Source organism: Streptomyces sp. LHD-70 (genome assembly GCF_031157275.1).
Taxonomy (GTDB): domain Bacteria; phylum Actinomycetota; class Actinomycetes; order Streptomycetales; family Streptomycetaceae; genus Streptomyces.
In genome coordinates, this window is record NZ_JAVIFW010000013.1 from 1 (window position 1) to 113548 (window position 113548).

Below are 113548 nucleotides of genomic sequence, written 5' to 3' on the forward strand. Positions count from 1 at the left end.
CTGGCGGCGCACAGACAGACAAGGCCCTTCGCTCCGGCGGAGGGCCTTCGTCATACTCCGGGATCTCGCGGCGCCCAACAGGCGGCTGGGGGTCCGGGGGTTATCCCCCGGATGAATGCAGCATCAGCGGGTCCGGGGTTCGAGTCCCTGGCGGCGCACAGACAGACAAGGCCCTTCGCTCCGGCGGAGGGCCTTCGTCATACTCCGGGATCTTGCGGCGCCCAACAGGCGGCTGGGGGTCCGGGGGTTATCCCCCGGATGAATGCAGCATCAGCGGGTCCGGGGTTCGAGTCCCTGGCGGCGCACGTTGTCGTTGGCGGGTCATCTTCGTTCTCGGCGCAGCTTCGCTGCGCGGCGGGGGCTTCGCCACCCATACCCCCTCAAGCGCCACGCGTGACCGCCCTCACGAAAGGTCGAGCAGCCCCTCCCGCCCCTGCTCCCGATAGCGCTCCAGGAGGGCCGACTCGGCCGCCGGGGTCAGCGGCTCGTACGGCACCTCCGGGTCCGGGCGCCACCACACCGGGTCCGGGCAGCGGAAGCCCGCGCGGCGCAGCGCCACCCGGTGCACCTTGTTCGTCGCCGTCACCGGCATGCGCCGCACCGTGCGGACGAAGCGGGGCAGCATCTTCGGGCCCAGGTCGGCCTGGGCCGCGAGGAACCGGCCGAAGTCGTCCGGGTCGAAGGGGGCGCCGTCGAGTGCGAGCGTCGCCATCACCTGGTCGCCTGCCACCGGATCGGGCACCGCGTAGACCGCGACCGCCGCGGCCCGTTCGTACCGGGCGAGGATGTTCTCGATCATGGCGGCGGCGAGGTTCTCGCTGTCGACGCGCAGCCGGTCGTCCTGCCGCCCCGCGAAGTACAGGAAGCCCTCGGCGTCCCGGAAGAACAGGTCCCCGGTCCAGTACCAGCCCCCGCGCACCCGGTCCGCGTAGGCCGTCGGATTGCGCCAGTACCCCTCGAACGGGCTGCGGCCCCGGTTGACCAACTCCCCTATCGCCGCAGCCCCGTTGAGCAGCCGCCCGGCCCCGTCGAAGCGCGCCGTCGGGCACTCCTCGCCGGTCTGCGGGTCGACCACCGCCAGGTCGTCGCCCTCGGCCGCGCGGCCGATCGCGCCCGGCGGGGTGCCCTGGGTGCGCTGGATCGCGGCGCCGCCCTCGGAGGAGCCGTAGCCCTCCACCAGGCGCACCCCGAACCGCTCGGCGAACCGGGCCGCGTCGACCGCGCCCGCCTCCGTACCGAAGCCGAGGCGCAGCGGATTGTCCCGGTCGTCCGGCCGCTCGGGGGTGGCCAGGATGTACTGCACGGCACGGCCGACATACGTGAAGTACGTGGCCCCGTACGCCCGTACGTCGTCCAGGAAGCCGGAGGCCGAGAATCTGCGGCGCAGGGCGACCGAGGCGCCCGCCGCGAGGGCCGGGGACCAGTCGGCGATCACCGCGTTGCCGTGGAACATCGGCATGCAGATGTAGTGCACGTCGTCCCGGCCCACGTCGAACTGCCCGGCCAGGGAACGCCCGGCGGCGGCGAGCCGGCCCTGGGTGCAGATCGCGGCCTTGGGTGCGCCGGTGGAGCCGGACGTGAAGTAGAGGAGCATGCGGCGCGCGGGGTCCGGCGGGGCGAGCACGGCGTCGCCGGGGGCGGCGCCGGCGTAGGGGGCGAGCAGCTGCTCGTACTCCTCGGAATCCGTCACGAGGACGCGTACGCCGGGGAGTTCGAGGCCGTCGAGGAGGGGCAGGTGGGTCCGCTCGGTGAGCAGGACGCGGCACTCGGTGTGCAGGATGTCGCGGGCGAGTTCGGCGCCGCGCCGCGTCGGGTTGATCCCGGCGACGGCCGCGCCCGCGAGCGCGGCGGCGCCCAACCACAGCGGGTACTCCGGGGTGTTGTCGAGCAGCACACCCACGTGCGGCTCGGCCTCGGGCGGCAGCAGGTCCACGAGCAGCGCGGCCCGCGCGGCGGCTCCGGCGGCGAGCTGGTGGTGGGTGAGTACGCGGTCCGCGCAGCGGAGCCCGGGACGGTGGTCGTCCCACTGCGCGTGTACGAGCTCGGCAACGGTCTTGGCGCCAGTCATCCCCATGGCGCCGCACCATAGTTGACAGGCCGTCAGAATTGGAGGGGCGGTACGGTCCCGCCTGCGCGCACCGCATCATGGGGGTGCGGCGCGCGCAGGGTGGGGACATCCGGGCCGAGGGGGGAGACACCCCCAGGGGGAAGGGCCCGGCGCGGAAGGCGTCAGAACGTGACGTCCGAGCAGGCGTAGAAGGCGTTGCCCGTGTCGGCGATCGTCCAGACGGACAGGATGACGTGGTGCCCCGACTTGCCGCCGGGGAGCTGCCCGGTGTGCTCGAGCGTGGCGGGCGGCTGCTGGTTGTTGTACGGGACCGTGAAGAACGGCGCCGATTCGAGAGCGGCCCTGGTCAGCGGCTTGCTGTCGTCCCAGCCGTTCTTGGTGATGTAGTACTTGAAGTCGGTCGTGGAGTGCCGGGCGGTGAACTGCCAGCGGAAGCTCTGGCTGCCCCCGCTCGACACCTTGGTGGTCGGCCAGGCGCCACCGCCGGGCTTGGTCGGCGAGTTGAGCGAGTCGAACTGCCCGAGCCCCGCCGAGCAGATCTTGCCGTCGGCGGGCCCCGCGGCCGGGAATCCCTTGGGGCCCTCGACGCTCTGCGGCTCCCACTGGATCGAACCGCAGCCGGTGACGGTCCCGTTGGCGCAGACCTTCTGCCTGCTGATCGGGGAGTCGGTGTAGCCGTGGCCACTGGCGCCACCCGTGGAGAAGGTGAAGGCGCCCACGGTGGCGATGCCCACCGCTGCCGCGTACATCCGTTTTCGCATGCTGCTGCTCCTGTGCTCCTGGAGAACGAGGGGGAGTTCTACGAGCCGTGCGCAGTGCTGCGGTCTAGACCAAGTCACAGATTATGGGCGGGAGTTCAACATGTCCATACCAATGAGGGGCGGATTCCGGACAACGGAACGGAGGTGCCCCGAGGGCTCAGCGCCCGGCCGCACCCGCCCCTGCACCCGCTTCTGCACCGGCCCCTGCACCCGCTTCTGCACCCACCCCTGTCCCTGTCCCTGCCCCTGTCCCCGCGCAGAACGCCATCGCCAGATCCTTCACGAGTGCCTTGCGTTCGCCGTCGTCGAGCTCGACCAGGCCGCGCACGGTGAGCCGGGTGACCGTGTCCTCCACCGAGTCGACGAGCTGTGTCAGGGCCGTGTCCCGGTCCCGTGCCTCCAGGGCGGCGAGCCGACGGCGGCGTGCCGACTCGGCCACCTCGGGCGCGTAGTCGATCCGCGTCGGCCGGACCGCGAACACCTCGATACCGGCCGCCTCCGCGTCCGCGGCCACCCGCCGGGTGAGCGCGTCGCCGACCGCCTCCGCGTTGCGCAGCGTCGCCCCGCCCGTACCGCCCGTACCGCTCGTGGGCGCGTCCACCGGCAGCTGCGAGAGGACCCCGGCGAGCGCGGCCTCGACGCACTCGCGCAGATAGGTCACGTGATCGTCGACGCCGAGCGCCGCCCGCGCCGTGTCCTTGATCCGCCAGCCGACGAGCAGCTCCACGCGCAGCGCCACCCCGTGCGCGTCCACGCCGTGCAGCGGCTCGCTGCGCCAGTGCCGCAGCCGTACGTCGACCCGGCGCCGCTTCAGCAGCGGGTTGATCCACACCAGGCCGGTGCGCCGCACACTCCCCCGGTAGCGTCCGAACAGCGACAGCACCCACGCCCGGCCGACCCGCCCCCGGCCAAGCCCGCCGAACGCGAACAGCGACAGCGCGCCCGACCCGGCGAGCACCGCCCACTGCGCAGGCCCGAGCCCCGCGCCGAGCTGCTCCGGCAGCCGCGCGAGCCGCACCGCGAACGCCGGCAGCACCCCCGCCCACCAGCCGCCCGCCACGCATCCGCCGAGACCGGTGAACCCGGCGGCCACCGCGGCGGCGCCCGCCCACGACCGCCCGCGCCACTCGGTGACCTCGACCGGCACCACCACCCGCGTCGGCACCGCGGCCCGCGCGGGCGAGGGCCCGAACACCGGCCGCCCCGCACCCGCGCCCGCCCGCGGCTGCTCGCCGGTGCCCCGCCTGCGGCCGACGACCGTGGGCGGCAGGGCCACGGGGGGCGAGTCGTCGCGGAAGAGGAGGTGGAGGGGGATCTCGGTGGTCGCCTCGGTCTGGATCAGGCGGGGGGTGCGGGTGGGCCCGGCGGTGGGCGCGGGGTTCCCGGCCGCCCGGTGCGGTCGCGGGGGCTGGTCTCGGGCGGGCTCGGCGGAGGCGGGCTCGGCAGGGGCGCCCTCGGCCGGGGGCTCGGAGGGACCCGTCCCGTCCGTGGGGCCGGTCGTGTCGGCGCTGTCGCTCATGCCGGTCGTGGATCCCATCGGTACCTCCGCACCTCCGCCGTGCCGCTTACCGCTGTTCTGCCATGCTGCCGTGCTGCCGTGCTGCCGTGCTGCCGTGCTGCCGTGCTGCTGTGCTGCTGGCTTCCTACTGGCTTCCTACCGGCGTGCTGCCGCCCGCCTCCAAGGTCAGCGGAGGAACAGCCGCCGCCATGTCTCCGGCCCCGGGTAGCCGTCCGCCGCGCCGCCGCGCCAGCCCTGGGCGCGCTGGAAGTCCTCGACGCCGCGACGGTCACTCTCGCCCCAGTCGGGTCCCGGGCCCCGGCGGTAGTGCCTGCCGAACCCCTTCTGCACGAGCTGTCGGCCGAGCCGCTCCACGTGCGCGTTCGACCGGCCGGGCCGGAACGCTCCCCTGCCGGGATACGCGGGAACGTTCCCGGCCGACGCGGCGCTGTTCGCCGTACCACCGCCACCCGAGCCACCACCCGAGCCACCACGCGAACCCTCACCCGGCCCCGGGATGTCCCGGCCCTTCCCCAGGACCAGGTACTCCCAGGTCAGCGGCCCCGGCAGCCCGTCCGCCCCGCCCTCGTCCGACGTCCAGCCCTGGGCGCGCTGGAAGGCTTGGGTCGCCTTGCGGTCCGCGTCGCCCCAGACCGGCGAGGGCCCGGAGCGGTAGAAGGGGCCGCCGCCGCGCTGGACGAGGAGCCGACCGAGCTGGGTGATGTACGGGCTGCGGGCGCCGGGGCCGAATGCCGCGGCGCCGGGATAGCGCAGAGCCATGCCGGGGCCCGAGGCCTGCGCCACGGCCCTGAGGTTCTTGTACCGATAGGCCGCACTGGCCGGACGGGCCGTACCGGCCGTACCGGCCGCGATGCGATTCGCCTCACATCCCGGCTGCGCTCCCGGCTCACGCCCCGGCCCTGAATGTCCGCATTGCTGCACGACGGTCAGTTTCTCAACTGTCCATCCGAATCGCATGCTGACGGTCCGAATGCTGTACGCCACCCACGTCGAGGCGGCCTCGGACACCGCCCAGATGGCCAGCCGGTGATCAGCCGGTGATCAGCCGGTGGTCCGGAGCACTCTCCGGAATCCGGTAGAGTTCTCCAGGTCAGCAGGCGCCGCTAGCTCAGTTGGTTAGAGCAGCTGACTCTTAATCAGCGGGTCCGGGGTTCGAGTCCCTGGCGGCGCACAGACAGACAAGGCCCTTCGCTCCGGCGGAGGGCCTTCGTCATACTCCGGGATCTCGCGGCGCCCAACAGGCGGCTGGGGGTCCGGGGGTTATCCCCCGGATGAACGCAGCATCAGCGGGTCCGGGGTTCGAGTCCCTGGCGGCGCACAGACAGTCGAAAGCCCCCTCGCGAGAGCGAGGGGGCTTTCGTCGTATACGCACCCCCCCACCGCACCCCCCACCGCACTCCCCGCGCACCCCCGCGCACCCCCCGGACACCTCACCACCCCCGCCCCGCCCCCGCCCCGCCACGCGCCGGATACCTTTGGCCCATGGCGCGCGACATACAGGAGCGGATCAAGAAGCTCATCATCGACCAGAGGCTGCCCTCCGGCGCCCCGCTGCCCACCGAGCCCGAACTGATGGAGCTGCTCGGCGTCAGTCGCAACTCCGTGCGGGAGGCGCTCAAGGCGCTGGTGGCGATGGGCATCGTCGAGATCCGGCACGGCTTCGGCACGTACGTGGGTCCGATGTCGATGGCGCCGATGATCGAGGGCCTCGCGTTCCGTACCGTCGCGGGGCACTACCGGGGCGAGGACAGCCTGCTCCAACTCCTCGAACTGCGCGAGGCCGTGGAGACCGGGCTGCTCGCGCGGCTCGCCGGCCAGGTCCCGGCGAGCGACCTCGCCGAACTCGACGCGCTCGTGGACCGGATGGAGAGCGAGGCCGCCGTCGGCACGGTGGCCGCCGAGACCGACCGCGCCTTCCACGCGACCCTCTACCGCTGCCTGCGCAACCCGCTGCTCGGCGAGGTCCTGGAGGCGTTCTGGGACGCGTTCCACCGTGTCCGCACCGACCTCGTGGACATTCCGCACGACCCGAAGGTGACCTGCCACCAGCACCGGGAGATCCTCGGCGCGGTCCGCTCCGGCGACACCCTCCGGGCCGAGCAGGCCGTACGCGAGCACTTCGGAAACCTCCGCACGCGGCTCGCCTCGGCGGGGGCGCGCGGGGAGGCGGAAGCTTCAACTCCTCCCGCAAACCGCGCAAATGATCGCTAACCGGCAGGTTCCCGCCTTGCGATCATGGTGCTGACGTAGAACGCTTGCGTAATTCGTGAACACCATGTGATGGACGGTGTGCGGGAGTTGAGTTCGGGCCGGGCATCATGCTGACCGGGCGAACCGTGGGCGGGCTTTCTACGTCTCAACGACCGGTGGCCCGCCACTGATGCTGACCGCGGGGTTCAGGGGGGACCCAGCGGTGACCAGGACCGACGACCACGCGGGGACCGACCGCGTGCGGGGGGATGACTCATGACGTCGACGCCTACGGGCGCCGGACCCGACTCCGACGCGTCCCGGACGACCCAGTTGCGGGTGCTCTCGCACCGGACGGGCGGCTTCCGGCGCCTCAAGAAATCGCTGCCGCGCTACGACTACGAGCACTACAGCCGGCTCGCCGGTCCCCTCACGCAACCCGACCCCGACAAGCCGTACAAGGTGCGCTACCGCTCGCTGCTCTCCCAGGAGCCGCACCGCATCCGCGCGGCCCTCATGCTGGGCGCGGCACCTCTGCTCTCCCTCGTCCTGCTCGCCTGGCTGCTGCAGCCCGAGCACTGGACGAAGCGGGACTACGTACCGAACGCGTATCTGGAGCATCTCGACGTCGTCATGCTCGTCTCGATCGGCCTGATCGAGTTCTTCCGCTGCATGAACGTGCTGTCCAACGCCCACGCCACCCTCGTCGCCCGCGACCCGATCCCGGTCGTGCCCGAGACCGGCACGCGCGTCGCGTTCCTCACCTCGTTCGTGCCCGGCAAGGAGCCGATCGAGATGGTGACCAAGACCCTGGAGGCCGCGGTCAGGATCCGGCACCGCGGGCTCCTGCACGTCTGGCTGCTCGACGAGGGCGACGACCCGGAGGTGAAGGCGGTCTGCGCGCGCCTGGGCGTGCACCACTTCTCCCGCAAGGGCGTCGAGAAGTGGAACCAGAAGAAGGGCCCGCACCGCGCCAAGACCAAGCACGGCAACTACAACGCCTGGCTGGACGCGCACGGCGACGCCTACGACTTCTTCGCCTCCGTCGACACCGACCACGTGCCGATGGCCAACTACCTGGAGCGGATGCTCGGCTTCTTCCGCGACCCGGACGTCGGCTTCGTCATCGGCCCGCAGGTATACGGCAACTACGACACGTTCGTCACCAAGGCCGCCGAGTCCCAGCAGTTCCTCTTCCACGCCCTGATCCAGCGCGCGGGCAACCGCTACGGCGGGCCGATGTTCGTCGGCACCTCCAACGCCGTACGCATCAGGGCACTCCAGCAGATCGGCGGTCTGTACGACTCGATCACCGAGGACATGGCGACCGGCTTCGAGATCCACCGGCACAGGAACCCGGCCACCGGCAAGAAGTGGAAGTCGGTCTACACCCCGGACGTACTCGCCGTCGGCGAGGGCCCGAACGCCTGGACGGACTTCTTCACGCAGCAACTGCGCTGGTCGCGCGGCACATACGAGACGATCCTCAAGCAGTACTGGAAGGGCTGGTACTCCCTGCCTCCGGGCAAGCTCTTCAACTACACGATGATGATCATCTTCTACCCGATGTCGGCCCTCAACTGGATCCTCGCGGCGCTGAGTTGCGCCCTGTTCCTGGGCCTCGGCGCCTCGGGTGTGAACATCGACCCGACGATCTGGCTGATGCTGTACGGCAACGCCTCGGCACTGCAGATCGGCCTGTACGTCTGGAACCGGCGGCACAACGTCTCCCCGCACGAGCCCGAGGGCTCCGGCGGTGTGGCGGGCATGGTGATGTCCGCGCTGTCCGCGCCGATCTACGCCCGCTCCCTGATGGACGCGGTGCTGCGCCGCAAGAGCAAGTTCGTGGTGACGCCGAAGGGCGAGTCGGCCAGCCCGGACACGCTGTTCGGGACCTTCCGGATCCACCTGTTCTTCATCCTGGTCTTCGCCGGTTCGATCGCCGCCGCGTTCGTGTACGGGAACGCCCACCCGGCGATGATCACCTGGGCCTCGTTCGCGCTGCTGATCACGGCGGCGCCGATCTTCGCCTGGCGGTACATGTGGCGGCAGGAGAAGAAGCGCCGCAAGTCGGCGGCGGCCACCGCGCCGCCGGACGCCGGGGACACGCTGCAGCAACCCGTCGTCGTACCGCGGGAACCGGCACAGCCCGTACCGCAGCCGCCCGACCCGCGGCTTCCCGGCGCGCATACGCCGCACCGCAAGCCCAGTTGGGCGGCGGCCGACGAGACCATACAGATCGCTCTTGGGGGACGTAAGAAATGAACGACCGCTCCACCGGCCGCCGCCGCGCCCGCCGCTTCGCGATAGGCACGGCGGTGGTGGTGGCCCTCGCCGGCATGAACGGCCCGTGGCTCTGGCGGTTCGGCTCCGAGCAGTACCACCAGTACAAGATCAACAGGCCCGAGTACAAAGCCGAGAACGGGCACTGGGACCTCGTCGACATCCCCGAGAAGTACCGGCTCAACACCATCCACGCGGCCGTCCTGCACACCGGAAAGATCCTGCTCGTCGCGGGCTCGGGCAACAACCAGAAGAACTTCGACGCGAAGAAGTTCGACACGATCCTGTGGGACCCGGTCAAGCAGACCTTCAAGAAGATCCCCACGCCCAACGACCTGTTCTGCACCGGCCACACCCAACTCCCGGACGGCAAGCTCCTGGTGGCGGGCGGCACGAAACGGTACGAGAAGCTCGAAGGCGACGTCACCAAGGCCGGCGGCCTGATGATCGTGCACAACGAGAACCCGGACGAGCCGATCACGCTGCCCGCAGGCACCCGCTTCACCGGCAAGGAAAACGGCAAGACCTTCGTCTCCAAGGACCCGGTGGTCGTGGAGCGCGCGAAGAAGGTCTTCGACGAGGCCACGGGCGCGTTCGTGCGCAACGACCCGGGGCTCGGCCGCGTGTACGTCGAGGCGCAGAAGAGCGGCAGGAAGTACGAGACCGGCACCGAGGACAACTACCGGGTGCAGGGCCTCAAGGGCGCCGACGCCCGCAACACGTACGGCATCGCGCAGAAGCTCGCCCTGGACAAGAAGGACTTCCAGGGGATCAAGGACGCCTACGAGTTCGACCCGGTCGCCGAGAAGTACATCAAGGTCGACCCGATGAACGAGGCGCGCTGGTACCCGACGCTCACCACGCTCTCCGACGGCAGGATCCTCGCCCTGTCCGGCCTGGACGACATCGGCCAGATCGTGCCGGGCGACCGCAACGAGGTGTACGACCCGGACACCAAGGAGTGGGAGTACGTCCCGCAGGAGCGGCAGTTCCCGACGTACCCGGCGGTGTTCATCCTGCCGAACGGCAAGCTCTTCTACTCGGGCGCGAACGCCGGGTACGGGCCGGACGACGTGGGCCGCGACCCCGGTGTCTGGGACTTCGACAGCAATGAGTTCACCAAGGTCAAGGGGCTCAGCGACCCGAAGCTGATGGAGACCGCGGGCACGGTGATGCTGCCGCCCGCGCAGGACGAGCGGTTCATGGTGATCGGCGGCGGTGGCGTCGGCGAGTCCGAGAAGTCCAGCGAGAAGACCCGGATCATCGACCTCAAGGACGACACCCCGGTCTTCAAGGACGGCCCGTCGCTGGACAAGGGCACCCGCTACCCGCAGTCCTCGATCCTGCCCGACGACAGCGTCCTGATCACCGGCGGCTCCGAGGACTACCGGGGCCGCGGCGGCTCCAACATCCTCCAGGCCCGGCTGCTGGCGCCGGGCGGCGAGGAACTCCGGCGCGTGGCCGACCCGTTGGTGGGCCGCAACTACCACTCGGGCTCGCTGCTGCTGCCCGACGGCCGGGTCGTGGTGTTCGGCTCGGACTCGCTGTTCTCGGACGACGCCGACACCAAGCCGGGCAAGTTCGAGCAGCGCATCGAGATCTACACGCCGCCGTACCTCTACAACGGCACCAGGCCGGTCCTCACGGGCGGCGAGGAGACCATCGAGCGCGGCTCGTCCACGACGTTCGAGTCCCGGCAGGCGAAGAACCTGAAGAAGGCCCGCCTGATCAAGCCGAGCGCGTCCACGCACGTCACCGACATCGACCAGCGCTCCGTCGAGCTGGGCCTGAAGACCTCGGGCGACCAGGTGACGGTCACGGTCCCGAAGAACAAGAACCTGGTGCAGCCCGGCTGGTACATGCTGTTCGTGACGGACGACCAGGACCGGCCGAGCGAGGCGGTGTGGGTGGAGGTTCCGGAGTAGTACGCGTACGACGAGGGCGCCCCCGGACCGTTCGGTCCAGGGGCGCCCTCAATTCACGTACAGCTGCCGCTACTTGGCGCCCTTCGCGAGCCCCAGCGCGTACTCGGGCCACCACTGCCCGGCCGGCGGGCCGCCCTTGCACTCGCCGTCGGACTCGCCGGGGCGCTTGATCCAGAGGTACGCGTCCACGGCCTCGTCGGCGGTCTTCGTGGTCGGGGCCTCGCCGAGGGCGCGGCCCGGCGGGTTGCACCAGCGCTCGTCCGGATCGCCCTCGGTGTAGGGGCCGTTGCCGTTGCGGCTGGTGTCGATGACGAACGGCTTGTTGCCGAACTTCATCGAGAGTTCCTTGCCGAAGGCCGTGGACTCCGCGGTGCCGTAGTAGTTGGACACGTTCACCGCGAAGCCGTCGGCCTGGTCGATGCCCGCCGACTTGAGCGGCTGGTAGAGGTCGTCCGGCTTCGGGCCGCCGGGGTTGCCGCCGTCCAGGTAGACCTTGGTGTTCTTCAGCGACTTGAGCTTCTCGATGGCGCCCTTGAGCAGGTCGAACCGCTCGCCGTGGAACTCGCCCGGCGTGCAGCCGTCGACGACGTGCAGGAGCGCGTCCGGCTCCAGGATGACCGTGGCGTTCCGGTCCCCGATGCCCTGGGCCACGCTGTCGATCCACGCGCGGTACGCGTTGCCGTCGGCGGCGCCGCCCTTGGAGTACTGGCCGCAGTCGCGGTGCGGGATGTTGTAGAGCGCGAGCAGTGCGTCCCGGTCGGCCTTGGTCGCGGCCTCGGTGTGCTCGCGGGCCTGGGTCTCGGCCGCCGCGTTGTCGGGGTCGGTGATCCATTCGGCGACGGGCTGGCTCGCGATCTTCTCGATCTGCCGCGCGGCGGCGTCGTTGCCGTCCTGGCGGTACTCGGCGACCTGCTGGGCCGCGTTCCCCCGCGGGTCGACCCAGTACGGGTCGCTGGCCTTGGGCTGCTGCCGCACCTGCGAGCCGCTGGGATCCGGGTCTGCCTCGCCGCCGTCCGACGAACATCCCGCGATCAGCAGCGCCGCCCCCACGGCCGCCGCCGATGCCTTCCACCCCCGCCCGGCAGACCTGCTGGTGCGGTGGTCCTCGCTGCCGTACATCCACTCCCCCTCGGGCTGTTCGGGCTCCCAATCCTGGCATACGGCACCGGTCAGGGCCCGGTTCCCGTCAGGTAGGCGGAGACCACCACATTGGACGAATAGCTGGCGGTGGCCCGGTCGAAGGTGCCGCCGCAGGTGATCAGGCGCAGCTCGGCGCGGCCCTCGCGGCGCACCCCGTACGCCTTCACCGCGTCGAAGTCGTCGCGCTGGAGGACCTGGACGTCCTCGACGGTGAACTCGGCGAGCGAGCCGTCGGCGCGGGACACCCGCACCTTCTGGCCGGGCTTCAGTGTGCTGAGGTCGTAGAAGACGGCGGCGTCCGAGGTGGTGTCGACATGGCCGACGAACAGGGCGGTGCCCTCGGCGCCGGGCCGGGTGCCGCCCGCGTACCAGCCGACGACGCCCGGCTGGTCGTACGGCGGTGCGGCGACGGCCCGGTCCTGGTCGAGGCCGCGTTTGACGACGGGGGCGCGCACGCCTATCGCCGGTATGTCGACGCGGTGCGGGCGGACGGCGGGCAACGGGTCGTGCGCGGGCGGGAGTCGGACTCCGGCGGTGGACCTGTCACCGGTGCCGGGCGGGCCCGGCAGGATGCTCAGCTCGCGGCCCCACAGCCACAGGCCGACGACGAGCAGCAGCCAGGCCGCGGCGGTGACCAGCCGGGCGGAACGGGGGCGTGCCTCGGACACGGTGTCCTCGCCTCCTCGCTTCTCGCCTCTCGCCTGGGCCTGCTACTGGTGGCGGCGGCGTCGGCGCAGTATCCGCCCGGTCACGGCGAGCAGGGCAGCGGTGGCGAGGACTCCGCCGATCACGGCGTGCCTCAGGCCGGGCCCGTCGTCGGCGTCGGATTCGGCGGCCATCGAGGCGGTGCCGCCGCCCCCGGCGCGGCTCGGCGCGGTCGGCGAAGCGGAGGGGGACGTGGCGGGCTTGGGCCTGGGCTTCGGCTTGGGCTTGGGCTGTTCCCGTACGACGGTGAAGCTGCCCTTGGCCTTGCCTTCCTCGCCGTCGCAGGTCACGGAGATCTCGTACGTGCCGACGGTGACCGTCGACCGGATCATCACCTCGCCGGCCAGGACGTTGCCCTCGCTGTCGCGGGCGCTGCCGCCGACGGTGAGGGAGCCGTCGGCGACGAACGCCTTGGACTTGGCCGCGGCCGTCTTGCCGTCACAGCCGGTGGCGCTGAGCTGCAGCTCGCCGCCCGGGACAGCACTCGACGGGTCGGTCGTCACGCCCGGATCCGCGGCGGCGGGGCCCGCCGGGGTGAGGGCGAGGAGGGCCGTGAGGCAGAGGGTGGGGGCGAGTCGGCGCATGTTTCGAGGCTCGGCCGACCGCCCCCGCGCCGCTCCCGGGGGTGGGCCAGTCGGGTGTTCTTTCCCCGGGGGCAGAGCCCCCGGGGACATCAGACCCGCTCGACCAGGTCCGCGATCGAGCCGACGATCTTCGACGGGCGGAACGGGTAGCGGTCGACCTCGGACTCCTTGGTCAGGCCCGTCAGGACCAGGAAGGTCTGCATGCCCGCCTCCAGTCCGGCCAGGACATCCGTGTCCATCCGGTCCCCGATCATCGCGCTGGTCTCGGAATGCGCTCCGATCGCGTTCAGGCCCGTGCGCATCATCAGCGGGTTCGGCTTGCCCGCGAAGTACGGGTCCTTGCCCGTCGCCTTGGTGATCAGCGCGGCCACCGCGCCGGTCGCGGGCAGCGGGCCCTGAAGGCTGGGGCCGGTCTCGTCGGGGTTGGTGCAGATGAAGCGGGCGCCGTTGTTGATCAGGCGGACGGCCTTGGTCATCGCCTCGAAGCTGTACGTCCGGGTCTCGCCGAGGACTACGTAATCGGGGTCGGAGTCGGTGAGGACGTAGCCGATGTCGTGCAGGGCCGTGGTCAGGCCGGCCTCGCCGATGACGTACGCGGTGCCGCCGGGGCGCTGGTCGTCGAGGAACTTCGCGGTGGCGAGTGCGGAGGTCCAGATGTTCTCGACCGGCACTTCGAGGCCCATGCGTCGCAGCCGGGCGTGCAGGTCGCGGGCGGTGTAGATGGAGTTGTTGGTGAGCACCAGGAAAGGCTTGCCGGACTCCTGCAAGCGCTTGATGAAGGCGTCCGCACCGGGGATGGGCACGCCCTCGTGGATGAGGACTCCGTCCATGTCGGTGAGCCAGGATTCGATCGGCTTGCGCTCTGCCACGGGACTGTTCTCCGCTCTGCACCGGGTGGGCCGTACGTGCCGTACATGGCCGGAAGGGACTGTCCGGACCCCGTCAGCGTAACGGGGCGGGCCCGGCGCGGGCCCGCCCCGTTCGACCTGCGGACACTCCCCCGTGCGCACGGTCAGCTGCCCGTCGCCGCCTTCCAGTCGTCCACGTACGACGGCAGGTTCTTCTCGATGTCCGCCCAGTCCGGCTGGAAGACCTCGACGCCGTCCATCAGCTTGGTCAGGGCGATCGCGTTGGCGTCGGTGGCCTTCACGTCCTTGCGGGCCGAGAAGCCGCCGCCGACCGAGCTGACCTGCTTCTGGGCCTGTTCGCTCAGCATGAAGTCGAGGAGCTTCTTGGCGTTCTCGGTGTGCGGGGCGTTCTTCACCAGGCCCGCCGCGTAGGGCAGGGCGAAGGTGGTGGGCTTGCTGCCGGGCTTCGCGGACTTCGGGAACCAGATGCCGAGGTTCGGCATGGACTTGGACTGCGCGAAGTTCATCTGCACGTCGCCGTTGGCCACGAGCAGTTCGCCCTTGTCGGTCTTGGGCGCGAGCTTGGACGTGGAGGAGGACGGGCCGACGTTGTTGGCCTGCAGCTTCTTCAGGTAGGCCATGGCCTTGTCCTTGGAGCCGAAGTCGTGCATAGCCTTGATGAGGACGGCGGTGCCGTCGCCCGCGACGCCCGGGGTGGAGTACTGGAGCTTGTTCTTGTACTTGGCGTCGAGCAGGTCCTCCCAGGTGGCCGGGGGCTGCTTCAGCTCCTTCTTGTTGTGGATGAAGGAGAAGTAGTTGTTGACGACGGCGGTCCAGCTGCCGTCGGCCGCCTTGTCGGCGCCGCTGACCTGCGCCGCGCCCTCGGGCTTGTACGGCGCCAACAGGCCCTTGCTGTCGGCCTGTTGGATGAACGGCGGCAGCGTGACCATGACGTCGGCCTGGGTGTTGGACTTCTCGCGCAGCGCCCGCTGCACCATCTCGCCGGAGCCGCCCTCGACGTACTCGACCTTGATGCCGGTCTTCTTCTCGAAGTCCTTGAAGACCTGGTCGTACCAGCCGTCGCCGTTCTCGCCCTTGAGGCCGTCGGCGCTGTAGACGGTGACGACCTTCTCGTCGGCGGAGGCGGCGCCGCCGCAGGCGGTGAGGGAACCGGCGAGTACGAGACTGCCGGTGACGGCGGCTATGGCTTTGATGCGCATGACGTTTCGACTCTCTCTACGGGGATTCAGCGGTGCGGGCTACGGGGATTCAGCGGTACGAGGCACGGGTGCGGACGCGGGAGACGGCGAGCAGGACGAGCAGCGTCGCGCCCATGAGGACCACGGCGACGGCGGAGCCGGTGAAGAGGGAGCCGCGGTCGGTGGCGGTGAAGATGCGGACGGGGAGCGGCATCCAGTCCGGCGGGTAGAGCATCATCGTGGCGCTCAACTCGCCCATGGACAGGGCGAAGCAGAGCCCGGCGGCCGCGTTCAGGGACGGCAGGAGCAGCGGCAGCTTCACCCGCCACAGGACGTACGAGGGCCGGGCGCCGAGGGACGCGGCGGCCTGCTCGTAGGCCGGGTCGAGGCGGACGATGGCGGCCGAGACCGACTGGTACGCGAAGGCCGTGACCAGGATGGTGTGGGCGAGGATCACGATCCAGCGGGTGCCGTTGAGCAGGAACGGCGGCTGCGAGAACGCGACGAGCACGGCGAGGCCGACGACCACCGACGGCACGGCGACGGGCAGCATGAACAGGGTGTCAAGGAGCCGTTTGCCCTTCTTCGGCAGGGCGTGCGCGGCGAGCGCGGCCCAGCTGCCGACGAGGAGCGCGAGCAGGCTGGCGGCCACGGCCGTGACGAGGCTGGTGGTGAGGGCCCGCAGGGACTCGCCGCGGGTGGCCGAGGCGTAGTTCTCGAAGGTCGGGCCCGAGGGGAAGGCGCCGGACCAGTTGGTGGCGAACGAGGCGGCGACGATCACGAGCAGGGGCAGCGCGAACAGCGGCACGAAGAGCACCAGGAACAGCGTCCAGAGCGTCCACTTGCCCTTGCGGCTATGCACCAACACGACGGCTCACCACCCGGTACAGGCCGTAGAGACTCACGGAGATCACCACGTTGACGACGGCGACGACACAGGCGGCGGTCCAGTCCGACTCCAGGATCGCCTTGCTGTAGACGAGCATCGGCAGCGTGGTGACGCCCTTCGCCCCGGTGAACAGGACGATCCCGAACTCGTTGAGACACATGATCAGTACGAGGCTGCCGCCGGCGGCGAGCGCGGGCAGCGCCTCGGGCAGGATGATCTGCCGCACGATCCTCGGGGCCTTGGCGCCGAGCGAGGAGGCGGCCTCGATCTGCGCGGTGTCGATCTGCGAGAACGCGGCGAGCAGCGGCCGCATCACGAACGGCGTGAAGTACGTGATCTCGGCGAGCAGCACGCCCCAGGGGGTGGTCAGGAACTGGAAGGGCCCGCTCGCGGCGCCCGTGACGTCCGTCCACATCCCGTTGGCCATGCCCACGGTGCCGTACACGAAGAGCAGCGCGAGCGTGATCAGGAAGGACGGGAAGGACAGGAAGACGTCCACGAACCGGGCGACGGCCTTCGCCCCGGGGAACGGTACGAACGCGATGACCAGCGCGAGCACGAAGCCGAGCACCAGACACCCGACCGTCGCCCCGACGGCCAGCCACACGGTGGTCCCGAGCGCCTCCCGGAACGCGGGATCGGCGAACACATCCGCGTACGGCTGGACGGAGGTCCCGCCTTCGAGCGGCGTGAACGACTGCTGGACGAGGAGGACGAGGGGATAGAGAAAGACGAGCGCGAGCGCGGCGACGGGAGGCAGCGCCCACCATCCCGTCCTTTGCCGCCACCGCTGTGGGCGGTTGTTCCGCGGGGCGGAACGGGCGGGCACAGCCCCACGTGCCGGGCGCGATTCGGTCAAGGTCCCAGGCGGACTACTCATCGGAAACCCCCGCGCCGAGCAACACCGCATCCTCAGGCGCAAAGTGCAGGGCAACCTGCTCACCAAGCCCCGGCGGCTGCCGAAGCTCCCGCACATCCGCCTTGACCCGCTGCCCGGCGACATCCACGTACAGCCGGTGCGTGGCCCCCCGCCACTGCACCTCGGCGACGGTGCCGCGCAACGCGTTGACCCCCTCGCCAAGCCCCACAAGGTGCGGCCGTACGCAGAGAGTGGCCGTCGCCCCGGCCCCGACGCCCGCCGTGTCGACCTTCAACTCAGCCTCGCCGAGCCGCACTTGGCCGGAAGAGCCGACCCGCACCGGCAGCAGATTCGCGTTGCCGACGAAGGACGCCGTGAACTCCGTACGCGGAGTGCGGTACAGCTCCTGCGGGGTGCCGCAGTCCTGCAGCCGCGCCTTGTCCATGACGGCGATCCGGTCGGCGAGGGTGAGCGCCTCGACCTGGTCGTGGGTGACGTACAGGATGGAGACGTCGGGCAACTCCCGGTGCAGGCAGGCGAGTTCGGCGAGCATGCCGGACCTGAGCTGGGCGTCGAGCGCGGACAGCGGCTCGTCGAGGAGCAGCACGCCGGGCCGGATGGCGAGCGCGCGGGCGATGGCGACGCGCTGCTGCTGGCCGCCGGAGAGCTCGCGCGGGTACCGCTTGGCGTACGCGGCCATCCCGGTCATCTCCAGGGCGTCGGCGACCCGCCCCGGTATCTCGGCCTTGTCGGCCTTCTGCGCCTTCATGCCGAAGGCGACGTTGTCCTCGACGCGCATGTGCGGGAAGAGCGCGTAGCTCTGCACGACCATGCCGACGCCGCGGCGGTGCGGCGGCAGGTCGGTGACGTCCCGGTCGCCGATGAGGACCCGGCCACGCACGGGCTGTACGAACCCGGCGACGGCCCGCAGCGCGGTGGTCTTGCCGGAGCCGGACGGGCCGAGCAGCGCCATGACCTCGCCGCGCTCGACGGTCAGGTCGAGGGAGTCGAGGACGGTGTGCGAGCCGTACGCGACGCTCACACCGTCGAAGCGAATGCCGACGCCGCCGCTGCTCATCGGCCGGACTCCCGCAGCAGGGCGGGCAGTTCGGCGACCGAGCCGAGCACGTGGGTGGCACCGGCGGCCCGGAGCGCGTCCTTGTCGTGGGCGCCGGTGAGCACGCCCGCGACGACCCCGGCACCGGAGCGCGCGCCACTGCGCATGTCGTACGCGGTGTCTCCGGCGACGGCGATCTCGCGGACGTCGTCGGCGGCGCCGGTGCGCAGGAGCGCGGCAAGGACCATGTCGGGGTAGGGGCGGCCGCGACCGCCCGCGTCCGCCGGGCAGAGAGTGAGGCCGACCAGGTCGCGCCAGCCGAGGGCGTCGAGGATGGCGTCCTGGGTGACGCGGGCGAAGCCGGTGGTGAGGACGACGGTGCGGCCGTCGGCGCGCAGCTCCTCGATCGCCTCGCGGGCGCCGGGGATGGGAGCGATACGGCCGCCGTCGACGAGTTCGCCGTACGCGGTCTCGAAGGCGGTGTTGGCGCGCTGGGCGAGGTCCTCGGAGCCGAACAGCGCCCGGAAGACGGTGATCTTCGACTCGCCCATGGTGTCGCGGACGTACTGGAGCTTCTTCTCGTGGTCCGCGGAGCCGGGCTCGACGCCGAGCCGCTCGGCGGCACGGGAGAAGGCCTGCTCGACGAGGCCGCCGTCGGCGACGGTGGTGCCGGCCATGTCGAGGACGACGAGGCGGGATTCAAACGTACTCATGGTCAACTTCCTCACCAGCCCATCTCGTTCGCGGTCTGCTCGGCGATCGCCGGGGAGCAGGTCATGCCGCGCCCGCCGGGCCCGGTGACCAGCCACACCCCGTCGCGCACCTGCTGGCGGTGGACAACGCGGGAGGTGTCTCTGCACTGCGCGTACACACCGGCCCAGCGGTGCCGGACGCGGGGCAGCGGGCGGCCGAGGAAGCCCTCGACGACCTGCTTGAGGTGCTCGTAGGGCTCTTCGACGACGTCGAAGGCGAAGGGGTGCTCGTACTCGTGGGTGTCGCCGATGGTCAGCCCGCCGTCCTTGCGCTGCACCATGAGCAGCTGCATCTTGTGCGCGGCGGCGGTGGGCGTCTGCGCCTGTCCGGCGTTGAGGGCGTCGAGGGCCTCGGACTTGTACGCCGGGTAGTAGCGGAAGCTGTCGGCGTCGGCGATCGAGGTGGTGAGGGCCTCGCCGAGCGGGTCGGTCTGCATCATCTGCAGGCGTACGCGGCGCACGGGCAGGTCGGGGACCAGCTCGCGGACGAGGCCGCCGAGCCAGGCGCCGGTGCAGAGGATGACGGCGTCGCCGCTGTGCACGTCGCCGTGGTCGTCGCGGACGGCGTGCTCGCCGATGACCTCGCGCACTTCGCGGCCGCCGAGGAAGGTGTAGCGCCCGGAGGCCAGGAGGGCTTCCTTCAGGGCGAGTTGGGCGGTGCGCGGCTCGACGGCGGCGTCCCGCTCGCAGTACAGGGCGGCCTCGAACTCGCCGCGCAGGGCCGGGTTGAGCGCGCGGGCCTCGGTCGGGGTGAGCAGCTTGTAGCCGCGGTCGGCCGCGTCGGTGCGGGCCAGGGCGGCCTCGGCGACGGCGATCTCGGCCGCGGTGCGTACGGGGGTGAGGGAGCCGTTGGCCCGGAAGCCGAGCTTCGGCACGCGGGCGCCGATGCCCTCCCACAGCTCGCGGGCGCGCAGCGCGGTGTCGAGCTCCTCGCCGCCCGCGCGGCCGCTGACCCATATCTGTCCGAAGTTGCGCAGCGAGGCTCCGCGGGCCTCGGTCTCACGCTCGATCTGCACGACCTCATGGCCGCGCTCCACTGCCTGCCAGGCGTGCATGGTGCCCACCACGCCGGCTCCTACGACTACGACTCTCATGCCGTCGACGGTCCTGGCGAGCGGTGTCGCGTTCCGGACGGTCGAGCAACGGGAAGGTGAACGAGCACCCAAACTTGGCCTAGACCCGTTACCTTCCCGTTATCAAATCGGCGGGCCAGGGCGCCCGGAATGCCCGAACAACCCGATGCGTCAAGGCAGTTCGGGCAGTAGCGGGCGAGTGTCAGTTACGGCGGGCCAGCTGCGTGGTGAAGCTGAAGCGATCCCCGCGGAACAATGTCCGTACGCGTTCCAGACGCCGCCCCTCGACGTCCCGCGAGACCCGGTGGATGAGCAGCATGGGCAGCGCGGGCGGCGTGCCGATGAGCAGCGCCTCGCGCGGGGTGGCGAGCACGGTCTCGATCCGCTCGTCGGCGGCGCCGAAGCCGATGCCCAACGCGTCGTGCAGATACGCGTAGAAGGACGAGTCGGGGTCGAAGTCCACGTCGAGCCGCGGCACCCGCGCCACCGACACATACGTGCTCTCCAGGCCCACCCGCTCGTCGTCCGCGAGCAGCACCCGCTCCAGATGCCAGACGGGCTCGCCGCGCTCGGCCTCGATCTCCTCGGCAAGGGCGTCCGGGCACGGGAAGCGGTCGAGCGAGATCAGTGTCCGCCCCGGTGTGCGGCCCTGCCGCCGTACGCCTTCGGTGTAGCTGGCGAGGGCGAGCGGCTGCTCCAGCTTGGGCCCGGCGACCACGGTGCCGCGCCCCGCCCGCCGCAGCCGCCCTTCGAGCAGCAGCTCCCGCAGCGCCTGCCGCACGGTCTCGCGCGCGACGCCGTACATGGCGGTCAGCTCCCGCTCGGTGGGCAGAAGCCCGCCCTCCCCCAACTCGTCGAGCAGGGACGCTATCTGCGTCTTCACCGCGTAGTACTTGGGAATCCGTCCGTGCTCGGGAACGCCCGCCTTGACGGGGGCACCGGGCCGCTGCTCGCTGGGGTAGTCCACGGAGGAACTCTAGATCCGGTACGAGCGGGGGGTACGGGGAGGATTCCTGGGGCGGAGCCGTGCTCGGGGGAGGCGGTGCGGGTCAGCCGTGCTCGGGGGGGGTGCCGTGCGCGCGGAAGGTTGTGCCGATCAGCCGCGCTCGGGGGGGGGCCGTGCGCGCGGAAGGTTGTGCCGATCAGCCGCGCTCGGGGTCCGGTCAGCCGTGCACGCGGAAGGCGGTGCCGGTCAGCGGCGCACCGCACGCCCCCGCAGTCTCCGCGCACCCAGAACCAGGGCGACACCCCCGACCACCAGCACCCCCGCGGCGACCCCGTACACCACAGTCCCCCACCCCCGCCGCGCCCCCGTCTCGGCCAGCTCGGACGGCCACCGCGCCCCACCCGTCGTACCGTCCGACGCCCGCTCGGCGCCGACCGTGAACAGGTACGCGCCGGACTGCCCGACCCAGTCCCCGTCGTCCTCGCGGCGCTGGACCACGGCGACCTGCGCGGTGACCTCGTTCTCCCCCGCGTCGGCGGCGAACGCGAGGCGCACCGGGACGGTGAGGGAGGCGCCGGGGGCGAGCGAGAAGCCGGTGAAGCCGTGCTCGCCGCCGCGTTCGCCGCCGTTTTCGCCGCCGCCGTCGAAGACGCCCACGTTCTCGTCCTGCTCGGTCCGCTCGAAGCGGACGTCGTGCCAGTGACCGTCCGGGTCGCGGAACTCCAGGCGCACCTGCGCGGGCCGCAGGTCCCGGTCGCGGTCGACCAGGACAACGACCGGGTGGATCTTGCCGCAGGTCCGGTCGGAGGTGTTCTCGAGGCCGAGCACGAACCGTTGCGGCCGGCCGCCGGGGCGGTACGCGTCAGGCCCGCCGTGCAGGCGGCTGGTCACCGGGAAGTCTGTGCTGGTGGCGTCTTCGCAGGTCAGGGCGGGGGCGATGGTACGGGGCCGGGTCTCGTGCGCGGCGACGGGGACGGCCGCCGGGCCGAGCGCGAGGGCGGCGGCAAGGCCACCGAGGGCGGGAGCGCTACGCAGTCGCATGGGGGACCTTTGCTGATCGCGGAAGCGGTCCCCCGACGCTGCCATGCGCGGGTTCGCCCGCGGTGACGCCACGACCCGATGCGGCTGATCGGCACCCCGATGCCCCTCCCCCGGCGCACTCCGGCTTGCGTTTCCTTCTCCCCTCCCCATTTTCAGCCCCTCCGGCGTTTGAGGAGCGGGGGTCCGGGGGCTGGCCCCCGAGGCTGTCCGCAGGACTTTCGGGAAGGGGCGGGGAGGGGAAGAAACACGCCCGCGCACCCCCTACCCCCGCCCGAACACCCGCGCAAGGACCAGCTGCGCCGCCCCCTCCCGCACCGCCCGGTCGCCGTCGACCGCTCGTACCGGGACCCGAGGGCCGCCCACGCGTCGGGCGCGGGCCGACAGGACCGCATCCACCCCTCGTACGTACCGCGCGGAGTCCGACCCCACCGTGCGCCCACCGAGCAGGACGAGGTCCACGTCAAGGAGGCCCACCAGGTTCGCCGCGCCCTCGCCGAGGACCCGGGCGGCCTCGTCCGGGGCGTGTGCGGCGACGGCGGCGAGGCAGAGCGCCTCGACGCAGCCCCGGTTGCCGCAGCCGCAGCGCGGGCCGTCCAACTGCACGACCTGGTGGCCGAATTCACCCGCGCCGGTCCGCGCCCCGCGATGCAGCGCACCGTCGAGTACGAGCCCGGCGCCGAGCCCCGTACCGAGGTGCAGATACGCGAACGAGCCGTGCGCGGACCCGGCGGCCCCGGCGAGAGCGAGGCCGAGGGCGGCGGCGTTGGTGTCCTTGTCGACGACGACGGGCAGCCCGAACCGGCGGGCGAGCGTGTCGCGCAGCGGGAAGCCGTCCCACTCGGGGAAGCCGGTGAGGCGGTGCAGGACGCCGGTGGCATGGTCGAGCGGTCCCGGCAGGGCGACCCCGACCCCGATCGGCGCGGCCCCGCACGCGTCGAGCAGCGCCGAGACCTCGCGTACGGCGGTATCCACCACCACTTCGGCGCCGGACGCGAAGGCCAGGGGGGCGCGGCGTTCGGCGAGCGGGGTGCCGGCGAGGTCGACGGCGACGGCGGTCAGCGCGTCCCGGTCGAGGTGCAGCCCGACGGCGCTGCCCGCGCCGGGCACGAGCCGCAGGACGGTACGCGGCTTGCCGCCGGTCGACGCCCGCCGACCGGCCTCCGCCGCGAGCCCCTCCCCGCGAAGGCGCGCGGTGATCTTGCTGACGGCCTGCGGCGTCAGCCCGGTCCGCTCGGCGAGTTCGAGCCGGCTGATCCCCTCGCCCCCGGCCGTCCGCAGCAGGTCGAGGACACGGGCGGCGTTGCGCGTACGGAGGGCGGGGAGGTCTGCCGCGGGGCGCGGCGGGACGGGGGCGTCGGGCGGCGAGGAGGCTGGGTCGGTACGGCTCACGGGGCCATTCTCCGCCCCGCTTGCACTTTGGCAACACCGTTGCTTAAGTGGGCGCATGACCTCCCAGGACTCCTCCCAGGGCTCCCCGACGCCCTCGGCCGCGCCCTCGGCCGCGGCTCCTCTGCGTGTCGGCCTCGTGGGGTACGGACTTGCGGGTTCCGTCTTCCACGCCCCGCTGATCGCCGCCACCGAGGGCCTCGCGCTCGACACCGTCGTCACGTCGAACCCCGAGCGCCAGGAGCAGGCCCGCGCCGAGTTCGGGCCCGGACTGCGCTGCGTGGCCTCGGCGGACGAGCTGTGGGAGCGGGCCGACGAGCTCGACCTGATCGTCGTCGCGTCGCCGAACAAGACCCACGTACCGATCGCGACCGCCGCCCTGAAGGCGGGCCTGCCGGTCGTCGTGGACAAGCCGCTCGCGGGTACGGCGGCCGAGGCGCGCGAGCTTGCCGACCTCGCGGACGAGCGCGGCCTGCTGCTCTCCGTCTTCCAGAACCGCCGCTGGGACAACGACTTCCGCACCCTGCGCAAGCTGCTCACCGAGGGCGAACTCGGCGACGTCCAGCGGTTCGAGTCCCGCTTCGAGCGCTGGCGCCCGCAGCCCAAGGGCGGCTGGCGGGAGTCCGGCGCCCCCGAGGAGATCGGCGGGCTCCTCTACGACCTGGGCAGCCATGTCGTCGACCAGGCGCTGGTCCTTTTCGGCCCGGCGGCCTCGGTGTACGCGGAGTCCGACGTACGCCGCCCCGGCGCCGAGGCCGACGACGACACCTTCCTCGCGATCACGCACGCGAACGGCGTCCGCTCGCACCTCTACGTCTCCGCCACGACCGCCCAACTCGGCCCGCGCTTCCGGGTGTTGGGCTCCCGCGCCGGGTACGTGAAGTACGGCCTCGACCCCCAGGAGGCGGCGCTGCGCGAGGGTCTGCGGCCCGGCGGCGAGGAGCCGTGGGGCGTGGAGGGCGAGTCGATGTGGGGCCGCGTGGGCTCCGGGGAGTCCCCGCTGACCGGCGGCGGCCGCCCCGAGCCGACCCTGCCGGGCGACTACCCCGCGTACTACGCCGCGATCGCCGCCGCCCTGACCGAGGGCGCCCCGAACCCGGTCACCGCGCACGAGGCGGCGGACGCGCTGGACGTTCTTGAGGCGGCGCGGCGGTCGGCTCGGGAGGGTGTGACGGTCGAGCTGAGCTGAGCGTCAGGCCAGCTCGGTGGTGTCGAGGTCGAAGTCGAACGGCTCGGGCAGGGCGAGCTTCGCGCCGAAGACAGCCTCTGACCTGTGCCGGTACCGGCCGCCCTCGGGCTCCCAGTGCACGACGACCTCGCCGCGGTGACGGTCGACCAGGAGGTAGACAGGCAGCCCGGCCTGGGCGTAGGCGTCGCGCTTGTCGACTCGGTCGACCTCGGCGTCCTGTTCCCGCCCGGACGTCACCTCGACGACGAGGAGCACGCCTGAAGGGTCCGACCAGGACGGCTGTCCCCGGAAGTAGCCGACCGGGGCAACTGCACCGTCGACGCGGGCTCGGCCGGCCCGGTAGGCGGGCACGACCAAGCCGCGTTCCTGATACATGCGCAGTCCGGGTTGGCGCTCCCGCACCTGGTCCCCGATGAACATGACGTTCTCGTCGTGGTCACCGTCCGGAGCCGGAGTCACCAGGACCCTCCCGTTGATCAGCTCGACGTGGAAGCCATCCGGTGCCGCGGCGTCGAATGCTTCGAATTCCTCAAGCGTCACTTCGGACTGCGCAACGGTCATCGTGTCCTCCTTCAAGGACCAGCCTACGCGTCAGCCAACTCCTGCCGCTGCCGCCCGAGCCCCTCGATCTCCAGCTCGACCACGTCCCCCGACCGCAGATACGGCTTCGGCTCGGCCGCGCCCATCGCGACGCCCGCAGGCGTACCCGTGTTGATCACGTCGCCCGGGTACAGGGTCATGAACTGGCTGACGTACCGCACCACTTCGCCCACCGGGAAGATCTGCTCGGCCGTCGTACCGTTCTGCTTCAGCTCGCCGTTGACCCAGAGCCGCAGGGAGAGCGCCTGCGGGTCGGGCACCTCGTCGGCGGTGACGAGCCACGGGCCGAGCGGGTTGAACGTCTCGCAGTTCTTGCCCTTGTCCCACGTGCCGCCGCGCTCGATCTGGAACTCGCGCTCGGACACGTCGTTCGCCACCGCGTACCCCGCGACGTGCGTCAGGGCCTCCTCCGCGGTGTCGACGTACCGCGCGGTCCTGCCGATGACGACGGCCAGCTCGACCTCCCAGTCGGTCTTCTCCGACTTGCGCGGTACGAGCACGGTGTCGTTCGGGCCGACCACCGTGTCCGCCGCCTTGAAGAAGACGATCGGCTCCTCGGGGGTCGCGGCGCCGGTCTCGCGCGCGTGGTCGTGGTAGTTCAGCCCGATGCACACGACCTTGCCGATCCGTCCGAGCGGCGCCCCGACGCGCAGCCCCTCGGCGTCGAGCGCGGGCAGCGTGCCGGCGGCGGCCGCGTCCCGGACCCGGGCCAGCGCCGCCTCGTCGGCGAGCAGGGCTCCGTCCACGTCGGTGACGAGGCCGGACAGGTCACGCAGGACACCGCCCTCATCGAGCAGCGCCGGGCGCTCCGCGCCGACCGTTCCGACTCGCAGCAGCTTCATCTTCACACTCCCCTGGTCCACTTGGTGGTCCACTAGGCGGGCGCCGATGGGGTGCGGCCATCGGAAGCTTGGCCGATCCTCCAAGGTCTGCGTCCACTCCGCAATACCGCGTTCACATGACGGACCGGTAACCACGCTCACAGGACAGCGCGGCACCGCAAACCCCTACATCGCGGGCGCGACCGCCCCCGCCCCGCCGGGCACGTCCCGGTACAGCCAGGCCCGCTCCACCGCACTCCACGTCGTGGACGTGACGACGTACAGCGCGGCGGCGAGCGGCACGACCGCCACGGTCACCAGCGTCATGAACGACATCAGCGGCATGAACTTCACCATCGCCCCCATACCGGGCACGCTCTGCCCCTCACCGCCCGGCGCGGGCAGCGGGTTGGCCGCCATCTGCTGCTTCGTACGCCGGTAGTTGAAGGTCGCCACGGCCGCGACGAGGACGAACAGCGCGACGTACACGAGACCGGCCGGGCCGAAGACGCCGCCGTCCGCGAGCGCGTCGTGCCAGCGGCCGTCGAGCGGCGCGGACAGCAGGCTGTGGCCGAGCAGCGCGTTGGGCTCGCCGCCCAGCTCGGCGGTGGAGAACAGGTGGTACATCAGGAAGAACGCGGGCAGCTGCAGCAGGCTCGGCAGGCAGCCGGAGAGCGGCGACACCTGCTCCTTGGCGTGCAGCTCCATGATCGCCTTCTGCATGCGCTCCGGGTTCTTGGCGTGCTTCTTGCGCAGCTCGGCCACCTGCGGAGCGAGCTTGGCCCGCGCCTTCTGCCCGCGCGCGGCCGCCCGCGACAGCGGATGGACGGCGAGCCGTACGGCCATGGTGAACAGGACGATCGCCGCCGCGGTCGCGGAGGCGTGGAACAGGGGCTGGAGCAGGTCGGCGAGGCGCGCGACCAGGTCGGCGAAGCCGCTGAAGACGTCGGACATGGGTGAGGAGCCCTCCGGGGGTCTCGTCTGTGCCGGAGACCGGAAAACCGGTCAGGAAAGGTCGGCATGACGGCCCGCGAGGGGTCGGGTTCGTTCTACGAAGGGTTCCCCTACGCGGCCGTCGGGACGAGGCGTCCCGGGGCTCGGGGACGGGTGCGCCCGGAGGCGTCGGGGTCACGCTGCGGCAGGAACGCGGTTCTCTGCTCCCGGTCGCGGATCGCCGTCCGCACCCGGGCGGGCGCCACGGCGGGCGCGACCCGCGCCGACAGGACCGTGCACACGGTGAGCGCGGAGCCGGCCGCGGCGGTGGCGGCGAGCGCGACAGCGGCGGAGAGGCTGCCGGTGTCGACGAGCAGCACCTGCACGACGAGGACGAGCAGCGCGAGGAGCGTGCCCACGGGCCGCGGGGCCTTGAAGCCGTCGGTCACGGGGCGCACTCCTCTCCGGTCAGGTTCTCCGTCGATGCTCGATGCTTGATGCTCGACGCTCGATGCTCGACGTTCGAGTTCGAGTTCGACGTTCGATGCTACTGGTACTCACGCAGAACCGGCCCGAGAAGTTCCCGAGGTCACCACCGGCGTACCCGGATCCGAGGCCAGCACCTCCGCATCTGCCCGCCCGTCCACATCCGCCGCCCGCGCCCACGTCACCGCCAGGGCCACGGCGAGGTTCACGGCCAGGGCGACGAGCCCCGCGTTCACGCCGAACACCGGGTCGTTCCCGGTGAACACCAGCGCGCAGACGACGCCCACACCGACGGCGAGCCCGCTGACCGCACCGGCCAGGCTGAGCCGCCGCCACACCAGGCCGAGCAGCAGCATCGGCAGGAGCTGCGCCATCCCCTCGTAAGAGATGAGCGACAGCCGTACGAGGGTGTTGGGGGCCGCGTACGTGAGGATCAGCGCGAGGGTGCCCGCGATCACGACGACCGTCTGCGAGGCCGCCTTCTGCCGCGACTGGCTGTGCAGACGCGGTACGAGCGACAGCACGCTGCGCCCCCACATCGTGCCGATGACCAGCATGAACACCGCCATCGGCACGATCGACGAGAGCGCCGCGGCGACCCCGATGACCCCGACCGCCCACGCGGGCAGCGAATCGGTGACCAGCTTGAAGAGGGCCAGGTTGGAGTCCGCCCCGGTCAGCCCCGGCACCACGAAGAGCGCCGCCATGCCGAGCAGCATCGGCACGAAGAGCAGGACGTTGTACGCGGGCAGCCAGATGGCGTTGCGGCGCAGGGCGTCGGCGTTCCGGGCGCCGAGGTAGCCCGCCACGGTCGTCGGGAAGATCACCACGGTCAGGGCGTTGAGCAGCGAGGTGCTCGCGAACCAGGCCGTGCCGTACCCGCTGTCCCCAGCGCCCGGCAGGGTCAGCCAGTCCTGCTTCTCGGCGACGATCCGGTCGAGGAAGTCCCCGTACCCGTCGAAGTAGTGCAGCGGCACATAGATCGCGAGGAAGCCGAGCGTGCCGATCACCAGCACGTCCTTGAGCACGGACACCCAGGCGCTGCCGCGCAGACCGCTGACCACGACGAAGCCGGTGGTGACGGCGAAGGCCAGGAAATAGGCCCAGTTCAGGCTGATGGAGCCGTACGAGATCGTCGAGACCACGACGCCCATGCCGGTGATCTGCAGCTGGATGTACGGCAGCAGGAACACCGTCGCGAGCACGGCGACGACCGCGCCGAGCCAGGGCCTGCCGTACCGGTGGGCGATCATGTCGGTGATCCCGACGAGCCCGTGCTCACGCGCGTACGCCCACAGCATCGGGCCGACGACATAGCCGACGGCGTATCCGCAGGACATGTACGCGACGACGTAGAGCACCGGCGCCCCGAAGTTGTAGCCCCAGCCCGCCGCGCCGAGATAGCTGAAGCTGGTGTAGCTCTCACCGGCCATCAGCACCCAGATGAAGACGGCCCCGAGGCTCCGCCCGCCCACGGACCACTCGGCGAGCCCGCCCTGCCCGCCGCGCCCGCGCACGGCGAGCAGCCCGAGCGCGACGGTCAGCACCATGAAGACGGCGAAGATCGAGGTGGCGACGGCCCCGGCGCTCACCGCCCCGCCCTCGCCTTACGGTCGCCACGCCAGGTGAGCCAGGCGGCGACGGGGGTGAGCACGGTCGCGGCCAGCATCCAGGCGAAGAAGAACGGCAGCCCGAGCACGACGGGCTCCACCCGGTTCACGAACGGCAGCGCGCCGATGTAGAGCACGAACGGCACGAGAAGCCAGAGCAGATGGGGGCGGCGCGGGCGTCTGATCACGGACAGCGAGCCTAGCCCTTGGGCCTCGTCCGGCTCGTACGGAGGTGAGCTTCACCCGGCTTGTACGGAGGTGAGCTTCACCCGGCTCGACGGAGGTGAGGCTCACCCGGCTCGTACGGCCTTCAGCTTCCCCCACACCACGAGCCGGTACTTGGAGCTGAACTCCGGCGTACAGGTGGTCAGGGTGATGTAGTACCCGCGCTCCTCGTACCCGGCCCCCGCCCGCACCGCGCTGCGCGGCACCGGGTCGATGACGCCGCCGTCGCCCGGCAGGGTCTGCGGAAGGGTGCGGTCCACTTCGTAGGTGTAGGCCGCTCGTTCCGTCTTCACCTCGATCCGGTCGCCGGGCCGCAGCCGGTTCACGTACCGGAACGGCTCGCCGTGCGTGTTCCGGTGCCCGGCCACGGCGAAGTTCCCGGGCCGCCCCGGCTGCGCGGTCCGCGGGTAGTGCCCCACGTACCCCTTGTCGAGCACGCCCGCCTTGCCGACCCCCTCCGCGACGGGCACGCGCACGCCGAGCCGCGGGATGGAGAGGACGGCGTACGCCTGGTCCCACCGGGGTGGGGAGGGCTCGCGGGGGGCGGGGCGGTCGTCGGCGGGGGCGCTTTCCGGTCCGGTGGGCGTGGACTCGACGGTCCCGGTCTCCTCCTGCGGGCGGGAAGACCCCCACGCCTCCTCCAGGGCCTCGACCTTCTCCTCGGCGCCGTCGCGGGCCTGCCGGTTGGTCCACCACAGCTGATGTACGACGAGCAGCAGGAGCACGAGCCCCACGGTCACGGCGATCTCGCCCCCGCACCAGGCGGCCCGCGCGAGCCCCGACCGCCGGGCCCCCTGCACCACCACCGGAACCCGCTCCCGCAAGGCGCCTCCTCCCCGGCCTCGTCCTCGTCCTCGTCCTCGGAGGGCCGGAGGATAAGCCGTACGCCCACAACTCACCAGAGCCACACCGGCACAGGGCCTCTCAGGACGGAACCGAAACGGCCCTCCACCGATCCCGGACACGGCAGTACGGTGTCCCCCATGCGCCCCGAAACGGATCACACCGCCGAAGCCGAACGCCTGCTGCGTACTGCGGCGCAGTACCCGGAGGACGCCGAACAACTGCTCCTGCACGCCGCCGCGCACCTGGAGCTGTCCGGCGAACGCGAGCGGGCCACGACCCTCTACGACGACCTGCTCGCCGGCACGCCCAGGCACCCGTCCCTGATCCGCGCCCTGAAGGCGTCGAACCTCTGGGAGTACGGGCACGAGGCGGAGGCCCGCGCGATCATCGACGGCATCCGCACGACGGCCCCGCGCGAGCCGTCCCCCTGGGTGATCGCCGCGGAGGCCCTCGAATCCCACGACGAACTCCAGCAGGCGCACGAGGTGTTCACGGAGGCGGTCACCCTCCTGATCTCGGAGGCGGGCCCGACCCCGCCGGACACGCTTCCCCTCCTCCTGGGCCGCCACCGCGTCCGCCGCCTCCTGGCCCTGGAGCACGACACGTGGGACATCAGGGCCGACGAGTCCAGCACGGCCACGGTCCCCCTCGACGAGCTGCACGACCCGAAACGCCTCTGGTCCCTCGGCTCCGAGGACCCCACGGAACTCCGCGCCGAGATCGCCCGCCTCCGCGCCGAACTGGGCACGTACCGCGCAGCCCTCTCCCGCCCGTTCCCGGTGGCGGTCCTGCACTGGCCGAACACGGAACTGACCGAACTCCTCGCGGCGTACCCGTCGCTGGCCTCGGAGTACCCCTCCCACGAGGACCACCTGACGACCATAGAGTCCTCCCTCCGCGAACTCTCCGCCTCCGGCACCCCCAACCTCGGCATCGTCACAGCCACGGTCCCGTCCTACGAGGCCTTCGCCGCCTCAGAGGCCTCATCCCCGGAGGACACCTCACTGCTCCCGCAGTACGCGACGACGCTCGCCGCACGGGGACGGGCTGTGGGGTGGCCGCCTGAGGGGGGGTGTTGGTGTGGGTCGGGGGTTTCTTATGGGGGGTGTCATGGGGGGTGAGTGTGGCGTCCCCCTGATGCGTACTGCCGGGGAGCTCGTGTGATTCGCGCAGTCGTCTTCGACGTCGGTGAGTGCCTGGTGGACGAGACCCGTGAGTACGGGACCTGGGCGGACTGGCTAGGGGTACCTCGGCACACCTTCGCGGCCATGTTCGGAGCGGTGATCGCGCAGGGACGGGACTACCGCGAGACATTTCAGGTGTTCCGGCCGGGCTTCGACCTGACCGAGGAGCGGGAGAAGCGGGCCGAGGCGGGCAAGCCCGAGTGGTTCGGGGAGGACGACCTGTACTCAGACGTGCGCCCGGCGCTGACGGCATTGCGCGAGGCCGGGCTCTGGGTGGGCATCGCCGGGAACCAGACCGTACGGGCGGGTGGCCTCCTCCGCGGCCTCGACCTGCCCTCCGACCTGATCGCCACGAGCGACGACTGGGGTGCGTCGAAGCCGGATGTCACCTTCTTCGAGAAGGTCATCGAGGCGACACCGGCCGAACCGAGCGAGATCCTGTACGTCGGCGACCGGCTCGACAACGACATCCGCCCCGCCGTACAGGCCGGTCTCCTGACGGCACTGATCCGACGTGGCCCGTGGGGCACCATCCAGCAGCACGATCCGGACGCGGATGCGATCACGACGATGCGGATCGACTCGCTGGCCGAACTGCCTGAGAAAGTCGCCAAGTTCAACGCTGGAGAGCACTGACGATCACATCTCAGTGATGTCCCAGTGTGTCATCACGACGAACCCAGCCACTCTCCACAGGCGATCACCCAACACGGCCCAATCCCCGTACGCTGCCGATGACGAGCTGCATAGAGAGGGGCAAGACCGTGTCCTCAGACGCTACCCCCGACCCGTTCACGGAGCCGGTCGCATTCGGCCAGCGCATGCAGATCCTGCGGACCCGTCGCGGGATGAGCCGGTCTGTTTTGGCCGGTCTAGTAGGGAAATCTCCGAGCTGGGTCAAGCAAGTTGAGGGCGGACGGCTCCAGATGCCGAAGCTGCCCATGGTGTTGCGTATCGCGGAAGCCCTGCGCGTACGCGAGCTCGCGGAGCTGACCGGCGACCAGTCCTTGGCCGTTGACTTGTTCGTCGGCCCTGGACATGCCCGTCTCCCTCAAGTCCGCGACGCCATCAACACCTACCCCATGACTTCTCGGCGTGAGGCGCCGCCCCGTGCTCACCTTCGGGAGCGGCTCTCCCGCGCGTGGGGTGCTCGGCATTCCTCTCCCCACCATCGAGACGTCATCGGAGCCCTGCTGCCGGACCTGATCCATGACGCGCAACAAGCTGCGTGGCAGGCCGATTCTGCGGGCGACCGCCGAGCAGCCCAAGGCCTGCTGGCAGAGGTCTACAGCCTGAGCCAGTTCTTCCTCGCCTACCAGCCCGACTCATCGCTGCTGTGGCGCGTCGTCGAGCGCAGCCTGATCGCCGCGCAGGAATCCGAAGACCCGCACGCCCTGGGAGTTGCGGCCTGGTTGGCAACCCAGGCTCACCGCGATAGCGGGCACGGGCATTTCGACGCTGCAGACGCAGTGAACCTGGAGACTCTGCGCCACCTCGAGCCCCTGCTCCCGGAAGCCACCGACGACGTACTCGCGATTGCGGGCGCCCTGCAATTCGAGGCCGGATACACCGCAGCGCGTCGAGGCGATACGGGTACGGCATGGCGCTACTGGGACACAGCACGGGCGATGGCCGAGCGGCTGCCTGCCGACTACTTCCACCCCGTCACGTCGTTCTCGAGAGCCGTGATGGGTGCGCATGCCGTAACGGTCGCAGTTGAGTTGCACGCGGGTGGGGAAAGCGTCCGGCAAGCTGCGGCAGCGGACACGGCAACGATCCCTTCCCGCCCACGACGGGCCAGGCACCGAATCGAGGAAGCGCGCGGCTACCAACTAGACGGTCAGGCCGAGGCAGCGCTCGCGACCCTCGATAAAGCCTTTGAAGCAGCACCGGAGACGATTCGTTATAACGGTTATGCCCGCCGCATCGTCCTGGAAGAGGCTGACTCGAAGAGTCCAGCACAGCGGCGGAGGGCGAGCGAACTGGCCGTAAAGATCGGCCTCTTGGCGGCCTGAACGCGAGGGGCACAAACTGTGCCCCTTCTCCTTTCTCAGCGCCTCTACGGTCAGTCCGTACGCGACTGCCGAAGACCCCCGCGACCGTGCGACCGGTCCGGGGGCATGGCCAACCTGAGAAAGCAGGTCGACATGGCGCACTGTATCGCTCGGATCTTCGAAGTAGTGCTGTGCTGGTTACTTCCCGCACCCGGCCGTCATCGAGCTAGGCATGACGGACTCCCCTACGGCCCAACGCCCATCGGGCCTTGCTGCCCTCCACTTCCCGTACCAGCCCTGTCAGGCGAGGCGATCGGGCTGGTCCGGCCTTACTACGTGGCCCACGAGGTAAGGCGGGAGGCGCAACTTCAACGTAGTCGGCGACGAGTTCTTTGGTTCGCGGTGCACGGCATCGACCTTGGGCCTCGCCTGATCCACGGGGTTGAGGTGGGCGCATCATGACCGCATCAGGAACCCTCAGGCTGCTTCCGTGGGTCAACGACGACGGGAGGCCGTGTTACCTCGTAGGGGACGGAACCGGCTACCTGTCGCGAGTGGCGGACAACATCGAGGCTATGCAGCTCGGAATGGGATCGGATCTGCTCGGGCACGCGACTCATATGCTCGACGACCCGAATCTTCCGAACGGTGAACTCCGCTTCCTTGCATGCCGGTTGGCTGAGGCCCTGAGGGACGTGCTTCGAGTCGCCGAGAGCCGAGGCGCACGCCTCCCCGCAGTCGAAGATCCCGAGGACCTGGATCCCATCGCACCTGGTGACGGACCTGACCAGGCAGGCGACTCGGAACCGCCCTCCCCAACCGCCTGAGTAGCCACCCACACCAGGGCGAACTTCTGTCGCGCCACGCCCATTTCCAGCCCGGCGATGGGCGTGGCTGGAACACAACTGCCTCCGACCCTGTCAGCGACGCCTGTTAGAACTTGGCGTGACGATTCCTGGCACGAGGGAGCACACGTGGTGGATACGGGGGACGCGACTCAGCCGGTCGCAGGTGTCTACGAGAAGCTGGTCACCCACAGCTTGCAGAACGAGATAGAGCAGCTTGAAGCCGCCGGTTGGAAGGCCGTGGATGCGGAAGTCAGCCCTGAGTCATCACCTCATGTGTTGGCCCGGCACATCGCGGAAGCGGCCCGGCTGAGGCTTCTTCAACTGCCTCATGACAAGCGGCTGGAAGCGTCAAACAAGATCATGGAGTCGCTGGCGGTCGCCGCCCCGGACCCCGATGTGGATACGGCGGTCGGCCTCATCGCGGACGGCCCCCGACAGTTGCTGGCCCTGGCCCAACAGGAGGCCCCGGGGGTATACGCCATCCGTCCGGCAACACCTCTTTCTGAGACCGCGCTCATCACCAACGCCCCGGACGACCCGAGCCTGGGATCTGAACTGCGTGCGGAGCTGGCCACTGCGGACCGGGTCGACCTGCTTTGCGCCTTCGTGAAGTGGTATGGCATCCGTGTACTCGAAGTTGCGCTCCGCGATGCGAAAAGCCGCGGAGTTCCGATCCGAGTGATCACAACCACGTACATCGGCGCCACGGACCGGATCGCGCTCGACCGTCTTGTACGAGAGTTCGGTGCCAAGGTGAAGGTCAACTACGAGACCCGATCGACGCGACTGCACGCCAAGGCTTGGCTGTTCCGGCGTAAAAGCGGCTTCGACACTGCGTACGTCGGAAGCTCGAATCTCTCCAATGCGGCGCTGCTTGATGGCCTTGAGTGGAACGTGCGACTCTCCTCCGTTTCCACGCCCGACGTCATGCGAAAGTTTGAGGCCACGTTCGATGCCTACTGGGATGACCTGACGTTCGAGACGTATGACCCCGATGTCGACAGCAATCGGCTCGACGAGGCCCTACGCACCGCGGGCGGATCGTCAACGAGGTCGGACGCAACACGCAGGATCACTCTTTCTGGCCTCGAAGTGCGTCCCTACGCTCATCAGCGCGACATGCTGGAACGCCTTGAGGTTGAGCGGGAGATCCATAACCGGCACCGCAATCTCATGGTCGCTGCCACGGGGACAGGCAAGACGGTCATGGCGGCACTCGACTACAAACAACTACGAATGAAACATGGTCGCGATTTGCGACTGCTCTTCATCGCTCACCGTAAGGAAATCCTCCAGCAGTCGCTGCGCACGTACCAAGACGTACTGGTCGATGGGAACTTCGGCGAACAGCTACACAGCGGTGAAATCCCCGAACGCTGGAATCATGTGTTTGCCAGCGTGAATTCTCTCAATGCGCGCACCCTGGACCGATTGCCCCCTGATCACTTCGATGTGATCGTAATTGATGAGTTCCACCACGGCACCGCGCCGACCTACCAAAAGATCATGGATCATTTCCAGCCTGCGGAGCTACTCGGGCTCACCGCCACGCCTGAGCGCGCGGACGGTAAGAACATTCAAGACGAGTTCTTCGATGGTCACATCGCGGCAGAAATGCGACTCTGGGAAGCACTCGAGAACGACTTGCTCAGCCCATTCCACTATTTCGGAATCAGCGACAACACCGACCTGAGGAATGTGACTTGGAAACGTGGCCGATATGACGACGCGGAACTCGGCAACGTACTCACAGGAAATCTCACTCGCGCCCGACTCATCGTAAAGAAGGTGGAGGAAAAGGTCGCAATCCCGGGGTCCATGCGAGCTCTCGGGTTCTGCGTCTCTGTTGCACATGCCCACTTCATGGCGGATTATTTCCGAGCCGCCGGACTCAACGCTGTCGCCCTGTCTGGCGAGACACCAGTAGACCAGCGTCGGCGAGCGTTGGATGACCTCAAGACTGGCGACCTGCAAGTCATCTTCTCGGTGGACCTGTTCAACGAGGGTTTGGATATCCCCGATGTGGACACGTTGCTATTGCTCCGCCCCACGTCCAGTGCAACCGTGTTTCTTCAGCAACTCGGCCGCGGCCTACGCCGAACACCAACGAAGCCCGTACTAACGGTGCTTGATTTCATTGGGCAACACCGTAAAGAGTTCCGTTTCGAGAATCAGTTTCGAGCCCTGACCAGCCTTACTCGAAAGCGTCTCGTCGATCACATCGAAGCGGGCTTCCCCCAGCTTCCGGCCGGTTGTCAAATTCTACTCGAGGAGAAAGCCGAGCGCACCATCATCGAGAATATCAAGGCTCAGATCGGGGTTAACGTCACCGCCCTCTCCCGCGAAGTATCCGAATACGGCGAGGTGAAGTTGGATCGCTACCTGGAAGAAAGCGGGAGAGAACTTAAGGAGTTGTACCGCGGCAACGGAAACTCCTGGACAGGCCTACTGCGTCGGTCCGGCCTCCTCGAGGGTGGCGCCCCGGAAGGAGAAGCCGCGCTCCTCAAGCGGGTACCTGCCTTCCTGCATGTCGACGATCCGCTTCGTGTTGCCGCGTACTCCCGACTGCTCGAAGACAACGCCCCCTGTTACGCCGATCTTGATGAGCAAGGTCAGGCATACGCGCGGATGCTCTTCTTCCAACTCTGGCCACTCGGCGGTGTGACGCGTAAGGGCTTCACGTCCTATGACGCCGGATTCGCGACACTGCGTTATCAGCACGCGGTACGCAGCGAACTTCGACAAGTGCTCAAGTACAACCTTGCTCACACCGAACACGTTCCGGTCCCACTGCTCGGTGACCACGGGGGTGTTCCACTCACCGTGCACGCTTCATACAGCCGTGAGGAGATTCTCCCGGCACTTGGTCAATCTTATGTCGGCGGCTTTATGCCAGGCGACTTCCGCGAGGGCGTCAAGTGGTGCGAGTCGGCCAATACCGATGCACTCTTGATCACCAGAGAGAAGAACGAGAAGGATTTCTCCCCGCAGACTCGCTACCACGACTATGCACTAACAACGAAGCGGTTCCACTGGGAATCCCAGAATCAGACGTCCGAGTCCTCAGCAACTGGGCAGCGCTATCAGAATCACGCTACCAACGGCAGCCACGTTCTGCTCTTTATCCGTCGATACAAGAGCACAGACATTGGCGGCCCGCAGCCGTGGATGCTCCTCGGCCCTGCGACCTATGCGGGGCACACGGGCAGCAAGCCGATGGCCATCACTTGGGAGTTGAAGCACGAGATCCCGGCAGATGTCTGGCTGTACTCCGCCATCGCAGCAAGCTAGGGACCAAGTTCCGACATCAACCGTCGGGACGCATCCGGTGTAGGAAGTGGTTGGTCACGGCGGCTCAGCAAGCCGCCGTGACCCGTGGCACCACGTGACCGTGGCACCCAAACCAGCTTCAATTCACCGGCTGGTTGGGATCCCGGATGACCGCACCTGCTCTGTCAAGAAATTGAGACTTCAGCAGCGACACTTCGCTCTTCGCTTGCACCCATCCGTGCCATCGGCCGACGGTGTCACCTGCAGGGTGGGAGGCTGCACCCTGTGCCGCCATAAGCAACTCAGCGGCTTGTATGGTCCGTTCCGCTAGAACCTGGGCCTGCTGTATCACTTCAGTCGGCCCCCACAGGGCGAGTTGACTCGTCGTTGCCTCCACCGCCAGAAAGCGCTCAGCGATCTCTTCGCGCATCTCGAGGGAGAGATCCTCGCCTGTCCTTATGAGAGGGGCGGCTCGGGTCAGCGCAGACTCCAACGCGATGTGCGCCTCGACGAGCTTCGCGTAGTGCTGCTGTCGCTGCCCTCTCACCCACTGAAAGTGCTCCGCAGCCGCGTTGCCCGTGACTTGAGTCCTGGCTGCCTCAACTGCCCTCGCGCCACCCCGGGCTGCCCCCAAGAATGACAGAACTCCGCCCGCAACGGCCGCACTGACCCCAGACCCGAGCAAAGTAACCCAACTATCCATACTCTCCCCGTCCACCACGTATCTCTTTGCGCCAAGATTCCAAGTCAGCCTGCTGAACAGGCCGTTCAGCCCACGCTGCCTGATTAGCCTCGATGGCATGATCGCTGACATACCGACGTTCAAGCCGGGAGACGAGCTCACGCGTGAGGGCATCCGCGCCGAGCTGGGTGGCGGCTCACAGGGCGGCATCTGCCCATCGGCCACAACACCAACCGTCTCCTTGTACTCAGACACTAACGTCGGCGACCAGTACGGATACCACGACGGCTGGCTCCAGGAGCAGGACTCGCTCGGCCCCATCTTTGAGTACACAGGGGCAGGTACTCAGGGCGACCAGTCCTTCGACGGCCGATCAGGCAGCGGCAACGCGGCGATCCTTTACCACGTCGAACAGGAACGGACCATCCACCTCTTCATCGCCGTCGGAAAATTACCCAACAGCGATACCAAAATCCATCGCTATGTTGGACAGTTCAAGGTCGACAGCAAGCGCCCCTACTACGAAAGACCAGGTATCGGATCAGACCAGAATCCACGCAAGGTTATTGTCTTCCGGCTGCGCCCAATTGGAAATTTCTACAGAGGGTCAGCGGACTTCATTCCGGCAGCGAAGCAGACGAGGTTCGAGTTCGTCCGTGGCCACGCCACAAGGCCACTTGAGGTTCTTCGGCGCAAGATTCAGAAGAGCGGAAGAGCCCCCTCACCTGCCACTAATGTGGCCCTCCAGCGCGAGGAGTTGCGCGATGAGCTCGAGACCAAGCTCATGACGGAAGGCCAAGACATCGGTTTCGCTCAGGTGCGCATCAAGGGCATGACGGACACGTTTGTGAGCGGCATACTCAATCGCACCAACAACACACTCTACGAACCATCCGGCAGCACCACACGCGACGTACTTCGCGAAGCCCTCATGCAGCTGCTTGATTTCAGCCGCTATTTTCCCTCAACGCCGACACAGCCGCTGCGGCGCATGCTCCTTCTCCCGGGGCTTCCGGATGAAGACACACTGGGGCTTCTGGCTGAGCACAACGTGGGGATCATCTATCGCAACGGATCTGGCGGGTTCACCGAGGCGCCCGCCGTGCATGGCCAGCCGAATCCTGATGGCCACCTGACGCCGTGCTTCGATTGCCCGCACCGAGAGTCCGGCACGCCCCTCCACATCTAAGCCACAGCCGGATGCCCAGGCGAAAGAAGCACCACCACCCCGTTCCCCGCCCCCGGAAGAGGCGGAACCTCCCTCCACCCCAGGCGCCGATAGCTCGCCACCGCGTTCTTCGCAGCGCGGGACATCGGGACCCAGGCGCGGCCCGATGGGGCATCCGCGGTGAGTTCGGAGAGGAGGGTGCGGCCGAGGCCCTTGGGGCGGGCGTGGCGGCGGACGGCGAGTTCGTCCAACTCCAGGGCGCCGACGAGGAGTTCCTCGACCCGGGCCGCGCCCAGTTGGGAGACGATCTTCGCGTACGTCGGGGTGTCCGGGAGCGAGCGCGGGGTCAGCCAGGCGATCGCGAAGCCGTCGATGCCGGTGCGGGACTGGGAGAGGACCGCGCGGAAGCCGGGGCGCCCCGTGTCGCCGCGGAGGCGGTAGTGGAACCGCTGAATGGTTTCCTCATCCTCGTTCCACGGGGGTGCGGAGAACACCTCGGCGTAGGCGTCCACCAGGTCTTCGGCGAGGTCGAGGACGGTCGCTCCGTAACAGATCACCTGTGTGTCTCCCACTACTCTCCGGGGGCGGGTTCCGCTGTGTCCCAATCTAAGTCGTATCCGCTGTGTGTGATGGTGCGGGGTGGCTTGGGTGGGTACGGTAACGCCGTACGTGATCTTCAACTGGCCCTGGATCAACGGGAGATGGGGTAGAGACGAGCACTTCACCCCGGGCGGCCGTACACAGTCTCGAACCTCCGCTGACGGGAAGCGACTGCCTTCACTTTCCGGGCGTGTCGCCCCCGGAGGCCGCCGTCGGAGTAGGACCTGCGGCCTTCGGCCCGCCCCCCGGCCCCCGAAACGTCACCCGGTAGGCCCGGGGCGACACCCCGAGCACCGTCTGGAAGTGCTGGCGCAGGGACGCCGCCGTGCCGAAGCCCGACTCCGCGGCCACGCGGTCCACCGTGTGGTCGGTCTCCTCAAGGAACTGCCGGGCCCGCGCGAGGCGTTGCTTGCTCAGCCACTGCATCGGGGTCAGGCCCGTCTCCTCGCGGAAGCGGCGGCTGAACGTACGCACGCTCATCGCCTCGTGGTCCGCCAACTCCCGTAGCGTGAGGGGCTGTTCGAGCCGGTTCAGGGCCCAGGCGCGGGCCGCGGAGGTGGAGGACCCGCCGGGCTCCGCCACCGGCCGCGGGATGTACTGGGCCTGGCCGCCCTCGCGGTGCGGCGGGACGACCGTGCGGCGGGCGACGTCGGCGGCGACGGCCGCGCCGAAGTCGCAGCGGATCATGTGCAGGCACAGGTCGATGCCCGCGGCCTCGCCCGCCGAGGTCAGGACGCGGCCACCGCCGTCCCCGTACCGGCCGCCGTCCACGTAGAGCACCTCGGGCTCGACCCGGACCGCGGGGTACGTACGGGCGAAGTGGTCCGTGGACAGCCAGTGGGTGGTGGCGCTGCGGCCGTCGAGGAGGCCGTGGGCGGCGAGGACGAAGGCGCCGGTGCAGATCGAGGCGATGCGGGAGCCGGGCGGGATCCGGTCGAGGGCCGCGGTCAGCGCGGGCGGCAGGCCCTCGACGTACGACTCGTCCTCCTCGTGGGAGGCGGGAACCAGGACCGTGTCGGCCTCGGCGAGCGCCTGCGGGCCGTGGTCCGCGCGGATCGGGAAGTCGGCGTCGGTACGGATCATGCCGGGGGTGAGCGCGCAGGTCACCACGGAGTACAGCGGCTCGCCGTGCGCGGAGCGGGCCGAGCCGAACAGCTGGTGGACGAGGCCGAGCTCCATCGGCAGTACGCCGTGCCGGACGAGAACGGCCACCCGATGCGGCACCCGCCCGCCAGCAGGCACCCGCCCGCCAGCAGGCACCCGCCCACCGGAAGCCACCCGCCCACCGTAAGAAGACACCCTCACGCCCCGAACGCCCGCGACACCGTATAGATCGCCAGGCCCGCGAGCGAGCCGACGACTGTGCCGTTGATGCGGATGAACTGCAGGTCACGGCCGATGTGGGCCTCGATCTTCTTCGAGGTGTGCTCGGCGTCCCAGCCCGCGACGGTCTCGGTGATCAGGGAGGTGATCTCGGAGCGGTACGTGGTGACCACGTACACCGCCGCGTCCTCCACCCAGGCGTTCACCTTGCGCTGCAGCTCCGGGTCGGTGGCCAGGCGCTGCCCGAGGGAGAGCAGGGCCGCGCGCACCCGCAGGCGCAGCTCGCTGCGCTCGTCCTCGGCGGCGGAGACGATCATCGCGCGTACGGAGGACCAGGCGGAGGCGATCACGTCCTGGACCTCGCCGCGGCCGAGGACCTCGCTCTTGAGGCGTTCGACGCGGGCCCGGGTGTCGCTGTCGGACTGCAGGTCGGCGGCGAAGTCGGTGAGGAAGCGGTCGATGGCGCCGCGGGCCGGGTGCTCGGGCATGTCCCGCATCTCGGTGACGAAGCGGAGCAGTTCCTTGTAGACCCGCTCGCCCACCTTGCGGTCGACGAAGCGCGGCGTCCAACCGGGGGCGCCGCCCTCGACCGCGTCCATCACGGAGTCGGCGTGGGCGACCAGCCAGTCGTGCGCGCGGACGCAGACCAGGTCGACGACGCGGTGGTGGCCGCCGTCCGCGACGACGTTGTCGAGGGTCTTGCCGAGCCCGGGCGCGATCTCGACGGCGTCCGCGCGGCGGGTGATGGCCTCGCCGACGACGGCCTGGACGTCGGAGTCGCGCAGCACGGTGAGGGCGCCGCGGAGCGCGGTGGAGAGCTCGGCGGTGACGCGGTCGGCGTGCTCGGGTTCGGCGAGCCAGGCGCCGAGCCGGGAGCCGAGGCCGACGCCGCGCAGCCGGCGCCGTACGACGTCCTCGGAGAGGAAGTTCTCGCCGACGAACTCCCCGAGGGAGACGCCGAGCTGGTCCTTCTTGCTCGGGATGATCGCGGTGTGCGGGATGGGCAGGCCGAGCGGGCGTTTGAAGAGCGCGGTGACGGCGAACCAGTCAGCGAGCGCGCCGACCATACCCGCCTCGGCGGCCGCCGCGACGTACCCGGTCCAGCCGCCCGCGCCGGAGCTCTGCGCCCACTTGGCGAGGACGTAGACGAGGGCGACGAGGAGCAGAAGCCCGGTCGCCGTGACCTTCATGCGGCGCACGCCGCGGAACTTCTCCTCGTCGGCGGCGCTGTACGTGAAACCGCCACCCCGGGAATCATGGGCCCCGGAACCAGCAGCACCGGAACCAGCAGCCCCCGAACCAGCAGCCCCCGAACCAACGGCCCCCGAACCAGCAGCCCCGGAACCAGCGGTCCCCGAACCAGACGTGGCGGAACCGGGCGTGCCGGATGAGTGACCGTTCACCGGGGAATGCTCCCTCATGACTCGTTCACCCGATTCTTCCGCCTCTTCGGCTTTCTTGCGTTCCATCCGCTCCACCGTCCGACCGTCCCCGTGTTCCCCGGTCTCATTGTCCCGACGTTGCCTCTACGTGACCTACTCCTGGAACGAACCGCGAGTTCCCGGCGTCTTGTTGGAGCGGAGGGGGTGCCGTGCGCGCCCCCTCGGCCCATGTCGCAAAATGGGATAGTCGAACTGGAGCCCCGGGCTCCCCTGCCCGAGGAGAAAAAGGCCGCGTGACCAGGCGTAACGGTTATGCCCTAATGGCTGCGCTGGCGGCCGTCGTGGTGCTGGTCTCCGCGGCCATATACGTGGGCGTGTCCGGCGATGCCCGGGACGACGACCTGCGCGCCGGGCCGCGCCACCCGCAGGGCTCCGCCGCCCCCGCCTCCTCCGGCACCTGGGTCGGCACCTGGTCCAGCTCGCCCGCGGCCGCCGAGCCGCGCACCGAGGCCGGCTTCGCGGGCCGCTCCATCCGCAACGTCGTGCACACCAGCGTCGGCGGCAGCAGCGCCCGCATCACGCTCTCCAACCTGTACGGGCGTACGCCGCTGTCCATCACGCACGCCTCCATAGCCCTGGCGGCCGCGCCGAACAACCCCAGCGCGGCCGCCGGAACCCTGCGCCGCCTGTCCTTCGGCGGCAACCACTCGGTGGTCGTCAAGCCGGGCGGCCAGGTCGTCAGCGACCCGGTCAGGCTGCGCGTGCCGCACGACGCCGACCTGCTCGTGACGACCTTCTCGCCCACCCCGTCGGGCCCGGTGACGTACCACCCGCACGCCCGGCAGATCAGTTACGTGGCCGACGGCGACCGGGTCTCGGACCTGCGCGGCGACGCGTACACCCAGCAGAGCCCGTACTGGCGCTACCTCGCCGCCGTCGACGTGCTCAGCCGTGAGGCCGAGGGTGCCGTGGTCGTGCTCGGCGACTCGCTGACCGACGGTGTGAGCTCCACCATGGGCGCCAACGCCCGCTGGACGGACGTCCTTTCGGACCGGCTGCGCGACGAGCAGGGCGCGCCCCGCTACAGCGTCCTCAACCAGGGCATCAGCGGCAACCGCATCCTCTCCGACGGCCTCGGCCGCCCCGCCGACAACCCGAGCGGCCTCTCCCGCTTCGAGCGCGACGCGCTGTCCCGTACGGGCGTCAAGGCCGTCGTCATCGCCCTCGGCGTCAACGACATCCTGCGCAACCCGCAGCAGACCTCCTCCGAGGAAATCCTCGACGGCCTGAGGGAGTTGACCCGCCAGGCGCACGCACGCGGCCTGCGGGTGATCGGGGCGACGCTGATGCCGTTCGGCGGACACCGGGGCTACACCCCGGAGTTGGACGAGGTCCGCCGCCAGGTCAACGAGGAGATCCGGTCCGGGAAGGTGTTCGACGCGGTCGTGGACTTCGACCGCGCGCTCCGCGACCCGTACGCCCCGGAGCGGCTGCGCGAGCCGTACGACTCGGGGGATCACCTGCACCCGAGCGACGAGGGCTTCAAGAAGATGGCGTACGCGTTCAACCTGGCGTCGCTGCGGGGGTCGGTCCCGGCCGAGCTGTAGCCTCCCGCTTCCGGCAGACGGGCTACTTCTCCAGCCCCTTGCGCCGCTCCTTCTCCTCCTTGAGGCGCCGCTTCTCCGCCCGGGAAATCTTCCGCTTCACGCCCACCCCGCCCCAGAACGCGAACCCCGTGACGATCACGCGTGGGGCACCCGGCTCCGGCGGTTCGTCGCCGAGGCGCTCGTCGAAGCCGCCCATGACGCCGATGCCGCGCACCACGACCTCGACGCCCGGCGGCACGATCACATCGACGCCGCCCATGATCGCGACGCAGTTGACGACGACCTCCGGCGCCTCGAACTTCGCCTCGCGCAGGTCGACTTCACCGCCGCCGCAGAGCGCGAAGCAGTTGAAACGGCGCGGGACGGTCCACATCCCCTTGCGTGAGAAGCCCGACATGATCGCGACCCCGCCCGCCGAGGTCCCCGCACCGCCGATCCGCTCCGCCCACGCGCCCGACCCCGAGGCCTGCGCGGGCGCCGCGGCCGGTCCGGCGGGGTCGGGCAGATCGCGCGTCACGGGTTCGAGCTCGCCGTACGTACGCGCCTTGTACGTGGCGTCCAGGCGTTCCTGGAACTCCTCCATGTCGAGCCGGCCCTCCGCCACGGCCTCCCTCAGCCGCTCGGCCACCCGCTCCCGGTCCGTGTCCGAAGCCCGCAGCTCCGGCAACTCGTCGGTCATACGAATCAGCCTAGCGCGGAGCGGTCCGCGTACATCTGGGCAATGACGGCTTCGATGTCCGGCTCCCTGACCGACAGATCCACCACCGGGTACGCCGACGCCAGCTCCGTGACCAGCGGCGCCGCCGACGCCGAGGCCGGGAACGCCAGCCACTGCCGGGGCCCCTCCACCCGCACCACGCGGGCACCGGCGACACTCACCTCGGGCAGCTCGCGCTCGAAGTCGACGACGAGGGTGCGCTCGCTCTCGCCGATCTCGTGCAGCCCGGCCAGCGCCCCGTCGTACATCAGACGGCCGTGGTCGATGACCATCACGCGCTTGCAGAGCTGCTCGATGTCCTGCAGGTCGTGCGTCGTGAGCAGCACCGTCGTGCCCGACTCGGCGTTCAGATCGCGCAGGAAGCCGCGCACCTTCGCCTTGGAGATCACGTCGAGGCCGATGGTCGGCTCGTCCAGGTAGAGCACGTCCGGGTCGTGCAGCAGCGCCGCCGCGATATCGCCGCGCATCCGCTGCCCGAGGGAGAGTTGCCGTACCGGAACGTCCAACAGGGCGCCCAGATCGAGGAGTTCGACACAGCGGTCGAGGTTGGCGCGGAACCGGGCGTCGGGGATGCGGTACATGCGGTGCATCAGTCGGTACGAGTCGATCAGCGGCAGGTCCCACCAGAGCGTGGTGCGCTGCCCGAACACCACGCCGATCCGCCGGGCCAGGCGGGTGCGCTCACGGGCCGGTTCGATGCCCGCGACCCGCAGCCGGCCGCCGCTGGGGGTGAGGATGCCGGTGAGCATCTTGATGGTGGTGGACTTGCCCGCGCCGTTGGGCCCGATGTAGCCGACCATCTCGCCACGCGGCACGCTGAACGAGATCCCGTCCACGGCCCGCACCTCGCGCCGCTCACGCCGCAGAAACCCGGTCTTCCGGCGTACGTCGAAGACCTTCTCGACGCCGTCGAGCACGATGAAGTCATCCGCGAGGCCCGTAAGGTCCGAGTGATCCGTGTGATCCGTGAGGTTCGTGTGATCCGTGAGATCCGTGTGATCCGTGGGTTCCATCGGTTCAGCTCCCTGTACTGCGATACGAGCGAAGTCCCGCACGCCACGCGAGCCCCGCGAGAGCGCAGCAGGCGACGGCCACGAACGGCGGCAGGAACGCCAGCCAGGAGGGCAGCCCGATCGGGTTCTCCCGGTCGAGGATGTAGAGCGCGGGCAGCCAGTTCACGAAGGCGAGCGGCAGCACGAAGGTCACCCCGCGCACCAGCTCCTTCGCGAACACGGTCGGCGGGTACTGCAGCAGCGTATTGCCGCCGTACGTAAAGGAGTTGGACACCTCGGACGCGTCCTGCGCCAAGAACTGGAAGGCCCCGCCCGCCACAAGGACCGCCCCGAAGACGGCCGCCCCGCACACCAGCATCATCGGCACGAGCAGCACCTTCACCGGATCCCAGTCGACGTCCATCACGGCAAGGCCGTAACCGAGGACGAGCAGCCCCTGCGTGACCCGGCCGAGGCGGCGCAGCGCGAAACGGTCGGCGGCGACCTGCGCGAGAACCGGCGCGGGCCGCACCAGAAGCGTGTCCAGCGTGCCGTCACGCACCCGGGAACCCAGCCGCTGCACGGGCCCGAGCAGCAGCTCCGCCAGACCGAACGCGGTGCCCGTCGTGCCGTACAGGAAGGCGATCTCCCCGAGCGTGAACCCGCCCAGCGCGTCGACATGCGAGAACATCAGCAGGATCGCCACGAAGTCGAACGCCGTCACGGCGAAGTTCGCGCACAGCGTCAGCACGAACGAGGCACGGTAGGCCATCGTGGACCGCACCCACGCCCCCACGATCAGCCGGTACGCCACCACCCCGTCCCGCAACCGGCCCCGCTCCCGGACGAGTTCAGCCACCCTGGACCACCACCCTGCGCGTCGCGACGAGCTGAAGCAGCCGCCCGGCGCCGAGCAGCACCACGGCCCAGGCGGCCTGGAACGCGTACGCGCCGAGGAGCCCGTACCCGGTGCGCTTGCCGAGCAGGACGTCCGCGGGCACCTGCAGCAGCGCCGACCAGGGCAGGGCGCGGGCCAGCTCACCGAGGGCGCCGGGGAAGACGTTGAGCGGCAGCAGCATGCCCGAGAAGAACATCCCGGCGAGCGCGGCGATCTGCGTCACCCCCGCCCCGTCGAGCAGCCAGAACGCCGAGAGCGCCACCAGGTAGCGCAGCGCGAAGCTCACCACCAGCGCCAGCAGCACACTGCAGCCGAAGGCGAGCCACGTACCGGCCGCTGTGGGCAGCGCCAGCTCGAAAACCAGCGCACCGACCGCCACGGGTACCACCCCCCGCCCCAGCAGCTGGAACGCCGCCCGCCCCAAGTCCCCGGCCAGCCACCACAGTTGGAGATCGGCAGGCCGATACAGGTCGACCGCGATGTCGCCACTGCGAATCCGCTCGACCAACTCGTCCTCGAAACCGCCCCCAAGCAGCGAACAGGCCGCCAACATCGCCTGCCCCAGCCACACATACGTCACGGCCTCCGCCTGGTCGTAGCCCCCGAGGCCGGGCCGCTCGTCCCACAGGGCCACATAGGTGTAGGCCACGATCAGCCCGAACACGGTATTGGTGAAGACACCCGCCGCCGTCGCCGTCCGGTACGTCGCATAGCGCCGGAACCCCCCGGCCGCGACCGCCACGTACAACCGCACAGAACCCCCTCACCCGCGCCCCCGGCCAAAGCGCACGACCCTAGCCCCCGCACGCACAACCCCGCCACGGGTTTTCACCCGCGCGGCGGATCACAGTGCCGTCACAGGCGCGCGCCCCTCCCGAGCCCGCCCCATCGCGGTGGAACAGTGTCCAATAGGTCGTACGGGGGACATATCCAGGCGAAACGGGAGTTCCGGAAGACATGAGCGACGAGCCCGACGAGCCTCAGCAGCCGGCCGAGGACGGCAGGCAGAAGCTCACCCGCAGGCAGTTCAAGCAACAGCGCAAGGCCGCCCGCAAGGCCAGACGCAAAGCCTCCGGCTGGCGCCGGGTCTTCCCCACCTGGCGCATGATCCTCGGCACCTTCCTGCTGCTCTGCCTCCTCATCGGCGGCGGCCTCGTCGCCGGCTACCTCCTCGTCGACATCCCGCCCGCCAACGCCTCCGCCACCAAGCAGAGCAACGTCTACCTCTACGCCGACGGCTCACCCCTGGCCCGCGACGGCGAGGTCAACCGCGAGAACATCCCGCTCAGCCAGGTCCCCAAGCACGTACAGCACGCCGTGCTCGCCGCCGAGGACCGCGACTTCTACTCCGAGTCCGCCGTCGACCCCCAAGCCATGCTCCGCGCCGCCTGGAACACCGTCACCGGCAAGGGCAAACAGTCCGGCTCCACCATCACCCAGCAGTTCGTCAAGAACTACTACCTCGGCCAGGAACAGACCCTCACCCGCAAGGCCAAAGAGTTCTTCATCGCCATCAAACTCGACCGCCAGGTCAGCAAGAACGACATCCTCCTCGGCTACCTCAACACCAGCTACTTCGGCCGCAACGCCTACGGCATCCAGGCCGCCGCCCACACCTACTACGGCAAGAACGCCGAGCAACTCACCGTCGCCGAAGGCGCGTACCTCGCCACCCTCCTCAACTCCCCCAACGCGTACGACGTCTCCGCCCACCCCGAGAACAAAATCCGCGCCGTCGGCCGCTGGAACTACGTCCTCGACGGCATGGTCAAGGAGAAGTGGCTCACCCGACCCGCCCGCAGAGCCCTGAACTTCCCCGACCCCGACACCGCCAAGGCCCCCTCCGGCATGTCCGGCCAGCGCGGCTACGTCGTCAAAGCCGTCGAGGACTACCTCGCCGCACACGACGTCGTCGACACCGACACCCTCGCCAAGGGCGGCTACCGGATCACCACCACCCTGCAGAAACCCCGCCAGGACGACTTCGTCCAGGCCGTCGAGGACCAGCTCATGTCCCAGGTCGACCCGGACGCCCGCAAGATCGACGCCCACGTCCGCGCCGGCGGCGCCGCCATCGACCCCACCACCGGCAAGGTCGTCGCCATGTACGGCGGCATCGACTACACCAAGCAGTACGTCAACAACGCCACCCGCCGCGACTACCAGGTCGGCTCCACCTTCAAACCGTTCGTCTTCACCGCCGCCGTCCAACACGGCTCCACCACCCAGGACGGCCACCCCATCAACCCCAACACCGTCTACGACGGCACCAACCAACGCCCCGTGGAAGGCTGGACCGGCGCCACCTACGCCCCCGAGAACGAGGACCAGCGCTCCTACGGCGACATCACCGTCAGCGCCGCCACCGACCTCTCCGTCAACGCCGTCTACGCACAGATGGCCGTCGACGTCGGCGCCGACAAGGTCCAGCAGACCGCCGTCGACCTCGGCATCCCCGCCACCACCCCCGACCTCACCGCCTCCCCGTCCATCGCCCTCGGCCCCGCCACGGCCAGCGTCCTCGACATGACCCAGGCCTACGCCACCCTCGCGAACCACGGCGAGCACGGCGCGTACACCCTCGTCGAAGGCATCACCAAGGACGGCGAACGCATCGCACTCCCCGAGGAGCAGAAGCGGCAGGTCGTCAGCCGCGAGGCCGCCGACACCACCACGTCGATCCTGCAGAGCGTCGTCGAGGGCGGCACCGGCACCGCCGCCCTGGCCGCGGGCCGCCCCGCCGCGGGCAAGACCGGCACCGCCGAGGAGGACAAGGCCGCCTGGTTCGCCGGCTACACCCCCGAACTCGCCACCGTCGTCGCCGTACTCGGCCAGGACCCGAACCCGCCCTACGGCCAGACCCCGCTCTACGGCGCACTCGGCGAGGCACGCATCAACGGCGGCGCCTACCCGGCCCGCATCTGGGCCCAGTTCACCCGCGATGCACTGCAGGACCAGCCGGTACAGGACTTCGACCTCACCCTGGCACCCGACGCCGAGTACCCCCCGCCCCTACCCCCGGAAACCGACCCCGCCCCCACGGACGGCGGCGAGGACCCCGGCACCATCGAGGGCGAGACGCAGGGCCAGACGGACGGCGGCACCCCGGGAGACGGAGCCATCGGCGGCACCCCGGGCGGCGAGGACGGCCGACCCCCGAGGAACGGCACGACCAGACCAGGCCGCTAACGGAGCAGATACGGCAGAGGGCCCGGCGGTGCACGACCGCCGGGCCCTCCTCCACACAACAGGAGCTACAAGAACTACAGGAGCTACAGGAGTACCGGGAAACTACAGGACGGAGCTACAGATACAGCCCCGTCGAATCCTCCGACCCCTCGAACCGGTCCGCCGCCACCGCATGCAGATCCCGCTCACGCATCAGCACGTACGCCACACCCCGCACCTCGACCTCGGCACGGTCCTCCGGGTCGTACAGCACACGGTCACCGGGCTCCACCGTCCGGACGTTCTGCCCCACGGCCACCACCTCGGCCCACGCGAGCCGCCGGCCCACGGCCGCGGTCGCCGGAATGACGATGCCGCCCGTGGAGCGCCGCTCGCCCTCCGCGATATCGGTCCTGACGAGGACGCGGTCATGCAGCATCCGGATGGGCAGCTTGTCGTGGTGTTCCTGGCTGTTGGCGCTCACACCCCGAACCTACCTGCACCCGGGCCCACCGGGTCCCTCCGGGTCAGCGCCGCTTACGCCGGGCCACGGCGATCAGACCGACCACGCCCACCACCGCGAGCGCCACCGGAACGACCCGCTCCAGACGCGGCGCACCCTCGGCGTCCACGAACTGCGCCTTCACATCACTCACCGCGCGATTGGCGGAGACGTACGCACGGCCGAGCGTCTGGTCCACCGTGCTCGCGACGCGGGCCTTGGCGTCCCCGACGACCGTCTTCGGGTGCACCCGCACACCGATCTCGTCGAGCGTCTCGGCCAGCTGCGCGCGCCGCCGCTTGATGTCCGCCTCGATCTCAGCGGGGGTCCTGGCCTGAGCATCCGACACCGCGCTGCCTCCGTGTCTTCGTGATCGTCAAGATCGCCATTGTGATCGTTTTCCGTTCCTGATGGACAGTCTGTCAGCTCCACGCCGAACGCACCGCACAGCACCCCCCATTACGCTCTCCCGTACGCCCGGACGTACCGACACCTCCCGAGGAGACCGAAGATGAGCGAGCGCCTGCAGCCCGGCGACCCCGCCCCCGCTTTCACCCTGCCCGACGCGGACGGCAACGAGATCTCGCTCGCGGACCACAAGGGCCGCAAGGTCATCGTCTACTTCTACCCGGCCGCCCTCACCCCGGGCTGCACCAAGCAGGCCTGCGACTTCACCGACAACCTCGACGCCCTCACGGCCGCCGGCTACGACGTCATCGGCGTCTCCCCCGACAAGCCGGAGAAGCTCGCGAAGTTCCGCGAGAAGGAGAACCTCAAGGTCACGCTGGTCGGCGACCCGGACAAGCAGGTCCTGGAGGCGTACGGCGCCTTCGGCGAGAAGAAGCTGTACGGCAAGGTCGTCACCGGAGTCATCCGCTCCACGGTCGTCGTGGACGAGGAGGGCAAGGTCGAGCACGCCTTCTACAACGTGAAGGCGACGGGCCACGTCGCGAAGATCATCCGCGACCTGGACATCTGAGCCCCCTCCCTCTCTTACGGAACGGCCCGCACCGAACAAGTGGTGCGGGCCGTTCCGCATTTCGGTCGTAACTGTCCGATAACCGGTTCGTTACTCCGTACGAGATCGCGAACACGCGGTCGATACGGGAGGGGAACCGATGAGGTCAATCAGTCCGTACACGAAGGAACGGCTGGAGGAGGCGGCGAAGGGGGCGCGGACGCTGTCGGAGGCGTTGGAGCGGTTGGGGGTGGATCCGAGGAGCTCCAGGCGACGCTACATAGCGGAGCGCATGAAGAAGCTGGGCGTCGACACGTCCCACTTCGAGCGGGAAGGGGTGAAGTGGACGCGGGAAGTCCTTGAGGCGGCGGTCTCGGCTTCCACGCACATGTGCGAAGTACTCCGGCACCTCGGCCTGGACGTCGTTGGCGGCCACCACACGCACATCAGCCGCAGGATCAAGGCGTTCGGGATCGACACCTCGCACTTCCAGGTACCGTCGCGCCGCGGCGAGACCCGACGGCCTCGATCGCCGGAGGCGTTGCTCATCGCGCAACCCGCTGAAGGCGCACGACGTATTCAAAGCGACCGTCTCCGACGGGCGATGACCGCCCTGGGCATCCCGGAGCGGTGTGCCCGTTGCGGAGTGGAAGCAGTGTGGCGAGGCCACCCGCTCCCTCTTGAGGTCGACCACATCGACGGCAACTGGCGCGACAACAGGATCGAGAACCTGCGCCTGCTGTGCCCCAACTGCCATTCCACGACGGACAGTTACCGGGGTCGCGGGCAGGGCCGCAACCGGGGCGGCGCCTCATGAGCCGAGGTGTGCAGTACACCCGCGAACGGCTGGCCGAGGCTGCCGCCCAGTGTTCCGACATCAACCAAGTCATCGCCTACCTCGGCACCAAGCCGTACGACAACCTCAGCCGCTACCTCTTCCGTCGCTTTGACCAGTTCGGGATCGACGTCTCCCACATGCCCCGTCGGGCAGGCATGGCCGCCAAGCCACCTGCCGACGACCTCCGACGCGCGGTGAATGAGGCAACTTCCGTAGCCAGCGCGCTCCGATCCCTGGGCATGGCTCCTTACAGGACACGACAACGAGACCGCTTCCGCGAGTGGATCGCCGAGGACAACCTCGACACCTCGCATTTCCTCGGCCAGGCACACCAGCGCGGGAAGCCCGGGCCGACCAGAAGCGCAGACGAGATCCTGGTCCAACACGATGGGCAGCGTCGGACGAAAACCCGCCTGCTGCGTCGCGCGCTCCAGGAGATCGGCATACCGGAGGAGTGCGCAGAGTGCGGAACCGGGCCGGAATGGCTCGGCGATCCCATGACCCTGGAGGTCGACCACATCAACGGTGACTGGAGTGACGACCGGCGGGAGAACCTGCGACTGCTGTGTCCCAACTGTCATGCGATCACCAGTACGTGGTGCCGGGGAGGTCGAAGGAAACCGCCTAGGCAGAACCCGAGTAGCGGGTAGCATGAGGGGGCATGCGCCCGTACGCCAACTGGGGAGCGGCATCCTTTAGGTGGATGTGTGTGTCGGTTCGAATCCGACCGGGCGTACCCCGAGGGGCCAGGTTCACCGAGTGAGCCTGGCCCCATCACATGCCCTCACCCCAACAACTCCCGCACCACAGGCACAAGCGCCCGAAACGCCTCCCCCCGATGACTGATCGCGTTCTTCTCCGCAGCCGAAAGCTCCGCACATGTGCGGCTCTCCCCCTCCGGCTGGAGGATCGGGTCGTACCCGAAGCCGCCCGAGCCGGCCGGCTCGTACCGGAGCGTGCCGCGCAACTGTCCCTCTACGACGCGTTCCGTGCCGTCCGGGAGGGCGAGTGCCGCCGCGCAGGCGAAGTGGGCCGCGCGGTGGGTGGCGTCGATGTCCGACAGCTGAGCCAGAAGCAAGTCCAGATTCGCGGTGTCGTCGCCGTGGCGGCCGGCCCAGCGGGCGGAGAAGATGCCGGGGGCGCCGCCGAGTACGTCGACACAGAGGCCGGAGTCGTCGGCGACGGCGGGGAGGCCGGTGGCGCGGGCGAGGGCGTGGGCCTTGAGGAGGGCGTTCTCGGCGAAGGTGACGCCGGTTTCCTTGACGTCGGGGATGTCGGGGTAGGCGTCGGCGCCGACGAGGTCGTGCGGGAGTCCGGCGTCGGCCAGGATGGCCTTGAGTTCGGTGATCTTTCCGGCGTTGCGGGTGGCGAGGATCAGGCGTGTCATGGCGTCGATTATCGGCGCGTACGGGGCGTGCGAAGAACAGGTACGGGGCGTGCGAAGAACGGGCGGGCGGTGTCGGGCCCGCCAGGTGCCCGTCACCGCCCGCCCGTACGCGAGGCCGATCAGATGTGTTACGGCTTGCAGGCCTTGGTGAGTTCGCCGGTGGCGTCGGTGACTCCCGAGATGTCGGGGTGGGGGTCGCCGTTCTCGATGGACTTGCGGACTTCGTCGACGGACTTGCTGAGGTCGTCGACGGCCTTGCCGACGTCGGCGTTGTCGGTCTTGTCGCCGATCTCGCCGAGGTTCTTGTCGATCTTGTCGAGGGCCTTCTCGGCTTCGAGCGGGTTGTCGGCGGCGCTCTCCACGGCTTGCTGGAGATCGGTGGCGCTGTTCGCGATGGCGTCGGCGGTCCGTACGCAGTCGAGTGCCGTGTCGACGGCGCTGCAGCCGATGGCGAGCGGCGTCACGAGGGCCACTGCTGCGGTGGCGAGGGCGATGCGTGCGGTACGTCGGCGGCGCGGAGCCATGAACGGTTCCTCCCAGGCTGTGCTCGGGCGTGCGGCCGGTTGCTGTCCGCCCGGGCTGGTGTCGTACCTCTAAGAACGCGCGTTGGGGCTCAGTTGGTTGCCGCGCCGGGTGTGATGGTCGCCTCCAGGGCCTTGCGCTGGAGTACGGCGAGTTCGTCGCAGCCGGCGACGGCGAGGTCGAGGAGGGCGTTGAGTTCGTCGCGTGAGAAGGGTTCGGCTTCGGCGGTGCCCTGGACTTCGACGAAGCGGCCGTCGCCGGTGCAGACGACGTTCATGTCGGTGTCGGCCTTGACGTCTTCTTCGTAGGCGAGGTCGAGGAGGGGGATGCCGTCGACGATGCCGACGCTGACGGCAGCGACGGTGCCGGTGAGGGGGGTGGCCTTGGGCTTGATGAGTTTCTTGCCCTGGGCCCAGGTGACGGCGTCGGCGAGGGCGACGTAGGCGCCGGTGATGGCGGCTGTGCGGGTGCCGCCGTCGGCCTGGAGGACGTCGCAGTCGAGGACGATGGTGTTCTCGCCGAGGGCTTTGTAGTCGATGACGGCGCGGAGGCTGCGGCCGATGAGGCGGCTGATCTCGTGGGTGCGGCCGCCGATCTTTCCGCGTACGGATTCGCGGTCGCCGCGGGTGTTGGTGGCGCGGGGGAGCATGGAGTATTCGGCGGTCACCCAGCCTTCGCCGCTGCCTTTGCGCCAGCGGGGTACGCCTTCGGTGACGGAGGCGGTGCAGAAGACTTTGGTGTCGCCGAAGGAGACGAGGACGGAGCCTTCGGCGTGCTTGCTCCAGCCGCGTTCGAGGGTGACGGGGCGGAGCTGTTGCGGCGTGCGGCCGTCGAAGCGTGACATGGGGCCGAGCCTATCCCGCAGGGTGCGGGCGCTGTGCCGGGCAGGGTGAAGGCCCCGTGCTCGCCTGGTCGGTGGCGGGTGCGGGGCCTTCGGGGCGGTGTGCCGGGTGGGCTCACATCATGTCTTCGATGTCCGCGGCGACGGGGTCGGCGTCGGTGCCGATGACGACCTGGATCGCGGTGCCCATCTTGACGACGCCGTGGGCGCCGGCGGCCTTGAGGGCGGCTTCGTCGACCTTGTCGGGGTCGATGACTTCGGTGCGGAGGCGGGTGATGCAGCCCTCGACTTCTTCGATGTTGTCGATGCCGCCAAGGCCGGCGACGATCTTCTCAGCCTTTGTGGCCATGTCCTTCTCCCTGTTGTGACGGGCTTGTTCGGCCCACCGTGGTCCGGTGTGCACCGTAACCCACGTTTGGCGCACCTTCGCGAGCGATGACCCATTGGGTGCCGAATGATGTCGATCACCGGTGTCCGCTGGGGTGTTCGGCAGCGCGTCGCTGTTCCGCACTGGTCTACACCAGTATCCAACGACCGCCAAACGTGCCTTGTTCCGGGAGGGATTCCATGAGCTCTCAGAGCGCTGCGGCAAGGCCCAGGCCGAGCAAGAGCTGGAAGCAGGTGGTCCTGGGCGGCCTGCAGAAGCTGGGGCGCAGCCTGCAGTTGCCGGTGGCGGCGCTGCCTGCGGCGGGTGTGCTGTTGCGGCTCGGTCAGGACGATGTGTTCGGCAAGGACGGTCTGGGCTGGGACAAGCTGGCGGCGATCTTCGCGGGTGCGGGCGGCGGCATCCTCGACAACATGGCGCTGCTGTTCTGCGTGGGTGTGGCGATCGGTTTCGCGAAGAAGGCGGACGGTTCGACGGCGTTCGCGGCGGTGGTCGCGTACATGGTCTTCAACAACGTGCTGATCAAGGCGTTCGAGGACGATGTGACCGGGGAGGCGGTGAATCCCGGGGTGCTCGGTGGTGTGGTGGTCGGTCTGATCACGGCGAAGGTGTGGGAGAAGTACCACCGCACGCGGCTGCCGGACTGGCTGGGCTTCTTCAGTGGGCGGCGGTTCATTCCGGTGCTGATGTCGTTCATCTGCGTCGGGCTCGCGGTGGTCTTCGGGTACGGCTGGCAGCCGATCGGTGATGCGTTCAACGCGTTCGCGGAGACGTTGTCGAGTTGGGGTGCTTGGGGTTCGGGCATTTTCGGTGTGATCAACCGGGCGTTGATCCCGTTCGGTATGCACATGCTGTTGAACACGTTCGCCTGGTACCAGTTCGGGAGTTACAGGTCGCCGGACGGCGAGGAGGTGCACGGTGACGTGTTCCGGTTCCTCGCGGGTGACCCGGAGGCCGGCATGTTCACCACCGGCTTCTACCCGATCATGATGTTCGCGCTGCCGGCGGCCTGTCTGGCGATGGCGCACTGTGCCCGCCCGGAGCGCCGTAAGGCCACGCTCGGGATGATGATGTCGCTGGCTCTGACGTCGTTCGTGACGGGTGTGACGGAGCCGATCGAGTTCTCGTTCGTGTATCTCGCGCCGGCGCTGTACGCGATTCACGCGCTGCTCACGGGTGTGTCGATGGCGGTGACGTGGGCGTTGGGGATCCGTGAGGGGTTCACGTTCTCGGCGGGGTTGTTCGACTACGTACTGAACTGGAATCTCGCGACGAAGCCGGCGCTGATCATCCCGGTGGGCCTGTGCTTCGCGGTGGTGTATTACGTGCTGTTCCGGTTCGTGATCACGAAGTTCGACCTGAAGACGCCGGGGCGCGAGTCGGACGAGGAGATCGCGGAGATGGAGCGGGAGAACTTCAAGTGAGGGGCCGGTAACGGGTCGTACAGGCCGTGCGGGTCGTACGGCAGGCCCGGCTCAGCCCCAAGGGCCCGGATCGCGAGCGGCGATTCGGGTCCTTCGTCATGTATGCCCGTTCGTTATCGCTGTGGGGCCGGGGACGGGTTCCTTATCCCGCGCTCACCGTGTTACAACAGGTCTACACCTCTATTGGTGTAGACCACGCGGCCTGTGGCCGCGTCCCCTGAGCGACGCCGCCGTCCCCACTCTTGTCCTCTGGCGGCGCCATGCCCACTGGAGGAAGTTGTGACCACGGCTGCCGCACCTGCGGCCGACAAGAAGAAGGGCGCGGGCCTGATGGCCGTGCTCCAGCGGATCGGCCGCAGCCTCATGCTCCCGGTCGCGGTCCTGCCGGCCGGCGCGCTGCTGATCCGCCTCGGCCAGGACGACATGCTGGGCCGGGCCTCGTTCCCGGACTTCATCACCAAGATCGCCGGTTATATGGCGGCGGGTGGTGGCGCCCTGATCGACAACATGCCGATGCTGTTCGCCGTGGGCATCGCCATCGGCTTCGCCAAGAAGTCGGACGGCTCCACGGCGCTCGCGGCCGTCGCCGGTTACCTGGTCTTCTCGAAGGTGCTCGGCACCTTCACGGACGAGAACGCCAAGCAGGTCGCGGCCATCGGCGACAACGGCAAGGCGGTCCTCGTCGACGGCCCGGTCAACGCCGGAGTGCTCGGCGGTGTCGTCATGGGCATCGTCGTCGCCCTGCTCTACCAGCGCTTCTACCGTACGAAGCTGCCCGACTGGGCCGGCTTCTTCGGCGGCCGCCGCCTCGTCCCGATCCTGTCGTCGTTCGCGGGTCTGGTCCTCGGCATCGTCTTCGGCCTGATCTGGCCGGTGCTCGGCGCCGGTCTGCACAACTTCGGTGAGTGGCTGGTCGGTTCGGGCGCCGTCGGCGCGGGCATCTTCGGTGTCGCCAACCGTGCGCTGATCCCGGTCGGCATGCACCACCTGCTCAACTCCTTCCCGTGGTTCCAGGCGGGCGAGTTCGAGGGCAAGCACGGCGACATCGCCCGCTTCCTCCAGGGCGACCCGACCGCCGGACAGTTCATGACCGGCTTCTTCCCGATCATGATGTTCGCCCTCCCGGCGGCCTGCCTCGCGATCGTGCACTGCGCCCGGCCGGAGCGCCGCAAGGTCGTCGGCGGCATGATGTTCTCGCTCGCGCTCACCGCGTTCGTCACCGGTGTCACGGAGCCGATCGAGTTCACGTTCATGTTCATCGCGCCGGTCCTGTACGCGATCCACGCGGTGCTCACCGGTGTCTCGATGGCGCTGACCTGGGCCCTCGGCATGAAGGACGGCTTCGGCTTCTCGGCCGGTGCGATCGACTTCTTCCTCAACCTGGGCATCGCGTCCAACCCGTGGGGCCTGGCCCTGGTCGGCCTCTGCTTCGCGGCCGTCTACTACTTCGTCTTCCGCTTCGCGATCACGAAGTTCAACCTCCCGACGCCGGGCCGCGAGTCCGACGAGGAGCTCGCCGAGCTGCAGAAGGCGGAGGCCAAGTAGGCCTGGGGAGACGCCCCCTGGACCTCAGCCCACGCTGAACGGGACGAAGGGCCCGGCCGTAGTCGACCTACGGCCGGGCCCTTGCCGTTTGTGGAGCGGCAAGATGCATCACGCCGGGCACCCTGCCCGGTGTCACGCGGGAGCTGGCGGCCGACGCGGGGGCGGCGGCGCAGAGGGCGGGCGCGGTCGTGATGGGTGCGATCGGTACGAGCCAGGAGGGCGCGCACCAGAACGTGGTGCCCCAACTCGCCCTGAACGCAAAGGAGGTGGGCGTGGATGCCCATCACTTCGGTGACTCGTTCATCCCGGGCATGTGCGACCCGGAGCTGCTCTACGCGTACTCGGTGGCGATCCGCGGCCGCCGCCACACCTGGAACCGGATGGCGCTGAGCGGCCGCGGCTTCCGCGCCTGACCTTGCGTACGTACGGGGCTAGATCTCGTAGACCGCGCCCGCCGTCGCCAGTTCGACCGGCCCGTCGAACACCGCTCGGGCGTCCGTCAGGTTGATCTGCGGGTCGGTCCACGGCGGGATGTGGGTGAGGACGAGCCGGCCGGCGCCCGCGCGGCGTGCGGTCTCGCCGGCCTCGCGGCCGTTGAGGTGCAGGTCCGGGATGTCCTCCTTGCCGTGTGTGAAGGAGGCCTCGCAGAGGAACAGGTCGGCGCCCTCGGCGAGTTCGTCGAGGCCGTCGCAGACGCCGGTGTCACCGGAGTACGTGAGCGTCTTCCCGCCGTGCTCGATCCGGATCGCGTACGCCTCCACGGGGTGGGCGACCTTCTCGGTGCGCACGGAGAACGGGCCGATCTCGAAGGTGGCCGGCTTCAGCGTGTGGAAGTCGAACACCTCGCTCATCGACGAGGCGGACGGCGTGTCCGCGTACGCCGTGGTCAGCCGCTGTTCCGTGCCCTCGGGGCCGTAGACCGGGATCGCGTCGCAGCGGCCGCCCTCGTGCCGGTAGTACCGGGCGACGAAGTAGCCGCACATGTCGATGCAGTGGTCGGCGTGCAGATGGCTGAGGAAGATCGCGTCGAGGTCGTAGAGACCGCAGTGTCGCTGCAGCTCGCCCAGGGCGCCATTGCCCATGTCGAGGAGCAGCCGGAAGCCGTCGGCCTCGACGAGGTAGCTCGAGCAGGCCGAGTCCGCGGACGGAAACGAGCCCGAGCAGCCGACGACGGTGAGCTTCATGGAGCGGGAACCTCCGTGCTGGCGGGAAGGACGGGGGTTGTGCGGTCAGTCGAGCGTAAGGCGCAAAAGCTCGCGTCACTCCTCCCTGCCGGGCTGTTGTGGGGGAACTCACCACCGTTGTCACCGGATCGGGCGGCGTGCGGCGGGTGGTGTGAGGGTGGGCGTCGCAGGGAGTGGGGGGCGCCGGTACGGTCGGGGCATGGACACGTCGTGGTGGCTCGCGCTCGCTGCTGTCGTGGCCGTTGCCCTCGTCGTCGCGGTCGCGGACGGGTTGGGGCGCTTCCGTACGAGGCCCGGGGGGCGTGCGCGTCCGCCGGCCGGGCCGCGTGTGCTGCCGAAGCGGCGGCCGCAGCCGCGGGAGATCTGGTGGGCGATGGTGCCGTACGAGGACGGGCCCGGTGGAAAGGACCGGCCCTGTCTGGTGCTTTCGGTGCGCGGGAAGCGGGCCGTCGTCGCGAAGATCACCAGCAAGTACCACGACGAGCGGGCCGGAGTGATCCCGCTGCCGCCTGGTTCGGTCGGCGATACGCACGGGCGGCCGAGCTTCCTGGAGACGGACGAGTTGCGGGAGGTCCCGCTGTGGGACTTCCGGCGCCGGGTCGGGATCGTGGACCCGGCGTTGTGGGATCAGGTCGGGTATCTGGCCGAGTGAGTCCCCGTACCGCCCGGACCCCCGGACATGCGTACGGGCCCGGGGGAACCCGGGCCCGTACGGCGTTCGAGAGAGCGGTTCGAGTGAGCTGGTCAGTCGGGGAGCGTGCTCACGCCCACAGCTGGCCGTGCAGGGCCTCGACCGCGGCTTCCGTCGACTCGGCGGTGTAGATGCCGGTCGACAGGTACTTCCAGCCGCCGTCGGCGACGACGAACGCGACGTCGGCCGACTCCCCCGCGGCCTGCGCCTTGCGGGCCACGCCGATGGCCGCGTGCAGGGCCGCGCCGGTGGAGACGCCCGCGAAGATGCCTTCCTGCTGCAGGAGTTCACGGGTGCGGGTCACGGCGTCCTGCGAGCCGACGGAGAACCGGGTGGTGAGGACCGACTCGTCGTACAGCTCGGGGACGAAGCCCTCGTCGAGGTTGCGCAGGCCGTAGACCAGGTCGTCGTAGCGCGGTTCGGCGGCCACGATCTTGATGTCCGGCTTCTGCTCGCGGAGGTAGCGGCCGACGCCCATGAGGGTGCCGGTGGTGCCGAGGCCCGCCACGAAGTGGGTGATGGAGGGCAGGTCGGCGAGGATCTCGGGGCCCGTACCGGCGTAGTGGGCGCCCGCGTTGTCCGGGTTGCCGTACTGGTAGAGCATCACCCAGTCCGGGTGCTCGGCGGAGAGCTCCTTGGCTACGCGGACCGCCGTGTTGGAGCCGCCCGCCGCGGGGCTGGAGATGATCTCCGCGCCCCACATGGCGAGCAGTTCACGGCGCTCGGACGAGGTGTTCTCGGGCATGACGCAGACGATGCGGTAGCCCTTGAGCTTGGCCGCCATCGCGAGTGAGATGCCGGTGTTGCCGCTGGTGGGCTCCAGGATCGTGCAGCCGGGCGTCAACCGGCCGTTCTTCTCGGCCTGTTCGATCATGTGGAGCGCGGGGCGGTCCTTGATCGAGCCGGTCGGGTTGCGGTCCTCCAGCTTGGCCCAGATGCGGACGTCGTCGGAGGGCGAGAGCCGCGGCAGCCGTACGAGCGGGGTGTTGCCGACGGCGGCCAGGGGCGAGTCGTACCGCATCAGTGGCTTCCGCCGGCCACGGCCGGGAGGATCGTGATGCTGTCGCCGTCGGCGAGCTTGGTGGAGATGCCGTCCAGGAAGCGGACGTCCTCGTCGTTCAGGTACACGTTCACGAAGCGGCGCAGCTGGCCCTCGTCCACCAGGCGGGCGTGGATGCCCGAGTGGCGGGACTCGAGGTCGGTGAAGAGCTCGGCGAGAGTGTCTCCGCTGCCCTCGACGGTCTTCGCGCCGTCGGTGTACTGGCGGAGGATGGTGGGGATGCGGACCTCGATGGCCATGGCTGGGGCTCCTGTCGAAGGAAGTCAGGTCGGTGGGCGCGCGGCAGTACGCGCAGAGCGGTGGTGGTGCGCTGGGCAGCGCCGCGGCCCGCGGCCGTGCGGCGGCAGGGGTCAGCGTGGACAGATGGCGCTGTTGAGCCTGCACAGGTCGACGTGAAGGCGCGCCACGAGCAGCATGCCCGGCGTCTTGTCACTCACGTCGTGGAAAACCATGCGGTCATCGTATCGATTCCCGGTCCGGGTTCTGGAATGTGATCTCGGATACTGGACGATTCTCGTTCAGCACTCGGACAGCGTCGGTCACCGCGAGGGATCCGTGCGGGACCGCGCACGGCCCTGCAGCCCTGTGACCACGACAGAAGCCGTACAGAAGCCGTACAGAACTGTTCAGTACGCCTCGACGACCTTGACCTCCTCCTCGCTGACTTCGCCGTCCACGATCCGGTACGAGCGGAACTGGAAGTCGCCGAGACCGTCGGCGTCGGCCGTCGAGACCAGGACGTAGTGGGCGCCGGGCTCGTTCGCGTACGAGATGTCGGTGCGGGAGGGGTAGGCCTCGGTGGCGGTGTGCGAGTGGTAGATGACGACGGGCTCCTCGTCCCGGTCGTCCATCTCGCGGTACAGCTTCAGCAGGTCGCCCGAGTCGAACTCGTAGAAGGTGGGCGAGCGGGCCGCGTTGAGCATCGGGATGAAGCGCTCGGGCCGGCCCTCGCCGACCGGTCCGGCGACGACGCCGCACGCCTCGTCGGGGTGGTCCTCGCGCGCGTGGGCGACGATCTGGTCGTGCAGGGCCTGGGTGATGGTCAGCATGCGCATGAGGATAGGCAGATGGGCCGCGGATCCGAGATCCACGGCCCATCTGGTGAGACGACCGCTGAGACGACCACTGAGTCGGCTACAGGGGCGAAGGCTGAGACGGCCGCCGGGGCCGTCCTGCCGGGTCAGCTCTTGCTGTCCTCCAGGACCGGGGCGGTCGCGCGCTTGCGGCGCTGGATGGCGAGGTAGCCGACGCCGAGGACGAGCGCCCAGACCGGGGCCGCGTAGAGCGAGATCCGGGCGTCCTTGTCGATGCCCATGAGCACGATGACCAGGCCGATGAAGGCCAGGGCGAACATGCTCGTGTACGGGGCGCCGGGGGCCTTGAAGCTGGACTGCGGGAGTTCGCCGCGGTCGGCCTTGCGGCGGTACTTGATCTGGCTGATGAGGATCATGATCCAGGCCCACATGCCGGAGATCGTGGCGAAGGAGACGACGTAGTTGAACGCCTCGCCCGGGTCCACGTAGTTGATCCAGACGCCGAGCAGCATCAGCGTGGCCGAGAAGCTCGTGCCGACGAGCGGCAGGCCGTTCTTGGTCAGCTTGGTGAAGACCCTCGGCCCCTGGCCGTTGAGGGCGAGCTGGCGCAGCATGCGGCCGGTGGAGTACATGCCCGAGTTGCAGGAGGAGAGCGCGGCGGTGAGGACCACGAAGTTCACGATCGCGGCGCCGACGCCGAGGCCCATCTTCTCGAAGGCCGCGACGAACGGGCTGACGCCGGGCTGGAAGTGCGTCCACGGCACGACCGAGAGGATCATGATCAGGGCGCCGATGTAGAAGACGGCGATGCGCCACGGCACGGTGTTGATGGCCTTCGGCAGGACCTTCTTCGGGTCCTTGGACTCGCCCGCGGTGACGCCGACCAGCTCAACGGCGAGGAAGGCGAACATGACCATCTGCAGGGTCATGAGGGTGGAGCCGATGCCGTTGGGGAAGAAGCCGCCCTGGTTCCACAGCATGCCGACGGAGGCGGTGTCGGCGGCGTCGGAGAAGCCGATGGTGAGGATGCCGGCGCAGATGAGGATCATGCCGATGATCGCGGTGACCTTGATCATCGAGAACCAGAACTCCAGCTCACCGAAGAGCTTCACGGAGATCAGGTTCGCGCAGAACAGGATCACGGTGAATACCAGGGCGAACACCCATTGCGGCTGATCGAGCCAGCCGTCGGCGTTCCTCGTCCAGAACTGCATGTACTGGGCGGCGGCGGTGACCTCGGTCATGCCGGTGATGACCCAGAAGAGCCAGTACGTCCAGCCGGTCACGAAGCCGGCGAACGGGCCGATGAACTCCCGGGCGTACTCCGAGAAGGAGCCCGCGACCGGGCGGTACATGAGGAGCTCGCCGAGCGCCCGCATGATGAAGAAGATGACCAGGCCCGCGATGGCGTACGCGAGGATCAGGCTCGGGCCCGCCTTGTGGATGCCCTTGCCCGCACCGAGGAACAGGCCGGTGCCGATGGCACCGCCGATCGCGATCATCTGGATCTGCCGGGCTCCGAGCCCGCGCTGGTATCCCTCGCCGCCCTCGGGCGACTCGTCGCCCTGCACGGCCTCATTGCCGTCGTACTCTTTGTCGACCTGCACCGAGGTCATGATGTGCGCCTTTCTCCATCGATCCGTGCCGTACGTCGTACTGGCCCGGATCGGGTCCCGATCCCCCCGGATGTGACTGGAGCTGTGCCTGTCGACGTTCGGCCGACGGGGCGCCCTCGCGGCGCATGGGTGGCGCGCCGCGAGCGATCGTGAAGATTTACCACGTCGGACTGCGGCTTCCGGCTGCCCCAGAGTGACCGACGCCACAGGCATTACGGGGCAAAGCGCCCTTGCGACGGCAATACCGGCCAGTCGCTTAACGAGATCGTTATCCGGTCTTGAGGGTCCGTTGAGCGAACACTTCTGGACGCGGCGACGGGAGAGGCCGGACATGCGAACGGGCCCGCGCCCACCGCGAGCGGTGAGTGCGGGCCCGTACAGGGTGCAGGCAGGTCAGGGCTTCATCGCGGCGGCCTCGACGACGGCCTCGGGCTCCGGCTCCTCGATCCCGGCCTTGCGGCGCTTCACGTACTCCAGGAAGGAGTTGAGCTCCCGCTTGACCACGGGGGCCAGGAGGTAGAGGCCGATGATGTTGATGACGGCCAGCATGAACAGGACCGCGTCGGCCATGCTGATCAGCGTCTGCAGGGTGAGCAGCGAACCGGCCACGGAGAAGGCGGTGTAGAGCACCTTGTAGGTGATCTCACTGGCGCGGCTGCGGCCGAAGAGGTAGGTCCACGCCTTGAGACCGTAGTAGCCCCAGGTGAGCACCGTGGAGATGGCGAAGAGCAGCACCGCGACGGTCAGGACGTACGGGAACCAGGGCAGCACGGTCCCGAAGGCGTCGGAGGTGATGGTGACGCCCTCGGCCTCGGCGTTGCCGACCTTCCAGCTGTCGGGGCTCGCGATGACGATGGTCAGGGCGGTCATGGTGCACACGATGACCGTGTCGATGAACGGCTCCAGGAGCGCGACCAGGCCCTCGCTCGCGGGGTGCTTGGTCTTCACCGCGGAGTGCGCGATCGGCGCGGAGCCGAGGCCGGCCTCGTTGGAGAACGCGGCCCGCTTGAAGCCGACGATCAGGGCGCCGATCACACCACCGGCGACGCCCTCAGGGTTGAAGGCGCCCTCGACGATGGCGGCGATGGCGGACGGTACGGCGGTGACGTTGACCAGGATCACGACCAGGCAGGCCACGATGTAGAGGGCCGCCATGGCCGGGACGAGCCGGCTGGTGACCGAGGCTATGGAGCGGATGCCGCCCAGCAGCACGATGCCGACGAGCGCGGCGACGAGGAGACCGAAGAACAGCGCGCCCGCGGAGGAGCCGAGGGCCCCGCTCTCGCCGCCGGTCACGGAGACCAGCTGGGCGTAGCCCTGGTTGACCTGGAAGAGGTTGCCGCCGAAGAGGCCGAAGAACAGGATCATCACCGAGGCGAGCACGGCGAGCACCTTGCCGAGCACCTTGCCGCCGCTGCCGAACCGCTCGGCGAGGCCCTTGGGCAGGTAGTGCATCGGGCCGCCGGAGACGGTGCCGTCGGCGTGCACCTCGCGGTACTTCACGCCGAGGGTGACCTCGACGAACTTGGTGGCCATGCCGAGCAGACCGCAGAGGATCATCCAGAACGTGGCGCCCGCGCCGCCGATGCTGACGGCCACGGCGACACCGGCGATGTTGCCGAGGCCGACCGTGCCGGAGACGGCCGCGGTCAGCGCCTGGAAGTGGTTGACCTCACCGGCCGACCCCGCCTCGTCGTACTTCCCGCGCACCACGTCGACGGCGAGTCTGAATTTGCGTAGCTGTACGAAGCCGAACCAGGTCGTGAAGACCAGTCCGGCGACGACCAACCAGGCCACGATGAGCGGCAGTTCGGTGCCGGCCACCGGCACGGAGTAGAAGACGACCTCGCCCAGCCAGGTGGCGACGGGCTCGAAGAATCCGCTGACAGCCTTGTCGACGGAGTCGGTCATGGAATCGAGTGACATGCAATACCTCGATGGCGCGGGCTGCTGCACGACAGATGGGGCAGCAGAGCAGGAGTGCGGGCTTGAGCGAACGCCGTTGTCCGTTCGGCGACTTGGGACGTGCCTGATCCGGACCGGAGCAGGTGGTGCCTAGGTCGTGCTCACGCCGCACGCATGCGCGGGGGCATGCGGCGTACGCGTTACGTGCGTCATGCGGTACTGGCAGTGCGCCAGCTCTTCAGTCCGGCCAGGGGTGGGGCCGAAAAGGAAGTTGCGAATTCCTACCACGGCTTGACCGAATCTTTACGTGACGCAAGTCACAGACAAATAGGGGAAATGCCCCACCGGTCAGAGATGGGCACACGCGTGACGGGATCGTTATTCGGACATCGCGTCCGGTAATCGATGTGTCACCGCCAGCGATACGGGACGTACCCTCCCGGAACCGGCCGGGTACGCCCGTTTCGCCACGGGATCAGTGCATACGCCACGTATGTCGAACCGCCGTCACGACGCGAGAGATCAGAACATCAGCGTCTCGACGAGCGTCTCCTGCAGCCCGCCGAGCCAGAGGTACGCCATCACCATCGGCTTGCGCGGATCGGTGTCCGGCAGCCGGTACAGCAGGTCCGTGTCCTCCTCGGCGATCACGTCGAGGCGGGCGGCCAGCGCGAGCCGCAGGTCGTTGAGCGAGCCGAGCCACTGCCGGGACTCGTCGGCCGACAGCTTGAGCACGGCGCCGCTCTCGCCGCCGACGGTGAGCGCGTCCAGGGAGCGCACCATCGCGAGGGCGTTCTCCCGCTTGCCCGCACGCAGGTCGTTCTCGGTGAACCGCCTGAACTCGGCGGAGTACTCCTTGAGTTGGTCGTCCGGGACGGACTCCGGGTCGCCGTACGCGTCGGGGAAGAGGCGCTGCAGGACCGGGTCGGTCGGGGGTTCGCTCGGCCCCTCGGCGAAGAGGTCGGCGAGCGGGTCCCCCTCGCCGTCGGCGCCGCCGGGGCCCGGCCCGATCAGTTCGAGCAGCTGCACGGCGAGCGAGCGCAGGATGGAGATCTCGACCTCGTCGAGCGCGACGGCCGCGCCGCCGCCCGGGATCGGTTCGAAGTGGCCGGCCATCAGGTGCGGTCCTGACTCATCGTCGCCCACAGTCCGTAGCCGTGCATGGCCTGGACGTCACGCTCCATCTCCTCGCGGGTGCCGCTGGAGACCACGGCGCGGCCCTTGTGGTGAACGTCGAGCATCAGTTTGTGCGCCTTGTCCTTCGAGTAGCCGAAGTAGCTCTGGAAGACATACGTCACGTAGCTCATGAGGTTCACGGGGTCGTTGTGGACGATCGTGACCCAGGGGACGTCGGGTTCCGCGACAGCGGAGACCTCCTCGGCCGATTGGGGGCGCTGGACCTCTACGGGAGACACATCAGGAGCCACACTCACCTGCCCCATGCTGCCACTTGGGCCCCCTCCCCGCACAAACGGCCCTGCCGCGAAGGGGCTCCGTCACATGCGAAGCCCAGAAATCGTCAAAGTGACGAAATGGGGGTAGCATCCCGGACCATGAACAGTGGGGCTAGGGATGGTGGGGCCATGAACGCCATGAACGCCAGGAACGCCACGACCGCGACCGCCATGAACGCGGGGGACCTTGGGCTGCCCGTGGACGTGCCGTCCACGGCGCTCTTCACGGACCACTACGAGCTGACGATGCTGCAGGCCGCCCTCAGGGCGGGCACGGCCGAGCGGCGCTCCGTCTTCGAGGTGTTCACGCGCAGACTCCCCGAGGGCCGCCGGTACGGGGTCGTCGCGGGCACCGGGCGCGTCCTGGACGCCGTGGAGAACTTCCGCTTCGACGAGGGCGTGCTCCGCTTCCTGCGCGAGCGCCGGGTCGTGGACGAGCCCACCCTGGAGTGGCTCGCGAACTACCGCTTCCAGGGCGACATCTGGGGCTACCCGGAGGGCGAGGTCTACTTCCCGGGCTCGCCGATCCTGCGGGTCGAGGGCTCCTTCGCGGAGTGCGTGCTCCTGGAGACCGTGATCCTTTCGATCCTCAACCACGACTCGGCGATCGCCGCGGCCGCCTCCCGGATGTCCGCCGCCGCGGGCGGGCGCGGCCTGATCGAGATGGGCGCCCGCCGCACCCACGAGCTGGCCGCGGTGGCCGCGTCGAGGGCCGCGTACGTCGGCGGCTTCGAGGCCACCTCGGACCTGGCCGCGGGATTCCGCTACGACATCCCGACCGTCGGCACCTCCGCGCACGCCTTCACGCTGCTGCACGACAGCGAGCGGGACGCCTTCACCGCCCAGGTGGACACGCTCGGCCGGGGCACGACCCTGCTCGTCGACACGTACGACGTCACCGAGGCGGTCCGTCTCGCGGTCGAGGTGGCCGGGCCCGAGCTCGGCGCCGTCCGGATCGACTCCGGCGACCTGCTGCTCGTCGCGCACCGGGTACGGCAGCAGCTGGACGAGCTCGGCGCCACGGACACCAAGATCGTGGTCACCTCCGACCTGGACGAGTACGCCATCGCCTCGCTCGGGGCCGCACCCGTGGACGCGTACGGCGTGGGCACGCAGCTGGTCACCGGCTCCGGGCACCCGACCTGCTCGATGGTCTACAAGCTGGTGGCGCGGGCCAGGTCCGCCGATCCGAAGGCGCCGCTCGAACCGGTCGCGAAGAAGTCGCTCGGCTCCAAGGCCTCGCGCGGCGGCCGCAAGTGGGCCGCGCGCCGCCTCGACGAGGACGGCGTCGCCGAGGCCGAGGTCGTCGGCACCGGCCCGATCCCCGCCGAGCTCGCCGACCGGCAGCTGCTCGTCGAGCTGGTCAAGGGCGGTGAGGTGGTGGCCCGCGAACCGCTGGACGCGGTACGGGCCCGGCACAAGGCGGCCCGCGATCTGCTGCCGCTGTCGGCGACACAGCTGTCGCGCGGCGAGGCGGTCATCCCCACGGAGCACGTCTCGCCCTGAGCGCCCGCATGAACCCCCAGGGAGGGGGAATGCAAGGGCCGTCCCCTCGAAGCAATCCGAAGAATCCAGCCGAAGGACACCATCATGCGCCGCGCCCTGATTGTCGTGGATGTGCAGAACGACTTCTGCGAGGGCGGCAGCCTCGCGGTCGCCGGCGGTGCGGACGTCGCCGCGGCGGTCACGGATCTGATCGGCCAGGCGGCCGGTGCGGGCTACCAGCACGTGGTCGCCACCCGTGACCACCACATCGCCCCCGGCGACCACTTCTCCGACCACCCGGACTTCGTGCACAGCTGGCCCGCGCACTGCGTGGCAGGCACCGAGGGCGTCGGCTTCCACCCGAACTTCGCCCCCGCGGTCGCCTCCGGGGCGATCGACGCGGTCTTCGACAAGGGCGCGTACACGGCGGCGTACAGCGGGTTCGAGGGTGCGGACGAGAACGGTACGTCGCTTGCGGGGTGGTTGCGGGCGCGGGAGGTCAGCGAGGTCGACGTCGTCGGGATCGCTACGGATCACTGCGTGCGGGCGACCGCGTTGGACGCGGCTCGGGAGGGGTTCCGGACGAAGGTCCTGCTTGACCTGACCGCGGGGGTCGCCGAGGCGAGTACGGAGCGGGCGCTGGGGGAGCTGCGCGAGGCGGGCGTGGAGCTGACGGGCAAGCCGGTGGTTTAGCCCGGCCGCATCAAGCCGCCCGCACCTCCCGGAACAGCGCCCTCATCGGATGCCACAGTTCCGCGGCGTCGTCCGGCGCCGTGCGCCATATGAGGCCGTCGGGATGGTGCAGCACCGCGGTGATCTCGTCCGGGGTCGGCGGAGCCGTCTGTCCCCGCAGGTACACCGCCCGCAACCCCAGATTGCGGAGCCTGGTCAGGGCCCGCGCCCGGTTCGCGGCGTGTACGAGGACCCGTACGTACCCCTGCTCGCCCAGTGGGCTCGGCAGGGTCAGGGCCACTACGACGCTGCCTCCCGGCAGCTTGCTGAAGCCTCCTCCAGCCATCGACATCACACCCCCGTGAGACGTTGCGTCAGTCGATGCATCGGTCGTTGCATCGGTCGTTGCGTCGGTCGTTGCGTCGGTCGTTGCGTCAATAAGGAACTCGCTGGACGCACCTAAACACGATCGGCCGTGACCCCGCTAGAGGGTCACGGCCGATACGTATCTGACCTGCGAAAATATGGCTCAGCTCTGCTGGGGGCCGACCTGGACCGTGATCGTCTCGCCGCTCTGCGGCTCCTTCACGATCGCGATCCGAGTGTTGGTGTCAGTTACCTTCACGCTTCCCGTGGGGTTCGCCGGGTCGTAGTACGAGACCCAGTGACCGTCGTCGAAGACGGAGACTCCGGCGCGCGCGGGGATCTTCTTCGCGACGCCGTCCTTGTGCAGCGTGAACGCGTCCGTGCGGTACCGGCTGAAGCTGGAGTCGAAGGACTGGATGCGGTTGCGCATCAGCGTCCCGTCGCCCCACTTCTCCGCCTTCGGGTGCGCGTCGACGGGCAGGAGCAGGCCCTTGCCGGGGTGCACACCGGTGTTGTTGTCGGCCTGCGAGGTGTCCCACTGCCAGATCATCAGGCCGTTCTGGTACGGGAAGTGCTCGACCCAGTTCTCCCGCGTCTTGGCCCAACCGAAGTTGTACGGGCCGGACTTGAGGGTCTTGTCGTACGACACGTACTGGCGGTTCTCGGCGAGGTAGTACTGCGGGTAGTCCTTGGTGAAGGACTCGCCGATGCGGTCGAAGCCCTTCTTCGTCCAGCCGTTGTCGTCGCCCTCGGCGTCGTCCGAGAACAGCTTCTCGCCGTCCGCCGTGACCGAAATGCCGTCCGCCGCAAAGCCCTTGAGGGACGTGCCGCCGTCGGTCTGGTAGCGGAAGCGGAGGTCGATCTTCTTGCCCGCGTAGGCGTCCAGGGGGTAGCTGAGCTTCTTGTAGCCGTCCGAGGAGCCGTGCAGGGCGGGCTTGTCGCCGCCGTCGCGCGGGATCGGCTTGCCGTCGGCGGTGCCGTCGATCGGGGTGTAGCTCGCGCCGCCGTCCGTGGAGACCTCGGCGTAGGCGTAGTCGTAGTTCGCCTCGATGTCCCACCAGCCCGAAAGGTCAAGGGACGCCTTGGACTTGCCGGTCAGGTCGACCGTACGGGTCAGGGTGTTCTTGAGGTCGTCGCCCTGGCCGCTCCACCACTGCTTGGCGCCGTCGGCCGGCTTGGTGATGGTGGTCGTGACGGCCTTCGCGGGCAGTTCGACGACGAGGGCCTGCTTGTTCTTGGTGTTGTACTCGGCGTAGCCCAGCTTGTGCGTGGACTCCGTGCCGGCCTTCGCCGTGTCGTAGTCCAGCCAGCCCAGTTGCAGCTTGTCCCAGGCGGTCATGTCGCCGGGCAGGTCGCCGATGCTGTCCTTGCCGCGGCCGAGCCACGAGCCGGAGGACATGAGCGACCAGTAGGACGTGGAGTTCTCGCCCTTGCCGGAGGTGTCGTAGAGGTCGGGCAGGCCCAGGTCGTGGCCGTACTCGTGGGCGAAGACGCCGAGGCCGCCGTTCTCCGGCTGCATCGTGTAGTCGCCGACCCAGATACCGGTGTCGCCGACCTCGGTGCCGCCCGACTTGTTCTCGGCCGGTCCGGTCTTGCCCGCGTCCGAGCCGTACGCGTACCAGCGGTGCGCCCAGATGGCGTTCTCGCCCTCGACACCGCCGCCCGCGGACTCGTCCTCACCGGCGTGCACGATCTGGAAGTGGTCGATGTAGCCGTCGGCCTCGTTGAAGTTGCCGTCGGCGTCGAAGTCGTAGCGGTCCCACTCGTCGTACTTGGCGAGCTGGGCCTTGATCTCGGCGTCGGTCTTCCCGGCGGCCTTCTGGTCGGCGGCCCACTGCTTGGTGCCGTCGCGCACCGCGTCCCAGACGTTGGCGCAGTTGGTGTCGCCGCAGTAGTTGGAGCCGTAACGGGCCTCGTTGTAGTCGACCTTGACCCAGTCGGAGACCTCGCCGTCGACCGAGTAGCGGCCCGAGGACTGCTTCTCGAAGTACTTCTTCACGGACTGCTTCTTCGGGTCCTTGGAGAAGTACAGGTCCTGGAAGTGCTCGCGGTTGTAATCCGCCTGCCAGGCCGTGGAGTTGTCGTCCTCGCGGTCCGGCTCGGCGATCTTGTTGTGCAGCGGGCCCGGCTTGCCGCCGTACTTCTTGACCGGCTCCTCGGGGCCTTCGGGGCCGTCCGGGTCGTACATCGTGGTGTCGTCGACCTTGTCGCCGAACTCGACCAGGATCGTGAAGATCTTGTCGGTCTTCTCCCGGCCCAGCTCCACGTACTTGCCGTCGTCGAGCTTCACCACGTTCGAGGCGCCGCGCTTGGTCGCCTTGGCCTCGCCGGATATGAGCTGGTTCAGCGCGTCCTCACGCTGCTGCTCCTGGCGTTCGCTGTACGGGCCCTCCAGGTCGTGCTCGTCCCGCTCGCCGTGGCCCGCGCGGCCGTCGCCGGGCGCCGGGTCGTGGCGCTCGACTCCGGCCTTCGACTGGCGTCCCGTGTCGTCGTCGGCCTGGGCGATGCTGTACGCCGACGCCGTCGCGCCGACCGCCGCGAGCGCCGTCACCACGGCAGCAGCGCGAAACGTCCGGCGTCTGCCGGACCTGGTCCTCTGGATCACTTCGTACTGTCCTCCCCCGCGACCGCGCCTGCGGAGCCTGCGGATGGGGGGTCAAAGGGATCCGGGCGCAGTGCCGCGTCACAAGTGACGCCATTCGACCGGAGTTACGCGCGAAAAGACAGACCTTGACTTGAACTGGTCAAGTGCGTTAAGCGGTAGGCGAGTTCTGGTATCCGGACGCCAACCGCCGTACGAGGGCGGTGCCCTGGGGCGCGTATGTCTCGATGCGCGGACGATGCCGTGAGCCTGTGCGCCCCTCATGCTTCGGCGCTCCGCCCACCGTGCCTAAGGTCACGCTTACTTGGCTGCTCGCTCGGGAATCCAGCGGAATAGCATGAGTTGACCGCGTGCTTGCTCTTTCTGAGACGTTCACCGCACCCCCGCATCTGCTGTCCAGAGGACGACGGAGTTCGCCATGCCCCGCCCGACCGCCGCACAGCTCGCCTACGGTTCCGCCACCGTGGTCTTCGCGACCCTCGCCATGCTGCTGCTCTCCCAGACGCGTTCGGGCATCGGCGTCGCCGTGATCGCCGTCGCCGCCCTCGCGCTCGGACTGCTCGTCGCGGTGACCGTGCCGATGCCGGGCGCCGCGCCCCGGGTGCGGGCGGCCACGCAGCGGCCGGTGGCGGGCGCGGAGCCCGTCGCCGTACGACCGGTGGCCGGTGCCGCCGAGGCCCGCGTGACCGAGCACTCCCTGCGCAGCTGAGCCTTCCGACTCCCCTGCCCTGAACCGGAGTTCGGGCCCGCACACGGTACGCCGACGGGCCCGCGACACCTTCCGTCGCGGGCCCGTCGGCGTACGTCCTGGCTCTCGGTCAGCCCGTGCTGACCACCACTGTCTTCGCGGCCTTGTCGTGCAGGCCCTGCTTGTACGGCTTGTCGAAGAAGCTCCAGCCGCCGCAGATCGCGGTCCAGATGCAGTAGCAGCAGAACGCGAACGGCAGCCACAGCACGGCCGCCCGCACCAGCGAGGTCTGCATGCCCGGCGTCGCCCCGTCCTCCAGGTTCGCCGTCCGCAGCTTCATCAACTGCTTGCCCGGCGTCTGCCCGGTCCTGGACGTGAACCAGGTGTCGTACGCCAGGTAGAGGATCGCGGAGAGGACCGATCGGCCGAAGGTCGTGCCGTACTCGACCTCCTCGGTGTCGATCTCCACCTTCGTCCAGCCGAACGCCCAGGAGAGCAGGGCCACCACGATGGCGACGATGAGCATGTCGACGATCCGGGCGAGGACGCGGCGCCCGCTGTCGGCCAGCGGGGGCATCCCGGCGAGCGGGTCGGCTCCGCCGTAGCCACCGCCGTACGGATCACCGCCGTAGGGCGGGGGGCCTCCACCGGGCGGCGGCGGACCGAAGCCGCCGGTGTCGCCGCCACCGGGAGGGGGTGGCGGCGGGTCGTACGGCGAGCTACCACCACTGCCCGCGGGCGGCTGCTGCGGCTTGCTGAACGGATCGTCGTCCGGGGACGGGCCGTTGCCGGGCGGCGGTGGAGTAGTCATACCGCCGAGTCGACAGCGCTCACCTGCGGTGTGCATCCGGCGGGGGGCTGAACGGGGGACGGCTGTCTCCCGGCTGCCGCACCGTCGTGGCTGGTCGCGCCCCGCGGCGGAGCCGCAAATGTCACAGCCCCGCGCCCCTTTCGGGGCACGAGTGGTTACCCGGCGACGAACGTTCGGGCCGCCTTGTCGTGCCAGCACTGCCGCCACGGGCGGTCCCACGTGCACCACAGCACGCCCAGGACGCCGATCACCAGGACGCCGGGGACGCTGAAGACCAGCCAGCGGCGCAGGGCCGCCGAGAAGGTCGGGGCGACGTGCTCCTCGATGTCCCGGACCTCTACCTTCAGCAGCTTCTTGCCGAGCGTGAAGCCCCACTTCGACGTCGGCAGCGCCTCGTACAGCGCGCCGAAGACCAGGAGTACGGCGAGGACGATGCCGAAGTTCAGCGACGTCGTGCCGTCGAGCAGCCACACCGTGGTCTCCACGCCGGACAGCTTCGCTTCCTGGATCTTGCCGTCGATGTGCTCGACCGCGCTGCTCACCAGCGGGAACGCGACGGCGCCCGTGACCCCGCCCACGACGACCGTGTCGATCAGCCGGGCCGCGAGCCGCTTGCCGAGAGCGGCGGGCCGGGCCGCGGCCTGGGCCTGGGCGGCCGCGAGGAACGGGTCCTCGGCGACCGGCCTGAACGGGGTGACCGGGCCGGCCTCCGCCTCGGGTCCCTGCGCCAGGTGCTGCACCTGCTGCGGCCAGGACGCGGCACCGCCGCCCGCGCCGGAGCTGACCGGGGCGCCGGACTGCGGCTGCGGGTAGCCGTAACCGGAGGCGGGCGCGGGCCCGCCGGGGGCGCCCTGCTGCGGGGTCGCGGGCTGCGGGTAGCCGTAGCCGGACGGGGCGTTCTGGGGCGGCGTGGGCTGCACCGGGTTCTGCTGGCCGGGCAGCGCGCGGATCGCCATCGTGCCCGGCTCGGGCTGGCGGGGCGGGTTCTGGCCCGGCTGGTTCTGGCCGGGCGGGTTCTGGCCGGGCGGGTTCTGGCCGGGGCGGACCCGGCGGACCATCATCGTGCCGTCCGCGGGCGGTTGCTGGCCCTGGCCCGCGTCGGCGGGGGGCTGCTGCTGCTCGCCCTGCGGGGCGCGGCCCGGCTTGAGGGCGCGGATCGTGACCGTGCCGTCGGTGCGCGGGGTCGGCGCGGGGTGCGCGGACTGCGGCTCCTCGACCGGCTGTTGCTGGGCAGCGTGGGCGGCGTGGGCGGCCTGCGCCGCCTGCTGCTCGTGCTCGCCGCCCCAGGAGACGCGGGACTGCTCGGCGCCGAAGCCGGTCTGCCGGGAGGCGTCGGCCTGCCAGGCGGAGGCGGGCTCGGGCCGGTCGGACGCCTGGGCCGCGTCGAGGGCGGGCTCGGCCGCGGGCCCCGCGTCGAGGAACATCGGGCCGGTCTCCTCGGCCGGGGCGACCTGCTGCTCGGGGACGACGCCGGGCGCGGGCTCGGCGCCACCGGGCGGCACCGGCATCGGCTCACCCTCGGCTGGTGCGGGGCGACTGGTTCCGGGCACCCAGGCGGCGCCGTTCCAGTACCGGATGTATCCGGGGATGGAGGGGTCCGGGTAGTACCCACTCGTGGGGCTGCTGTCGCCGGGGGCCGGGGTGGGAGCGCTCATGGTCCGTCCGTAGTCCCGTATCTGTCTGGAGGGTGTTGTGGAAGTCCCACATCTATCAGACCGCCCGGGGGCACCGGGCAGGTCCCGTCGTTCCGTCCACTTTCCGGGCACATTCGGGGCCTGGGAAGAGTCCCGGAAAAAAACTTCGGAAAGTCGCGTAAGCAACGTCGGGCTGCGCGCTCTCTCCTCGTGCGGGCCTGCTCCACGGCCCCGCCCGAAGCGGAAGAGAGGCACGACATGCACACCATGGTGGAACGCGAACTCGAGCTGAAGCTGGTCCTGTCCCCGGAGCGCAGCATCGCCGTACCGGCCCGGCTCACCTACCGCACGGACGACCCGTACGCCGTGCACATCACCTTCCACGTCGGCTCCGACCAGCCGGTGAACTGGACCTTCGCGCGTGAGCTGCTCGTCGAGGGCGTCTTCCGGCCGTGCGGCCACGGGGACGTACGGGCGTGGCCGACGAAGATGGACGGCCGCAGCGTCGTCCTGATGGCGCTCAGCTCGCCCGACGGCGACGCCCTCCTGGAGGCCCCGGCGGCGGCCGTCTCGGCGTGGCTGGAGCGGACGCTCCGGGTGGTCCCGCCCGGCTCGGAGTCGGACCACCTCGGCATCGACGACGGCCTGGCCGACCTGCTGACGCCGACCCCGGCGGACGACCTGTGGCTGCGCGACCCGTGGCCCTCGGACGAGTCCAAGGACGGTGAGTGAGCCGGGTGCCGGGCGGGAAGCCGGAACAGCCCCCGACCGGGAAGCCGGGCGCGAAGCCGGAACAGCCCCCGACCGGGGTGCCGGAACAGCCCCGGGGGCCCGTGGGGCCCCCGGGATCAGAACAGCTTGCCGGGGTTGAGCAGGCCGAGCGGGTCGAAGGTCTGCTTGATGCCGCGCTGCAGCTCGACGCCCACGGGGCCGATCTCGCGCGCCAGCCACTCCTTCTTGAGGACGCCCACGCCGTGCTCGCCGGTGATCGTGCCGCCGAGCTCCAGGCCGAGGGCCATGATCTCGTCGAAGGACTCGCGGGCGCGCCGGGACTCGTCCGGGTCCTGGGCGTCGAAGCAGACCGTGGGGTGCGTGTTGCCGTCGCCCGCGTGCGCGCAGACGCCGATGGTCAGGTCGTACTTCTCGGCGATACGGGCCGTGCCCTCCAGCATGTCGGCGAGGCGGGAGCGGGGCACGCAGACGTCGTCGATCATCGTGGTGCCCTTGACGGCCTCCAGCGCGGTGAGCGACAACCGCCGCGCCTGGAGCAGGAGTTCGGACTCGGCGTGGGTGTCGGCGGGCACCACCTCGGTGGCTCCGGCAGCGGCGCACAGCTCGCCGACGGCGGCCAGGTCGGCGGCCGGGTCCGCGGTGTCGAAGGCGGCCAGGAGCAGCGCCTCGGTGGTCTCCGGCAGGCCCATCTGCGCCATGTCGTTGACGGCCCTGATGGTCGTACGGTCCATCAGTTCGAGGAGCGAGGGGACATGACCCCCCTCCATGATCTTGCATACGGCCGCGCAGGCGTCGGCCGCTGAACCGAACTCGGCGGCGAGCGCGAGCTGCAGCGGCGGTTCGGGCTTCAGGGCGAGCACGGCGCGGACGACGACGCCGAGGCTGCCCTCGGAGCCGACGAAGAGGCGGGTGAGGTCGTACCCTGCGACGCCCTTGGCGGTGCGGCGCCCGGTCTGCAGCAGGCGGCCGTCGGCGAGGACGACGTCGAGCCCGAGGACGTACTCGGCGGTGACCCCGTACTTGACGCAGCACAGGCCGCCGGAGGCCGTGCCGATGTTGCCGCCGATGGTGCACTGCTCCCAACTGCTGGGATCCGGCGGGTAGTAGAGGCCGTGTTCGTTGACCGCGCGGGAGAGCGCGGCGTTGACGACGCCCGGCTCGACGACGGCGATCCGGTCGACCGGGTTGATCTCCAGGATGGCGTCCATCCTGGTCAGCGAGAGCACGATGCAGCCGTCGGAGGCGTTGGCGGCGCCGGAGAGGCCGGTGCGGGCGCCCTGCGGGACGACGGGGACGCGCAGCGCGGTCGCGGTGCGCATGACGTGCTGCACCTGTTCGACGGTGCGCGGCAGTACGACGACGGCGGGGGCGCCCGCCTCGCAGAAGCTGGCCATGTCGTTGGCGTAGGCGGCGGTGATGTCCGGGTCGGTGAGGACGGCTTCGGCGGGCAGGCCCTCGCGCAGTTGGGCGACGAGGTGACCGGGGTTGCTCTCGGAGGCACCGTTCATGATCCAAGGGTCGCACCGGGGGCCATCGGTGTGAACCCGTCTGCGTCGCCCGGCGCACGCCGCGATGCGTTCGTCGTATTGGCCCACTTTCTGCCGCACAGTGTGCGCCATGGAGATCGATCAGGATGCGCGTCAGGACTCGCGGGCGCCGCGCCGGCGCCGGACCTCCTCCCCGCGCCGGGTGCTGCTCGCCTCGGTCGCGGGTTCCGTGGTCCTGGCCGGCGTGGTCACACTCGTACCGCTGCTGCGGGACGGCGCGCCGCCGCCCGCGCTCGGTCCGGTGGGGCGGGCGCAGGCCGCGTACGGGGCGGGTGTACCGGCGGCGTTGCCCGATCTGGCGGCGCTGATCGGCGACCGCGAGGCGCATGTGCGGCGCCATCCGGGCGACGAGGAGTCCTGGGCGGTGCTCGGCTCGGCCTATGTCGAACAGGGCCGCAGGACCGCGGACTTGGCGTTTCTGGCGAAGGCCGACGACGCCCTGAAGCGGTCCCTCGCGGCGCGTTCCGGCGCGGCGGGCAACGTGGAGGCCCTGGCCGGGATGGCGGTGCTCGCGAACGCGCGGCACGACTACCGCGCGGCGAAGAAGTACGCCGAGGCCGCGGTGGCGAGGGCGCCGGAGCGCTGGACGCTCTACCCGCCGCTGATCGAGGCGTACGGCGGGGTCGGCGACCACAAGGCGGTCGGCAAGGCCCTGGAGAAGCTGCAGGAACTGGGGTCGGGCAGCGCCGTGATGGCCCGTACCGCGCAGGTCTACCGGGACCGCGGCTGGCGCGAGGACTCGGCGGCGTACCTGTCGGACGCGGCGGCGCTCGCGGAGACGCCCGCCGAACAGGCCTCGTACCAGCACCGGTTCGGGGAGCTGATGTTCGAGCGCGGGGAGCCGGCCGCGGCGCTGAACTACTTCGAGGCGGCGCTGCGCACCGAGCCCGAGCACCACGCCTCGCTGGCGGGCAAGGGCCGCGCGCTGGCCGCACTCGGCCGGACCTCGGACGCGACCATCAGCTACCAGGCGGCGATCGCGAAGCTGCCGCGCCCCGAACACGCCCTGGAACTGGGCGAGTTGTACGAGTCCCTTGGCATGGAGCCCGCCTCGCAGGCGCAGTACGAGCTGCTGCGCGCGCGGGTCGAGCAGGAGAGCGCGGTCGGCGTCAACGACGCCCTGATCCTCGGCCGCTTCGAGGCGGACCACGGCGACCCGGAGGCGGCGGTACGACGGCTGACCGCCGAGTACAAGCGCCAGCCGGGCCGGGAGGTCAGCGACGCCCTCGCCTGGGCGCTGCACCGCGCGGGCAAGAGCAAGAAGGCCCTGCCGTACGCGACGCGGGCGATGAAGGACGGCCCGATGAGCGCGCTGTTCGCGTACCACCGGGGCGAGATCGAGCGCGAGGTCGGCAAGTACGGCGCGGCCCGCCGCCACCTTGAGCAGGCGATGCGCGTCAACCCGCACTTCTCCCCGCTGCTCGCGCCCTCCGCCTCGGAGGCCCTGGTCGCCCTCGGCGAGCCCCCGGAGGGCGGCCCGGAGAACATGCACGGGAAGCCGACGGCGCCGCCGCCGAAGCCTGCGGCGCCGGTGCGACCGACTGTCCCCAACTCCCCTGCGCCGACGCCGAGTTCAACTCCGAAGCCGAGCCCGACGGCCACGCGAACACCGTCGCCGTCGGCCTCGCCGACAAAATCAGCCCGTCCGGCGCTTGAGGACAAGCCCGAAGGGCGGAAACCCAGCCCGTCCGGCGCTTGAGGACGAGCCCGGAGGGCGATCGACCGAGCCCCGGACGACGTCCACCGAACGACAAGCCCGACCTACAAGTTGCCCCGCTTCTCCTGCTCCCGCTCAATCGCCTCGAACAGCGCCTTGAAGTTCCCCTTGCCGAACCCCATCGACCCGTGCCGCTCGATCATCTCGAAGAAGACGGTCGGCCGGTCCTGGACCGGCTTGGTGAAGATCTGCAGCAGGTAGCCGTCCTCGTCCCGGTCGACCAGGATCTTCAGCTCGCGCAGCGTCTCCACGGGCACGCGGGTCTCGCCCGCCCACTCGCCGAGGGTGTCGTAGTACGAGTCGGGCACGTCCAGGAACTGCACACCTGCGTCGCGCATGGTGCGTACCGTCGAGACGATGTCGTTGGTGGCGAGCGCCATGTGCTGGACGCCGGGGCCGTTGTAGAAGTCGAGGTACTCGTCGATCTGCGACTTCTTCTTCGCGATCGCGGGCTCGTTGATCGGGAACTTGACCTTCTTGGTGCCGTCCGCGACGACCTTCGACATCAGCGCGCTGTACTCGGTGGCGATGTCGTCGCCCACGAACTCCTTCATGTTCGTGAAGCCCATGACCTTGTTGTAGAAGGCCACCCACTCGTTCATCTTGCCGAGCTCGACGTTGCCGACGCAGTGGTCGATGGCCTGGAAGGTCCGCTTGGCCGGCGGCGTCACGATCGGGTCGGCGGCGACGAAGCCCGGCAGGTAGGGGCCGTCGTAGCCGGTGCGCTCGACGAGCGTGTGCCGGACCTGGCCGTACGTCGCGATGCTCGCGCGGACGACCGTGCCGTGCTCGTCCTTGGTGTCGTACGGCTCCTCGATGCCGGTGGCGCCGTGCTCGATCGCGTACGCGTAGGCGGCGCGGGCGTCCGGGACCTCGATGGCGAGGTCGATGACACCGTCACCGTGCTCGGCGACGTGCGCTTCGAGGAAGCGGCCCCAGTCGGTGGCGGCCTTGATCACGGAGGTGAGGACGAACCGGGCGCCGCCGTTCTCCAGAACGTAACTGGCCGTCTCGCGGCTGCCGTTCTCGGGTCCCGAGTAGGCGACGAGCTTCATGCCGAAGGCGGTCGAGTAGTAGTGCGCGGCCTGCTTGGCGTTGCCCACGGCGAAGACGACCGCATCCATTCCCTTGACCGGGAAGGGGTCGGCCTGCCGGGCGGTGTGAGGGGTGGTGACCTGCGTGGTGTCAGTCATGTTCGCAGGTTCTCTCCGTTCCACAAGGTGCGCAATAGTTCGCTGTCACCCTGGTCAATGTGCCTAGTGGAGCGCCAATATGTCCGGACGATCTGTGCAGGATGACCATCGGGAGTGTGATCCACGCCATGTCTCTGGGAAAGCCGGTCGGACCCACCGTCGACGAGCTCGACGGCCGCCTCATCGTGCTGCTCGCCCGGGAGCCCCGGATCGGCGTCCTGGAGGCGTCACGGCGGCTCGGCGTGGCCCGCGGCACGGTGCAGGCGCGGCTCGACCGGCTTCAGTCGAACGGAGTCATCCGCGGCTTCGGCCCGGACGTCGACCCGGCCGCGCTCGGCTATCCGGTCACCGCGTTCGCGACCCTGGAGATCAAGCAGGGCCAGGGAGCCGACGTACGCGCCCACTTGGCGACCGTGCCCGAGGTGCTCGAACTGCATACGACGACCGGCAGCGGGGACATGCTCTGTCGCCTCGTGGCCAGGTCGAACGCGGATCTCCAACGTGTGATCGACCGGGTTGTGGGTTTTGATGGCATCGTCCGGGCCGCCACGGCGATCGTCATGGAGAACCCCGTTCCGCTGCGGATCATCCCGCTGGTGGAGCAGGCGGCGTCGCTGCAGCCCGGCTCCCGCTGACCGTCTGCCGCTGACCGTCTGCCGCTGACCGTCTGCCGCTGCCCCTCTGCCGCAGACCGTCTGGCCGTCGTCCGCGGGACCACCGCAGGCCGCGCTTTCCGTGCGGTACGGCGGTCCGCATCCCGTAAGGATGTTTGAGTCGACACGGAAGAGCCGAGGTGTAACGGGGTGAACTTCTGGGATTACCTGGGCAACCGGCATCAGCAGCTGCTGACCGACGCCTACCAGCACGCCAGCGCGGTCTTCCAGTGCATGGTCGTGGCCACGGTGCTCGGCGTGATCATCGGAATCGTCACGTACCGCAGCGACTGGGCGGGCTCGCTCGCCACCACGGCGACCTCCACGATCCTGACGGTCCCGTCGCTCGCCATGATCGGTCTGCTCATCCCGATCGTCGGGCTCGGCGTCGCTCCGACCGTGATCGCCCTGACCTTGTACGGGCTGCTGCCCATCGTGCGGAACGCGATCGTCGGGCTGCGCGGGGTCGATCCGTCCCTGGTGGACGCCGCCAAGGGCATCGGGATGTCGCGGGGGGCGCGCCTTTTCCGGGTGGAGCTGCCGCTGGCCTGGCCGCCGATCCTCACCGGCATCCGGGTCTCCACGCAGATGCTGATGGGCATCGCCGCGATCGCCGCGTACGCGTCGGGTCCCGGCCTCGGCAACGAGATCTTCCGCGGCATCGCCTCCCTGGGCAGCAAGAACGCGCTGAACCAGGTGCTCGCGGGCACGCTCGGGATCATCGTCCTGGCGCTCCTTTTCGACGCCGCGTACGTCCTGATCGGACGGCTGACCATTCCGAGGGGGATCCGTGTCTGAATCCGTGACCGAGACCGCGGGGGCCACCGCGTCCACGGCGAACGCGTCCACGGCGAACGCGACCACCGGCGCCACCATCGAGCTGGAGAACCTCACCAAGCGCTACCCGGGCAGCCCCAACCCGGCGGTGGACGAGGTCAACATGGAGATCAAGGCGGGCGAACTCGTCATCTTCGTCGGCCCCTCCGGCTGCGGTAAGTCCACGACGCTGAAGATGATCAACCGCCTGATCGAGCCGACCAGCGGGCGCATCCGGATCGGCGGCGAGGACGTCACCGACATGGACCCGGTGAAGCTGCGCCGCAAGGTCGGATACGCGATCCAGTCCTCCGGGCTCTTCCCGCACATGACCGTCGCGCAGAACATCGCCCTGGTGCCGAAGATGGTCGGCTGGTCCAAGTCGAAGATCAAGAACCGGGTCGAGGAGATGCTCGACCTGGTCGGCCTGGACCCGGGCGAGTTCCGCGGCCGCTATCCCCGCCAGCTCTCCGGCGGCCAGCAGCAACGCGTGGGCGTGGCACGGGCGTTGGCGGCCGACCCGCCCGTGCTCCTGATGGACGAGCCGTTCGGCGCGGTCGACCCGATCACCCGCGACCACTTGCAGGACGAGCTGATCCGGCTCCAGCACGAGCTGCACAAGACCATCGTGTTCGTCACGCACGACTTCGACGAGGCCATCAAGCTGGGCGACCGCATCGCGGTGCTGAGGGAGCGCTCGCACATCGCCCAGTTCGACACCCCGGAGGCCATCCTCACCAACCCCGCCGACGACTTCGTCTCCGGTTTCGTCGGCGCGGGCGCGGCCCTGAAACGCCTCAACCTGACCCGTGTACGGGATGTGGAGGTGCGGGACTACCCGACGGTGACGGTCGACGATCCGCTGCAGGACATCTTCAACAAGCTCCGCTCCGGCAGCACCAACGAGATCCTGCTCCTGGACAAGCGCGGCCGCCCGTACAAGTGGCTGCGCCGCGGCGACCTGATGCGCGCCCGCGGTTCGCTCGCCCGCGCGGGCACCCTCGTCCACGACACGGTGACCCGCGACGCCACCCTGCGCGACGCGCTTGAGGCGGTGCTCACGGACAACGCGGGCCGGGTCGCGGTGACGGGGCGGCGCGGGGCGTACGAGGGTGTCGTCGACATGGAGACGCTGATGAACTCCGTGCACGAACTCCTGGAGGCCGACCGCCTGGACGCGGTCGAGCACCAGCACGAGCTGGAGGAGCAGCGCGCCGAGCACACCCACCGCGAGCAGGAGGGCGCCGAGGCCACCGGGGAGGAGCGGGCGTGAACACCTCGCGCGGACCGTCGAACCCCACGCCGCCCGCCCGGCCGGAGGGTGAGCACGAGGTCAAGGGCGTGCCGTTCCGGGACGTCGGCGAGGCGGAGGAGGCCGCGCCCGAGCCGCCCGCCAAGGAGCCGCCGCGGATCAGCTGGCAGAAGCTGACGTTCCTGCCCGCGGTCCTGGCGATCGTGCTGCTGATCACCTGGCTCTGGTTCCGCAACGCCGAGCTCGACTCGATCGCGGAGAACGCCCTGGCCGACGGCAATGTGTGGCTGCGCCTGCGCCAGCACATCCAACTCACCGTGATCTCCACGTTCTTCGTGCTGATCATCGCGATCCCGCTGGGCATCCTGCTGACCCGCAAACCGCTGCGGAAGGCGGCCCCGGTCGCGATGGCCCTGGCCAACATCGGGCAGGCGACCCCGGCGATCGGCCTGCTCGCGCTGCTCGTGATCTGGATGGGCATCGGTCAGAAGGCCGCCCTGTTCGGCATCGTGATCTACGCGGTCCTCCCGGTCCTGTCCAACACGATCGCCGGTCTGAAGGGCAACGACCCGACGCTCCTGGAGGCCGCCCGGGGCATCGGCATGTCCCCGCTCGGCGTGCTCGGCAAGGTCGAACTCCCCCTTGCCGTACCGCTGATCCTCGCGGGCGTGCGGACCGCGCTCGTCCTGAACGTCGGCACGGCGACGCTCGCCACGTTCGGCGGGGGCGGCGGGCTCGGCGACCTGATCACCACGGGCATCACCAACCAGCGCATGCCGGTCCTGGTGCTCGGCTCGATCCTCACGGTGGCACTCGCCCTGCTCGTGGACTGGCTGGCGTCGCTCGCCGAGCTGTTGCTGCGGCCGCGAGGTCTGGAGGTGCGGTCATGAGGCGGCGTACGAGCGCGATCGGTCTCGCGGCGGCCGCGGTCCTGGTCCCGTCGCTGCTCGTCGGGTGCGGGCTGACCAGCGGCTCCCCGATGGTCGACGACGTCACGCCGGGCACGGTCGGCAAGGGCCGGCCGCTGGAGGGCGCCGATCTCACCGTCACATCCAAGGAGTTCACCGAGCAGCTGATCCTCGGCCAGATCACCGGCATCGCGCTGCAGGCGGCCGGAGCGAAGGTGCTCGACCGCACCGGCATCCAGGGCTCGATCGGCGCCCGCGAGGCGGTCAAGAGCGGCGACGCGGACCTGATGTACGAGTACACGGGCACCGCCTGGATCACGTACCAGGGCAACACCGAACCGATCGACGACCCGCGCAAGCAGTGGGAGGCGGTGCGCGAGGCGGACAAGGAGAACGGCCTCACCTGGCTGCCGCCGTCCGAGCTCAACAACACGTACGCACTCGCCATGAACCAGGCCAACGCGAAGAAGTACAAGACGAAGACGCTCTCGGACGTGGCGGCGCTCGCGAAGTCCGACCCGAAGGCGGTCACGCTGTGCGTGGAGAGCGAGTTCGCCTCCCGCAACGACGGCCTGCCGGGCATGCAGAAGGAGTACGGGATGAGCGTCCCGCCCGCCAACATCACCAAGATGGACACCGGCATCATCTACACGCAGGCGGCCAAGGGCACCTGCACGTACGGCGAGGTGTTCACGACCGACGGCCGCATCAAGGCGATGGACCTGACGGTGATGGAGGACGACAAGCGGTTCTTCCCCAACTACAACGCCGCCCCCGAGATCAACACCGACTCCCTGAAGGAGTTCCCGGAGATCGCGGACGTCCTGGCCCCGATCACGGCCAAGCTCAACAACGACGTGGCCCGCGAGCTGAACGCCCGAGTGGACGTGGGCGGGGAGGATCCGCATTCGGTGGCGTTGGACTGGATGGTGGCTGAGGGGTTCGTCAAGGAGAACTGAGGCCTCGCCGGGGTGGGTGAGGCCTCGCACGTGGGGGGGGAGGTAAGCGCCTCGCCGGGAGTGCCTCTCCGGTGAAGGCCTCGCGTGCGGCAGGAGCCGCGGGTGCGGGCCCGTGTCGAGCTGGGCGGGTCCAAGTGGTGCGACCAGCTGTCACCTGCGCCAGCTCGCCGCGTACGGCTTCGTCGAGGACGCGCCCGAGCACGGCAAGGGGCGGGAGCGGTGGTGGCGGACGGCGCATCAGGGCACACGGATCGGCGTTGAGCTGATGACGGACGGGGCGCCCGAGACCCCGGGTGCCGTACCGGAGGTGCTGCACGAGGTGGCCACACAGCACGCGCCCACCACTGCCGCCGCCCACACACATGCACGACTGGCTCAGCACCGCGGATGGTTACTTCACGCTGCGCTCACTCCCGACCAGGATCACGAGCTGAACGTAAAGAAGCACCAACCCATCGACAGCTGAAGTGAGTTGACTCCACACTCCGCACCCTGAGCACCGCGTGGGCTCGCTTCACCTGTACGCCCTGACCACACGGGACCGAGGGCAGCCCTGGATTGCCCCCTCTGCCCCTCATACCCCAGCTACAGGCAGCCGCATACCGTCCGGCGCCCCGCACCCCATTGCGTACTCAACTCGGCTGGTTACTCGTCGAGTTGGGGCTCCGGCTGGCGACCCCGCGGGTTCCCGTCGTCGCGGTGGTCAGCAGCTAGGGACCTTGCCGCCCTTGTCGAGCGCGCGCAGCGCGTCCACCGCGCCGTCGAGGGTGGTGACGGGGATCAGGCGTACGCCGTCGGGGAGTTCGGCCTTCGCGTCGGCGCACTCCGGCTTCGGGACCAGGAAGACGCTCGCGCCGTCGCGGCCCGCCGCCTGGGTCTTCAGGGCCACGCCGCCGACCGGGCCGACCTTGCCGTCGGCGGTGATCGTTCCCGTACCGGCGATGGTGCGGCCGCCCGTGAGGTCGCCGCCGCTGCTGTCGCCGTCCAACTTGTCGATGATGCCGAGCGTGAAGAGGAGTCCGGCGCTCGGGCCGCCGATGTCCTCCATCTGCAGCTCGACCCGTACGTCCTCCGGGCTCTCGTCCAGATAGTTCAGGGCCGCCGCGACCGCGTCGTCCTGGGACTTCCGCATCTCGCCGCGGTTGTGCTTCTCGATCTCCTCGGTGGTGTCACCGGTCGGGTACACCGCCTCGCGCGGCATCACGGCACGGTCGGTGCGGAACCAGGCGTCGACCACACCGCCCAGGTCGACCTCCGTGTCCGGGGCCGTCGCCGCGATCGTCGTCATCAGGAGCTTGCCCTGGGTGGGCCGCGTGGGCGCACCCTCGACGGTGATCACCTGCTCGCCCTTGTGGTCGGCGAGCACGTCCTCGGTCGAACCCGGCTGCGCCACCGCGAACGGCAGCGGCGCGAAGACGGTCACACCGATCAGGGCCAGTACGGGGACGGCGCTGAGGGCGAGAGCGGTACGGCGGGGGAGGGCGGCGAGGCGAGAGAGCACGGGGTCAATCTAGTCCGTGCGGGACTCGGCACCGTGGTCCGGGGTTCGGTCCTCCGGGGCTACCGCAGCGCGTCCGCGACCTCCTTCGCCGCGTCGAGGACCCGCTCCCCCACCCGCTCCGGCACGGAGTCCGCCAGCATCACGACGCCGACGCTGCCCTCGATGCCCGTCACCCCGATCAGCGGTGCCGCCGCGCCGCTCGCGCCGGCCTCCAGCTCGCCGTGGGTGAGCGTGTAGCCGGGGTCGTTCAGCAGGCCCTGGCGGGCGGAGAGTATCGCCTTGCCGGCGGCGCCCCGGTCGAGCGGGTGCCGGAAGCCCGTGCGGTACGCCACGTGGTAGTCGGTCCACGTCGGCTCGACCACCGCCACGGCCAGCGCCTCCGCGCCGTCGACCATCGTCAGGTGCGCGGTGGCCCCGATGTCCTCGGCGAGGGCACGCAGCGCGGGCAGCGCGGCTTCGCGGACCAGCGGGTGCACTTGCCGGCCGAGGCGCAGCACGCCGAGGCCGACGCGGGCGCGGCCGCCCAGGTCACGGCGGACCAGGGTGTGCTGCTCCAGGGTGGCGAGCAGTCGGTAGACCACGGTGCGGTTGACCCCGAGCTTGTTGGACAGTTCGGTGACGGTCAGGCCGTGGTCGGTGTCGGCGAGCAGTTTGAGGACCCGCAGGCCTCGGTCGAGCGTCTGGGAAGTCTCCGCGGTCACGACGCCCTCTCCTTAGAGGTGAGTCGAAAAGAGGCGGTCCGGGGCGCGCTCGCCCCGGTGCCGCCCGGCACTGGCTGCGCTCCGCGGCGGCGCTGCCACGGGGCGTGTGCGTTCCGGGGACAGTAGCGAGCCCGTCCCGCTCAGCGGAAGACTTTGTCCAGAATCCGGGCACCTTGGTCGACGGACCGGCGTCGATCAGTTGCGGTATGCCCCTTTGGAGCCTTTGGGGACCTTGGCCATCCGGTGGCGCGCCCGCTTCGGGACCTCTGGCGCGGGACCGGGGACCTTTGCGGCCGCCACTGGTGTCGTACGCACATTACGTTGGCGCTCAGCCGGTCCCGACCCCGGTGCACCCGAGCCGTTCCAGCTCCCGAGCCGTCACAGCAAAGGCCGCCGCACATGAAGCTCCGCCGTACCGCCCCCTGTGTCGCCGTCGCCGCCGCCACCGGTGCGCTCCTGTGGTCCGTGCCCGCCACGGCCGCCCCAGCCGCTCCAGCCACTCCTGCCGCTCCTGCCGCTCCTGCCTCGGCCGCTCCTGCAACCTCGGCCGCCTCTGCCTCCCCTGCCGCCTCAGCCGCCTCAGCTCCCCCTGCCGCCTTCGGCCCCCTCGCCCCGGCCCCGGCCTCGCCCTCGACAGTCACCGTGGTCGCGGCCCGCAGTGGACCGGCCGAGCCGCTGCCCGAGTCGGACTCCGGTACGGGGTGGATCATCGGGGCCGGTGCGCTGACCCTGGCCGTCGGCACGGGGATGGTCGCGCTCGGCCGCCACCGGCCGGGCCGGAAGGGGTAGCCGAGAGGGCGCGCGGCCCCAACTCCCTCTCCCCCGGGCTCACTTCATCCGAGTGGCCCACTCCTGCACCTTGGTGATCCGCTGCCGGATCTGGCCCGCCGTGGCCTCCGCGCTCGGCGGGCCGCCGCACACCCGGCGCAGCTCGGTGTGGATCACGCCGTGCGGCTTGCCCGACTGGTGGACGTACGCGCCGACCATGGTGTTCAGCTGCTTCCTGAGTTCCAGCAGCTCCTTGTGGGAGACGACAGGGCGGCGCTCGGCGGGCAGTTCGAGCAGGTCCGCGTCCTCGTCGGGCCGCTTCTTGCTGTGCGCGATCTGCCGGGCCTGGCGCTTCTGCAGCAGCATCTGCACCTGGTCGGGTTCGAGCAGTCCCGGGATGCCGAGGTAGTCCTGCTCCTCCTCGCTCCCCGGGTGGGCCTGCATGCCGAACTCGGAGCCGTCGTAGAGGACCCGGTCGAAGACCGCGTCGGACTCCAGGGCCTCGAAGGGCAGCATGTCCTGCTCGCCGGTGTCCTCGTCCTCCTGCTTGTTCGCCTCGTCCATCTCCTGCTCGGACTCGGCGTACGGGTCCTCCTCGCCGTCCTTCTTCGGCTTGTCGAGGACGTGGTCGCGCTCGACCTCCATCTCGTTCGCGAAGCCGAGGAGGTCGGGGATGGTCGGCAGGAACACGGAGGCGGTCTCGCCGCGCCGCCTGGACCGTACGAAACGGCCTACGGCCTGGGCGAAGAACAGCGGGGTCGAGATCGTCGTCGCGTACACGCCGACCGCGAGGCGGGGCACGTCGACGCCCTCGGACACCATGCGGACGGCGACCATCCAGCGGTCGTCGCTCGCGCTGAAGTCGTCGATCCGCTGCGAGGCGCCGTTGTCGTCGGAGAGAACGAGCGTGGCCTTGGTGCCGGTGATATCGCGGATCAGCTTGGCGTAGGCGCGGGCCGAGTCCTGGTCGGAGGCGATGACGAGGCCGCCCGCGTCGGGGATGCCCTTGCGGACCTCGGTGAGGCGCTGGTCGGCGGCCTTGAGGACGTTGGGCATCCAGTCGCCGCGCGGGTCGAGCGCGGTGCGCCAGGCCTGGCTGACGGCGTCCTTGGTCATCGGCTCGCCCAGGCGGGCCGCGATCTCGTCCCCCGCCTTCGTGCGCCAGCGCATGTTGCCGCTGTACGAGAGGAAGATGACGGGGCGGACGACGCCGTCGCCGAGGGCGTTGCCGTAGCCGTAGGTGTAGTCCGCGGAGGAGCGGCGGATGCCGTCGTTGCCCTCCGCGTACTGGACGAAGGGGATCGGGTTGGTGTCCGAGCGGAACGGCGTGCCGGTGAGGGCGAGGCGGCGGGTGGCGGGCTCGAACGCCTCCAGGCAGGCCTCGCCCCAGGACTTGGAGTCACCGGCGTGGTGGATCTCGTCGAGGATCACGAGGGTCTTGCGCTGCTCGACGCGGTTGCGGTGCAGCATGGGGCGCACGCCGACGCCCGCGTAGGTGATCGCGACGCCGTGGTACTCCTTGCTCAGCGGGCCGGCGCTGTACTCCGGGTCCAGCTTGATGCCTATCCGGGCCGCGGCCTCCGCCCACTGCTTCTTCAGGTGCTCGGTCGGCGCGACCACCGTCACCTGCTGCACGACGTGGTGGTGAAGGAGCCAGGAGGCGAGGGTCAGCGCGAACGTCGTCTTGCCTGCGCCGGGGGTCGCGACGGCGAGGAAGTCCCGCGGCTGCTCCTGGATGTACCGGTCCATGGCCCCCTGCTGCCAGGCCCGCAGCTTGTTCGCGGTGCCCCAGGGGGCGCGGCCGGGAAAGGCGGGGGAGAGGTGGTGGCTGGAGGTGGCGGCGGTCGAAGTAGTCACGGTCTCCGTCGGGGTTCCTGCGCGCGCGGCGCTCGGCTACGTATGACAACCGGGCCACCTTACCGGTGCGGGTTCACGGATCGGGGTGCCCTCAGCCGGGCCGACCGAGGTTGGGACTGGGGTCACATGGGACGGCGGCCTCCTGGTCGGGCCTGAGGTTCACCTGGAGATCGGGCATGTTCAGACCTCGTCCATGGGGTGCTGCCAACGGAGACCGGGGAAGCGGGCGAAGCCTCGGTCCGCGCTGTAGAACGTCGCGCCGGTCTCGATGGCCAGGGCGGCGAGGTAGGCGTCCGGAATCAGGTTTCCGCGCGCTCCCACTTTGCGGCACAGGCGCTCGAAGATCTGCCAGTGCCGCTCACCCTCGCGCAGCGGGACGGAGGCCGGCGCTTCGCGCAGCGCCTCCACGAACTCCAGAGCCGCCGACACGGGCGCCGGCTCCGTGAAGATCTTCGGATGCGTGACGATGCGCACCAGACCGCTCGTCACCACCGAGCTGATCCCCACCGGCTCTTCGCCGTTGAGCCGCTCGGCCAGCCAGCTGTGATACGCCTCGTGGCCGTCGGCGTCCTCGCGAAAGGCGTACACGAGGACGTTCACGTCACAGAAGATCACTCGGTGCCGTCCATCAGGTCGAGCAGCGAGCCGTTGTCGCCGAGGTCGACGCCGGGACGCACACCGCCGGTCCCGTACGTCGGCAGCTTGACGATGTTCCGTGCGGCTGCGACGTCCCGCGCGAACGAGGCACGCATCGCATCCTCTATCACCGCACTCACCGAGACGCGCCTGCGCGCCGCCCGCTGCTTGGCGTCCTGGATCAGGTCTTCGGGGAGGTCGACTGTGGTTCTCATGCATCACAGTGTACGGGGTGTGCATCATGATGCGCAACGGATGCGTAGCGATGCATCTACGGAGCGTGTGTGGCCGAAGACCGCAGCCGCCCCGCCACCAACACCCCCACCAGCGCCACCGCGACCGACAGCGCGAAGACCGCCACGAACGCGCCGGGGTTCGCCCCCGTGGCCGCCCCCGCCCCGTGCGCCGACCCCACCGCTCCCCCGCCCAGCGCCGCGAACGCCGCGCCGCCCGTCGCGAGGAGCAGGATGTTGGAGAGGCCGTCGGAGATCTGCAGGGCGGCCGAGTTGGTGCCCGCCTCGCTCGGGGCGGACAGCTTCAGCAGGAGCACGCTCGTCGACGAGATCGTCAGGCCCATCCCGAAGCAGCCCCAGGCCCAGGCGACGGCCACGATCCAGACGGGTACGGCGTCGATCAGGACCGTCGGCGCCGTGGCGATGGCCAGGGCGACGAGCAGCATGCCGAGCCGGACCAGCGGCTCACGGTGCGGTTCGAGGCGTGGCCGGGACTGCACCCAGGAGCCGAGCGCCCAGGTCGCGCCGCCGACCGCGAGCGAGAACCCGGCCATCGTCGGCGAGAGCCCGCGCTGGGTGACGAGCATCAGCGGTACGAAGGACTCGGCCGCGATGAACGACCCGGCCGCGATGCCACGGAGCAGCACCACCGCGGGCAGCCCGCGCCCGGCCCGGAACGTGCCGCGCGGCAGCAGCCCGAGCGCCGACGGCACGAGCAGCGCTGCCCCCGCGAGGCCCGGGAGCAGCGACCAGACACTGAGGTCCTGGCCCGCGTACTGGAGGAGTGCGGCGCCGCCGGAGATGCCGAGGGCGAGACGGATCCGGCGCGGGTCGAACGCGGCGGGGGCGCCGTCGGGCGGGCCCGCGGCCGTGCGGCGGATCGCGGGGAGCGCGAGGGCCAGCGGGATCACGACCAGGGCGGGGATGCCGAGGAACACCCAGCGCCAGCCGAGCTGTTCGGTGACCGTGCCGGAGGCGAGCGGTCCGACGATCGACGGCACGATCCAGCTCGCCGCGAACGCCGCCATGATCGCCGGGCGCAGCCGTTCCGGGTAGGCCCGGCTGACCACCACGTACAGCGCGACGATCACCAGGCCGCCGCCGAGGCCCTGGACGGCGCGGCCGAGGACGAACAGCCACATGGCGCCCGCCGTCCCGGAGAGCAGCAGGCCCGCGGCGAACGCCCCGATCCCGGCGGTCAGCGGGCCGAGCGGCCCCTGCCGGTCCGCCCACTGGCCGGAGAGGACCATGCCGAACAGGCTCGTCGTGAAGTAGCCGGAGAACGCGAAGGCGTAAAGCGCCACCCCGTCCAGCTCCCGTGCGGCGACCGGCATCGCGGTGCCGACGGCGGTCGCCTCGAACGCGATGAGGAGGACGACGGAGACGATGCCGATGCTCAGCGCGCGGTACGGGCGGCGCAGCACCCCGCTCGTGTGCTCCGCCTCCCGCAGGACGCTGGGTGCGGTGTCCCGTTCGGTCGTGGTCATGCGCGTCAGCGTAAGGGGCAACTCCCTTACTGGCGCCTGTCGTTGGGCGGGCGGCGGCTGGTCCCTTGGTCGTACGACCCGGGTCCGTGCATGAACGGCGTACGGCGGTCACGTTGCGGGTTCGAGTCCCGCCACGACCTCCGGAACCGTCCGCGACCGGGGCGCGTCACTTCCCGTCGGCCGCGTCCACCAGCGCCTGGACGTCGAGCTTGCCCATGCTGAGCATCGCCTTCATCGCGCGCCCGGACCTGGCCGGGTCCGGGTCGGTGATCAGCTCGTCCAGGACGCGCGGGATGATCTGCCAGGACAGGCCGTACTTGTCCTTGAGCCAGCCGCACGGGCCCTCCTGGCCGCCGTCCGCGGTGAGCGCGGACCAGAGCCGGTCGACCTCCTTCTGGTCGTCGCAGTCGACGTAGACCGAGGCGGCCTCGGTGAACTGGAACTCGGGGCCGCCGTTGAGGCCCATGAACTCCGTCCCCGCGAGCTCGAACATGACCACCATGACGCTGCCGGGCTCCCCCGGCCCGACCTCGCTGTAACGCTGCACCTGGGTCACGCGGGAGTCGTCGAACAGCGACGTGTAGAGCTCGGCGGCCTCCTCGGCCTGGCCGTCGAACCAGAGACATGTCTTGATCTTCTGCGGCTGTGCGCTCATGGGGATGCCTTTCGACGTGGCGCGGGTCCACCCGCGCGCCTCACGGGGGTAGACCCCGGTCGCCCCGCGAACTCATCGCCCACCCGCGAAGCGGCCCACCCCTCGATACGGCCTACCCCTCGTGCTCCCAGACCTGCAGCGTGTACGTACGCCCCTTCTGCGTCACCTCGGTCGGCGGTACGTCGGCACGGAGCCGGTACCCCGCCGCCCGGGCCACCCCGGTGCTGGCCGCGTTGTCCGCCTCGATCTGCAGCCGGAGCCGGTGCAGGCCAAGCGTGGTGTGGGCGTACTCGGTGAGCAGCCGGGTGGCGCGGAGGGCGAGGCGGCGGCCGCGGTGGGCGGCGCCGATCGCGTACCCGAGCGTGACCGCACCGGCCGGGCGCTCCGCGCCGAGCGAGGCGAGCAGCACCTCGCCGAGCGGCGTCACTCCGTCCTCGGTGACGACGAGCTGGAGCCGGGTGCCGTCGGCGCGGGTGCTGCGGGCCCGGTCGAGGTAGGCGCGGGCGGCGGCCAGGTCGAAGGGCGAGGCGAGCGGGGTGCGGTGGGCGATGCCGGGCTCGTCGAAGAGCTCCGCCATCGCGGGCAGGTCACCCTCGGCCCACTCCCGCAGGACGAGCCCGTCGCCGCGGAGGACGACGGGGGTGGCGGGGAGGGTCGGCACGGGGTCGGGGTCCGGGTGCAGGTCCGGGTCCTGCTCGGCCGGGGCCCCTTCTCGTACGTACGACTCCCCGTGCTCTCGTACGTACAACTCCCCCTGTACGAGCGCCTGCTGTGCACCTTCCACAGCATCTCCACCTTCGGTGTGCATGAAGCTCATCCGCCCCTTCCGGCCTGCGTCTACCCTGCACGAACGGCACACCCCGCAGGTAACGGGAAACTCCTCCCGCCCCCTGCGTCGCAGCGCTTCGCCCGCCTCGCCCCGAATCGTCGCCTGTGGGCCCGGGCGCCGCCACACCGGGGGTACCGGGGCTTTGCGGCATGATGTGCGCATGGCAAGCACGGGGGATCTCATAGCGGGCCGGTACCGCATCGGAGCACGGCTCGGCCGCGGCGGCATGGGCACCGTCTGGCGTGCGCAGGACGAGTTGCTCGGCCGCGCCGTCGCCGTCAAGGAACTCCACGTCGACGACGGACTGCCGTCCATGGACGCGGAGATGCAGCGGGAACGGACCCTGCGCGAGGCCCGTTCGGTGGCCCAGGTGCGCCACCCCAACATCATGGTGCTGCACGACATCGTCGAGCACGACGCACAGCCGTGGATCGTGATGGAGCTGATCGACGGCCGCTCGCTCGCCGACCGCATCGCCCTCGAAGGACCCGTCTCCCCCGCCGAGGCCGCCCGCGTCGGCCTCGCCCTGCTCGACGCCCTGCGCGCGGCGCACGCCTCGGGGGTGCAGCACCGCGACCTCAAGCCGGCCAACGTCCTGATCGAGGCGCGCACCGGCCGCGTGGTCCTCTCCGACTTCGGCATCGCGCAGGTCGCGGGCCAGACCACGCTGACCGAGACCGGCTCGTTCGTCGGCTCGCCCGAGTACACGGCGCCCGAGCGCATGTCGAACCGGCACACCGGCCCCGAGTCCGACCTGTGGTCCCTCGGCGTGCTGCTGTGCGCGGCGGTCGACGGCGAGTCCCCGTTCCACCGCGACTCGGTCGCCGGGGTCCTGCACGCCGTCGTGATGGACGACATCCGCATCCCGGCCGCCGCGGGCCCGCTCACCCCGGTCGTACGCGGGCTCCTGGAGCGGGACGTGCAGCGCCGGGTCGACCTCGACGAGGCGGAGCGGATGCTCTGGCCGCTGGCCGAGGACGCCGCGACCGCCCCGCTGGCCACCGCAGGCGCGCGCGTAGGCGCCGGGGCCCCGGCCGACCCGCGCCTCGCCCACGCCGCGGCGCCCCCGGCGCCGCCCACGCACCGCGGGGCCGCGCGGGCACCGCAGCCGCCGACCCCGCGGGACCCGCAGTCCGCGTCCGGCCCCGTGACCGAGCCCGCCGAACCGCTCGTCTCCGCCTCGGCCCGGCCCGCGCCGCCCGCCCGGCGCCCCCGGGTGCGTACCGCCGTCCTCGCGGCCGCCCTCGCCGTGGCGCTCGCGGCGGGCGGTACGGGATTCGGGCTCTGGTACGCGGGCCGTGACCAGGGCAAGGACCCGTCGGCCTCCGGGAAGGTGCAGGCCGACCCGACGCCGACGGCCGAGAGCCCGAAGGGCGACCGCGTACCGGACGCGTCCCCGAACCCCGCCGCGCCCGACGGGGCGAAGTCGACCGGGCCCACCCAGCAGGAGAAGCCGGGCGGCGGCGACGCGAGCGGCGCCCCGGACGACGGCGGCTCCGACGCACCCGCCGACGACCCGGCACCCGCCGGGTACCGCACGGTCACCGACCCGCTGGGCTTCAAGGTCGCGGTCCCCGACGGCTTCACCCGCTCCTACGAGGCGCCGCGCGTCTACTACTACTCCCCCGGCAAGAAGTTCCGCCTCGGCTTCCACCCCCAACCCCAGGACCCCCAGGGCCCGTTGGCGGTCATGGAGCAGGCGCACCGGGACGGCCCGGACGACTACCCCGGCTACCGCGACGGCTCGGTCACCGAGACCACCCACGACGGCAACCCCGCCGCGCTCTGGAGCTTCGCCTGGGACGGGACGGCGGCGGACGGCGGGCCCCGGCAGACGTACGACCTGAGCTGGGACGAGGGCGGCAGGATGTACGACCTGTGGATCTCGGGCCCGAGCGCCCAGTCGGCCACGGCGAAGCGGCACTTCGATGTGGCGCTGGAGTCGTTCGCGGCTGGGGGGTAGGCGGCGCAATTCCAGCCCGTCCGGGGGCACCTCCCGGCCGAAGGCTGGGGGAGTTTGAGGACGAGCCGTCAGGCGATCGGGGGCCTGGGGGCCTGCCCCCAGTTCGGGAAGGGGCGGGGTGGGGAAAAGTACGGGCGGATCTTGTGAGGGCCCCCGCAGCGAGCGCGCCGCTCTATAAACTCCCCCGCGTGGCGATCATGCGCGAGTTATCCACAGATGCAGACGCAGATGTAGACGCAGATGTAGACGCGGGTGCAAACGAAGATGCAAATCCGCACCTCCGATTAGCCCTCCTCGGCCCCCTCCAGGCCTGGCGCGGCAGCGCACCCGTGGACCTCGGGCCGGTCCGCGAGCAGGCCCTCCTCGCCGCCCTGCTCCTGCGCCCCGGCCGCACCGTCACCCGGCAGCAACTCCTCGACGGCGTCTGGGGTTCCGAGCCGCCCGGCACCGGCGCCAAGGTGATCCCGGTCTACGTCCACCGGCTGCGCAAACGCCTCGACACCCCCGGCCGGGGAACCGGCGCCGCCGAGTCCGTGCTCGTCACCGTCCGCGGCGGCTACCGCTTCACCCCTGCGAACGCCCCGGGCGGCACCTGGGTGGACGTCGTCCGCTGCGAGGAGCTCGCCACCGAGGGGCGCGCCGCGCGCGAGGCCGGGGACCTGGACGCCGCGGCCGCCGCCTGGTCCACGGCCCTCGGCCTGTTCCGCGGCGAGCCGCTGGCCTCCGTGCCCGGGCCCTTCGCGGAGGGCGAGCGGCACCGGCTGACCGAGCAACGCCTCGTCCTGGCACAGGACTTGGCGGCGGCACGGCTGGGGCTCGGGCGGCACGCGGAGGCCGTGGGCGAGCTGTACGCGCTGACCGCGGAGCACCCGTACAACGAGGCCCTGGCCGCGCTCCTGATGCGGGCCCTGTACGCCGCGAACCGGCAGTCCGACGCCCTGGACGTCTACGCCGCCGCCCGCCGCCGCCTCGTCGACGAGCAGGGCGTGGACCCCGGCGCCGAGCTGCGGCAGGTGCACGAGGCGGTGCTGCGCGGCGACGGCTCCCGCCTTCCGCGTACGGATGCTCCCGCGACGCCCGCTCCGCGCAGGCCCCGGCGCAGTGAACTCCCCGTCGACATCGGCAAGTTCGCCGGCCGGGACCGCGAGCTCGCCCTGCTCGTCGCGGACGCCGACGCGGGCGTGGTCACCGTACGGGCCGTGGACGGCATGGCCGGGATCGGGAAGACCGCGCTCGCGGTGCACGCGGCGCGCCGGCTCGCGGACCGGTACCCCGACGGCTGCCTCTTCGTGGAGCTGCACGGCCACCGCGAGGACCACGAGGCGGCGGGCCGGCAGCGCGTGCTGCGGCGGCTGCTGCGCTCGGTGGGCGCGGGCGAGGGCGAGGACTCCGAGGACCTCGACGAGCTGGCCGCGTCCTGGCGCGCGGCGACGGCCGGCCTCCGCCTCCTGCTCGTACTCGACGACGCCTCCTCCGCCGAGCAGGTGCGCCCCCTGCTGCCCGCGGGCCCCGGCAGCATGGTCCTCGTGACCAGCCGGCAGCGCCTCACGGGCCTGGACGCGGACCGCCGGATCTCCCTCGCGCCGCTCGCCCTCGACGAGGCGGCGGGCCTGCTGACCCGCATCGTCGGCGGCGCGGGCACGGAGCGCGAGCGGGCCGCCGTACGCGAACTCGCCGCGCTCTGCGACCGGTTGCCGCTCGCCCTGCGCATCGTCGGGGCCCGCGTCCAGGACCGCCCGCTGTGGGCCGTCGAGGCGCTGGCGGCCCGCCTCACCGACGACGAGCGGCGCCTCGACGAACTCGCCGTCGAGGACCGCAGCGTCGAGGTCGCGTTCCAGCTCTCCTACGGGCAGCTCCCGCCCGGCGAGCAGCGCGCGTTCCGGGTCCTCGGGCTCTCGCCGACCGTGCAGTTCGACCGCCTCACGCTCGCGGCCCTGCTCGGCCTGCCTCCCGCGCAGGCCGAGCAGGCCCTGGAGCAGCTGGCCGACGCGAGCCTCGTCCAGCAGGTCACCGCCGACCGCTACCGCCTGCACGACCTGGTGGCGGTCTACGCCCGCCGGGTCGCCGCCACCCGCCCCGACGAGGCGGCGGCCGCCCGCGCCGGGGTCTTCCGGCTCTACGTCACCGCCGCGCGCTGCGCCAGCGACTGGGGCACCTCCGTCCCCGACGCCCACGGCAGCGGCCCGTTCACCGACTGGGAGGACGCCGCGGCCTGGCTGGACGCGGCGGGCACCGAACTCGTCGACGTGGTCGGGCAGTCCGTCGCCGCGGGCCACGCCGACGACGCCTGCCGGCTCGCCGAGGGCCTCGTCGACTACCTCACCCGCCAGGGCCGCTTCCACGAGTGCCGCACCGCCCTGGAGACCGCCCTCCCGCCGGCCGACCGCTCCACCGAGCAGCGCCTCGCCTCCGCGCTGCGTACGGGCATGGGCATCATGTACGGCTTGCAGGGCCGCTACCAGGAGGCCCGCGCCTGGTTCACGCAGGCCCTCGACCTCAGCCGCCGCGCCGACGACCCGCACGAACAGGCGCGCGCCTGCGCCGGGCTCGGCACGTTCGCCAACCTGGAGGGCGACGCGGCCGAGTCCATGACCCACTTCGCCGAAGTCGCGCGCCTGGTCGGCTCGTTGGAGCACGACGACTGGCTGATGGGCTCCGTGATGACCCGCGTCGGCGACATCCACCACCAGCTCGGCGAGCACGACCAGGCGTACGACCGCTACACCGACGCCATCGCCCTCGCCGAGCGGTCCGGCAGCCCCCGTCTCCTCGGCAAGACCCTGCTCCGCCTCGGCCGCCTCCAGCTCGACCTGGGACGGCCCGCCGAGGCCGCGGGCGCGCTCGGCAAGGCCGAGGACCTGGCCCGCCGCCTCGGCGACGTCCCCCTGCACTCCGCGGTACTCGACCGCCTCGCCACCGCCGAGGCCCACCTCGGGCACCCGGAGGCGGCGGCCGACCTGCGCCGCCGCGCCCGCGCACTCCTCGACGAGCAGACCGGCACCGACTCGGAGATCGTCATCCGCCACCAGCTCGTCTGGTACGGCGCGGCGACGGAGGACCTGACCTCGGCCCGCGACTTCTTCGCCCGCTCCACCAACCTCCCGGTCACGGAGGCCAACCGGGCCCGTATCTCACGGGTGTTGGAGGCGCTGGGAAGACGCGGACGCGGGCAGGGGGGCTAGGTCGTCTCCTTCGCCTAGATCAGGCGCGCGGCGGGGCGGGCGTGCCGTCCGGGTTGAGCCACTGGACGCCGTTGCCGCTGTCCTCGGTCATCGTCCGCTCGATGGCGTTGTTGTCCTCGGCGTAGTTCGGGTGCAGCTCGAAGTAGCCGGGGGTGTTCAGCAGGTTCGCGTCGCACACCGGGTCACCGTTGATGCAGTACCGCGTGACAGGAACGCCGTTGAAGTCCGTCGGCCCCGCGCCGGGCGACGTGGCCACGCCGGGCACGCCGAGCCCCTTGGGGACGACCGCGCCGAAGCCGGTGCCGGGCTGCATCGGGTCGGCGTAGAGCTTGCCGTCGACCTGCGACTTGTCGATGCCGGTCTCGCCGCGGGAGATCTTCTGCAGCACCTCGTCGGCCACCTGCGCGCCCTGCGAGTAGCCGACGATGGTGAGCTGCGCGTCCGGGTGGTCGCGATGCGTCCGCTCCGCGACCTTCAGCGTCTCCTCGATCCCGATCCGCACGCTCGTGTCGTACGTCGGCGCGGTGAGGGCCTCCGGGTGGACCTGCCCCGTGGTGATGTCGATCAGCGAGCCGGTCGGGCCGATGACCGGTCCCCACGAGGCCGGATAGCACACCTTGATCGCCCGGTCCCCGAGCTGGTGCGCCGCGTTCGCGGGGTCGTAGGTGAAGGTGCATTCGGGCGCGGGCTTCGTCGGCCCGGTACCGCCGACCTGGATGTAGTACCGGTCCGCGTCAGCCGCCTGCGCGGCCCCCGGAAGCGCGACGACGCCCCCGAACGCCAACGCCGCCGTCGCCGCCGCGGCCCCGAGAGTCCGCGTCATCCTGCTGGTCTTGGCCATGACCTGATCTCCCCCTAGGAGTGTGAATGGAAGCAACTCACAAGCTAGGGAGGGGTGTTGGCATCACGATGACATGACGATGACTTGGCTGGTGACGAAGCGGACGAGCCCTGCTGGTCATTCCTCCGCCGGCCTCCTGACCGCGACCTGTGCCAGCAGGTCTTCGGGTACGGGAACGGCCCGCCGTCCCCCGGACGGGGCGGCGGGCCGACAGGATCGTCTCCGCTGACTGTCGGTCAGTGGCGCGGCCCCCGCCTCCCGCGGCCCTCGCCCGGCATGCCCTTGCGGTCGCCCTCCGGGCTGTCGAACTGGACCTCCTCCTTGCGGACCGTCTCGGAAACCTGCTGGGTCTCCTGGACCTTCTCGGTCTCGAGGCGGACACGCTCCACTGCCACGACGTCCTTGCGGATCACCGGCCGTTCGGCGTGCAGGGTCACCTCGGTCTCGGCCTCGCCGATGGTTGCGCGCGTGGCTTCGCCCTCCTTGATCGGTTCGTGCACCACACGTACTTCCTCGTGCGAGACCGGCACGGACTTCGTGACCTCCTCGGTCACCACGACCTTGCGCAAGTGGGCCTGGCCGACCTCCTCCTCCTGGGTGCCGACGTGCAGCCGCTCCTCGGAGACGATCATCTCCTCGGCCTTGCCCTCCGAGCCCGGACCGGAACGCATGGCCGGTTCGCGAGCACCAGCCGGTTCGCGAGCACCGGCGTGGCGTCCGGACGTCTCGCCGGGACGGCCGGTGCCCGAGGCCGCCGCCGCGCCCACGCCGCCGGTCAGTGCCGTGTCGGGCATGGTCTTGGGTGAGGGTTTGCCTGTCCGGTCCGCGCCCTGCCCCATGGTCTGACCCGCGGTCTGGCCCGTGGCCTTGCCCGTGGTCTGACCGAGGCCTCGCTGACCTGTGGTTCGACCGGAGCCCTGACCGGTGGCCATCTGGGTCCCGGTAGACCTCGTGATGCCGTAGTGCCTGTAGAGCTCCTGTTCCTGTCGCGGTTCCAGGTGCTGGTGGGCGTCGACCCTGGGCGCTTCCTTGACGGTCTCCTTGGTGTGGGGGACGTTCAGCGCGTCCCCCTTGCGGCTGGCACCGGCCAGCGGGACGAATGTCTCCTTGATGCCGAAGAGGCCCGTCTTCACCGTCGCCCATTCCGGGCGGCCCGTAGCGTCATCGACGAAGACCCGCTCGACGCTGCCGATCTTTTCGCCCCCACGGTCGTAGGCGGTCAGCCCCACGAGCGCATCGGGCTTGCTGAAGGTCTCGCCCTCTGCCATGCGTGATCACTCCCTCAGGCACAGGGGGCGATCCGAGATCGCCGGACATGCCGTGTGCCTCAGGTCCATCGGGCGCTGGCGCGGCGGGGTACGCAAGCCAGCGAATCACTCTCCGTAGCGGCGGGGCGTTTCCCGAGGGTCGTCGGCGGCGTTGAGCGGGGGCGGTGACACCGCGGGACCCGCACCGGGTCCGACTACTCCAAACGGGTGAATTTGGTCGCCGGGGACACCAGAGGGCCCGCGCCCTGGCGGACCGGCGGCTACCCGGCAGACCGGCGACCCGGCAGGCCCGCGACTACCCCTCCTGGACCACAACCCCCTGCGGCCGAATAGGCAACCGGTTCACCGCGCGCCCCGTAGCCGCGCGCACCGCGCCCGCCACCGCTGCCGGGGACGTGACCACCGGGGCCGCCGAGGCGGCCTTCGCGCCGAAGGGGGCCACGACGTCGCGCTCCTCCACCAGCTTCACGATGCGGATGTCCGGGGCGTCCAGGGCCGTCGGCAGCGCGTAGCCCGTCAGGTCGGGGTGGCGGATCAGGCCCTTCGGGGTGCGGAGGTTCTCCATCAGGGCCGCGCCGACACCCTGCGTGACACCGGCCTCGATACGGGCCCTGAGCTGGACCGGGTTGAGGACGCGACCCACATCCTGGGCGACGGCCAGCTCGACCACGCGCACCGAGCCCATCTCCACGTCCACGTCGACCACCGCACGGATCGCGCAGAACGCGAGGCCCACGAACGCGTCGCCCTGGCCCGTGTCGTCCAGCGGCTCCGTCGGGTGGGGGCGGCACTGGGCCGTGGCCCAGAGTTCCTTGCCGTCCATGGCTTCCGTGACCGTGGTGGACAGGACTCCGTCGTACGAGGTGATCTTGCCGTCGGTGATCTGGAGCAGCTCGGTGGACATGCCGAACTTGGCGGCCAGGGGCTGCAGAAGCTGGGTGCGGACCATCTTGGCGGCGCGTTCGACCGCTCCGCCCGAGACCCAGGTGTGGCGGCCCCGGCAGGCGGGACCGGCCGGGGGCTGGTCCGTATCCACCGACGCCACGTGGACCTCGTCGATGCCCAGGGTCTCCTGGACGATCTGCCGCGCGAGGGTGGAGAAGCCCTGGCCCGTGTCGACCGCCGCGCAGATCACCGTGGCCACGCCGTCCTGCACCTTGACCGTGGCCGTGGAGACCTCGTCCGCGCCCTCCGCGCCCAGCATGTGCACCATGCCGAGTGCGTAGCCGACGCCCCTGCGGATGGCGGCGGGGTCGCCCGCGCCCTCCAGGCCGCCGGGCAGCAGCCACTCCTCCTCCGGGGTGTCCTTGGGGAGAGGGGGAAGCTCGAAGTCCCTTACCGTACGCAGGAGTTCGGCGACCGGAGCCGGGCATGTGACCGTCTGGCCGGTGGGCAGGATGTCGCCCGTCGCGAGGACGTTGCGCAGCCGCAGCTCGGCCGGGTCGAGGCCCAGCTTCCCGGCCAGCTTGTCCATCTGCGCCTCGTAGGCCGCGCACACCTGCATGGCGCCCTCGCCGCGCACATGGCCCGACGGCGGGTTGTTCGTACGGACCGCCCAGCCCTCGATGAAGGCGTGCGGGACGACGTAGGGGCCGCAGGCGAAGGAGACCGCGGCGGCCAGGGATTCCGACGACGCGTCCGCGTAGGCGCCCGCGTCCAGGAGGATCTGCGCCTCCACCTTCATCAGGCGGCCCTCGGCGTCCGCGTGGTGGCGGTAGCGGAGGAGCGTGGGGTGGCGGTGGGCGTGGCCGAGGAAGGACTCCTCGCGGGTCGCCGTCAGCTTCACCGGGCAGCCGGTCCGCAACGCCAGGAGTCCGAGCGGGAGTTGGAAGCCGGGGTCCTCGCGGTCGGCGGTCGCGCCGGGCACGCCGGTGACGACGACCTTCACGCGGTCCGGCTCCAGGCCGTAGCAGGCGGCGGCCAGATCGCGGTCGGTGTGCGGGTCGGTGGAGGCGACGTACAGCTCGACGCCGCCGTCGGGACGCGGCACCGCGAGGCCCGCCTCGGCGCCGATGGGGGCCGGGTCCTGGCGGCCGATGCGGTACAGGCCCTCCACCACGACCTCGCCCGCCGCCTCCGGGTCGCCGTAGCGCAGCGGGATGTGGCGGATCAGGTTGCCGTCGGGGTGCAGGGGTTCGGCGGCGAAGGCCTGCTCGGGGTCGGTGATCGGGTCCAGGACCTCGTACTCGACCTGGATCGCGGCCGCGGCCATACGGGCCGTGTCCGGGTGGTCGGCGGCCACGGCGGCGATGGGCTCGCCATGGTGGCGGACCACATGTGTGGCGAACACAGGGCGGTCGTGGACACGGCGGCCGTGCGCGGCGTCCCCGGGAATGTCCTCGCCGGTGACCACGGCCCGTACGCCGGGCATCGCGACGGCCTCCGAGGTGTCCACGGAGATGATCCGCGCGTGCGGGTGCGGCGAGCGGAGCAGCGCGGCCCACAGCAGGCCCTCGGCCCACAGGTCCGCGGCGTACGGGAACGTGCCCTCCGTCTTGGCCTGCGCGTCGGCGGACTGCAGCGACGCGCCCAGGCCGTGCTCGGGCCGCGGTGCGTCGGCGGACGCCGTGGTGCCGGCGGCGGGGGTGGTCGCCGTGGCGGCCGCTTCGTTGCTCACGCCGCTCCTCCGTCCTGGGCGCCCTGGTGCGGGACATGCTGCGGGTGGACTCCGCCGGCGCCCGGCGGGGCCTGGTGCGGGATCCGTGCGGCGGCGTCACCGTCCGCCGACTCGGCCTCCCCGCCCGCGAGTTCACGGTCCCCTTCGGTGGCGGCGCGGCGCTCGGCGACGACCTCGCGTACGGCGTCCAGGACGCCGCGGTAGCCGGAGCAGCGGCAGAGGTTGCCGCAGAGCGCCTGCCGGGCCTCGCGCTCGCTCGGGTCGGGGTTGCCCTCGAGGAGGTCGTGCACGGTCATCGCCATGCCCGGTACGCAGAAGCCGCACTGCACGGCGCTCCCGCAGGCGAGGGCGCGCTGCACGTCGGAGGGCCGGCCGTCGGTGGCGAGCCCCTCGACCGTACGGACCTCGCTGCCCGCGGCGGTCGCGGCGGGCACCAGGCAGGACGCGACGAGCCGCCCGTCCACCTGCACCGCGCACGCCCCGCACTCGCCCTGCGAGCAGCCGTCCTTGGCCCCGGCGAGCCCGAGCCGCTCGCGCAGCACGTAGAGCAGCGACTCCCCGATCCAGGCGTCCGTGACGGGCCGGTCGACCCCGTTCACGCGCAGCACGTACGAGGCGAGCGGGTGCTCGTCGTGCGGTACGGCGGGCTGCTCCTGGGTGCTGCTGACGGCGGGGGTCGTCTCGGGTGCCGCCACGGGCCGCGGTTCGGGTTCCGGTACGGGTTCGGGTGCGGGGGCGGGTGCGGCTTCCGGTACGGGGTCGGGTTCGGGTGCGGCTTCCGGTACGGGGTCGGGTTCGGGTTCCGGGTCAGGCGCGGGGTCGGCTTCCGCTGCCGGTGCGGGCTCGGGCTCGAACTGCGGCTGCGGCTGCGGCTGCGGCTCGACGGTCAACTCGCCCTCTTCGAGCGGGACTTCGACCGGGGCTTCGACCGGGACTTCGAGCGGGACTTCGTCCACCGCATCCGCCGCAGCGGTCGCCTCCACCGGAGGCACATCCCGTACGATCCCGAACTCGGCCGTCGTCTCGGCAGGGGACTCCACGGGCGCGACCGGCTCGGGCGCGGGCTCCGGCACGCTCGCCGCCCAGGGCGCCGGCGCGCCGCCCGGCAGGGTCGCCGGGGCCTCGCCGCCCCACTGCTCGATCAGCGAGGACTGCGTGAACTCCCCCGACTCGTCCGGGAGTTCACCCTGCGCGAGCGGGATCGACCACTGGCCGGTGACGTTGTCGTGGGTATGGGGGGCCTGGGGGGCCTGGGGCGCGTACCCGGAGAACTCCTCGTACGGCTGCTGCCCGTATCCGGACGGGTCCTGGTACGCCGAGGGCTCCTGGCCCGCGTACCCGCTGTACTCGCCGTACCCGTCGTACCCGCCGTAGTCACCCTGCGGCTCGGGCCAGCTGACCTGCTCGGGGGCGGGCTGGGCGGGACCTGCGCCCATCGTGGGGACGACGAACGCGCTGGTCGCGGCCGGGTCGGTGGCCGCGCCGCCGGTCACGGAGATCTGCGGCGGTACGTAACCGCCGGGTGCGGCGAGCGGGGTGGTCGTGCCGCTCTCCTCGAAGTCGGCGAGGCCGAAGCCCTCCGGGATCTGCACGAACGCCGTGGCATCGGCGTCGTACTCGCCCTGCGGCGTGGGCTGCCAGCCGCCGCCGTTGTGGTCGACACCGCCCCCGGTGTTGCCATTGGTGTCGCTCACGACAGCGCCCTCCCCAGTGCTCGTCGGGCCAGCACGGCGACGGTGCGCCGCAGATGCAGTACGGCGGGCGGCAGTTCCTCGCGCGTGCCGTCCGGTGCCTGGTCGGGAATGCACGCGGCGGCGACGTACTCGCCGAAGGCGTGCAGGGCCTGGGGGTCGAGGGCGCGTTCGGCGTCCCAGTCGATCAGCGACGCCACCCAGTTCTCCGCGTCGAGGGGGCGCAGCGGCATGGGCGCGATGGCGCCGACCGCGCAGCGCACACCGCGTCGCGCCGGGTCGAGGACGAGGGCGACGGAGGCGGTGGCGCGGCCGGGTCCGGTGCGTCCGGTCGCCTTGAGGAAGACCTGCGGGGCGTGCAGCAGCGGCACGCGCACAAAACCGATCAGCTCGCCCGCGCGCAGCATGTCCATGCCCGCGAGCAGGTGCGATACGGGCACTTCGCGGCGCGAGCCGTCGGGCCCCGCGATGACCAACGTGGCCTCGAGCGCGGCGAGTACGGGCAGCGAGTCGCCGGTCGGCGCGGCCGAGGCGATGTTGCCGCCGAGGGTGCCGGCGTTGCGCACGGTGGGCGGGCCCGCGGCGCGGGCGGCGGCGGCGAGCGCGGGCATGAGCGCGGCGAAGTCGGGGCGGCCCATGCGGGCGTGGGTGAGTCCGGCGCCGAGCAGGGCGTGCCCGTCCTGGTACTGCCAGCCGCGGATCTCGCTGATCCGGCCGAGGCCCACGAGGGCCGCGGGCCGCAGGAGTCCGGAGTTGACCGAGGCCATCAGATCGGTGCCGCCCGCCACGGGCACGGCGGCGGGCATGGCGGTGAGCGCCGCCACCGCCTCGTCCAGCGTGGCAGGCAACTTCACCGCATGTGCAGCCTGTGCCGCCTGCGGCGACTGCGGTGCGTGCGTGGTCAAACCGGCTGCCCCTTCCCTACGACCGAGCAAGTGAGCCAGGGTGTGCCTACTGCGCCGTACGGTACGTGCTCACGGGCCGGACGTGGCAACTCTGGCACATCTTCCGGGCCGCCCGACGAGGGGGTCCGCTAGGAGTGGTTCGTCCCCCGCCAGGAGATACGTCCGCTTTCCCATGTCCTCGCCGCTTGATGCCCGTTGCTGTTGTTCGACGGGTCTTGGGCTGTTGTTCGCCGCACGGTTCCCCGCGCACCCGTCCCGTTCGTTCTCCGGCCCGTACGAGCCCTGCTCGGCGGCGTCCGTACGGGCACCCACGCTCCCAGGGCCGCACCCCCGGGGCGTACTGGGTTTCCGGTGGCCTCACACGTTCGGGGGCGCTCCCTCGATCGGGCGTCCGAGCACGCCGGGGCGCCGCTGCCACGGGTGAGGTCCGGAGGGTGGCCGGTAGTCGACGCCGAGGGCGTCAAGTCGGGCCCGGTGGGCGGTCATTCGGCGCTCGAAGCCCGCGAAGTCGCGCTCGGCGGAGGGCGGCAGGGAGCTCCAGGCGACCTCGGCGAAGGCGACGAGGCGTGGGAAGACCTGGTAGTCGACGCGCGAGCGGGTCTCCATCACCTCGGTCCAGACGTTGGCCTGGGTGCCGAGCACGTGCCGGGCCTCCTCGGCCGTGAGCTGCGGCGGTACGGGCTCGAACCGGTAGACGTCCTCAAGGGTGCGGACGTATCCGATCGGCACCGGCTCGTCCTCGCCGCCGTCCTGCCGGTGGTCCAGATAGACCTGCTGCTCGGGGCACATGACGACGTCGTGGCCCGCCCGGGCGGCCGCGATGCCGCCCGCGTACCCGCGCCAGGAGGAGACGGCGGCGCCGGGCGCGAGGCCGCCCTCCAGGATCTCGTCCCAGCCGATGAGGCGGCGGCCGCGCGCGGTGAGCCAGCCGTCGAAGTGCCGGATGAACCAGGACTGCAGCTCGTCCTCGCCGCTGAGCCCGAGCTCCTTGATGCGGGCCTGGGCGGCGGGCGACTGCTTCCACTGCTCCTTGGGGCACTCGTCGCCGCCGATGTGCAGATACGGCGAGGTGTCGGCGGGGAACAGGTCGAGGACTTCCTCCAGGACGCCTTCGTAGAACCGGAGTACGGCCTCGGTGGGGGCGAGGACGTTCGGGTTGATGCCCCAGGTGTCCCAGACGCCGAGTGCGGAGGTGTCGACGACGTCGGTGTTGCCGAGCTCCGGGTAGGCGGCGATGGCGGCCTGCGAGTGGCCGGGGATGTCCACCTCGGGGACGACGCGGATGTGCCGCTCACGGGCGTACGCGACGATCTCGCGGATGTCGTCCTGGGTGTAGAAGCCGCCGTGCGGCCTGTCCTCCCAGAGCGGCGACGCCCGGTGGCCCCATTTGGTGCGCGGGCGCCAGGAGGCGATCTCGGTGAGCTTCGGGTAGCGCTCGATCTCGATGCGCCAGCCCTGGTCGTCGGTGAGGTGGAAGTGGAAGACGTTCAGCTTGTGCGCGGCGAGCAGGTCGAGTTGGCGCAGGACGTCGTCCTTGGGCCGGAAGTGCCGGGCCACGTCGAGCATCATGCCGCGCCAGCCGAAGCGGGGCGCGTCCTCGATGACGGCACCGGGCACGGTCCACTGCCGGCCGGGGTCGAGGGGTGCCCGGCGGAAGGCCTCGGGGCCGAGGAGTTGGCGCAGGGTCTGGGCGGCCCAGAAGACTCCGGCGGCGTCGGCGCCGGTGAGGGTGACGGCCTCGGCGTCGATGTGCAGCCGGTGCGCCTCGGGTACGTCGCCCAGGTCCGCGGGGGCGATCGGGGCGATCCGCAGGCGGATCGCGGGACGGTCGGCGCCGGATGCGGCGGGGGCGAGCGGGAGCCCGGTGGCGGCGCCGAGGGTGGCGCGGAGCCAGCGGGCGGTGCGTTCGGTGCCGGGGGCGGCGTCGATGACGGTCGACTCGTCGAGGACGAAGGTGTCGGCGGTGCTGCGGGCGGTGGCGGGGGCCGGGATGAGATCGGCGAGTGTCATGCGGTCTTGCCTAGCACGCATGCTGTGCCACCGTCCGGGGCTCGGGAAACTGGGGGCTGCGCCCCCAGACCCCGTCGTCGGACGGACAGGACCGCTACTTCTTGCCGCCCTTGCCGCCGTCCTTGTCCTTGTCGCCGCCCGCGCCCATGGACTCGTAGATCTCCTTGCACATGGGGCACACCGGGTACTTCTTCGGGTCGCGGCCCGGGACCCAGACCTTGCCGCAGAGTGCGACGACGGGGGTGCCGTCGAGCGCGCTCGCCATGATCTTGTCCTTCTGGACGTAGTGGGCGTAGCGCTCGTGGTCGCCGTCGCCGTGCGACACCTGCGGTGTCGGCTCTACGAGGGTCCCCGTACCTGCCCCGCGCTCGGGCTCTTGAGTGCTCATAACTGCCAAGGGTACCCAGGCCTGAGGTCAGTTGAGCGACGGATCGTCCGGGTACGTGGCCACCATCGCGAGTTCGCTGCGCTGCCGTCGCAGGACCTCCCGCCACAGCCGCTCGGGCACCGGCGACGACACGTCCCCCGGCTCGGACTCCACGACGTACCACGCGCCGTCCGCCAGCTCGTCCTCCAGCTGGCCCGGGCCCCAGCCCGCGTACCCGGCGAAGATGCGCAGGGAGCCGAGGGCGGCGGCGAGGAGTTCCGGCGGGGTCTCCAGGTCGACCAGGCCGATCGCGCCGTGCACGCGGCGGAAGCCGAGCGGGTCCCTGCTGCCGGTGCGGGCCGTGGCACCGGCCGGGGTCTCCGCCTCGCCGGGGATCACGCCGACGCCGAGCGCGGAGTCGAGGGAGACCGGCCCGCCCTGGAAGACGACCCCGGGCTCACCGGCGATGCCGGCCCAGCCCTCCAGGATGTCGCCGACGCCGACGGGGGTGGGACGGTTCAGGACCACGCCGAGTGAGCCCTCGTCGTCGTGGTCGAGCACGAGCACGACGGCGCGGTCGAAATTCGGGTCCGCCAGGGCCGGTGTGGCGACGAGCAGCCGCCCTGTGAGCGAGGACACCTCGGTCATGGCAGACATGATCCCGCATCTTCGCCCTCGGTGGGGAGCGGGCGGCACTATGTGAGCCGTCGCAGCTCACAGCGCAGGGATGCACACCCCGCGCATAGGTCGCGCACATGTCGGGAGCGTCCGATTTCAGTGACCGTATGCGCAGGAAAAGGCACGGTTCGTGTTGTGGCGAAGTCATGACGTACGAGACCGCCCTTGGCCTTACGGGAAGGGGGTAGGAGCCCATTACCCTGTCTCTTCGGCCCCCTGCCCACCTCATCGGAACGCGAGATAGATGACCGTCAACGGCAATGACGACGTACTGCTTGTCCACGGCGGAACCCCGCTGGAGGGCGAGATCCGTGTCCGCGGCGCCAAGAACCTGGTGCCCAAGGCCATGGTCGCCGCGCTGCTCGGCAGCGGTCCGAGCCGCCTGCGCAATGTCCCGGACATCCGCGACGTGCGGGTCGTGCGCGGCCTGCTGCAGCTGCACGGTGTGACCGTGCGCCCCGGTGAGGAGCCGGGTGAGCTCGTCCTCGATCCCTCGCACGTGGAGTCCGCCAACGTCGCGGACATCGACGCGCACGCGGGTTCGTCCCGTATTCCGATCCTGCTGTGCGGCCCGCTCCTTCACCGCCTGGGCCACGCGTTCATCCCGGGGCTCGGCGGCTGCGACATCGGCGGCCGCCCGGTCGACTTCCACTTCGAGGTCCTTCGGCAGTTCGGCGCGACGATCGAGAAGCGGGACGACGGCCAGTACCTGACGGCCCCGCAGCGGCTGCGCGGCACGAAGATCCGGCTGCCGTACCCGTCGGTGGGCGCGACCGAGCAGGTGCTGCTCACCGCGGTCCTGGCGGAGGGTGTCACGGAGTTGTCCAACGCGGCCGTGGAGCCGGAGATCGAGGACCTCATCTGCGTGCTGCAGAAGATGGGCGCGATCATCGCCATGGACACCGACCGGACGATCCGGGTCACGGGTGTCGACAAGCTCGGCGGCTACAACCACCAGGCCCTGTCCGACCGTCTGGAGGCCGCGAGCTGGGCCTCGGCGGCCCTGGCGACCGAGGGCAACATCTACGTACGCGGCGCACAGCAGCGCACGATGATGACCTTCCTCAACACCTACCGCAAGGTCGGCGGCGCCTTCGAGATCGACGACGAGGGCATCCGCTTCTGGCACCCGGGCGGCCAGTTGAAGTCCATCGCCCTGGAGACGGACGTCCACCCCGGCTTCCAGACCGACTGGCAGCAGCCGCTCGTCGTCGCGCTCACGCAGGCCACCGGCCTGTCCATCGTCCACGAGACGGTGTACGAGTCGCGCCTCGGCTTCACGTCCGCGCTGAACCAGATGGGCGCGCACATCCAGCTGTACCGCGAGTGCCTCGGCGGCTCGGACTGCCGCTTCGGTCAGCGCAACTTCCTGCACTCCGCGGTGGTTTCGGGCCCGACGAAGCTGCAGGGTGCGGATCTGGTCATCCCTGACCTGCGGGGTGGCTTCTCGTACCTGATCGCCGCGCTGGCGGCCCAGGGGACGTCCCGGGTGCACGGGATCGACCTGATCAACCGGGGCTACGAGAACTTCATGGAGAAGTTGGTCGAGCTGGGCGCGAAGGTCGAGCTTCCGGGTGGGGCGCTGGTCTGATCGCTCCGACCGTACGTCGACGGAGCGGCACCCTGATCGTGGGTGCCGCTCCGTTGGCTTTCCCCTCCCCGCCCCTTCCCGAAGGCTGATAAATCAGCCCCTCCGGCGTTTGAGGAGCGGGGGTCCGGGGGCTGGCCCCCGTGGCTGTCCGCAGGACCTTCGGGAAGGGGCGGGTAGGGGAAAGAACAACTAGCCGACCGGCACCGCACGTTCGGCCACCAGCACCGGCTTGTCGTGGGGCGTCACCGTGCACGCGGAACCCGGCCCCAGCTCAGCCGCCTCCCAGCTGGGAACGTCCACCTTCACCACAAGCCCCGACGCAGTCGAAACGTGCAACCGGGTCGTCGCGCCGAGGAACGTCGCCACGCGGACCACCGCGTCCCCACCCGGCGTCACCCCGAACCCCTCCGGCCGGAGCAGCACATCCACCTCCGTACCGGCGCTGAAAGAACCACCGTGCACCGGCAGCCGCCGCCCGAACAGCTCGACCAGGCCGTCCGCGCCCACCACCCCCGGCACCCGGTTCATCGTGCCGACGAACTCCGCGACGAAGGGCGTGGCCGGGCGGTCGTACAACTCCGAGGGGGTCGCGCACTGTTCGAGGCGGCCGTCCTTCATGACGGCGACCCGGTCCGCCATGGACAGGGCCTCCTCCTGGTCGTGCGTGACGAAGACCGTGGTGATGCCGAGCTCCAGCTGGATGCGGCGGATCTCCTCCCGCAAGGAGAGCCGCACCTTCGCGTCCAACGCCGACAGCGGCTCGTCGAGGAGCAGGACGCGCGGCCGGATCGCCAGCGCCCGCGCGAGCGCGACGCGCTGCTGCTGGCCGCCGGAGAGCTGGTGCGGATAGTGCCCGCCGCGCCCGGGCAGGCCGACGAGGTCCAGCAACTCCCCGGCCCGCACGGACCGTTCACCGGACGAGACACCCCGTACCCGAAGCCCGTACGAGACGTTCTCGGCGGCCGTCATGTTCGGGAAGAGGGAGTACGACTGGAAGACCATGCCGATGTCCCGGCGGTTGGCGGGGACGGACGTGACGTCCTGGCCGTCCATCAACAGCTCGCCGGCGTCCGCCGACTCGAAGCCCGCGATGATGCGCAGAGCGGTCGTCTTGCCGCAGCCGGACGGGCCGAGCAGGGCGACGAGTTCACCGGGCGCGATGTCCAGGTCGAGGCCGTCCAGGGCCACGGTGGACCCGAACTCCCGGCGCAGTTGCTTGAGTTGCACGGGGACGGTCATGAGGTCGTCTTCCTTCGGCTCTGGGTCGTGACGGTACGGCCGCCGGCGAGGGCCGTGAGCAGGAGCAGCAGCCCCCAGGTGAAGAGCAGGCTCAGCATCGCGGCGGCGACCGAGAGTTGGGCCTCGCTGTCGCCGACGTTGACCATCCACACGGCGAACGGTTCGAAGCCGAGGACGGAGGCGACCGAGTACTCGCCGAGCACCATGGCGAGGCTGAGCACCGCGCCGCCCATGACGGCCTGGCGCAGGTTGGGCGCGATCACCTGGAGCAGGGTCTGGGTGCGGGAGGCGCCGAGGCTGCGGGCGGCCTCGACGAGGGTGCGCAGGTCGACGGCGCGCAGGCCCGCGTCGAGGGAGCGGTACAGGAACGGCAGGGACATCACCGTGTAGACGATGACGAGGATGAGGGGGAAGTCGCGGTCGATCAGGGCCTGGAAGGTCCCGTAGAAGGGCGTCGCGGCCAGGTCCTGCTGCCAGGAGAGGACCGTGGCTACGCCCGCGACCAGGGCGATCGGCGGGACGACCAGCGGCATCATGCAGAGGATCTCGACGACCCGGCGCAGCTTCGGCAGGCGCAGGGCGACGGCGACCGTGGTCGGCACCATGAGCAGCAGGCCGAGCGCCACGGTCGCGAGGCCGATGGAGACGGACCGCAGCAGACTCGTGGTGAGGCCCTCCGAGCCGAGGCCCTTGCTGTAGACGTCGAAGCTGATGCCGTCGGCGTCGGCGATCGTGAACCACAGCGAGGCCGCGACCGGTACGAGGAAGTAGAGCGCGGCGGTCCCGAGGACCGGTCCGCGCGAGGTCAGCCGAGCCATCGGGCACTCCTGCGCTGCAGCGGTATCTGTACGGCCATGACGAGCAGCGCGACCAGGACCATGTTGAGGCTCATCGCGAGCGCCAGGTTCTCCTGCCCGGCGAGCACGTTGCCGTTGAGGGCGTTGGCGATCTGAATGGTGATCAGCTGGACCGAACCGCCGACCAGGACGGCCGCCGTGGCGTGCGAGGCGAAGGCGGTGCCGAACATCAGGACCGCGCCGCCGAGCAGCGAGGGCGTGAGCACGGGGATGCCTACGTGCCGCCAGAACTGCCCGCGGGTCGCCCCGCAGGAGGCGGCGGCCTCACGCCACTGGACGCGGAGCCCGTCGAAGGCGGGGAGGACGGTGACGACCATCAGCGGCACCATGAAGTACAGGTACGCGAGGACGAGCCCGGTGAAGGTGTAGACGCTGAAGCCGGTGGACTCCAGGGAGAGCATCCGGGTCAGGGTGCCGGTCGTGCCGAGGGTGGCGATGAACGCGAACGCGAGCGGTGCGCCGGAGAAGTTGGCGAACACCCCGCAGGCCGCCACGACGGCCCGGCGCAGGGCGGGCTTCTGA

General features: G+C 70.4%; 105 protein-coding genes, 2 tRNA genes and 1 pseudogene (1 of these 108 cut by a window edge). 36 read left to right on the top strand and 72 right to left on the bottom strand.

Annotated features, from left to right (window positions below; translation table 11 throughout):
- Positions 1–403: 403 nt before the first annotated feature.
- From RCO28_RS24680 to RCO28_RS24695, 4 genes and pseudogenes are all read right to left on the bottom strand, one after another.
- A complete protein-coding gene (locus tag RCO28_RS24680; RefSeq protein WP_308943617.1) occupies positions 404–2068 on the bottom strand; it encodes an AMP-binding protein in 1665 nt (554 codons plus the stop codon).
- A 161-nt stretch (positions 2069–2229) separates the two neighbouring features.
- Positions 2230–2829 carry a lytic polysaccharide monooxygenase gene (locus RCO28_RS24685; RefSeq protein WP_308943461.1) on the bottom strand — a complete coding sequence of 200 codons (600 nt, stop codon included), beginning with the start codon at positions 2827–2829 and terminating at the stop codon, positions 2230–2232.
- 157 nt (positions 2830–2986) lie between these two features.
- Entirely contained in the window at positions 2987–4366 is a 1380-nt protein-coding gene (locus tag RCO28_RS24690) for an SPFH domain-containing protein (RefSeq protein ID WP_308943462.1), read from the bottom strand.
- A 147-nt stretch (positions 4367–4513) separates the two neighbouring features.
- Positions 4514–5158, bottom strand: a pseudogene (locus RCO28_RS24695) (peptidoglycan-binding protein); the annotation flags it as partial.
- Between the two features lie 287 nt (positions 5159–5445).
- Here RCO28_RS24695 and RCO28_RS24700 point away from each other — a divergent pair.
- From RCO28_RS24700 to RCO28_RS24715, 4 genes are all read left to right on the top strand, one after another.
- Positions 5446–5519 (top strand) — tRNA-Lys (locus tag RCO28_RS24700).
- Positions 5520–5830: 311 nt separating this feature from the next.
- On the top strand, positions 5831–6559 hold the full coding sequence (locus RCO28_RS24705) for a FadR/GntR family transcriptional regulator (protein WP_308943463.1): 729 nt from the start codon (positions 5831–5833) through the stop codon (positions 6557–6559).
- 255 nt (positions 6560–6814) lie between these two features.
- The gene (locus tag RCO28_RS24710) at positions 6815–8803 is read left to right on the top strand and encodes a glycosyltransferase family 2 protein (protein WP_308943464.1); all 1989 of its coding nucleotides are present in this window, start codon (positions 6815–6817) and stop codon (positions 8801–8803) included.
- On the top strand, positions 8800–10746 hold the full coding sequence (locus RCO28_RS24715; RefSeq protein WP_308943465.1) for a kelch motif-containing protein: 1947 nt from the start codon (positions 8800–8802) through the stop codon (positions 10744–10746). The genes RCO28_RS24710 and RCO28_RS24715 overlap by 4 nt, the downstream gene beginning before the upstream one ends.
- A gap of 69 nt (positions 10747–10815) precedes the next feature.
- Here the strand turns inward: RCO28_RS24715 and RCO28_RS24720 are convergent, their stop codons facing one another.
- The 13 genes from RCO28_RS24720 to RCO28_RS24780 all read right to left on the bottom strand — a co-directional run bounded on the left by RCO28_RS24720 (position 10816) and on the right by RCO28_RS24780 (position 23285).
- Positions 10816–11865, bottom strand: a complete 1050-nt coding sequence (locus tag RCO28_RS24720; protein WP_308943466.1) for a glycoside hydrolase family 6 protein — start codon at positions 11863–11865, stop codon at positions 10816–10818.
- 50 nt (positions 11866–11915) lie between these two features.
- A complete protein-coding gene (locus RCO28_RS24725; protein WP_308943467.1) occupies positions 11916–12554 on the bottom strand; it encodes a class F sortase in 639 nt (212 codons plus the stop codon).
- A 42-nt stretch (positions 12555–12596) separates the two neighbouring features.
- Positions 12597–13175, bottom strand: coding sequence for a hypothetical protein (locus RCO28_RS24730; protein WP_308943468.1), 579 nt, complete (start codon positions 13173–13175; stop codon positions 12597–12599).
- Between the two features lie 89 nt (positions 13176–13264).
- Complete coding sequence (locus RCO28_RS24735) at positions 13265–14044, bottom strand: HAD-IIA family hydrolase (protein WP_308943469.1); 780 nt, start codon at positions 14042–14044, stop codon at positions 13265–13267.
- Positions 14045–14187: 143 nt separating this feature from the next.
- Positions 14188–15243, bottom strand: a complete 1056-nt coding sequence (locus tag RCO28_RS24740) for a 2-aminoethylphosphonate ABC transporter substrate-binding protein (protein ID WP_308943470.1) — start codon at positions 15241–15243, stop codon at positions 14188–14190.
- A 49-nt stretch (positions 15244–15292) separates the two neighbouring features.
- Positions 15293–16090, bottom strand: a complete 798-nt coding sequence (locus RCO28_RS24745) for an ABC transporter permease subunit (protein WP_308943471.1) — start codon at positions 16088–16090, stop codon at positions 15293–15295.
- Positions 16077–16991 (bottom strand): 2-aminoethylphosphonate ABC transporter permease subunit, encoded by a 915-nt coding sequence (locus RCO28_RS24750; protein WP_308943472.1) that lies wholly within the window; start codon positions 16989–16991, stop codon positions 16077–16079. Before RCO28_RS24750 ends, RCO28_RS24745 begins: the two co-directional genes overlap by 14 nt.
- On the bottom strand, positions 16984–18048 hold the full coding sequence (locus tag RCO28_RS24755) for an ABC transporter ATP-binding protein (RefSeq protein ID WP_308943473.1): 1065 nt from the start codon (positions 18046–18048) through the stop codon (positions 16984–16986). The genes RCO28_RS24750 and RCO28_RS24755 overlap by 8 nt, the downstream gene beginning before the upstream one ends.
- Positions 18045–18740: a phosphonatase-like hydrolase gene (locus tag RCO28_RS24760; RefSeq protein WP_308943474.1), complete on the bottom strand. Its 696-nt coding sequence runs from the start codon at positions 18738–18740 to the stop codon at positions 18045–18047. The genes RCO28_RS24755 and RCO28_RS24760 overlap by 4 nt, the downstream gene beginning before the upstream one ends.
- Before the next feature lie 11 nt (positions 18741–18751).
- On the bottom strand, positions 18752–19873 hold the full coding sequence (locus RCO28_RS24765; RefSeq protein WP_308943475.1) for a TIGR03364 family FAD-dependent oxidoreductase: 1122 nt from the start codon (positions 19871–19873) through the stop codon (positions 18752–18754).
- A 181-nt stretch (positions 19874–20054) separates the two neighbouring features.
- Positions 20055–20819 carry a GntR family transcriptional regulator gene (locus RCO28_RS24770; protein WP_308943476.1) on the bottom strand — a complete coding sequence of 255 codons (765 nt, stop codon included), beginning with the start codon at positions 20817–20819 and terminating at the stop codon, positions 20055–20057.
- 225 nt (positions 20820–21044) lie between these two features.
- Positions 21045–21839: a hypothetical protein gene (locus RCO28_RS24775; protein WP_308943477.1), complete on the bottom strand. Its 795-nt coding sequence runs from the start codon at positions 21837–21839 to the stop codon at positions 21045–21047.
- Positions 21840–22100: 261 nt separating this feature from the next.
- Entirely contained in the window at positions 22101–23285 is a 1185-nt protein-coding gene (locus RCO28_RS24780; protein WP_374991238.1) for an ROK family protein, read from the bottom strand.
- Between RCO28_RS24780 and RCO28_RS24785 the strand changes: the two genes are divergently transcribed.
- Positions 23284–24414 (top strand): Gfo/Idh/MocA family oxidoreductase, encoded by a 1131-nt coding sequence (locus tag RCO28_RS24785; protein WP_308943479.1) that lies wholly within the window; start codon positions 23284–23286, stop codon positions 24412–24414. The two genes, RCO28_RS24780 and RCO28_RS24785, sit on opposite strands and share 2 nt — an antisense overlap.
- 3 nt (positions 24415–24417) lie before the next feature.
- Here RCO28_RS24785 and RCO28_RS24790 read toward each other — a convergent pair whose 3' ends face one another.
- The 7 genes from RCO28_RS24790 to RCO28_RS24820 form a co-directional block, all read right to left on the bottom strand.
- Positions 24418–24975: a Uma2 family endonuclease gene (locus RCO28_RS24790; protein ID WP_308943480.1), complete on the bottom strand. Its 558-nt coding sequence runs from the start codon at positions 24973–24975 to the stop codon at positions 24418–24420.
- Between the two features lie 23 nt (positions 24976–24998).
- Positions 24999–25856, bottom strand: a complete 858-nt coding sequence (locus tag RCO28_RS24795) for a fumarylacetoacetate hydrolase family protein (RefSeq protein WP_308943481.1) — start codon at positions 25854–25856, stop codon at positions 24999–25001.
- A gap of 165 nt (positions 25857–26021) precedes the next feature.
- Entirely contained in the window at positions 26022–26789 is a 768-nt protein-coding gene (locus tag RCO28_RS24800) for a YidC/Oxa1 family membrane protein insertase (RefSeq protein WP_308943482.1), read from the bottom strand.
- A 110-nt stretch (positions 26790–26899) separates the two neighbouring features.
- On the bottom strand, positions 26900–27217 hold the full coding sequence (locus RCO28_RS24805; RefSeq protein ID WP_308943483.1) for a DUF6412 domain-containing protein: 318 nt from the start codon (positions 27215–27217) through the stop codon (positions 26900–26902).
- A 108-nt stretch (positions 27218–27325) separates the two neighbouring features.
- Complete coding sequence (locus tag RCO28_RS24810) at positions 27326–28804, bottom strand: sodium:solute symporter family protein (RefSeq protein WP_308943618.1); 1479 nt, start codon at positions 28802–28804, stop codon at positions 27326–27328.
- A 38-nt stretch (positions 28805–28842) separates the two neighbouring features.
- Positions 28843–29052: a DUF3311 domain-containing protein gene (locus tag RCO28_RS24815; protein ID WP_374991239.1), complete on the bottom strand. Its 210-nt coding sequence runs from the start codon at positions 29050–29052 to the stop codon at positions 28843–28845.
- 102 nt (positions 29053–29154) lie between these two features.
- Positions 29155–29913, bottom strand: coding sequence for a class E sortase (locus tag RCO28_RS24820; RefSeq protein ID WP_374991240.1), 759 nt, complete (start codon positions 29911–29913; stop codon positions 29155–29157).
- Positions 29914–30072: 159 nt separating this feature from the next.
- On the opposite strand from RCO28_RS24820, the gene RCO28_RS24825 reads away from it, so the two are divergent.
- The 5 genes from RCO28_RS24825 (at position 30073) to RCO28_RS24845 (ending at position 37252) form a co-directional block, all read left to right on the top strand.
- Entirely contained in the window at positions 30073–31056 is a 984-nt protein-coding gene (locus tag RCO28_RS24825; protein ID WP_308943484.1) for a hypothetical protein, read from the top strand.
- A gap of 39 nt (positions 31057–31095) precedes the next feature.
- Positions 31096–31755 carry an HAD family hydrolase gene (locus tag RCO28_RS24830; RefSeq protein ID WP_308943485.1) on the top strand — a complete coding sequence of 220 codons (660 nt, stop codon included), beginning with the start codon at positions 31096–31098 and terminating at the stop codon, positions 31753–31755.
- A 128-nt stretch (positions 31756–31883) separates the two neighbouring features.
- On the top strand, positions 31884–33134 hold the full coding sequence (locus tag RCO28_RS24835; protein WP_308943486.1) for a helix-turn-helix domain-containing protein: 1251 nt from the start codon (positions 31884–31886) through the stop codon (positions 33132–33134).
- 437 nt (positions 33135–33571) lie between these two features.
- Positions 33572–33940 carry a hypothetical protein gene (locus tag RCO28_RS24840; protein ID WP_308943487.1) on the top strand — a complete coding sequence of 123 codons (369 nt, stop codon included), beginning with the start codon at positions 33572–33574 and terminating at the stop codon, positions 33938–33940.
- 147 nt (positions 33941–34087) lie between these two features.
- Positions 34088–37252 (top strand): DUF3427 domain-containing protein, encoded by a 3165-nt coding sequence (locus RCO28_RS24845; RefSeq protein WP_308943488.1) that lies wholly within the window; start codon positions 34088–34090, stop codon positions 37250–37252.
- A gap of 118 nt (positions 37253–37370) precedes the next feature.
- Here RCO28_RS24845 and RCO28_RS24850 read toward each other — a convergent pair whose 3' ends face one another.
- Positions 37371–38045 carry a hypothetical protein gene (locus tag RCO28_RS24850; protein ID WP_308943489.1) on the bottom strand — a complete coding sequence of 225 codons (675 nt, stop codon included), beginning with the start codon at positions 38043–38045 and terminating at the stop codon, positions 37371–37373.
- Between RCO28_RS24850 and RCO28_RS24855 the strand changes: the two genes are divergently transcribed.
- Positions 38032–39102, top strand: coding sequence for a hypothetical protein (locus RCO28_RS24855; RefSeq protein ID WP_308943490.1), 1071 nt, complete (start codon positions 38032–38034; stop codon positions 39100–39102). The two genes, RCO28_RS24850 and RCO28_RS24855, sit on opposite strands and share 14 nt — an antisense overlap.
- Here RCO28_RS24855 and RCO28_RS24860 read toward each other — a convergent pair.
- The 3 genes from RCO28_RS24860 to RCO28_RS24870 form a co-directional block, all read right to left on the bottom strand.
- Positions 39099–39653 carry an acetyl-CoA sensor PanZ family protein gene (locus RCO28_RS24860; RefSeq protein WP_308943491.1) on the bottom strand — a complete coding sequence of 185 codons (555 nt, stop codon included), beginning with the start codon at positions 39651–39653 and terminating at the stop codon, positions 39099–39101. The two genes, RCO28_RS24855 and RCO28_RS24860, sit on opposite strands and share 4 nt — an antisense overlap.
- A gap of 205 nt (positions 39654–39858) precedes the next feature.
- Complete coding sequence (locus tag RCO28_RS24865) at positions 39859–40893, bottom strand: GlxA family transcriptional regulator (RefSeq protein ID WP_374991241.1); 1035 nt, start codon at positions 40891–40893, stop codon at positions 39859–39861.
- A gap of 89 nt (positions 40894–40982) precedes the next feature.
- Positions 40983–42194 carry a DUF445 domain-containing protein gene (locus tag RCO28_RS24870; RefSeq protein WP_308943622.1) on the bottom strand — a complete coding sequence of 404 codons (1212 nt, stop codon included), beginning with the start codon at positions 42192–42194 and terminating at the stop codon, positions 40983–40985.
- Positions 42195–42679: 485 nt separating this feature from the next.
- Here RCO28_RS24870 and RCO28_RS24875 point away from each other — a divergent pair, with 485 nt between their 5' ends.
- A complete protein-coding gene (locus tag RCO28_RS24875; RefSeq protein ID WP_308943492.1) occupies positions 42680–43993 on the top strand; it encodes an SGNH/GDSL hydrolase family protein in 1314 nt (437 codons plus the stop codon).
- Positions 43994–44015: 22 nt separating this feature from the next.
- Here the strand turns inward: RCO28_RS24875 and RCO28_RS24880 are convergent, their stop codons facing one another.
- Genes RCO28_RS24880 through RCO28_RS24895 form a run of 4 tightly spaced genes read right to left on the bottom strand, consistent with a single transcriptional unit; the run spans position 44016 to position 47355 of the window.
- Positions 44016–44672 (bottom strand): DUF1707 domain-containing protein, encoded by a 657-nt coding sequence (locus tag RCO28_RS24880; protein WP_308943493.1) that lies wholly within the window; start codon positions 44670–44672, stop codon positions 44016–44018.
- Between the two features lie 5 nt (positions 44673–44677).
- A complete protein-coding gene (locus tag RCO28_RS24885; RefSeq protein WP_308943494.1) occupies positions 44678–45724 on the bottom strand; it encodes an ATP-binding cassette domain-containing protein in 1047 nt (348 codons plus the stop codon).
- A gap of 4 nt (positions 45725–45728) precedes the next feature.
- Positions 45729–46562: an ABC transporter permease gene (locus RCO28_RS24890; RefSeq protein WP_308943495.1), complete on the bottom strand. Its 834-nt coding sequence runs from the start codon at positions 46560–46562 to the stop codon at positions 45729–45731.
- Positions 46555–47355: an ABC-2 family transporter protein gene (locus tag RCO28_RS24895; RefSeq protein WP_308943496.1), complete on the bottom strand. Its 801-nt coding sequence runs from the start codon at positions 47353–47355 to the stop codon at positions 46555–46557. The genes RCO28_RS24890 and RCO28_RS24895 overlap by 8 nt, the downstream gene beginning before the upstream one ends.
- 203 nt (positions 47356–47558) lie before the next feature.
- Between RCO28_RS24895 and RCO28_RS24900 the strand changes: the two genes are divergently transcribed.
- Positions 47559–49790, top strand: a complete 2232-nt coding sequence (locus tag RCO28_RS24900; protein ID WP_308943497.1) for a transglycosylase domain-containing protein — start codon at positions 47559–47561, stop codon at positions 49788–49790.
- A gap of 115 nt (positions 49791–49905) precedes the next feature.
- On the opposite strand, the gene RCO28_RS24905 is transcribed toward RCO28_RS24900, so the two are convergent.
- Positions 49906–50253, bottom strand: coding sequence for a co-chaperone GroES (locus RCO28_RS24905; RefSeq protein WP_282537171.1), 348 nt, complete (start codon positions 50251–50253; stop codon positions 49906–49908).
- Between the two features lie 43 nt (positions 50254–50296).
- Positions 50297–50620 carry a DUF3618 domain-containing protein gene (locus RCO28_RS24910; RefSeq protein ID WP_308943498.1) on the bottom strand — a complete coding sequence of 108 codons (324 nt, stop codon included), beginning with the start codon at positions 50618–50620 and terminating at the stop codon, positions 50297–50299.
- Positions 50621–50782: 162 nt separating this feature from the next.
- Between RCO28_RS24910 and bcp the strand changes: the two genes are divergently transcribed.
- From bcp to RCO28_RS24930, 4 genes are all read left to right on the top strand, one after another.
- Positions 50783–51250 carry a thioredoxin-dependent thiol peroxidase gene (bcp, locus tag RCO28_RS24915; RefSeq protein ID WP_308943499.1) on the top strand — a complete coding sequence of 156 codons (468 nt, stop codon included), beginning with the start codon at positions 50783–50785 and terminating at the stop codon, positions 51248–51250.
- Between the two features lie 139 nt (positions 51251–51389).
- Positions 51390–52046 (top strand): HNH endonuclease signature motif containing protein, encoded by a 657-nt coding sequence (locus tag RCO28_RS24920; RefSeq protein ID WP_308943500.1) that lies wholly within the window; start codon positions 51390–51392, stop codon positions 52044–52046.
- The gene (locus RCO28_RS24925; RefSeq protein WP_308943501.1) at positions 52043–52717 is read left to right on the top strand and encodes an HNH endonuclease signature motif containing protein; all 675 of its coding nucleotides are present in this window, start codon (positions 52043–52045) and stop codon (positions 52715–52717) included. Before RCO28_RS24920 ends, RCO28_RS24925 begins: the two co-directional genes overlap by 4 nt.
- A 13-nt stretch (positions 52718–52730) precedes the next feature.
- Positions 52731–52803: transfer RNA gene (locus tag RCO28_RS24930), tRNA-Leu, on the top strand.
- Positions 52804–52851: 48 nt separating this feature from the next.
- Here the strand turns inward: RCO28_RS24930 and rdgB are convergent.
- From rdgB to RCO28_RS24950, 4 genes are all read right to left on the bottom strand, one after another.
- Positions 52852–53454, bottom strand: coding sequence for an RdgB/HAM1 family non-canonical purine NTP pyrophosphatase (gene rdgB, locus RCO28_RS24935; protein ID WP_308943502.1), 603 nt, complete (start codon positions 53452–53454; stop codon positions 52852–52854).
- 128 nt (positions 53455–53582) lie between these two features.
- Positions 53583–53978, bottom strand: a complete 396-nt coding sequence (locus RCO28_RS24940; protein WP_282537165.1) for a hypothetical protein — start codon at positions 53976–53978, stop codon at positions 53583–53585.
- A gap of 89 nt (positions 53979–54067) precedes the next feature.
- A complete protein-coding gene (gene rph / locus RCO28_RS24945; protein WP_308943503.1) occupies positions 54068–54820 on the bottom strand; it encodes a ribonuclease PH in 753 nt (250 codons plus the stop codon).
- Positions 54821–54932: 112 nt separating this feature from the next.
- Positions 54933–55220, bottom strand: coding sequence for a PTS glucose/sucrose transporter subunit IIB (locus tag RCO28_RS24950; RefSeq protein ID WP_308943623.1), 288 nt, complete (start codon positions 55218–55220; stop codon positions 54933–54935).
- Positions 55221–55384: 164 nt separating this feature from the next.
- On the opposite strand from RCO28_RS24950, the gene RCO28_RS24955 reads away from it, so the two are divergent.
- The 3 genes from RCO28_RS24955 (at position 55385) to RCO28_RS24965 (ending at position 58584) form a co-directional block, all read left to right on the top strand.
- Complete coding sequence (locus RCO28_RS24955) at positions 55385–56626, top strand: PTS transporter subunit EIIC (protein ID WP_308943504.1); 1242 nt, start codon at positions 55385–55387, stop codon at positions 56624–56626.
- Positions 56627–56956: 330 nt separating this feature from the next.
- Positions 56957–58171, top strand: a complete 1215-nt coding sequence (locus RCO28_RS24960) for a PTS transporter subunit EIIC (protein ID WP_308943624.1) — start codon at positions 56957–56959, stop codon at positions 58169–58171.
- Between the two features lie 191 nt (positions 58172–58362).
- Positions 58363–58584, top strand: coding sequence for a hypothetical protein (locus tag RCO28_RS24965; RefSeq protein WP_308943505.1), 222 nt, complete (start codon positions 58363–58365; stop codon positions 58582–58584).
- A gap of 18 nt (positions 58585–58602) precedes the next feature.
- Here the strand turns inward: RCO28_RS24965 and RCO28_RS24970 are convergent, their stop codons facing one another.
- On the bottom strand, positions 58603–59355 hold the full coding sequence (locus RCO28_RS24970) for an MBL fold metallo-hydrolase (RefSeq protein WP_308943506.1): 753 nt from the start codon (positions 59353–59355) through the stop codon (positions 58603–58605).
- 199 nt (positions 59356–59554) lie between these two features.
- Between RCO28_RS24970 and RCO28_RS24975 the strand changes: the two genes are divergently transcribed.
- Positions 59555–60007 (top strand): type II toxin-antitoxin system PemK/MazF family toxin, encoded by a 453-nt coding sequence (locus RCO28_RS24975; RefSeq protein ID WP_308943507.1) that lies wholly within the window; start codon positions 59555–59557, stop codon positions 60005–60007.
- Positions 60008–60116: 109 nt separating this feature from the next.
- Here the strand turns inward: RCO28_RS24975 and RCO28_RS24980 are convergent, their stop codons facing one another.
- The 8 genes from RCO28_RS24980 to clpS all read right to left on the bottom strand — a co-directional run bounded on the left by RCO28_RS24980 (position 60117) and on the right by clpS (position 67103).
- Entirely contained in the window at positions 60117–61067 is a 951-nt protein-coding gene (locus RCO28_RS24980; RefSeq protein WP_308943508.1) for a cysteine synthase, read from the bottom strand.
- Positions 61067–61345 carry a MoaD/ThiS family protein gene (locus RCO28_RS24985; RefSeq protein WP_308943509.1) on the bottom strand — a complete coding sequence of 93 codons (279 nt, stop codon included), beginning with the start codon at positions 61343–61345 and terminating at the stop codon, positions 61067–61069. Before RCO28_RS24985 ends, RCO28_RS24980 begins: the two co-directional genes overlap by 1 nt.
- Before the next feature lie 111 nt (positions 61346–61456).
- The gene (locus RCO28_RS39410) at positions 61457–61558 is read right to left on the bottom strand and encodes a putative leader peptide (RefSeq protein WP_349017200.1); all 102 of its coding nucleotides are present in this window, start codon (positions 61556–61558) and stop codon (positions 61457–61459) included.
- A 174-nt stretch (positions 61559–61732) separates the two neighbouring features.
- Entirely contained in the window at positions 61733–62155 is a 423-nt protein-coding gene (locus RCO28_RS24990; protein ID WP_282537156.1) for a M67 family metallopeptidase, read from the bottom strand.
- 131 nt (positions 62156–62286) lie between these two features.
- The gene (locus RCO28_RS24995; protein ID WP_308943510.1) at positions 62287–63756 is read right to left on the bottom strand and encodes an amino acid permease; all 1470 of its coding nucleotides are present in this window, start codon (positions 63754–63756) and stop codon (positions 62287–62289) included.
- Positions 63757–64149: 393 nt separating this feature from the next.
- Complete coding sequence (locus tag RCO28_RS25000) at positions 64150–65682, bottom strand: alanine/glycine:cation symporter family protein (protein ID WP_308943511.1); 1533 nt, start codon at positions 65680–65682, stop codon at positions 64150–64152.
- Between the two features lie 501 nt (positions 65683–66183).
- Positions 66184–66777, bottom strand: a complete 594-nt coding sequence (locus RCO28_RS25005) for a DUF2017 domain-containing protein (RefSeq protein WP_308943512.1) — start codon at positions 66775–66777, stop codon at positions 66184–66186.
- Entirely contained in the window at positions 66777–67103 is a 327-nt protein-coding gene (gene clpS, locus RCO28_RS25010; protein WP_308943513.1) for an ATP-dependent Clp protease adapter ClpS, read from the bottom strand. The genes RCO28_RS25005 and clpS overlap by 1 nt, the downstream gene beginning before the upstream one ends.
- Before the next feature lie 183 nt (positions 67104–67286).
- Here clpS and RCO28_RS25015 point away from each other — a divergent pair, with 183 nt between their 5' ends.
- Together RCO28_RS25015 and RCO28_RS25020 are read left to right on the top strand one after the other, a co-directional pair.
- Positions 67287–68621 carry a nicotinate phosphoribosyltransferase gene (locus RCO28_RS25015; RefSeq protein WP_308943625.1) on the top strand — a complete coding sequence of 445 codons (1335 nt, stop codon included), beginning with the start codon at positions 67287–67289 and terminating at the stop codon, positions 68619–68621.
- Between the two features lie 84 nt (positions 68622–68705).
- Entirely contained in the window at positions 68706–69293 is a 588-nt protein-coding gene (locus tag RCO28_RS25020) for an isochorismatase family protein (protein ID WP_308943514.1), read from the top strand.
- A gap of 10 nt (positions 69294–69303) precedes the next feature.
- Here RCO28_RS25020 and RCO28_RS25025 read toward each other — a convergent pair whose 3' ends face one another.
- The gene (locus RCO28_RS25025; RefSeq protein WP_308943515.1) at positions 69304–69618 is read right to left on the bottom strand and encodes a hypothetical protein; all 315 of its coding nucleotides are present in this window, start codon (positions 69616–69618) and stop codon (positions 69304–69306) included.
- A gap of 183 nt (positions 69619–69801) precedes the next feature.
- Positions 69802–72192: an immune inhibitor A domain-containing protein gene (locus RCO28_RS25030; protein WP_308943516.1), complete on the bottom strand. Its 2391-nt coding sequence runs from the start codon at positions 72190–72192 to the stop codon at positions 69802–69804.
- Positions 72193–72658: 466 nt separating this feature from the next.
- Between RCO28_RS25030 and RCO28_RS25035 the strand changes: the two genes are divergently transcribed.
- On the top strand, positions 72659–72949 hold the full coding sequence (locus RCO28_RS25035; RefSeq protein ID WP_308943517.1) for a hypothetical protein: 291 nt from the start codon (positions 72659–72661) through the stop codon (positions 72947–72949).
- Positions 72950–73058: 109 nt separating this feature from the next.
- Here RCO28_RS25035 and RCO28_RS25040 read toward each other — a convergent pair whose 3' ends face one another.
- Together RCO28_RS25040 and RCO28_RS25045 are read right to left on the bottom strand one after the other, a co-directional pair.
- The gene (locus RCO28_RS25040; protein WP_308943518.1) at positions 73059–73739 is read right to left on the bottom strand and encodes an RDD family protein; all 681 of its coding nucleotides are present in this window, start codon (positions 73737–73739) and stop codon (positions 73059–73061) included.
- 155 nt (positions 73740–73894) lie between these two features.
- Positions 73895–75394 (bottom strand): RDD family protein, encoded by a 1500-nt coding sequence (locus RCO28_RS25045; protein WP_308943519.1) that lies wholly within the window; start codon positions 75392–75394, stop codon positions 73895–73897.
- Positions 75395–75631: 237 nt separating this feature from the next.
- Between RCO28_RS25045 and RCO28_RS25050 the strand changes: the two genes are divergently transcribed.
- Positions 75632–76105 (top strand): SsgA family sporulation/cell division regulator, encoded by a 474-nt coding sequence (locus RCO28_RS25050; protein WP_308943520.1) that lies wholly within the window; start codon positions 75632–75634, stop codon positions 76103–76105.
- Positions 76106–76221: 116 nt separating this feature from the next.
- Here the strand turns inward: RCO28_RS25050 and RCO28_RS25055 are convergent, their stop codons facing one another.
- Positions 76222–77613 carry an FAD-linked oxidase C-terminal domain-containing protein gene (locus RCO28_RS25055; protein WP_308943521.1) on the bottom strand — a complete coding sequence of 464 codons (1392 nt, stop codon included), beginning with the start codon at positions 77611–77613 and terminating at the stop codon, positions 76222–76224.
- Positions 77614–77722: 109 nt separating this feature from the next.
- On the opposite strand from RCO28_RS25055, the gene RCO28_RS25060 reads away from it, so the two are divergent.
- Entirely contained in the window at positions 77723–79351 is a 1629-nt protein-coding gene (locus RCO28_RS25060; protein WP_308943522.1) for a tetratricopeptide repeat protein, read from the top strand.
- 62 nt (positions 79352–79413) lie between these two features.
- On the opposite strand, the gene hppD is transcribed toward RCO28_RS25060, so the two are convergent.
- Complete coding sequence (gene hppD / locus RCO28_RS25065) at positions 79414–80562, bottom strand: 4-hydroxyphenylpyruvate dioxygenase (RefSeq protein WP_308943523.1); 1149 nt, start codon at positions 80560–80562, stop codon at positions 79414–79416.
- Between the two features lie 128 nt (positions 80563–80690).
- Between hppD and RCO28_RS25070 the strand changes: the two genes are divergently transcribed.
- The 6 genes from RCO28_RS25070 (at position 80691) to RCO28_RS25095 (ending at position 85616) form a co-directional block, all read left to right on the top strand.
- Positions 80691–81197: an Lrp/AsnC family transcriptional regulator gene (locus RCO28_RS25070; RefSeq protein ID WP_308943524.1), complete on the top strand. Its 507-nt coding sequence runs from the start codon at positions 80691–80693 to the stop codon at positions 81195–81197.
- A 168-nt stretch (positions 81198–81365) separates the two neighbouring features.
- The gene (locus RCO28_RS25075) at positions 81366–82013 is read left to right on the top strand and encodes an ABC transporter permease (protein ID WP_308943525.1); all 648 of its coding nucleotides are present in this window, start codon (positions 81366–81368) and stop codon (positions 82011–82013) included.
- A 4-nt stretch (positions 82014–82017) separates the two neighbouring features.
- Positions 82018–83304 carry a betaine/proline/choline family ABC transporter ATP-binding protein gene (locus tag RCO28_RS25080; RefSeq protein WP_308943626.1) on the top strand — a complete coding sequence of 429 codons (1287 nt, stop codon included), beginning with the start codon at positions 82018–82020 and terminating at the stop codon, positions 83302–83304.
- Positions 83301–84173, top strand: a complete 873-nt coding sequence (locus RCO28_RS25085) for an ABC transporter permease (protein WP_308943526.1) — start codon at positions 83301–83303, stop codon at positions 84171–84173. The genes RCO28_RS25080 and RCO28_RS25085 overlap by 4 nt, the downstream gene beginning before the upstream one ends.
- Positions 84170–85150 carry a glycine betaine ABC transporter substrate-binding protein gene (locus RCO28_RS25090; protein ID WP_308943527.1) on the top strand — a complete coding sequence of 327 codons (981 nt, stop codon included), beginning with the start codon at positions 84170–84172 and terminating at the stop codon, positions 85148–85150. Before RCO28_RS25085 ends, RCO28_RS25090 begins: the two co-directional genes overlap by 4 nt.
- A 112-nt stretch (positions 85151–85262) precedes the next feature.
- Entirely contained in the window at positions 85263–85616 is a 354-nt protein-coding gene (locus tag RCO28_RS25095) for a hypothetical protein (RefSeq protein WP_308943528.1), read from the top strand.
- Positions 85617–85853: 237 nt separating this feature from the next.
- Here the strand turns inward: RCO28_RS25095 and RCO28_RS25100 are convergent, their stop codons facing one another.
- Positions 85854–86651, bottom strand: coding sequence for a S16 family serine protease (locus RCO28_RS25100; protein ID WP_308943529.1), 798 nt, complete (start codon positions 86649–86651; stop codon positions 85854–85856).
- Positions 86652–86710: 59 nt separating this feature from the next.
- Positions 86711–87352: an IclR family transcriptional regulator gene (locus RCO28_RS25105; RefSeq protein ID WP_282537134.1), complete on the bottom strand. Its 642-nt coding sequence runs from the start codon at positions 87350–87352 to the stop codon at positions 86711–86713.
- A 399-nt stretch (positions 87353–87751) separates the two neighbouring features.
- On the opposite strand from RCO28_RS25105, the gene RCO28_RS25110 reads away from it, so the two are divergent.
- The gene (locus tag RCO28_RS25110) at positions 87752–88141 is read left to right on the top strand and encodes a hypothetical protein (protein ID WP_308943530.1); all 390 of its coding nucleotides are present in this window, start codon (positions 87752–87754) and stop codon (positions 88139–88141) included.
- A gap of 39 nt (positions 88142–88180) precedes the next feature.
- Here RCO28_RS25110 and RCO28_RS25115 read toward each other — a convergent pair whose 3' ends face one another.
- From RCO28_RS25115 to RCO28_RS25140, 6 genes are all read right to left on the bottom strand, one after another.
- Positions 88181–89977, bottom strand: a complete 1797-nt coding sequence (locus RCO28_RS25115; RefSeq protein ID WP_308943531.1) for a DEAD/DEAH box helicase — start codon at positions 89975–89977, stop codon at positions 88181–88183.
- 180 nt (positions 89978–90157) lie between these two features.
- Positions 90158–90577 (bottom strand): type II toxin-antitoxin system VapC family toxin, encoded by a 420-nt coding sequence (locus tag RCO28_RS25120; protein ID WP_308943532.1) that lies wholly within the window; start codon positions 90575–90577, stop codon positions 90158–90160.
- A gap of 11 nt (positions 90578–90588) precedes the next feature.
- A complete protein-coding gene (locus RCO28_RS25125; RefSeq protein WP_308943533.1) occupies positions 90589–90828 on the bottom strand; it encodes a hypothetical protein in 240 nt (79 codons plus the stop codon).
- Positions 90829–90884: 56 nt separating this feature from the next.
- Entirely contained in the window at positions 90885–92333 is a 1449-nt protein-coding gene (locus RCO28_RS25130) for an MFS transporter (protein ID WP_308943534.1), read from the bottom strand.
- Between the two features lie 166 nt (positions 92334–92499).
- Positions 92500–92988 (bottom strand): VOC family protein, encoded by a 489-nt coding sequence (locus RCO28_RS25135; RefSeq protein WP_308943535.1) that lies wholly within the window; start codon positions 92986–92988, stop codon positions 92500–92502.
- Between the two features lie 112 nt (positions 92989–93100).
- Positions 93101–93772, bottom strand: coding sequence for a GNAT family N-acetyltransferase (locus tag RCO28_RS25140; protein ID WP_308943536.1), 672 nt, complete (start codon positions 93770–93772; stop codon positions 93101–93103).
- Positions 93773–93977: 205 nt separating this feature from the next.
- Here RCO28_RS25140 and RCO28_RS25145 point away from each other — a divergent pair, with 205 nt between their 5' ends.
- Positions 93978–95780, top strand: a complete 1803-nt coding sequence (locus RCO28_RS25145; protein WP_308943537.1) for a protein kinase — start codon at positions 93978–93980, stop codon at positions 95778–95780.
- Positions 95781–96109: 329 nt separating this feature from the next.
- On the top strand, positions 96110–98962 hold the full coding sequence (locus tag RCO28_RS25150) for a BTAD domain-containing putative transcriptional regulator (protein ID WP_308943538.1): 2853 nt from the start codon (positions 96110–96112) through the stop codon (positions 98960–98962).
- A gap of 19 nt (positions 98963–98981) precedes the next feature.
- Here RCO28_RS25150 and RCO28_RS25155 read toward each other — a convergent pair whose 3' ends face one another.
- From RCO28_RS25155 to RCO28_RS25190, 8 genes are all read right to left on the bottom strand, one after another.
- Positions 98982–99803, bottom strand: coding sequence for a cutinase family protein (locus tag RCO28_RS25155; protein ID WP_308943539.1), 822 nt, complete (start codon positions 99801–99803; stop codon positions 98982–98984).
- Between the two features lie 236 nt (positions 99804–100039).
- Complete coding sequence (locus RCO28_RS25160; RefSeq protein WP_308943540.1) at positions 100040–101071, bottom strand: PRC and DUF2382 domain-containing protein; 1032 nt, start codon at positions 101069–101071, stop codon at positions 100040–100042.
- A 295-nt stretch (positions 101072–101366) separates the two neighbouring features.
- Complete coding sequence (locus RCO28_RS25165) at positions 101367–103688, bottom strand: xanthine dehydrogenase family protein molybdopterin-binding subunit (protein WP_308943541.1); 2322 nt, start codon at positions 103686–103688, stop codon at positions 101367–101369.
- On the bottom strand, positions 103685–105382 hold the full coding sequence (locus tag RCO28_RS25170) for a 2Fe-2S iron-sulfur cluster-binding protein (RefSeq protein WP_308943542.1): 1698 nt from the start codon (positions 105380–105382) through the stop codon (positions 103685–103687). The genes RCO28_RS25165 and RCO28_RS25170 overlap by 4 nt, the downstream gene beginning before the upstream one ends.
- Positions 105379–106284, bottom strand: a complete 906-nt coding sequence (locus RCO28_RS25175; RefSeq protein WP_308943543.1) for an FAD binding domain-containing protein — start codon at positions 106282–106284, stop codon at positions 105379–105381. Before RCO28_RS25175 ends, RCO28_RS25170 begins: the two co-directional genes overlap by 4 nt.
- A gap of 357 nt (positions 106285–106641) precedes the next feature.
- Positions 106642–108294: a beta-N-acetylhexosaminidase gene (locus RCO28_RS25180; RefSeq protein ID WP_308943544.1), complete on the bottom strand. Its 1653-nt coding sequence runs from the start codon at positions 108292–108294 to the stop codon at positions 106642–106644.
- 94 nt (positions 108295–108388) lie between these two features.
- Positions 108389–108682, bottom strand: a complete 294-nt coding sequence (locus RCO28_RS25185; protein WP_308943545.1) for a DUF3039 domain-containing protein — start codon at positions 108680–108682, stop codon at positions 108389–108391.
- Positions 108683–108709: 27 nt separating this feature from the next.
- Positions 108710–109309, bottom strand: coding sequence for a YqgE/AlgH family protein (locus RCO28_RS25190; protein WP_308943628.1), 600 nt, complete (start codon positions 109307–109309; stop codon positions 108710–108712).
- Between the two features lie 274 nt (positions 109310–109583).
- Between RCO28_RS25190 and murA the strand changes: the two genes are divergently transcribed.
- Positions 109584–110930, top strand: a complete 1347-nt coding sequence (gene murA / locus RCO28_RS25195; RefSeq protein ID WP_308943546.1) for a UDP-N-acetylglucosamine 1-carboxyvinyltransferase — start codon at positions 109584–109586, stop codon at positions 110928–110930.
- A 189-nt stretch (positions 110931–111119) separates the two neighbouring features.
- On the opposite strand, the gene RCO28_RS25200 is transcribed toward murA, so the two are convergent.
- The 3 genes in view from RCO28_RS25200 to RCO28_RS25210 are tightly spaced (each overlapping or abutting the next) and all read right to left on the bottom strand, a layout consistent with a single transcriptional unit that may run on beyond the window.
- Positions 111120–112169, bottom strand: a complete 1050-nt coding sequence (locus tag RCO28_RS25200) for an ABC transporter ATP-binding protein (RefSeq protein ID WP_308943547.1) — start codon at positions 112167–112169, stop codon at positions 111120–111122.
- Positions 112166–112987 carry an ABC transporter permease subunit gene (locus RCO28_RS25205; protein WP_308943548.1) on the bottom strand — a complete coding sequence of 274 codons (822 nt, stop codon included), beginning with the start codon at positions 112985–112987 and terminating at the stop codon, positions 112166–112168. The genes RCO28_RS25200 and RCO28_RS25205 overlap by 4 nt, the downstream gene beginning before the upstream one ends.
- Positions 112975–113548, bottom strand: partial view of an ABC transporter permease subunit gene (locus RCO28_RS25210; RefSeq protein ID WP_308943549.1) — the 3' portion only. Its footprint extends 344 nt past the window's final position; 574 of the gene's 918 nt are visible here — the last part of the coding sequence; the start codon falls outside the window, past its right edge — the gene reads right to left on this strand; the stop codon is at positions 112975–112977. Before RCO28_RS25210 ends, RCO28_RS25205 begins: the two co-directional genes overlap by 13 nt.

Excerpts from the sequence above, each read along its gene's own strand:
- RCO28_RS24680 (WP_308943617.1), bottom strand. The coding sequence starts at position 2,068 with ATGACTGGCGCCAAGACCGTTGCCGAGCTCGTACACGCGCAGTGGGAC.
- RCO28_RS24685 (WP_308943461.1), bottom strand. The coding sequence starts at position 2,829 with ATGCGAAAACGGATGTACGCGGCAGCGGTGGGCATCGCCACCGTGGGC.
- RCO28_RS24690 (WP_308943462.1), bottom strand. The coding sequence starts at position 4,366 with ATGGGATCCACGACCGGCATGAGCGACAGCGCCGACACGACCGGCCCC.
- RCO28_RS24705 (WP_308943463.1), top strand. The coding sequence starts at position 5,831 with ATGGCGCGCGACATACAGGAGCGGATCAAGAAGCTCATCATCGACCAG.
- RCO28_RS24710 (WP_308943464.1), top strand. The coding sequence starts at position 6,815 with ATGACGTCGACGCCTACGGGCGCCGGACCCGACTCCGACGCGTCCCGG.
- RCO28_RS24715 (WP_308943465.1), top strand. The coding sequence starts at position 8,800 with ATGAACGACCGCTCCACCGGCCGCCGCCGCGCCCGCCGCTTCGCGATA.
- RCO28_RS24720 (WP_308943466.1), bottom strand. The coding sequence starts at position 11,865 with ATGTACGGCAGCGAGGACCACCGCACCAGCAGGTCTGCCGGGCGGGGG.
- RCO28_RS24730 (WP_308943468.1), bottom strand. The coding sequence starts at position 13,175 with ATGCGCCGACTCGCCCCCACCCTCTGCCTCACGGCCCTCCTCGCCCTC.
- RCO28_RS24740 (WP_308943470.1), bottom strand. The coding sequence starts at position 15,243 with ATGCGCATCAAAGCCATAGCCGCCGTCACCGGCAGTCTCGTACTCGCC.
- RCO28_RS24750 (WP_308943472.1), bottom strand. The coding sequence starts at position 16,991 with ATGAGTAGTCCGCCTGGGACCTTGACCGAATCGCGCCCGGCACGTGGG.
- RCO28_RS24755 (WP_308943473.1), bottom strand. The coding sequence starts at position 18,048 with ATGAGCAGCGGCGGCGTCGGCATTCGCTTCGACGGTGTGAGCGTCGCG.
- RCO28_RS24760 (WP_308943474.1), bottom strand. The coding sequence starts at position 18,740 with ATGAGTACGTTTGAATCCCGCCTCGTCGTCCTCGACATGGCCGGCACC.
- RCO28_RS24765 (WP_308943475.1), bottom strand. The coding sequence starts at position 19,873 with ATGAGAGTCGTAGTCGTAGGAGCCGGCGTGGTGGGCACCATGCACGCC.
- RCO28_RS24775 (WP_308943477.1), bottom strand. The coding sequence starts at position 21,839 with ATGCGACTGCGTAGCGCTCCCGCCCTCGGTGGCCTTGCCGCCGCCCTC.
- RCO28_RS24785 (WP_308943479.1), top strand. The coding sequence starts at position 23,284 with ATGACCTCCCAGGACTCCTCCCAGGGCTCCCCGACGCCCTCGGCCGCG.
- RCO28_RS24780 (WP_374991238.1), bottom strand. The coding sequence starts at position 23,285 with ATGCGCCCACTTAAGCAACGGTGTTGCCAAAGTGCAAGCGGGGCGGAG.
- RCO28_RS24790 (WP_308943480.1), bottom strand. The coding sequence starts at position 24,975 with ATGACCGTTGCGCAGTCCGAAGTGACGCTTGAGGAATTCGAAGCATTC.
- RCO28_RS24795 (WP_308943481.1), bottom strand. The coding sequence starts at position 25,856 with ATGAAGCTGCTGCGAGTCGGAACGGTCGGCGCGGAGCGCCCGGCGCTG.
- RCO28_RS24800 (WP_308943482.1), bottom strand. The coding sequence starts at position 26,789 with ATGTCCGACGTCTTCAGCGGCTTCGCCGACCTGGTCGCGCGCCTCGCC.
- RCO28_RS24810 (WP_308943618.1), bottom strand. The coding sequence starts at position 28,804 with ATGGTGCTGACCGTCGCGCTCGGGCTGCTCGCCGTGCGCGGGCGCGGC.
- RCO28_RS24825 (WP_308943484.1), top strand. The coding sequence starts at position 30,073 with ATGCGCCCCGAAACGGATCACACCGCCGAAGCCGAACGCCTGCTGCGT.
- RCO28_RS24840 (WP_308943487.1), top strand. The coding sequence starts at position 33,572 with ATGACCGCATCAGGAACCCTCAGGCTGCTTCCGTGGGTCAACGACGAC.
- RCO28_RS24855 (WP_308943490.1), top strand. The coding sequence starts at position 38,032 with ATGATCGCTGACATACCGACGTTCAAGCCGGGAGACGAGCTCACGCGT.
- RCO28_RS24850 (WP_308943489.1), bottom strand. The coding sequence starts at position 38,045 with ATGTCAGCGATCATGCCATCGAGGCTAATCAGGCAGCGTGGGCTGAAC.
- RCO28_RS24870 (WP_308943622.1), bottom strand. The coding sequence starts at position 42,194 with ATGAAGGTCACGGCGACCGGGCTTCTGCTCCTCGTCGCCCTCGTCTAC.
- RCO28_RS24880 (WP_308943493.1), bottom strand. The coding sequence starts at position 44,672 with ATGACCGACGAGTTGCCGGAGCTGCGGGCTTCGGACACGGACCGGGAG.
- RCO28_RS24885 (WP_308943494.1), bottom strand. The coding sequence starts at position 45,724 with ATGGAACCCACGGATCACACGGATCTCACGGATCACACGAACCTCACG.
- RCO28_RS24900 (WP_308943497.1), top strand. The coding sequence starts at position 47,559 with ATGAGCGACGAGCCCGACGAGCCTCAGCAGCCGGCCGAGGACGGCAGG.
- bcp (WP_308943499.1), top strand. The coding sequence starts at position 50,783 with ATGAGCGAGCGCCTGCAGCCCGGCGACCCCGCCCCCGCTTTCACCCTG.
- RCO28_RS24920 (WP_308943500.1), top strand. The coding sequence starts at position 51,390 with ATGAGGTCAATCAGTCCGTACACGAAGGAACGGCTGGAGGAGGCGGCG.
- RCO28_RS24925 (WP_308943501.1), top strand. The coding sequence starts at position 52,043 with ATGAGCCGAGGTGTGCAGTACACCCGCGAACGGCTGGCCGAGGCTGCC.
- rdgB (WP_308943502.1), bottom strand. The coding sequence starts at position 53,454 with ATGACACGCCTGATCCTCGCCACCCGCAACGCCGGAAAGATCACCGAA.
- RCO28_RS24940 (WP_282537165.1), bottom strand. The coding sequence starts at position 53,978 with ATGGCTCCGCGCCGCCGACGTACCGCACGCATCGCCCTCGCCACCGCA.
- rph (WP_308943503.1), bottom strand. The coding sequence starts at position 54,820 with ATGTCACGCTTCGACGGCCGCACGCCGCAACAGCTCCGCCCCGTCACC.
- RCO28_RS24955 (WP_308943504.1), top strand. The coding sequence starts at position 55,385 with ATGAGCTCTCAGAGCGCTGCGGCAAGGCCCAGGCCGAGCAAGAGCTGG.
- RCO28_RS24960 (WP_308943624.1), top strand. The coding sequence starts at position 56,957 with ATGGCCGTGCTCCAGCGGATCGGCCGCAGCCTCATGCTCCCGGTCGCG.
- RCO28_RS24965 (WP_308943505.1), top strand. The coding sequence starts at position 58,363 with ATGGGTGCGATCGGTACGAGCCAGGAGGGCGCGCACCAGAACGTGGTG.
- RCO28_RS24970 (WP_308943506.1), bottom strand. The coding sequence starts at position 59,355 with ATGAAGCTCACCGTCGTCGGCTGCTCGGGCTCGTTTCCGTCCGCGGAC.
- RCO28_RS24975 (WP_308943507.1), top strand. The coding sequence starts at position 59,555 with ATGGACACGTCGTGGTGGCTCGCGCTCGCTGCTGTCGTGGCCGTTGCC.
- RCO28_RS24980 (WP_308943508.1), bottom strand. The coding sequence starts at position 61,067 with ATGCGGTACGACTCGCCCCTGGCCGCCGTCGGCAACACCCCGCTCGTA.
- RCO28_RS24985 (WP_308943509.1), bottom strand. The coding sequence starts at position 61,345 with ATGGCCATCGAGGTCCGCATCCCCACCATCCTCCGCCAGTACACCGAC.
- RCO28_RS39410 (WP_349017200.1), bottom strand. The coding sequence starts at position 61,558 with ATGGTTTTCCACGACGTGAGTGACAAGACGCCGGGCATGCTGCTCGTG.
- RCO28_RS24990 (WP_282537156.1), bottom strand. The coding sequence starts at position 62,155 with ATGCTGACCATCACCCAGGCCCTGCACGACCAGATCGTCGCCCACGCG.
- RCO28_RS24995 (WP_308943510.1), bottom strand. The coding sequence starts at position 63,756 with ATGACCTCGGTGCAGGTCGACAAAGAGTACGACGGCAATGAGGCCGTG.
- RCO28_RS25000 (WP_308943511.1), bottom strand. The coding sequence starts at position 65,682 with ATGTCACTCGATTCCATGACCGACTCCGTCGACAAGGCTGTCAGCGGA.
- RCO28_RS25005 (WP_308943512.1), bottom strand. The coding sequence starts at position 66,777 with ATGGCCGGCCACTTCGAACCGATCCCGGGCGGCGGCGCGGCCGTCGCG.
- clpS (WP_308943513.1), bottom strand. The coding sequence starts at position 67,103 with ATGGGGCAGGTGAGTGTGGCTCCTGATGTGTCTCCCGTAGAGGTCCAG.
- RCO28_RS25015 (WP_308943625.1), top strand. The coding sequence starts at position 67,287 with ATGAACGCGGGGGACCTTGGGCTGCCCGTGGACGTGCCGTCCACGGCG.
- RCO28_RS25020 (WP_308943514.1), top strand. The coding sequence starts at position 68,706 with ATGCGCCGCGCCCTGATTGTCGTGGATGTGCAGAACGACTTCTGCGAG.
- RCO28_RS25025 (WP_308943515.1), bottom strand. The coding sequence starts at position 69,618 with ATGGCTGGAGGAGGCTTCAGCAAGCTGCCGGGAGGCAGCGTCGTAGTG.
- RCO28_RS25035 (WP_308943517.1), top strand. The coding sequence starts at position 72,659 with ATGCCCCGCCCGACCGCCGCACAGCTCGCCTACGGTTCCGCCACCGTG.
- RCO28_RS25040 (WP_308943518.1), bottom strand. The coding sequence starts at position 73,739 with ATGACTACTCCACCGCCGCCCGGCAACGGCCCGTCCCCGGACGACGAT.
- RCO28_RS25045 (WP_308943519.1), bottom strand. The coding sequence starts at position 75,394 with ATGAGCGCTCCCACCCCGGCCCCCGGCGACAGCAGCCCCACGAGTGGG.
- RCO28_RS25050 (WP_308943520.1), top strand. The coding sequence starts at position 75,632 with ATGCACACCATGGTGGAACGCGAACTCGAGCTGAAGCTGGTCCTGTCC.
- RCO28_RS25055 (WP_308943521.1), bottom strand. The coding sequence starts at position 77,613 with ATGAACGGTGCCTCCGAGAGCAACCCCGGTCACCTCGTCGCCCAACTG.
- RCO28_RS25060 (WP_308943522.1), top strand. The coding sequence starts at position 77,723 with ATGGAGATCGATCAGGATGCGCGTCAGGACTCGCGGGCGCCGCGCCGG.
- hppD (WP_308943523.1), bottom strand. The coding sequence starts at position 80,562 with ATGACTGACACCACGCAGGTCACCACCCCTCACACCGCCCGGCAGGCC.
- RCO28_RS25070 (WP_308943524.1), top strand. The coding sequence starts at position 80,691 with ATGTCTCTGGGAAAGCCGGTCGGACCCACCGTCGACGAGCTCGACGGC.
- RCO28_RS25090 (WP_308943527.1), top strand. The coding sequence starts at position 84,170 with ATGAGGCGGCGTACGAGCGCGATCGGTCTCGCGGCGGCCGCGGTCCTG.
- RCO28_RS25110 (WP_308943530.1), top strand. The coding sequence starts at position 87,752 with ATGAAGCTCCGCCGTACCGCCCCCTGTGTCGCCGTCGCCGCCGCCACC.
- RCO28_RS25125 (WP_308943533.1), bottom strand. The coding sequence starts at position 90,828 with ATGAGAACCACAGTCGACCTCCCCGAAGACCTGATCCAGGACGCCAAG.
- RCO28_RS25130 (WP_308943534.1), bottom strand. The coding sequence starts at position 92,333 with ATGACCACGACCGAACGGGACACCGCACCCAGCGTCCTGCGGGAGGCG.
- RCO28_RS25135 (WP_308943535.1), bottom strand. The coding sequence starts at position 92,988 with ATGAGCGCACAGCCGCAGAAGATCAAGACATGTCTCTGGTTCGACGGC.
- RCO28_RS25145 (WP_308943537.1), top strand. The coding sequence starts at position 93,978 with ATGGCAAGCACGGGGGATCTCATAGCGGGCCGGTACCGCATCGGAGCA.
- RCO28_RS25155 (WP_308943539.1), bottom strand. The coding sequence starts at position 99,803 with ATGGCCAAGACCAGCAGGATGACGCGGACTCTCGGGGCCGCGGCGGCG.
- RCO28_RS25160 (WP_308943540.1), bottom strand. The coding sequence starts at position 101,071 with ATGGCAGAGGGCGAGACCTTCAGCAAGCCCGATGCGCTCGTGGGGCTG.
- RCO28_RS25180 (WP_308943544.1), bottom strand. The coding sequence starts at position 108,294 with ATGACACTCGCCGATCTCATCCCGGCCCCCGCCACCGCCCGCAGCACC.
- RCO28_RS25185 (WP_308943545.1), bottom strand. The coding sequence starts at position 108,682 with ATGAGCACTCAAGAGCCCGAGCGCGGGGCAGGTACGGGGACCCTCGTA.
- RCO28_RS25190 (WP_308943628.1), bottom strand. The coding sequence starts at position 109,309 with ATGACCGAGGTGTCCTCGCTCACAGGGCGGCTGCTCGTCGCCACACCG.
- murA (WP_308943546.1), top strand. The coding sequence starts at position 109,584 with ATGACCGTCAACGGCAATGACGACGTACTGCTTGTCCACGGCGGAACC.
- RCO28_RS25200 (WP_308943547.1), bottom strand. The coding sequence starts at position 112,169 with ATGACCGTCCCCGTGCAACTCAAGCAACTGCGCCGGGAGTTCGGGTCC.
- RCO28_RS25205 (WP_308943548.1), bottom strand. The coding sequence starts at position 112,987 with ATGGCTCGGCTGACCTCGCGCGGACCGGTCCTCGGGACCGCCGCGCTC.